102 protein-coding genes, 4 tRNA genes and 1 pseudogene (1 of these 107 cut by a window edge) are annotated in these 115343 nt (G+C 57.0%); 75 read left to right on the top strand and 32 right to left on the bottom strand.

All coding sequences use genetic code 11. The features are described 5' to 3' along the window. Position 1: 1 nt before the first annotated feature. From MDHKLMBL_RS14325 to MDHKLMBL_RS14305, 5 genes are all read right to left on the bottom strand, one after another. Positions 2-700, bottom strand: a complete 699-nt coding sequence (locus MDHKLMBL_RS14325; RefSeq protein ID WP_014576864.1) for a TSCPD domain-containing protein — start codon at positions 698-700, stop codon at positions 2-4. Positions 701-727: 27 nt separating this feature from the next. Continuing rightward, entirely contained in the window at positions 728-2866 is a 2139-nt protein-coding gene (locus MDHKLMBL_RS14320) for an adenosylcobalamin-dependent ribonucleoside-diphosphate reductase (protein ID WP_104271082.1), read from the bottom strand. Between the two features lie 403 nt (positions 2867-3269). Beyond that, positions 3270-4064, bottom strand: coding sequence for an ABC transporter ATP-binding protein (locus MDHKLMBL_RS14315; protein ID WP_053114995.1), 795 nt, complete (start codon positions 4062-4064; stop codon positions 3270-3272). Between the two features lie 9 nt (positions 4065-4073). Further along, the gene (locus MDHKLMBL_RS14310; RefSeq protein ID WP_008174269.1) at positions 4074-4976 is read right to left on the bottom strand and encodes an ABC transporter permease; all 903 of its coding nucleotides are present in this window, start codon (positions 4974-4976) and stop codon (positions 4074-4076) included. Between the two features lie 66 nt (positions 4977-5042). Further along, positions 5043-6017: an ABC transporter substrate-binding protein gene (locus tag MDHKLMBL_RS14305; protein WP_008174270.1), complete on the bottom strand. Its 975-nt coding sequence runs from the start codon at positions 6015-6017 to the stop codon at positions 5043-5045. Positions 6018-6258: 241 nt separating this feature from the next. Between MDHKLMBL_RS14305 and MDHKLMBL_RS14300 the strand changes: the two genes are divergently transcribed. Both MDHKLMBL_RS14300 and MDHKLMBL_RS14295 read left to right on the top strand, forming a co-directional pair. Beyond that, positions 6259-7926 (top strand): AMP-binding protein, encoded by a 1668-nt coding sequence (locus tag MDHKLMBL_RS14300; RefSeq protein ID WP_104271072.1) that lies wholly within the window; start codon positions 6259-6261, stop codon positions 7924-7926. 131 nt (positions 7927-8057) lie between these two features. Next, on the top strand, positions 8058-8543 hold the full coding sequence (locus tag MDHKLMBL_RS14295) for a thioesterase domain-containing protein (RefSeq protein WP_008174272.1): 486 nt from the start codon (positions 8058-8060) through the stop codon (positions 8541-8543). Between the two features lie 5 nt (positions 8544-8548). Here MDHKLMBL_RS14295 and MDHKLMBL_RS14290 read toward each other — a convergent pair whose 3' ends face one another. Next, positions 8549-10237 carry an ABC transporter permease gene (locus MDHKLMBL_RS14290; RefSeq protein ID WP_008174273.1) on the bottom strand — a complete coding sequence of 563 codons (1689 nt, stop codon included), beginning with the start codon at positions 10235-10237 and terminating at the stop codon, positions 8549-8551. A 155-nt stretch (positions 10238-10392) separates the two neighbouring features. Further along, positions 10393-11409, bottom strand: coding sequence for a Fe(3+) ABC transporter substrate-binding protein (locus MDHKLMBL_RS14285; RefSeq protein WP_092032791.1), 1017 nt, complete (start codon positions 11407-11409; stop codon positions 10393-10395). Between the two features lie 187 nt (positions 11410-11596). Between MDHKLMBL_RS14285 and MDHKLMBL_RS14280 the strand changes: the two genes are divergently transcribed. From MDHKLMBL_RS14280 to MDHKLMBL_RS14270, 3 genes are all read left to right on the top strand, one after another. After that, on the top strand, positions 11597-11875 hold the full coding sequence (locus tag MDHKLMBL_RS14280) for a PilZ domain-containing protein (protein WP_008174275.1): 279 nt from the start codon (positions 11597-11599) through the stop codon (positions 11873-11875). 211 nt (positions 11876-12086) lie between these two features. Then, positions 12087-12542, top strand: coding sequence for a hypothetical protein (locus tag MDHKLMBL_RS14275; protein ID WP_241956240.1), 456 nt, complete (start codon positions 12087-12089; stop codon positions 12540-12542). 176 nt (positions 12543-12718) lie between these two features. Next, positions 12719-14026, top strand: a complete 1308-nt coding sequence (locus MDHKLMBL_RS14270; protein WP_104271071.1) for a cyclic di-GMP phosphodiesterase — start codon at positions 12719-12721, stop codon at positions 14024-14026. On the opposite strand, the gene MDHKLMBL_RS14265 is transcribed toward MDHKLMBL_RS14270, so the two are convergent. Beyond that, positions 14016-15131 carry an organic solvent ABC transporter permease gene (locus tag MDHKLMBL_RS14265; RefSeq protein WP_104271070.1) on the bottom strand — a complete coding sequence of 372 codons (1116 nt, stop codon included), beginning with the start codon at positions 15129-15131 and terminating at the stop codon, positions 14016-14018. The genes MDHKLMBL_RS14270 and MDHKLMBL_RS14265 overlap by 11 nt on opposite strands. A gap of 261 nt (positions 15132-15392) precedes the next feature. On the opposite strand from MDHKLMBL_RS14265, the gene MDHKLMBL_RS14260 reads away from it, so the two are divergent. From MDHKLMBL_RS14260 to queF, 3 genes are read left to right on the top strand one after another with little or no spacing between them, the layout of a single operon-like run. After that, positions 15393-16343, top strand: a complete 951-nt coding sequence (locus MDHKLMBL_RS14260; RefSeq protein ID WP_014576877.1) for an ABC transporter ATP-binding protein — start codon at positions 15393-15395, stop codon at positions 16341-16343. Next, complete coding sequence (locus tag MDHKLMBL_RS14255; RefSeq protein ID WP_053115001.1) at positions 16340-17113, top strand: ABC transporter permease; 774 nt, start codon at positions 16340-16342, stop codon at positions 17111-17113. The genes MDHKLMBL_RS14260 and MDHKLMBL_RS14255 overlap by 4 nt, the downstream gene beginning before the upstream one ends. 14 nt (positions 17114-17127) lie before the next feature. Beyond that, a complete protein-coding gene (gene queF / locus MDHKLMBL_RS14250; protein ID WP_014576879.1) occupies positions 17128-17946 on the top strand; it encodes an NADPH-dependent 7-cyano-7-deazaguanine reductase QueF in 819 nt (272 codons plus the stop codon). A gap of 30 nt (positions 17947-17976) precedes the next feature. On the opposite strand, the gene MDHKLMBL_RS14245 is transcribed toward queF, so the two are convergent. After that, positions 17977-19416 carry an adenylate/guanylate cyclase domain-containing protein gene (locus tag MDHKLMBL_RS14245; protein WP_053115003.1) on the bottom strand — a complete coding sequence of 480 codons (1440 nt, stop codon included), beginning with the start codon at positions 19414-19416 and terminating at the stop codon, positions 17977-17979. 1 nt (position 19417) lies between these two features. Beyond that, positions 19418-19729, bottom strand: a complete 312-nt coding sequence (locus MDHKLMBL_RS14240; RefSeq protein WP_053115004.1) for an Mpo1-like protein — start codon at positions 19727-19729, stop codon at positions 19418-19420. A gap of 155 nt (positions 19730-19884) precedes the next feature. Here MDHKLMBL_RS14240 and MDHKLMBL_RS14235 point away from each other — a divergent pair, with 155 nt between their 5' ends. The 18 genes from MDHKLMBL_RS14235 (at position 19885) to secF (ending at position 37734) form a co-directional block, all read left to right on the top strand. Continuing rightward, the gene (locus tag MDHKLMBL_RS14235; protein WP_014576882.1) at positions 19885-20436 is read left to right on the top strand and encodes a nitroreductase family protein; all 552 of its coding nucleotides are present in this window, start codon (positions 19885-19887) and stop codon (positions 20434-20436) included. Positions 20437-20674: 238 nt separating this feature from the next. Then, complete coding sequence (gene flgB / locus MDHKLMBL_RS14230; protein ID WP_104271069.1) at positions 20675-21073, top strand: flagellar basal body rod protein FlgB; 399 nt, start codon at positions 20675-20677, stop codon at positions 21071-21073. 34 nt (positions 21074-21107) lie between these two features. Next, the gene (flgC, locus tag MDHKLMBL_RS14225) at positions 21108-21557 is read left to right on the top strand and encodes a flagellar basal body rod protein FlgC (protein ID WP_008174287.1); all 450 of its coding nucleotides are present in this window, start codon (positions 21108-21110) and stop codon (positions 21555-21557) included. Positions 21558-21575: 18 nt separating this feature from the next. Then, a complete protein-coding gene (locus MDHKLMBL_RS14220; RefSeq protein ID WP_008174289.1) occupies positions 21576-22253 on the top strand; it encodes a flagellar hook assembly protein FlgD in 678 nt (225 codons plus the stop codon). A 27-nt stretch (positions 22254-22280) separates the two neighbouring features. Beyond that, entirely contained in the window at positions 22281-24179 is a 1899-nt protein-coding gene (locus MDHKLMBL_RS14215) for a flagellar hook protein FlgE (RefSeq protein WP_092032807.1), read from the top strand. A gap of 76 nt (positions 24180-24255) precedes the next feature. Then, the gene (locus tag MDHKLMBL_RS14210) at positions 24256-25008 is read left to right on the top strand and encodes a flagellar basal body rod protein FlgF (RefSeq protein WP_014576887.1); all 753 of its coding nucleotides are present in this window, start codon (positions 24256-24258) and stop codon (positions 25006-25008) included. Between the two features lie 82 nt (positions 25009-25090). Continuing rightward, complete coding sequence (flgG, locus tag MDHKLMBL_RS14205; protein WP_014576888.1) at positions 25091-25879, top strand: flagellar basal-body rod protein FlgG; 789 nt, start codon at positions 25091-25093, stop codon at positions 25877-25879. Between the two features lie 28 nt (positions 25880-25907). Next, the gene (flgH, locus tag MDHKLMBL_RS14200) at positions 25908-26600 is read left to right on the top strand and encodes a flagellar basal body L-ring protein FlgH (RefSeq protein WP_373274848.1); all 693 of its coding nucleotides are present in this window, start codon (positions 25908-25910) and stop codon (positions 26598-26600) included. Then, entirely contained in the window at positions 26597-27694 is a 1098-nt protein-coding gene (locus MDHKLMBL_RS14195; protein WP_092032810.1) for a flagellar basal body P-ring protein FlgI, read from the top strand. Before flgH ends, MDHKLMBL_RS14195 begins: the two co-directional genes overlap by 4 nt. Before the next feature lie 8 nt (positions 27695-27702). Beyond that, positions 27703-28689 (top strand): flagellar assembly peptidoglycan hydrolase FlgJ, encoded by a 987-nt coding sequence (gene flgJ, locus MDHKLMBL_RS14190; RefSeq protein WP_092032813.1) that lies wholly within the window; start codon positions 27703-27705, stop codon positions 28687-28689. Positions 28690-28694: 5 nt separating this feature from the next. Beyond that, the gene (gene flgK / locus MDHKLMBL_RS14185) at positions 28695-30725 is read left to right on the top strand and encodes a flagellar hook-associated protein FlgK (protein ID WP_092032816.1); all 2031 of its coding nucleotides are present in this window, start codon (positions 28695-28697) and stop codon (positions 30723-30725) included. A gap of 18 nt (positions 30726-30743) precedes the next feature. Beyond that, positions 30744-31982, top strand: a complete 1239-nt coding sequence (gene flgL, locus MDHKLMBL_RS14180) for a flagellar hook-associated protein FlgL (RefSeq protein WP_053115012.1) — start codon at positions 30744-30746, stop codon at positions 31980-31982. 82 nt (positions 31983-32064) lie between these two features. Next, positions 32065-32151: transfer RNA gene (locus MDHKLMBL_RS14175), tRNA-Leu, on the top strand. 35 nt (positions 32152-32186) lie between these two features. Then, complete coding sequence (gene queA / locus MDHKLMBL_RS14170) at positions 32187-33290, top strand: tRNA preQ1(34) S-adenosylmethionine ribosyltransferase-isomerase QueA (protein ID WP_053115013.1); 1104 nt, start codon at positions 32187-32189, stop codon at positions 33288-33290. A 14-nt stretch (positions 33291-33304) separates the two neighbouring features. Then, positions 33305-34426: a tRNA guanosine(34) transglycosylase Tgt gene (gene tgt, locus MDHKLMBL_RS14165; RefSeq protein ID WP_053115568.1), complete on the top strand. Its 1122-nt coding sequence runs from the start codon at positions 33305-33307 to the stop codon at positions 34424-34426. Between the two features lie 29 nt (positions 34427-34455). Next, positions 34456-34818, top strand: a complete 363-nt coding sequence (gene yajC / locus MDHKLMBL_RS14160) for a preprotein translocase subunit YajC (protein ID WP_053115014.1) — start codon at positions 34456-34458, stop codon at positions 34816-34818. A 95-nt stretch (positions 34819-34913) separates the two neighbouring features. Next, positions 34914-36788 (top strand): protein translocase subunit SecD, encoded by a 1875-nt coding sequence (gene secD / locus MDHKLMBL_RS14155; protein WP_092032821.1) that lies wholly within the window; start codon positions 34914-34916, stop codon positions 36786-36788. Beyond that, positions 36781-37734: a protein translocase subunit SecF gene (gene secF / locus MDHKLMBL_RS14150; RefSeq protein ID WP_053115016.1), complete on the top strand. Its 954-nt coding sequence runs from the start codon at positions 36781-36783 to the stop codon at positions 37732-37734. Before secD ends, secF begins: the two co-directional genes overlap by 8 nt. Before the next feature lie 83 nt (positions 37735-37817). Here the strand turns inward: secF and MDHKLMBL_RS14145 are convergent, their stop codons facing one another. Then, positions 37818-38618, bottom strand: coding sequence for an inositol monophosphatase family protein (locus tag MDHKLMBL_RS14145; protein WP_053115017.1), 801 nt, complete (start codon positions 38616-38618; stop codon positions 37818-37820). Positions 38619-38801: 183 nt separating this feature from the next. On the opposite strand from MDHKLMBL_RS14145, the gene trmJ reads away from it, so the two are divergent. The 13 genes from trmJ to der all read left to right on the top strand — a co-directional run bounded on the left by trmJ (position 38802) and on the right by der (position 51522). Next, the gene (gene trmJ / locus MDHKLMBL_RS14140) at positions 38802-39665 is read left to right on the top strand and encodes a tRNA (cytosine(32)/uridine(32)-2'-O)-methyltransferase TrmJ (protein WP_075267705.1); all 864 of its coding nucleotides are present in this window, start codon (positions 38802-38804) and stop codon (positions 39663-39665) included. Then, a complete protein-coding gene (gene cysE, locus MDHKLMBL_RS14135) occupies positions 39658-40431 on the top strand; it encodes a serine O-acetyltransferase (RefSeq protein ID WP_053115569.1) in 774 nt (257 codons plus the stop codon). Before trmJ ends, cysE begins: the two co-directional genes overlap by 8 nt. 78 nt (positions 40432-40509) lie before the next feature. Next, complete coding sequence (gene iscR, locus MDHKLMBL_RS14130) at positions 40510-41007, top strand: Fe-S cluster assembly transcriptional regulator IscR (protein ID WP_008174321.1); 498 nt, start codon at positions 40510-40512, stop codon at positions 41005-41007. A gap of 22 nt (positions 41008-41029) precedes the next feature. Beyond that, entirely contained in the window at positions 41030-42178 is a 1149-nt protein-coding gene (locus tag MDHKLMBL_RS14125; RefSeq protein WP_092032826.1) for an IscS subfamily cysteine desulfurase, read from the top strand. 68 nt (positions 42179-42246) lie between these two features. Beyond that, positions 42247-42675 (top strand): nucleoside-diphosphate kinase, encoded by a 429-nt coding sequence (gene ndk / locus MDHKLMBL_RS14120; protein WP_008174325.1) that lies wholly within the window; start codon positions 42247-42249, stop codon positions 42673-42675. 63 nt (positions 42676-42738) lie between these two features. Next, positions 42739-43851, top strand: a complete 1113-nt coding sequence (gene rlmN, locus MDHKLMBL_RS14115; protein ID WP_092032828.1) for a dual-specificity RNA methyltransferase RlmN — start codon at positions 42739-42741, stop codon at positions 43849-43851. A gap of 74 nt (positions 43852-43925) precedes the next feature. Beyond that, a complete protein-coding gene (gene pilW / locus MDHKLMBL_RS14110; RefSeq protein ID WP_008174329.1) occupies positions 43926-44699 on the top strand; it encodes a type IV pilus biogenesis/stability protein PilW in 774 nt (257 codons plus the stop codon). Continuing rightward, positions 44689-45726, top strand: coding sequence for a RodZ domain-containing protein (locus MDHKLMBL_RS14105; protein ID WP_008174331.1), 1038 nt, complete (start codon positions 44689-44691; stop codon positions 45724-45726). The genes pilW and MDHKLMBL_RS14105 overlap by 11 nt, the downstream gene beginning before the upstream one ends. Before the next feature lie 35 nt (positions 45727-45761). Then, positions 45762-46880, top strand: coding sequence for a flavodoxin-dependent (E)-4-hydroxy-3-methylbut-2-enyl-diphosphate synthase (gene ispG, locus MDHKLMBL_RS14100; RefSeq protein ID WP_092032831.1), 1119 nt, complete (start codon positions 45762-45764; stop codon positions 46878-46880). Positions 46881-46929: 49 nt separating this feature from the next. After that, positions 46930-48210 (top strand): histidine--tRNA ligase, encoded by a 1281-nt coding sequence (gene hisS, locus MDHKLMBL_RS14095; RefSeq protein WP_075267707.1) that lies wholly within the window; start codon positions 46930-46932, stop codon positions 48208-48210. Positions 48211-48262: 52 nt separating this feature from the next. Then, on the top strand, positions 48263-48919 hold the full coding sequence (locus MDHKLMBL_RS14090; protein ID WP_053115018.1) for a YfgM family protein: 657 nt from the start codon (positions 48263-48265) through the stop codon (positions 48917-48919). Continuing rightward, entirely contained in the window at positions 48919-50091 is a 1173-nt protein-coding gene (gene bamB / locus MDHKLMBL_RS14085) for an outer membrane protein assembly factor BamB (RefSeq protein ID WP_053115019.1), read from the top strand. Before MDHKLMBL_RS14090 ends, bamB begins: the two co-directional genes overlap by 1 nt. A 9-nt stretch (positions 50092-50100) precedes the next feature. After that, positions 50101-51522 (top strand): ribosome biogenesis GTPase Der, encoded by a 1422-nt coding sequence (gene der, locus MDHKLMBL_RS14080; protein WP_053115020.1) that lies wholly within the window; start codon positions 50101-50103, stop codon positions 51520-51522. 21 nt (positions 51523-51543) lie between these two features. Here der and pta read toward each other — a convergent pair whose 3' ends face one another. Genes pta through MDHKLMBL_RS14065 form a run of 3 tightly spaced genes read right to left on the bottom strand, consistent with a single transcriptional unit; the run spans position 51544 to position 57368 of the window. Beyond that, complete coding sequence (gene pta / locus MDHKLMBL_RS14075) at positions 51544-53706, bottom strand: phosphate acetyltransferase (RefSeq protein WP_104271068.1); 2163 nt, start codon at positions 53704-53706, stop codon at positions 51544-51546. 27 nt (positions 53707-53733) lie between these two features. Then, complete coding sequence (locus MDHKLMBL_RS14070) at positions 53734-54930, bottom strand: acetate/propionate family kinase (protein ID WP_104271067.1); 1197 nt, start codon at positions 54928-54930, stop codon at positions 53734-53736. 26 nt (positions 54931-54956) lie between these two features. Continuing rightward, the gene (locus MDHKLMBL_RS14065; protein ID WP_104271081.1) at positions 54957-57368 is read right to left on the bottom strand and encodes a bifunctional diguanylate cyclase/phosphodiesterase; all 2412 of its coding nucleotides are present in this window, start codon (positions 57366-57368) and stop codon (positions 54957-54959) included. A 239-nt stretch (positions 57369-57607) separates the two neighbouring features. On the opposite strand from MDHKLMBL_RS14065, the gene ccoM reads away from it, so the two are divergent. Then, positions 57608-57760, top strand: a complete 153-nt coding sequence (gene ccoM / locus MDHKLMBL_RS21395) for a cytochrome c oxidase subunit CcoM (protein ID WP_167450405.1) — start codon at positions 57608-57610, stop codon at positions 57758-57760. 51 nt (positions 57761-57811) lie between these two features. Here the strand turns inward: ccoM and MDHKLMBL_RS14060 are convergent. The 3 genes from MDHKLMBL_RS14060 to MDHKLMBL_RS14050 form a co-directional block, all read right to left on the bottom strand. Then, positions 57812-57887 (bottom strand) — tRNA-Glu (locus MDHKLMBL_RS14060). A gap of 115 nt (positions 57888-58002) precedes the next feature. Continuing rightward, positions 58003-58929: a TIGR01777 family oxidoreductase gene (locus tag MDHKLMBL_RS14055; protein WP_104271066.1), complete on the bottom strand. Its 927-nt coding sequence runs from the start codon at positions 58927-58929 to the stop codon at positions 58003-58005. 53 nt (positions 58930-58982) lie between these two features. Next, the gene (locus tag MDHKLMBL_RS14050; RefSeq protein WP_104271065.1) at positions 58983-59357 is read right to left on the bottom strand and encodes a sirohydrochlorin chelatase; all 375 of its coding nucleotides are present in this window, start codon (positions 59355-59357) and stop codon (positions 58983-58985) included. A gap of 103 nt (positions 59358-59460) precedes the next feature. Here MDHKLMBL_RS14050 and MDHKLMBL_RS14045 point away from each other — a divergent pair, with 103 nt between their 5' ends. The 6 genes from MDHKLMBL_RS14045 (at position 59461) to MDHKLMBL_RS14020 (ending at position 64614) form a co-directional block, all read left to right on the top strand. Further along, positions 59461-60063: a DUF924 family protein gene (locus tag MDHKLMBL_RS14045; protein ID WP_014576916.1), complete on the top strand. Its 603-nt coding sequence runs from the start codon at positions 59461-59463 to the stop codon at positions 60061-60063. Positions 60064-60208: 145 nt separating this feature from the next. Next, entirely contained in the window at positions 60209-60925 is a 717-nt protein-coding gene (locus MDHKLMBL_RS14040; RefSeq protein WP_008174355.1) for a murein L,D-transpeptidase catalytic domain family protein, read from the top strand. 58 nt (positions 60926-60983) lie between these two features. Then, a tRNA-Gly gene (locus MDHKLMBL_RS14035) sits at positions 60984-61059 on the top strand. 134 nt (positions 61060-61193) lie between these two features. Next, positions 61194-61988 carry an MOSC domain-containing protein gene (locus tag MDHKLMBL_RS14030; RefSeq protein ID WP_053115027.1) on the top strand — a complete coding sequence of 265 codons (795 nt, stop codon included), beginning with the start codon at positions 61194-61196 and terminating at the stop codon, positions 61986-61988. 8 nt (positions 61989-61996) lie between these two features. Continuing rightward, positions 61997-63949 carry an ATP-binding cassette domain-containing protein gene (locus tag MDHKLMBL_RS14025; RefSeq protein WP_104271064.1) on the top strand — a complete coding sequence of 651 codons (1953 nt, stop codon included), beginning with the start codon at positions 61997-61999 and terminating at the stop codon, positions 63947-63949. Beyond that, on the top strand, positions 63946-64614 hold the full coding sequence (locus tag MDHKLMBL_RS14020) for a DUF6901 family protein (RefSeq protein ID WP_092032840.1): 669 nt from the start codon (positions 63946-63948) through the stop codon (positions 64612-64614). The genes MDHKLMBL_RS14025 and MDHKLMBL_RS14020 overlap by 4 nt, the downstream gene beginning before the upstream one ends. A 61-nt stretch (positions 64615-64675) precedes the next feature. Here the strand turns inward: MDHKLMBL_RS14020 and MDHKLMBL_RS14015 are convergent, their stop codons facing one another. The 3 genes from MDHKLMBL_RS14015 to MDHKLMBL_RS20825 form a co-directional block, all read right to left on the bottom strand. Continuing rightward, a complete protein-coding gene (locus MDHKLMBL_RS14015) occupies positions 64676-65107 on the bottom strand; it encodes a universal stress protein (protein ID WP_008174363.1) in 432 nt (143 codons plus the stop codon). Between the two features lie 152 nt (positions 65108-65259). Continuing rightward, the gene (locus tag MDHKLMBL_RS14010; protein ID WP_092032843.1) at positions 65260-66078 is read right to left on the bottom strand and encodes a hypothetical protein; all 819 of its coding nucleotides are present in this window, start codon (positions 66076-66078) and stop codon (positions 65260-65262) included. A 70-nt stretch (positions 66079-66148) separates the two neighbouring features. Further along, positions 66149-66364, bottom strand: a complete 216-nt coding sequence (locus tag MDHKLMBL_RS20825; RefSeq protein WP_008174365.1) for a hypothetical protein — start codon at positions 66362-66364, stop codon at positions 66149-66151. Between the two features lie 150 nt (positions 66365-66514). On the opposite strand from MDHKLMBL_RS20825, the gene fadB reads away from it, so the two are divergent. The 3 genes from fadB (at position 66515) to topA (ending at position 72786) form a co-directional block, all read left to right on the top strand. Then, positions 66515-68662: a fatty acid oxidation complex subunit alpha FadB gene (gene fadB, locus MDHKLMBL_RS14005; protein WP_104271063.1), complete on the top strand. Its 2148-nt coding sequence runs from the start codon at positions 66515-66517 to the stop codon at positions 68660-68662. Between the two features lie 33 nt (positions 68663-68695). Then, positions 68696-69871 carry an acetyl-CoA C-acyltransferase FadA gene (gene fadA, locus MDHKLMBL_RS14000; RefSeq protein WP_062784509.1) on the top strand — a complete coding sequence of 392 codons (1176 nt, stop codon included), beginning with the start codon at positions 68696-68698 and terminating at the stop codon, positions 69869-69871. 272 nt (positions 69872-70143) lie between these two features. Further along, a complete protein-coding gene (topA, locus tag MDHKLMBL_RS13995; RefSeq protein ID WP_008174370.1) occupies positions 70144-72786 on the top strand; it encodes a type I DNA topoisomerase in 2643 nt (880 codons plus the stop codon). A gap of 60 nt (positions 72787-72846) precedes the next feature. On the opposite strand, the gene MDHKLMBL_RS13990 is transcribed toward topA, so the two are convergent. Continuing rightward, a complete protein-coding gene (locus MDHKLMBL_RS13990) occupies positions 72847-73719 on the bottom strand; it encodes an NAD(P)-dependent oxidoreductase (protein ID WP_104271062.1) in 873 nt (290 codons plus the stop codon). 116 nt (positions 73720-73835) lie between these two features. Beyond that, positions 73836-75110 carry a citrate synthase gene (gene gltA, locus MDHKLMBL_RS13985; RefSeq protein ID WP_008174375.1) on the bottom strand — a complete coding sequence of 425 codons (1275 nt, stop codon included), beginning with the start codon at positions 75108-75110 and terminating at the stop codon, positions 73836-73838. A 478-nt stretch (positions 75111-75588) separates the two neighbouring features. Here gltA and sdhC point away from each other — a divergent pair, with 478 nt between their 5' ends. The 13 genes from sdhC (at position 75589) to rluB (ending at position 90689) form a co-directional block, all read left to right on the top strand. Further along, positions 75589-75966: a succinate dehydrogenase, cytochrome b556 subunit gene (gene sdhC, locus MDHKLMBL_RS13980; RefSeq protein WP_014576924.1), complete on the top strand. Its 378-nt coding sequence runs from the start codon at positions 75589-75591 to the stop codon at positions 75964-75966. Further along, positions 75957-76304, top strand: coding sequence for a succinate dehydrogenase, hydrophobic membrane anchor protein (sdhD, locus tag MDHKLMBL_RS13975; protein ID WP_014576925.1), 348 nt, complete (start codon positions 75957-75959; stop codon positions 76302-76304). Before sdhC ends, sdhD begins: the two co-directional genes overlap by 10 nt. A gap of 3 nt (positions 76305-76307) precedes the next feature. Further along, a complete protein-coding gene (gene sdhA, locus MDHKLMBL_RS13970) occupies positions 76308-78080 on the top strand; it encodes a succinate dehydrogenase flavoprotein subunit (protein WP_008174382.1) in 1773 nt (590 codons plus the stop codon). 14 nt (positions 78081-78094) lie between these two features. Then, the gene (locus MDHKLMBL_RS13965; RefSeq protein ID WP_008174383.1) at positions 78095-78799 is read left to right on the top strand and encodes a succinate dehydrogenase iron-sulfur subunit; all 705 of its coding nucleotides are present in this window, start codon (positions 78095-78097) and stop codon (positions 78797-78799) included. 312 nt (positions 78800-79111) lie between these two features. Beyond that, positions 79112-81949 carry a 2-oxoglutarate dehydrogenase E1 component gene (locus tag MDHKLMBL_RS13960; protein WP_104271061.1) on the top strand — a complete coding sequence of 946 codons (2838 nt, stop codon included), beginning with the start codon at positions 79112-79114 and terminating at the stop codon, positions 81947-81949. Between the two features lie 25 nt (positions 81950-81974). Beyond that, positions 81975-83204 (top strand): 2-oxoglutarate dehydrogenase complex dihydrolipoyllysine-residue succinyltransferase, encoded by a 1230-nt coding sequence (gene odhB / locus MDHKLMBL_RS13955; RefSeq protein WP_104271060.1) that lies wholly within the window; start codon positions 81975-81977, stop codon positions 83202-83204. 35 nt (positions 83205-83239) lie between these two features. Next, positions 83240-84682 carry a dihydrolipoyl dehydrogenase gene (gene lpdA / locus MDHKLMBL_RS13950; RefSeq protein WP_104271059.1) on the top strand — a complete coding sequence of 481 codons (1443 nt, stop codon included), beginning with the start codon at positions 83240-83242 and terminating at the stop codon, positions 84680-84682. A gap of 36 nt (positions 84683-84718) precedes the next feature. Continuing rightward, positions 84719-85885, top strand: coding sequence for an ADP-forming succinate--CoA ligase subunit beta (sucC, locus tag MDHKLMBL_RS13945; protein ID WP_008174392.1), 1167 nt, complete (start codon positions 84719-84721; stop codon positions 85883-85885). Beyond that, positions 85885-86757, top strand: coding sequence for a succinate--CoA ligase subunit alpha (sucD, locus tag MDHKLMBL_RS13940; protein ID WP_008174394.1), 873 nt, complete (start codon positions 85885-85887; stop codon positions 86755-86757). Before sucC ends, sucD begins: the two co-directional genes overlap by 1 nt. A gap of 120 nt (positions 86758-86877) precedes the next feature. Further along, positions 86878-88092, top strand: coding sequence for a tryptophan--tRNA ligase (locus MDHKLMBL_RS13935; protein ID WP_075267709.1), 1215 nt, complete (start codon positions 86878-86880; stop codon positions 88090-88092). Positions 88093-88151: 59 nt separating this feature from the next. Next, positions 88152-88985, top strand: coding sequence for a segregation and condensation protein A (locus tag MDHKLMBL_RS13930; protein WP_008174399.1), 834 nt, complete (start codon positions 88152-88154; stop codon positions 88983-88985). Between the two features lie 42 nt (positions 88986-89027). Beyond that, positions 89028-89666, top strand: a complete 639-nt coding sequence (gene scpB / locus MDHKLMBL_RS13925; RefSeq protein ID WP_008174401.1) for an SMC-Scp complex subunit ScpB — start codon at positions 89028-89030, stop codon at positions 89664-89666. Between the two features lie 39 nt (positions 89667-89705). Next, positions 89706-90689, top strand: a complete 984-nt coding sequence (gene rluB, locus MDHKLMBL_RS13920) for a 23S rRNA pseudouridine(2605) synthase RluB (protein ID WP_008174404.1) — start codon at positions 89706-89708, stop codon at positions 90687-90689. A 3-nt stretch (positions 90690-90692) separates the two neighbouring features. On the opposite strand, the gene MDHKLMBL_RS13915 is transcribed toward rluB, so the two are convergent. Next, positions 90693-91619, bottom strand: a complete 927-nt coding sequence (locus tag MDHKLMBL_RS13915; RefSeq protein ID WP_014576931.1) for a GGDEF domain-containing protein — start codon at positions 91617-91619, stop codon at positions 90693-90695. 284 nt (positions 91620-91903) lie between these two features. Here MDHKLMBL_RS13915 and MDHKLMBL_RS13910 point away from each other — a divergent pair, with 284 nt between their 5' ends. From MDHKLMBL_RS13910 to MDHKLMBL_RS13885, 5 genes and pseudogenes are all read left to right on the top strand, one after another. Continuing rightward, on the top strand, positions 91904-92587 hold the full coding sequence (locus MDHKLMBL_RS13910) for a GntR family transcriptional regulator (protein ID WP_008174408.1): 684 nt from the start codon (positions 91904-91906) through the stop codon (positions 92585-92587). 36 nt (positions 92588-92623) lie between these two features. Beyond that, positions 92624-96082, top strand: a pseudogene (gene smc / locus MDHKLMBL_RS13900) (chromosome segregation protein SMC); the annotation flags it as partial. A 122-nt stretch (positions 96083-96204) separates the two neighbouring features. Further along, complete coding sequence (gene zipA, locus MDHKLMBL_RS13895) at positions 96205-97218, top strand: cell division protein ZipA (protein WP_104271056.1); 1014 nt, start codon at positions 96205-96207, stop codon at positions 97216-97218. A 73-nt stretch (positions 97219-97291) separates the two neighbouring features. Further along, a complete protein-coding gene (ligA, locus tag MDHKLMBL_RS13890) occupies positions 97292-99328 on the top strand; it encodes an NAD-dependent DNA ligase LigA (RefSeq protein ID WP_104271055.1) in 2037 nt (678 codons plus the stop codon). Between the two features lie 144 nt (positions 99329-99472). Continuing rightward, positions 99473-102223 carry a hypothetical protein gene (locus MDHKLMBL_RS13885; RefSeq protein WP_104271054.1) on the top strand — a complete coding sequence of 917 codons (2751 nt, stop codon included), beginning with the start codon at positions 99473-99475 and terminating at the stop codon, positions 102221-102223. A gap of 12 nt (positions 102224-102235) precedes the next feature. On the opposite strand, the gene MDHKLMBL_RS13880 is transcribed toward MDHKLMBL_RS13885, so the two are convergent. From MDHKLMBL_RS13880 to MDHKLMBL_RS13870, 3 genes are all read right to left on the bottom strand, one after another. Continuing rightward, complete coding sequence (locus MDHKLMBL_RS13880; RefSeq protein WP_104271053.1) at positions 102236-102868, bottom strand: CBS domain-containing protein; 633 nt, start codon at positions 102866-102868, stop codon at positions 102236-102238. Positions 102869-102941: 73 nt separating this feature from the next. Next, positions 102942-104840, bottom strand: a complete 1899-nt coding sequence (gene mnmC, locus MDHKLMBL_RS13875; protein WP_104271052.1) for a bifunctional tRNA (5-methylaminomethyl-2-thiouridine)(34)-methyltransferase MnmC2/FAD-dependent 5-carboxymethylaminomethyl-2-thiouridine(34) oxidoreductase MnmC1 — start codon at positions 104838-104840, stop codon at positions 102942-102944. A gap of 4 nt (positions 104841-104844) precedes the next feature. Beyond that, the gene (locus tag MDHKLMBL_RS13870; RefSeq protein ID WP_425269261.1) at positions 104845-105456 is read right to left on the bottom strand and encodes a peptidylprolyl isomerase; all 612 of its coding nucleotides are present in this window, start codon (positions 105454-105456) and stop codon (positions 104845-104847) included. Positions 105457-105683: 227 nt separating this feature from the next. Between MDHKLMBL_RS13870 and MDHKLMBL_RS13865 the strand changes: the two genes are divergently transcribed. Further along, on the top strand, positions 105684-106433 hold the full coding sequence (locus MDHKLMBL_RS13865; RefSeq protein WP_104271050.1) for a cyclic di-GMP-binding domain-containing protein, MshE-related: 750 nt from the start codon (positions 105684-105686) through the stop codon (positions 106431-106433). A 38-nt stretch (positions 106434-106471) separates the two neighbouring features. Here the strand turns inward: MDHKLMBL_RS13865 and MDHKLMBL_RS13860 are convergent, their stop codons facing one another. The 3 genes from MDHKLMBL_RS13860 to flgA all read right to left on the bottom strand — a co-directional run bounded on the left by MDHKLMBL_RS13860 (position 106472) and on the right by flgA (position 108151). Next, the gene (locus MDHKLMBL_RS13860) at positions 106472-106942 is read right to left on the bottom strand and encodes a flagella synthesis protein FlgN (protein ID WP_008174427.1); all 471 of its coding nucleotides are present in this window, start codon (positions 106940-106942) and stop codon (positions 106472-106474) included. A gap of 7 nt (positions 106943-106949) precedes the next feature. Beyond that, positions 106950-107276 (bottom strand): flagellar biosynthesis anti-sigma factor FlgM, encoded by a 327-nt coding sequence (gene flgM, locus MDHKLMBL_RS13855; protein WP_008174429.1) that lies wholly within the window; start codon positions 107274-107276, stop codon positions 106950-106952. Positions 107277-107449: 173 nt separating this feature from the next. Next, positions 107450-108151, bottom strand: coding sequence for a flagellar basal body P-ring formation chaperone FlgA (gene flgA, locus MDHKLMBL_RS13850; protein WP_008174432.1), 702 nt, complete (start codon positions 108149-108151; stop codon positions 107450-107452). Between the two features lie 188 nt (positions 108152-108339). Between flgA and MDHKLMBL_RS13845 the strand changes: the two genes are divergently transcribed. The 6 genes from MDHKLMBL_RS13845 (at position 108340) to MDHKLMBL_RS13820 (ending at position 113347) form a co-directional block, all read left to right on the top strand. Then, on the top strand, positions 108340-109269 hold the full coding sequence (locus MDHKLMBL_RS13845) for a chemotaxis protein CheV (protein ID WP_008174434.1): 930 nt from the start codon (positions 108340-108342) through the stop codon (positions 109267-109269). Between the two features lie 37 nt (positions 109270-109306). Next, positions 109307-110134 (top strand): CheR family methyltransferase, encoded by an 828-nt coding sequence (locus tag MDHKLMBL_RS13840; protein ID WP_008174436.1) that lies wholly within the window; start codon positions 109307-109309, stop codon positions 110132-110134. 3 nt (positions 110135-110137) lie between these two features. Continuing rightward, on the top strand, positions 110138-111334 hold the full coding sequence (locus MDHKLMBL_RS13835) for an MFS transporter (protein ID WP_053115041.1): 1197 nt from the start codon (positions 110138-110140) through the stop codon (positions 111332-111334). Continuing rightward, positions 111334-111951 (top strand): flavin reductase family protein, encoded by a 618-nt coding sequence (locus MDHKLMBL_RS13830; protein ID WP_104271049.1) that lies wholly within the window; start codon positions 111334-111336, stop codon positions 111949-111951. The genes MDHKLMBL_RS13835 and MDHKLMBL_RS13830 overlap by 1 nt, the downstream gene beginning before the upstream one ends. Before the next feature lie 20 nt (positions 111952-111971). Then, the gene (locus MDHKLMBL_RS13825) at positions 111972-112871 is read left to right on the top strand and encodes a LysR family transcriptional regulator (RefSeq protein WP_014576947.1); all 900 of its coding nucleotides are present in this window, start codon (positions 111972-111974) and stop codon (positions 112869-112871) included. Between the two features lie 110 nt (positions 112872-112981). Then, positions 112982-113347 (top strand): DUF7352 domain-containing protein, encoded by a 366-nt coding sequence (locus tag MDHKLMBL_RS13820; protein ID WP_104271048.1) that lies wholly within the window; start codon positions 112982-112984, stop codon positions 113345-113347. Positions 113348-113375: 28 nt separating this feature from the next. Here MDHKLMBL_RS13820 and MDHKLMBL_RS13815 read toward each other — a convergent pair whose 3' ends face one another. Both MDHKLMBL_RS13815 and MDHKLMBL_RS13810 read right to left on the bottom strand, forming a co-directional pair. After that, the gene (locus MDHKLMBL_RS13815; RefSeq protein ID WP_104271047.1) at positions 113376-114035 is read right to left on the bottom strand and encodes a cupin domain-containing protein; all 660 of its coding nucleotides are present in this window, start codon (positions 114033-114035) and stop codon (positions 113376-113378) included. A 66-nt stretch (positions 114036-114101) separates the two neighbouring features. Then, a complete protein-coding gene (locus MDHKLMBL_RS13810) occupies positions 114102-114632 on the bottom strand; it encodes an isochorismatase family protein (RefSeq protein WP_104271046.1) in 531 nt (176 codons plus the stop codon). 205 nt (positions 114633-114837) lie between these two features. Here MDHKLMBL_RS13810 and MDHKLMBL_RS13805 point away from each other — a divergent pair. Next, positions 114838-114928: transfer RNA gene (locus MDHKLMBL_RS13805), tRNA-Ser, on the top strand. Positions 114929-115005: 77 nt separating this feature from the next. Here the strand turns inward: MDHKLMBL_RS13805 and MDHKLMBL_RS13800 are convergent. Beyond that, positions 115006-115343, bottom strand: the 3' portion of a protein-coding gene (locus tag MDHKLMBL_RS13800; RefSeq protein WP_104271045.1) for a DUF938 domain-containing protein. 265 nt of this gene lie beyond the right edge of the window; only the last 338 of its 603 coding nucleotides appear in the window; the start codon falls outside the window, past its right edge; its stop codon occupies positions 115006-115008.

Raw genomic sequence — 115343 nt, 5'->3', positions numbered from 1 at the left:
CTCAACCGCACTTACTATCGCCACAGGAGAGGCAGGTAGCACACCCATCCATCACGATCACCGCCTTGGTGCTGCACTTGCCACACATGGTGGCGTTCGGCGGGAAGTCGCTGGCCTTTTCATCGTTCGTGGCCGTGCTGTGGCTGGCTTCGAACTCGGCGCGCTTTTCGGCGAGGATACGCTTGGTGGTTTCGCTCATTTCCTCGCTTTCCAGCAGGCCGATGGCCTTCAGGTGCTTCTCGATCACGGCGCCGATTTCAGCGACCAGGGAAGGCATGAACACGCCGCCTTTCTTGAAGTAGCCGCCGTTGGGGTCGTACACGCTGCGCAGCTCTTCCACCAGGAAGGTTACGTCGCCACCCTTGCGGAATACCGCAGAGATTACGCGGGTGAGGGCGATAACCCACTGGAAGTGTTCCATCGACTTGGAGTTGATGAACACTTCGTACGGCTGCCGGCTCTCGTGGTCGGTGCCTTCGTTGAGCAGGATGTCGTTGATGGTGATGTACATCGCGTGCTCAGCCACCGGCGGCTTGATCTTGTAGGTGGTGCCCAGCAGGAAGTCCGGCCGTTCGATGTATTCGTTCATCTGAACGGGCTTGGTTTCTGCGTGCACCGGTGCCTGGTGTTCGGCGGCTGCTTCAGGGTCGGCCTTCTTTACGCGGTAGCCGACGATTTTGTTGCTGATTTTAACTGTCATGTTCGTTGTCCTGTGTCGGTTCCCGGATCAGTACTTGCCGTAGGTGCCTTCTTTAAGCGCGTCAAACAGGTTGGCGGCGTTGTGGATTTCGCCGTCGTACTCTACCTGCTCGTTGCCCTTGAGGGTGACCTTGCTGCCATCGTCCAGGGTGAACTCGTACATTGTGTTCTCGAGGTCTTTTTCCTTAACCAGTACGCCCTGGAAGGCTTCCGGGTTGAAGCGGAAAGTGGTGCAACCCTTCAGGCCCTTATCGTAGGCGTAGAGGTAAATGTCCTTGAAGTCCTGATAGGCGAAGTCTGTCGGAACGTTCGCGGTCTTGGAAATCGAGGAATCTACCCACTTCTGGGCGGCGGCCTGGATGTCCACATGCTGCGACGGTGTTACGTCGTCGGAGGTGGTGAAGTAGGCCGGCAGCTTCTTGTCTTCCTCCTCAGAGAAAGGCATGGCGCCCGGGTTCACCATATGGCGGTATGCCAGCAGCTCGAAGGAGAATACGTCAACTTTCTCTTTGGTCTTCCGGCCTTCGCGGATGATGTTACGCGCGTAGTGGTGCGAGAAGCTCGGCTCGATGCCGTTACTGGCGTTGTTGGCCAGTGACAGGCTGATGGTGCCGGTCGGCGCGATGGACGTGTGGTGGGTAAAGCGACCACCTTTCTCGGCCAGTTCTTCCACCAGCTTCGGCTCTACTTTGGCAATTTCCTGCATGTACTTGCTGTACTTGGCGTGCAGGATGCGGCCTTTCACCTTGTCGCCCAGTTTGTAGCCGTCTTCAGACAGCTGCGGGCACTTGGTGAGCATTTTCGGGGTAATCTCGAACTCGTCGTCCATGATCGGCGCAACGCCTTTTTCCTCGGCCAGGGCGAGGGACTGGCGCCAGCCTTCCACGGCCATCTCACGAACGACTTCTTCGGTGAACTGTACGGATTCTGCAGAACCGTAAGGCATGCGCAGCATGGCAAGGGTGGAACCCAGGCCGAGGATGCCCATACCGTGGCGGCGCTTGTAGGTGATTTCGTGGCGCTGTTCAGCCAGCGGCAGGCCGTTAATCTCAACCACGTTGTCCAGCATCCGGGTGAAGATCGCCACAACCTTGCGGTACCTCTCGTAGTTAAAGCTGGCCTTGTCGGTGAACGGGTAGTCCACGAACATGGTCAGGTTCACGGAGCCCAGCAGGCAGCTGCCATACGGGGGCAGGGGCTGCTCACCGCAGGGGTTGGTGGCACGGATGTCTTCGCAGAACCAGTTGTTGTTCATCTGGTTGACCTTGTCGATCAGGATGAAACCCGGCTCGGCGTAGTCGTAGGTGCTGGTCATGATGGTGTCCCAGATGAACTGGGCTTTCAGGGTGCGGTAGATGCGGCAGGCAACCTTGCCTTCACCGTTCACCACGTAGCCTTTTTGTTCCGGGAAATCACGGTATACAAACTGGCTTTCGTCGCTCAGGTCAAGCTTCTCGTCTTCCACTTCCTTCTGGGTAACGGGGAAGGAGAGGTGCCAGTCGGCGTCGTTGCGCACGGCTTCGATGAAGTCTTCAGTGATCAGCAGCGAGAGGTTGAACTGGCGCAGGCGACCGTCTTCACGCTTGGCCTGGATGAAGTCGATCACGTCCGGATGGTGCACATCGAACGTGGCCATCTGGGCGCCGCGGCGGCCACCGGCAGAGGACACGGTGAAGCACATGCGATCGAAGATATCCATGAAAGACAGCGGGCCGGAGGTGGTTGCGCCGGCGCCGGCTACGTACGCGCCTTTCGGGCGCAGGGTGGAGAATTCATAACCGATACCACAACCTGCCTTGAGGGTAAGGCCGGCTTCGTGGTTTTTTTCCAGGATGTCGTTCATGGAATCCTGAACGGTGCCGGATACGGTGCAGTTGATGGTGGACGTTGCCGGCTTGTGCGCTTCGGCACCGGCGTTGGAGGTAATCCGGCCGGCAGGGATGGCGCCGTTCTGCAGGGCCCAGATGAAGTTCTTCATGTGCTGGGTGCGCACGGATTTGTTTTCTACCTCGGCAAGGGCTTTGGCAACGCGTTCGTAGGTTGCGTTGATGTCCTTGTCCACGGGCTCGCCGGTCTTGGTCTTCAGCTGATATTTGCTGTGCCAGATGTCGATCGAGGCTTCCTGCATCGGAATTGTTGTTACCACTGCCTGTGCCTTAGCGTTCATTTCCACCCTCTGTCTTCCGGTATGTCTTCTTTTGATGGCGCCAGTCCTTGTACCGGCGGCGCCATACCCCTTGAAAATCGTATCTTTGGCCTTGGGCCTGTTTTCTTTTTAACCACTATATATGGGCTGAATCTGAAACGAGTATAACAGGATATAGTGTTCTGTGAATAAGAACGCAACTATTGATAGACGCTTCGGGGCAAAGAAAATCAATCAAAACCGGCTTGAATCCGGGAAATTTTTTCTAAAACAGCGGTTTGGGGCTAAAGGTTCAAAACCACTACATGTTGTGGTTTTGTGAGGAGGTGGTGTCAATAGCGAATTGTGCGATTCCGGAGGAAAAGTGAGAAAAACAAGTGGGCAGGGAGGGGAAACGGGGGCCAGTCTGGCCCCCGTTTTTTTATCAGCCCAGCAACAGGCTGTCGTCGTCCACTTCCAGCCCACGCTGCTTTTCAAACAGCCCGAGCAGGTCCTTCACTTCCAGACCTTCGCGGTCTTTGCCTGCGATATCGAATACCACCTGGCCCTGGTGCAGCATTACCGTGCGGCTGCCGACCTCCAGCGCCTGCTTCATGCTGTGGGTTACCATCAGTGCGGTGAGCTTCTGCTCTTCGATGATCTTGGTGGTGAGTTCCAGCACGAATGCTGCAGTTTTCGGGTCCAGCGCGGCCGTGTGTTCGTCCAGCAGCAGGATGCTCGAAGGTGTGAGGCTCGCCATCAGCAGGCTCACGGCTTGGCGCTGACCCCCTGAGAGCAGGCCCATCTTGTCGCCAAGACGTTTTTCCAGGCCCAGATTCAGGGACGAAAGGCTGTCCCTGAATTTTTCCATGTACTGCTTCTTTACGGCGCTGGTGAGGCCGCGGCGTTGGCCACGTTTGATGGCCAGGGCAAGGTTTTCCTCGATGCTGAGGCCCTCGCAGGTACCGGCCAGTGGGTCCTGGAATACCCGGGCAACACGGCCGGCCCGCTTGTGGGTCGGCAGTTTGGTGACGTCCAGGTTGTCCACGATGATCTGGCCGCTGTCTACCAGCACTTCGCCGGCGAGGGCATTCAGAAAGGTGGATTTGCCGGCGCCGTTGCTGCCTATCACGGTGACGAACTCACCCTGGTTAACGGTCAGGCTCATACCCCGAAGGGCCGGGTTTTCCAGCGGTGTGCCCTTGCCAAAGGTAAGCCGGAGATCGGTTGCACTGATCATGTCGCCTCCTTAGGCCTTGCTACGGGAAAGTTTGCCGGCAATGGATGAACGTACGCCGGGCAAAACGATGGCCAGGGTAACCAGAACCGCGGTAATCAGGTTCAGATCCTGGGCTTGCAGTCCCAGGAAATCCGCATTCAGAGCGAAGGCAATGGCCAGTCGGTAGATGATTGCGCCCACCACGCACGCGATGAGCGCACGTACCACGGTAGAGGGCGTCACCACGGCTTCACCGCCAATCAGGGAGGCAAGGCCAATGACGATCACGCCAACGCCCATGGTGACATCGGCTGCACCCTGGCTCTGGGCAAAGAGCGCACCGGCAAGTCCGACAAGGCCGTTGGAAACGGCAACGCCGAGAACAATCATGGCGCCGGTGGCGATGCCCTGTGCCCGGGCCATTCTGGCGTTGGCGCCAGTGGCTCGCATGGCCAGGCCGGTTTCGGATTTCATGAAACGCCACAGCAGGATAAGGGCAACAAAGACCACAATAACGAACAGAAGCACCGGTACCTGGTGGTAGGCCAGATCCAGGTCGTACCAGGGCGTCAGCACGGTTTCTTCGGTCAGCAGGGCCACGTTCGGGCGGCCCATGATGCGCAGGTTCACTGAATAGAGCGCAATCATGGTCAGGATCGAGGCCAACAGATTCAGAATGTTGAGTTTCACATTCAGCAGTGCTGTTACCGCGCCTGCGGCCATGCCGGCCATGACGGCACAGCCTGTGGCTAACCACGGGTTCCAGCCTTCAATGATCAGTACGGCGGCAACGGCAGCACCGAGAGGAAAGCTGCCATCTACAGTGAGATCCGGGAAATCCAGCACCCGGAAGGAGAGGTAGATGCCGAAGGCGACCAGGCCGTAGATCAGTCCGGTCTCAATGGCACCATAAAGAGCGATGTTACTCAGCATGGTCGGGTATCACCAATGATAAAACGGGCAGCCCCTCGTGAGGGCCGCCCGTTGGGTTCAGGGGGATTACTTGGCGCTGTCGATCACTTTCTTCGCGTCTGCGATTACATCATCTGACAGGGTGATGCCCATGCGCTCTGCGGCGGCCGGGTTCACGAACAGGTCCAGCTTCTCCATGGTTTCAACCGCCATTTCGCCGGGTTTCTCGCCATTCAATACCCGGGCAACCATCACGCCGGTCTGGCGGCCATGGTCGTAGTAATCAAACCCGAGTGCAGCAACGGCACCGCGCTCAACGGTAGCGGTGTCTGCCGCGAATACCGGAATGCTGGCGCGCTCACCAACAGAGATAACGGCTTCGGCAGCACTGATCACGGTATTGTCTGTGGTCAGGTAGATGGCGTCAGCTTTACCCACCAGGGAGCGGGCCGCGCCCAGAACCTCGGAAGTTTTGGTGGCAGCGCCTTTTACCAGTTCAAGACCACGCGCCGCGAGGCGCTCTTCGAGCAGTTCCACCAGGGAAACGGCATTGGCTTCGCCCGGGTTGTACACCGTGCCAATGCGTTTGGCATCGGGCATTACGCGCTGCAGCATGTCCAGGTGTTTGTCGATGGGCAGCATGTCGCTTACGCCGGTAATGTTGGCGCCAGGCGCCTCCAGATTGCTTACCAGCTTGGCGCCAAGCGGGTCGGTCACAGCGGAGAAAATTACCGGTGTATTGCGGGCCGCAGCGGCAACGGTTTGCGCGGAAGGCGTTGCGATCGCCACGATCACGTCGGGACTTTCACCAACGAATTTGCGGGCAATCTGAGAAGCAATGGCAGAGTTGCCCTGGGCACTTTCGTGCATCACTTCGAGGTTGTCGCCCTCTTTGAAGCCGCGCTCGGCGAGTTCATCTTTTATGCCCTGGTAGACGGCGTCCAGTGCCGGGTGTTCCACAATCTGTGTGATGGCTACAACGCGGGGTTCCTGTGCCTGAACAAGTGTTGCCAGCGCCAGCAGGGTGGCACCGAACAGGGTGCGCAGGGTTGTCTTGGCCATATGCCCATCTCCGGGTAGGTTAACTGATATGTTGCGAATCTGAAGGGGCGGAAGTTTACCACAGGCAAGGGGTTTAAGGGGTAGGGGATGTTGCCGGTGGCGGCGTTTTGGTTGCAATAGATGCAGTTGGAAATTATTTTGCTTGTGTCACGTTTTGACCGCTCATACTATGTTGAAATACCCTACGAAAGTCTAATAATAAATCATCCATAACTCGAATAACGAACTGCAAGGAAGGTCCATGGACACAACAAACAAGCTTCCCCTGGATATGGTCTATCACTGGGAGAATGCCAAGCCGAACTCCGTTTATATGACCCAGCCCATCGGGGACGGAAAAACGGTGGAGTATACCTGGGGCCGGGCGGTGGATGAGGCGAGGTGCATGGCGTCTTACCTGAAGTCCCTGAATCTCCCCGAAAAGAGTCGCATCGGCCTTATTTCCAAAAACTGCGCCCACTGGATCATGACCGACTGGGCCATCTGGATGGCCGGCCATATTTCCGTTCCGCTTTATCCCACCCTGAATGCCGACACCGTTAATTACATCCTGAACCACGCCGAGTGCGAGGTGGTGTTTGTCGGCAAGCTGGACGACTGGGACATGATGAAACCGGGCGTGCCGGAATCCGTGCGTTGCATCTCCTTCCCGCTGAGCCCGCCCAATGATTTCGAAACCTGGGACGATATTGTCGCCAAGTATCCGCCTCTGGAAGAAAACGTTCAGCGTGATGCCGACGAACTGGCCACCATCGTTTACACCTCCGGTAGCACCGGGAAACCCAAGGGCGTCATGCTCAGCTTTTACAATATGGCCTATGCGGCAGAGGGGGGCATGGAGGTACTCGGCGTGAGCTCCGAGGAGCGCATGTTGTCGTACCTGCCGCTGGCTCACGTATTCGAACGCACCTTTGTTGAGCTGGCATCGCTGTATGCCGGCTTCCATCTGTATTTTGCGGAATCTCTGGATACTTTCGTGCAGGATTTGCAGCGTGCCCAGCCAACTCTGTTCCTCTCGGTACCGCGCCTGTGGGTGAAATTCCAGCACGGTGTGCTTCAGAAGCTGCCGAAAAAGAAGCTGGACCGGCTGCTGAAGATTCCGGTGGTCAACAAACTGATCAAGAAGAAAATCCTGAAGGGTCTGGGCCTGGACAAGGTCAAGCTGGCAGGCAGTGGCTCGGCCCCCCTGGCGAGCGACGTTCTGGACTGGTACCGCAACCTTGGTCTCGAGTTGCTTGAGGGCTATGGCATGTCTGAAAACTTTGCCTACTCCCACATGAGCAAGCCAGGGCGCTCAAGAACCGGTTACGTCGGTGAGTCCGCGCCGGGGGTTGAAACCCGCATCAGCCCGGAGGGAGAGATCCAGATCAAGAGCCCGGCCACCATGATGGGCTACTACAAGGACGAAGAGAAAACCCGGGAGACCTTCACCGAGGATGGCTTCCTGAAGACTGGCGACAAGGGTGAAATTGATGAGATGGGCCGGCTCAAGATCACCGGTCGCATCAAGGAAATCTTCAAGACCAGCAAGGGCAAGTATATTGCGCCTGCACCCATTGAGAACCGTCTGATGTCCCACGATGCCATCGAGATGGTGTGTGTCTCCGGTGCCAATCAGACCCAGCCCCACGCGCTGGTGATGCTGGCCGAGGAGTCCCGGCCGAAAATGGCGGATGAAGCCTTCCGTAAGGAAATCGAAGAGAGCTTCAAGAAGCTGATTGCCGATGTGAACAAGACCGTGGATCCCCACGAACAGCTGGCGTTTATCACCGTAATGAGCGACGAGTGGTCGATCGAGAACAGCTTCCTCACGCCGACCATGAAGCTCAAGCGCAATGTGGTTGAGGATGCGTATCAGGAGCAAGTGGAGAACTGGTATGCACAGCGTCAGCCGGTTATCTGGCAGTAAAACGCCCGATTCAAAATGAAGATGTTATGGCCCGGCTCTGCCGGGCTTTTTTGTGCCGGAAAAAACCGACGTAAGTCGCATAGGGAAAAGGAGTAAGCGGGCCTAAACTGGATGAATATCAGGAGGATGTTATGAGCCAGTTGTCCCTTTTCCAGAAGCGTATCCAGGACGAAATTCCCCTTTCCCGGGCGTTGGGGATTCAATTGCATTCCTGGGATGGCCATTCGCTGCTGCTCAGTGCGCCGCTGGAACCCAACAAGAACCACCAGGGTACGGGGTTCGGAGGCAGCGTGTACTCTGCGGCGGTTACTGCGGCCTGGGGCCTGACTGAATTGGCACTATGGGATCTTGGCTTAAAGGGCAATGTGGTGGTGCAGAGCGGGAATATCGACTACCTCGAGCCCGTGTCTTCCGATTTCTATGTGATCTGCCGCCTGCCCGGTGAGGAGGTACCGGAACGTTTTCGCAAGAGTCTGGCCCGGCATGGCAAGGGTCGGCTGGATCTGACGGCAGAGGTTTTTTGCGGCGAACCAAACACAATGCCTGAGGGGGATCCTGTGGCGGTTTTCCAGGGGCGGTTCGTGGTTCAGGATGTGAAATCCCGGGTAACGTTCTGAGCTGGTCAGGCAATTGACCGGCTGTTGGAGATTGAGCGGCTCATCAGAATAATCGGAATGATGCCAGCCAGAACAATAATCAGGGCGGGCAGGGCGCTGTGGTACAGGCGCTCGTCAGAGGCGAACTGGTACACGTAGGTCGCCAGTGTCTCGAAGTTGAACGGCCTGAGTATCAGGGTGGCCGGCAATTCCTTCATGCAATCGACGAAAACCACCAGGGCCGCTGTTACCAATGTGCCTCGCAACATTGGCAAGTGAACCCTGACCAGGGTGTTGCCCGGGGTGTGGCCCAGAGAGCGGGACGCCATGTCCATGCTCGGGGTAATCTTCTGCAACGCACTCTCCACGCTACCGGCCGAAACGGCAAGGAATCGCACGGTGTAGGCAAACACCAGGGCGAAGGCCGAGCCACTCAGTAACAGGCCCGTGCTGATTCCGAATACGTCCCGCATCAGGCTATCCAGCCAGTTGTCAAAACCTGCCAGGGGCACAATCACACCAACAGCCAGCACGGCGCCGGGCATGGCATAGCCCAGGCTGGAAAGGCGCATCAGTACCTGCATTTTGCGAGTGTTGTGCAGTCGGCGGCTGTAGGCGAGCGTAACACCAATCAGCAGAGTAGTGAGGGCTGCCGTGCCAGAGAGGAAAAGGCTGTTGAAGGTGTTTCGGACAAAATCCGGGTTCCAGCTTTCACCGAAGTATTCCCACGCATAGAGCCCGAGGGTTGCACCGGGAATCACGAAACCGAACAGAACCGGCAAAGCGCAAACCGCTACGCAAATCATCTGGCGCGGGAAGGACATGGTGAAGCGCTGGATCGGCTCACGGTTGTCCCGCGCTGCGAACTGTTGCTGGCGTCTTCGGGAATACCGTTCCAGGGTAACCAGGATCACCACGAAGATCAGCATTGTGGTGGCTATTTGAGCGGCCCCACCGAGGTTGCCCAGATTCATCCAGGTATCAAACAGGCCAGCGGTCAGGGTCTGGACGGCAAAGAAGTCCACGGTGCCAAAATCGTTCAGGGTTTCCATCAGCACCAGGGAAAGGCCGACGGCTACCGCCGGCCGGGCGATGGGCAGAACCACCCTGAAGAACGTGCTCAGCGCGGAGTGGCCGAGACTGCGGCTGACCGCGAACAGAGACGGGGACTGTTCCAGAAAGGCGGCGCGGGCCAGAAGGTAAACGTAGGGATACAACACCAGCCCGATCATCAGCGTGGCGCCTTCGAGGCTGCGAATTTCCGGGAACCAGTAGTCTGCGGCACTGCTCCAGCCGAACAGGTCTCTCAAGGCACCCTGAACGGGGCCAGCGTAGTCCAGGAGACTTGTGTACACATAGGCAATAACGTAGGCGGGCACTGCAAATGGTAGCAGCATCGCCCACTCAAAGAATTTGCGGCCCGGGAACTCGCACATGGTGACCGCCCAGGCCGACGCAAGGCCTATAACCAGGGTAAGGGCGCCCACCCCAATCATCAGTTTGAGCGTGGTTGTCAGGTACCGGGGAAGGGTGGTTTCGATCAGGTGTGGCCAGATGTTCTCTTCGGGAAAAAACGCCAGAAAAATAACGGAGAGAACCGGAAGGGCGACGATGGCGGTGGTCAGTAGTGCGCTGATCATCCATTTTGGAGAGGTACGCTTAGCCAGCAGGGGCTGGGATAGCCCTGGATTAACGCTGGTTGCGGCCTCGCTCATAGTGTCCCTGCGCCTGGATGTGGAGTCTGTCCAATTGAAGGCTGCAGATTGTAGTCACCTGACCTGATGCCTGCAACGACTGGTGTCATACCGGAAGAGGGAAGCGCCCGCCAAAGGGCATGTGAGGGTGGTCAAACCACCCTCACTGTTGGCGATTACTCGCCGTCGTAATCGACGCGGTCAACCAGTTTGACTGCGGCGTTGCGGTTATCTGCAATCTCCTGCAGTGACAGGTTGTCGGGATTGATCTCACCCCACTCGGCAACCAGTCCGGAAGGCTTGACTTCCGGGTTTGCCGGGTATTCCGTGTTTGCCTCGGCGTAGATACGCTGGGCTTTCGGTGAAGACAGGAATTCCATCAGTTTGATGGCGTTCTCGCGGTTAGGCGCGCTCTTGGTCAGTGAAATACCACTGATATTCACGTGAGTGCCCCGGCCTTCGGCGTTCGGAAATACAAGCCGTACCTGCTCGGCAATTGGCCGCTGGTTCTCATCCTGCAGCATGTTGCCATAGTAGTAGCTGTTGCCAATGGAGACGTCGCATACGCCCTCGGCAATAGCCTTGATCTGGTCGCGGTCGCCACCCTGGGGTTTGCGGGCCAGATTGTCTTTCAGGCCTTCCAGCCACTTCTCGGTTTCGGCTTCACCATGGTGTGCGATCATGGAGGAGAACAGGGCGATGTTGTATGGGTGCTTGCCGCTGCGAGTGCAGATACGGTTGTTCCACTTGTCGTCTGCCAGTTGCTCGTAGGTGGTGATCTCACCTTCTTCCACGCGGTCCTTGGACACGAAAATCAGGCGCCCGCGGGTGGTAAGGGCAAACCACTTGCCCTCGGGATGGCGCAGGTTTTCCGGAATGTTCTCTACCAGAGTCTCGTTGTCGACGTTCTGAACGAGATCACGTTCTACCAGCTCGTTGAGGCGGGAAATATCAACGGTCATTACCAAATCTGCCGGGCTGTTGCGACCCTCGCGCTCCAGTCGCTCGGCCAGACCCTGTTTGGCAAAGACCACGTTGCTCTGGATGCCGGTTTCCTGTTCAAAAGCGTTCAGCAGGGGTTCGAGCAGATATGCCTGACGGTATGAGTAGATATTGACCTCGCCATCTGCGGAGGCGGCCATGGGCATGGCAGAGAGGGCGATTGCTGCGGTAGCAGCCAGTTTCATTCGCATATTCCCATCCTTTCGGGTGTTTCCGGTATTAATTTGCCTTTGCCAGGATCGGCAAGTTTTTAAAAACGCCAACCATTCTCATTTCCATTGACTCCAGAGTCAATCTCTCCGTTGGCATATTTTTCTGAAAATGGTGTTATGCTTCGGAAGACTATAAAAACTATGCAAAAAGTAGTGGAATCCTCAAATGGATGGGAACGATCGAAGAGAGCACATACGCACGGCAATGAGTGCGAAAGTAAAGGTGGTTCACGAGGAGCTGGGCGAGTTCATATTCTCGACCCGCGATATCTCCGACGGCGGTGTTTTCATCGTTGTGGACACTGAGCCATTTGCGCCAAACCTCGGCGACACAGTTACCGTGCAGGTGCAGGGGCTACCTGTTCCAGCACCGATACTTGAAATGGTGGTCGTGCGCAAAACCAACGACGGGTACGGCCTCCAGTTTGATCAAAATGGTGACTGATAGACGGATTGAATGCCCCTGCCGTGGATAATGGCAGTGTTCAACCAACCGCTGTCAGGGATGCAACAGCCAGATGATCTTTTCAGTCTTTTCCAGAGCTTACAAGCCAATTATTGCAAGCCTTGTCCTGGTTTCCGTATCGGGCTGTGCGAGCTATTACTCACATTTTGCGATGTTTCCGGCTGAGAATTCATCCGGTGAGCCAAGACACGTGCGGCTGTCCTGGCAAAGCGCGGAGTATCCTGGTTGGTGGTTTGCCGGCGATAAAGCCACGCCCGTGAAGCTGGAAACCCAGTGCAGCGACCGTGTCTGGCGCCTCCGCGATGACGAAGAGGCGAGTGCCTGCGGCGAGGGTATTCGTGCCTGTGGCGAAGCGGGCCGGGATCTGGTGGCGCAGACGGGCCAGCCGGCAAGCGGCTCAACCCGCTGCATGTCTATCAATCCGGCGGATCCGGATGCCCGTATTGCAGAAATAGAAGGGAAACTGGAGTTGCTGGTGTCCTGTAGTCCTGCCGTCGTGGAAGAGGGTGAGGGTGATGACGCCCTGAACCTTGACTATCTGCGAGCATCATCAGTTCCGTACACGGTTTATGTCCGGAAGGCGCCGCGGGGTTCAATGCGGTCCCGATTGCCTGAATTTGATGAATCGGTATGTGACGCAGAGTGACACTTTCTGACGTTGATATGTGACTCCCATCACGTTGCTACATTTTGTTTCCTGTTGAACATTAGCGTTACGTTTTGTCGCGTTTGGGTTACCTGGCGATACGATATTGTAATTGTGTCTTCCGGCGGTTCGGTCAGAATGGTAGCTATCGAAAAGTTTGTTGTGTGAGGTGGCCCGTGGGTGTCCAACAGAAAAAAGTCGCAGTTCATGATCTGGAAGTGGGCATGTTCGTGTCTGATCTGGACAGGCCATGGCATCAGACCCCCTTTCCGATTCAGGGTTTCCATATCCGGTCCCAGGATGACATTCGTGCACTGGTATCCCACTGCAAATGGGTTCTGGTCGATGTGGCGGAAGCAAGGGAATCCAAAGAGGTAAAAGGCGGAAGCAAGCCGGCTTTCGGAACATTGCAAGGCAAGCGCAGGGGTGGGCGGGAGCAGCTCCAGTTGCCGCCTCTGAGTATTCGCGAGCCAGTGACGTATGAAGCCGTTACCAGTCTCAAGAAGGAAATGAAAACCTCAAAGCGCCTGCTTGACGATATGGAAGGCGCGCTGGATCAGCTTTTCGAGACACTTCGTGCCGATGGCGTGCCAGATCTCCGGCCGATCGCTGCGATCACCAGCAAAATGGTGAGTAGCGTTGTTCGCCAGCCAGACGCTCTGTTGTGGCTCAGTCGCACCCGTGCTCACGACAGCTACCTGTACCGGCATGCACTGAATACCTCTGTCTGGGCCCTGGTGTGTGGGCGCCATCTCGGGTTGAACGAGGGGCTCCTGAACCATTTGGGCCTGGGTTGCCTGCTGTCCCAGGTGGGCAAGACCACGCTGCCTGCCGAGTTGCTGGCGCGGGAAGGCCAGTTAAGCTCAGAGGAGTATCTGACCTACCGGAGTTACGTTGGCCGTGGAGTCAGGATGCTTGAAAACAGCGGGCTCTCTCGTGCCGTGCTGAGTGTGGTTCAGGGGCATCGGGAACGTCATAACGGTTCCGGCTTTCCGGAGGGTGTTCGCGGCGATCGGATTCCATTGCTCGCCAAGGTTGCCGGTATCGCGGAATTTTTCGAATCATTGATAGCGCCCCGGTCTCATGCCGAGCCGATGACACCGGCAAAAGCGGTCACGCTGCTCTATGAAATGCGCAATATCGAGTTCCAGGAGGATCTGGTCGAGAATTTCATTCAGGCGATCGGTATCTATCCCACCGGGAGTCTGGTCGAGCTGACCGATGGTCAGCGCGGTATTGTGGTTTCCCATTCCCCTGAGCGCCGTTTGTGGCCGCGGGTAATGGTAATGACCGATGCTGCCTCAAGGCCGCTGAAAACAGCCAAAATTATTGATCTGGCCAGATACAACGAAGGCAAGGAAGCGCCGGAAACCGTGCGGGTTCGCGATTGTCTGCCGCACGGTACGGAAGGCCTCGATCCCTCCTATTACGACGTGACCGGCGTGGAATCACGCTGGAGCCTCTCGCGCCTGATCAGCGGATAAGCACTCGCAGCTGTTTGCGAACCCACCGATAGGTATCCTCCGGACGGAAGCTGAGCAGCAGCTCGGACTCACCGCCGGAGGGGCCGGCGACAAAATACTCCACCTCTCCGCTCTGCCAGTCGGCTGAATTTATCTGGATATCCTGCGGGCGTGTGCTGATGGCCTCCAGCTCCGCCAGGGAAAGTCCGCCCCCGATTTTTCGAACCGCAACCTGCTTCAGGGCTGTATCAGTAGCCGGATGACTGGCAACGTCCTCATCCAGGAAATATCGGTTTGCGACGGTTGTACTGATCGCCTTGAGTTCCCGAGTGAGATAGGTCTGGGCATCCTCCGAATCAATGTCTTCCATGGTTCGCACGGCATTCTCGATTCGGTCCTTTTTGGCCTGCAGGTCTTCACTGTATTCAATGTCAGGATCGCGATCCTCATCATTCTCCGGTCGTGGCGGTGCGTTGTCGATTTCCTCCTGGGTGGGCGGCTCCTCACAGAGTTCATCGTCCTCGGGGTAAAAACAGATCGCGGCAAGCAGCTGATTGGCGGGAGACATCGGGTTGTTGGCCGTGAATTCGGATTCGCTGACACTGAAATCAATCGGCGCTGTCAGGCCCGGAAGGGCCGCGTTCAACTGCCTAATAACCCAGTCGCGGATATCGATACCGTCGCCCTCAGCAACATTCTGGCTCCAGTTCAGGAGCATCAGGAACCGGGACAGGTTCATCAGCGTTGTATTCTCCAGAACGTTTTGCTCAGTCAGCGTGTGGGTGCTCAATCCCTCATCATCCACCATTGGCGTTTGCAGCCCTGTGCGGGTGGTCTCGAAAAATTCGAGCAGGGTTACGTATTGCCTGGCCGGTACATCGCTAACCAGCGGCAGGTCTCCAACCCTGAACGTGAGGGTTTCGCCGGGGTAGTAGCGGAATTCTCCCGCTGCGTTGGTGGTGCCGGACTGACTGGCAGTCTGATAGGAAAGACCGTTAAAACCATTGAAATTGACTCGGCCGGTGCTCCTGTCGTCGCCGGAGCCTCCGCCGTCATCCAGACAGCCGGAGAGAGCAAGTGTGCCCAGCAGGGTGAACGTAAGTCGGGTGCGGTGAACGGATCTCATGGTTGAACGTACATTCCCTTCGTTTCAGCGCGCCTGCACCCGGGGTGCAGCAGCCTCTTTTGTAAATTGTTGTAACCGCATTATAGGGGCGTGATTTGCCTCATATCGGGATTCCTGTCGCAGTTTCCGTTATTGGTCCGGGCATGCCTCCGGCCGATAAGGGCCTTGAAATCAGCGACTTTGTCACAATAAATAGCAATCTAAATTCTGGCTGGCGGCGAGGGCCGTTCTTTGCCGTTTTTCACCGAATCGGGATGAGTTATGACCAATGCACTGGAAATTGAGGGCCTCACCAAAACCTATGGTGACGGCTTCAAGGCTCTCAAGGGGATTGATCTGCACGTCGCCGAGGGGGACTTCTTTGCCTTGCTGGGGCCCAATGGGGCAGGCAAATCGACCACCCTGGGTATTGTTTGCTCCCTGGTTAACAAAACAGCCGGAAAGGTGCGGGTGTTCGGATATGACACCGACACCCATCTCTCGGATGCCAAGTTGAACCTTGGTGTTGTGCCGCAGGAGTTCAACTTCAACCAGTTCGAAAAGGTCTTCGACATTGTCACCACCCAGGCCGGCTACTACGGAATTCCTCTTAAACAGGCCTCGGCGTCGGCTGAAAAGTATCTGAAAAAGCTCGGACTCTGGGAGAAGCGGGACACCCCGGCACGTATGCTCTCCGGCGGTATGAAGCGTCGTCTGATGATTGCCCGGGCCCTTGTTCATGAGCCCAAACTGTTGATTCTGGACGAGCCGACTGCCGGCGTAGATATTGAACTTCGTCGGTCCATGTGGACCTTTCTGGAAGAAATGAATCGTCAGGGCACCACCATTATCCTGACGACCCATTATCTGGAGGAAGCGGAAGCCCTTTGCCGCAATATTGCCATTATCGATCACGGCAAGATTCTGAAAAACACCAGCAAAAAGGCCCTGCTGCAGCAACTAAGCCTGGAAACCTTTGTTCTGGACACCGAGAAGACCCTTGATGCCGCGCCTGAACTGAATGGTTTCCCGACTCGATTGGACGGAGAAGGTGCTCTCGAGGTGGAAGTGCAGAAAGGGCAGGGGCTCAACCAGGTGTTCGTGGAGCTTGAACGGTTGGGCATCAAAGTGGTCAGCATGAGGACCAAGGCCAACCGGCTGGAGGAACTGTTTATTCGCATGGTCGAAGAGAACGCTGCGGAGTCAACTCAAACCGTGGAGGGTGCCGCATGACGCCACAAGCGCTCTTTACCGCTTTCAGTACCATCGTTGTCCGGGAGATACGCCGGTTTACCCGCATCTGGGCGCAAACCCTGTTGCCGCCCGCGGTCACCATGACCCTGTATTTCATTATTTTCGGCAACCTCATCGGCTCCCGTATCGGGGAGATGGGCGGCTTCGAGTACATGTCTTTCATTGTGCCGGGGCTGATCATGATGTCGGTGATCACTAGTTCCTACGCCAATGTGGTGTCTTCGTTTTTCTCCATGAAGTTCCAGCGCAGCATCGAGGAGCTTCTGGTGTCGCCGGTGCCGAACTGGGTGATCCTGGCCGGCTATGTGACCGGTGGCATGGCGCGAGGCCTCGGCATCGGGTTGATTGTCACGCTGTTGTCACTGGCGTTTACCCGCCTGTCCATCCACAACTTGCCCATGATGGTTCTGACGGTATTTCTGACTTCGGCACTGTTTGCCCTGGGTGGCTTTATCAACGCCATGTTGGCGACCAAGTTTGATGACATCTCCATTGTGCCCACGTTCGTATTGACGCCGTTGACGTATCTGGGCGGCGTGTTCTACAGCATCGATTTACTGCCGGGGTTCTGGCAGGGCGTATCCATGGCCAACCCTATCCTCTACATGGTCAACGGCTTCCGGTACGGCATTCTGGGCGTGTCAGACGTTAATCCGTTTGTTTCTCTTGGTATGATTCTGGTTTTCATCTCCGTACTGGCATTCATCGCTCTCAGAATGCTGGAGCGTGGTAAAGGCATTCGCCACTGATTTCAGGAACCACTATGGCACTTAACGACGCTCCGCTTGGCAAGACAAGCGACTACCCGGACAGCTACGATCCTGGGCTGCTTTTCCCGGTGGCGAGAGAGGAAAATCGCCGCCGCCTTGGTCTGGAGGATGGCCGTTGGCCTTGGTTTGGCGAGGATCTGTGGCAGGCCTGGGAAATCTCCTGGCTGCGTCCAAGCGGCGTGCCGGAAGTGGCCTGGGCGGAGATTGTTTTTCCGGCGGCCTCGCCCGCAATCATTGAGTCCAAATCGCTCAAGCTGTACCTGAACTCGTTGAACCAGGCGGTCTACTCTTCTCGGGAGCAGGTCGCGGAGGTGATTACCCAGGATCTTTCCAGCGCCTGCGGCGGTGCTGTTCAGGTGAATCTGTTGAGCGTCGACGAATCCGGTGAAGCGATTGGCCGGCCGGAGGGCTTCGAGCTCATTGATGACGAGCCGGTCAGCGAAGTGGTTTTTGAATACGCGCCTGAGGCGCTTTCAGCGAGTGGGGAGGTGGTGACAGAACGGCTCTGCTCCCATCTGCTGAAGAGCAACTGCCCGGTAACCGGTCAGCCTGACTGGGCGACACTCCTCATAAGCTACACCGGACCGAAAATCGATCGGGGCGGTTTGTTGCGTTACGTGGTGAGCTTCCGGCAGAAACAGGATTTCCACGAGCATTGCGTGGAAACCGTGTTTACCGATCTGATGGGGCGGTGCAACCCGGAGTCGCTTACCGTGGTTGCCCGGTATACACGGCGGGGCGGGCTGGATATAAATCCGTGGCGAAGCACGGAAACCGGCGGGGATGCCGGCCCAAGGTTGATACGTCAGTAGCAGGATTCTGTTTGAGCGCAGGGAAGCGCCTCAGGAAACATCCTCTTCCCGCCGCAGGCGATCTGCAGCATCTTCCAGAGCGGTCAGGATGGCCTGCCGCTCTTTCTCGGTGATCTTGTCCGAATCGAGATACATGGCGAAGCCGCTATGTTCGTGTTCCAGGAAGCTTCGGTTGGGCCCCATGTCGCGCCGGAAGTCGACCACTTCGTAAATTGGCACCGGCTTGACAAAGCCCTTCACGGTAATCTCGCCCTTGTCTCTGCACATGATCTTGTCCTTGATCAGCGCGAAGGTTTCGTAGGAAACGAGGATTTCGCCCGGCTCCGCCAGGGACTCAAGCCGGCTGGCCAGGTTTACTTCCTTGCCGATAATCGTGTAATCCATCCGGTTCTCGGCGCCAAAGTTACCAACCGTTGTATAACCGGTGCTTATTCCCATGCGGATTTCCAGCGGGGTCTTGATGCCCTGGCTGCGCCATTTCTGCCGCATGATTTTCATATGCTTGCGCATCTCGATGGCCATGGAGACACAGGCAAATGCGTCCTCCCTCTGGCCACGGCTGGTTGGATCGCCAAAGAACACCATGATGGAATCACCAACGAACTTGTCGATGGTGCCGCCATACTTGAGAGCAACTTCCGACATTTCATTGAAGTAGTGATTCAGCAGTTCGGTCAGTGCTTCGGGTTCCATTTCCTCAGACAATTCGGTGAAGCCTTTGATGTCAGAGAAAAACACCGCCAGTTTCTTGCGCTGGGTTTCCAGTCTCACGTCCCGCTCACCGGTGAAGATCGACTGCCAGACTTGAGGCGAGAGATATTTGGACAGTTTGTGTGAAAGCGCGATGGACTGCTCCCGCTGGTTCTGGATCTGGGTCTTTGCCAGCATCAACGCCCGTGCCTGCTGGTGGGAATAGTAAGCCGTAACGCAAATATAAAGCCCGGTGGATAAAATCGACACGATGCTGGTCAGCAGGGGCGAGTGTGGTCCGTCTGCCGGGCCGACGATCGCAACCGCCCCCGCAATGGAGGCCGCCATGAAGCCGGTGCCCAGGACCCACTGACGGATACCACCAACAATCAGGCAACTGAACATCAGCATCAGTGCAACGGCGAGGGAGGGGATGACGATCAGCCCGATGCAACCAATGAAAGCGCCACCAACCACGCAATCAAATATCAGCATTTTCTGACGGATGCGTGGCGAATTCCTGAGGAAAGTGCGGCGAGTCAGGGCATGGGCGATGTGGGGCCAGGTGAGGGCCCCGGCAACCAGCCAGAGAAGCCATTGCGGAAAGGCGCCCTGGAGAACGCCGGTTACGATAATGGCGGCGGTTGAGGTGTATGCCAGTACCCGGCCATTGTAATCGGGCATCGGGGGAATGGCGATCGGGTTGCCCGCCGCCTCGGACGAGAGGGCTCTGCCAGCTGAGCTACTGGCATTACGCAGGTCTGCCGGGGCACTCATCATTTCAGAAACGGATCCTGCCAATGAGCATGTCGCGGAACATGACCCAGTCACCCATAAGGCTGTACAGTGGATATTTGAAGGTAGCGGGGCGATTTTTTTCAAACTTGAAATGACCAACCCACGCAAAGCCATAGCCTATGACCGGCAAGGCCAGAAGCCACAACAGCTTGCCCGAAGCCAGAGCCCATACGGCGACTATCAGGACCAGGAGACTTCCAGCGAAATGCAAACGGCGACAGGTGACGTCGCTGTGCTCTTCGAGGTAGTACGGATAAAATTCGGAAAAGTTATTGAAGGTTTGCTGGTTGCTCATTGTGTTGCCACTCAACGTTGTACGACCGCGTCATTTATAATTGTTGGTAGACCCGACTACGACTAAAGGTTAACAGCATTACGTAGAACCCACAATTCACAGCCATGAATTGTGTTCGTACCTATATTTCAACAGTCTTTAAACAGCGAGCAGATATGACCGCAGTTACCGATTTCCTCCTGAACCGCTCCTCTGAACCGAGGCTGGAATCACCCGCGCCGGATTCGACAACCCTCGAAAGGGCCTTTTCCTGCGCGGCGCGTGCACCGGACCATGCACTGCTCAGGCCCTGGCGCTATCTGGTGATCGAGGGTAAAGGCCTTGAAGCCCTGGGAGAGCTGTTTGCGTCCACCTGTGCCAATAACAGCGATGAGAAAGAAATCGAGAAGCTCCGGCGTGCCCCCCTTCGCGCACCCATGGTCATAGTTGGTATCGCGTCGCCGAGGACGCATCCCAAAGTACCGGAAATCGAGCAGGTCATGTCGGCAGCTGCCGGCATGAGTTTTGTTGAGCTTGCCCTTCAGGATGCCGGTTTCGGCGTGATGTGGAGAACAGGCGGCGTTGCCTACCACTCCTCGGTTCACCAGGGGTTGGGCCTGGAAGAGCATGAACAGATTGTTGGCTTTCTCTACACCGGTACGGTCTCGGCATCCAAGCCGTCTGTGCCCAGACCGGCGGTGGACGAGTTTGTGAGTCATTGGCCCTGAGACCTTGTTGAATACCCCCGGCTTCTGCCGGGGGAAGCAGCTTGCCGCTTTTTCTTGCCCTTTTCCTTTCTCCTTTCCCGTAACCGCTACTCGGATTCTCTGCAGGGCCTGCCAACACTGGGTTTCCTGACAAATTAACACCTGACCATAAATCTGGCATTCAGCTTGCTTTAGTCCTGTCAAAGAGCACAGCCGGCAAAAACAGCTCGGCATACCAGTGCAGTTTTCGGGAGGCAACATGGCAATTACGTTTGATTCGGCTCTGGGCATTCATCAACACGCGGTTGAAGCGCGTGTTAAACGCGCCGAAGTTCTGGCAAACAACCTGGCAAACGCCGACACCCCGGGTTTCAAGGCGCGGGATCTGGATTTCCAGGCCATGATGCAGAAGGCCCAGGAGCAGCTCAGCGGATTCCAGATGGCCAAAACCCATGACGCGCACATGGATACCTCGCCATCGGCGTCGGACAGCGATTTGATGTATCGGGTTCCCCATCAGCCGTCGGTTGACGGCAATACGGTAGACGCCCAGCAGGAGCAGACCCGGTTTATGCGCAACGCCATGGATTTCCAGGCCAGCTTCCAGTTTTTGAACAGCAAGTTCAGCGGTTTGACCAAAGCCCTCAAGGGCGAATAAGCCGCAGTCACAGGATTAGCGAAGGAGAATTTTCATGTCACTGGGCAGCATTTTTGATATCGCCGGTTCCGGCATGACCGCGCAATCACTGCGGCTGAATACAACCGCTTCGAATATCGCCAACGCCGAGACCGCCAGTTCCAGCACCGGCGAAACCTATCGGGCCAGGAAGCCGGTTTTCTCGGCCATTCAGCAGTCGCTGATGAATCCGGGGCAGGGCGGTTTGCCGATGGCGGCCGATGAGGGCCCGGGCGCCGGTGTCAGGGTTGAAGGTATCGTTGAAAGCGATGCGGAGCTGCAGATGCGCTACGAGCCCCATCACCCGGCGGCCAACGAGGACGGCTACGTCTACTACCCCAATGTGAATGTGGTTGAAGAGATGGCGGACATGATGTCGTCGTCCAGAAGTTTCCAGATGAATGTGGATGTCATGAACACAGCCAAGTCCATGATGCAGCGCATTCTGACTCTCGGTCAGCAGTAACAGGGTGAGGAGCACAACATGACTGCAGTAAATGCAACAGACGCGTCGGATGTTCTGAGCCAGTACCAGCTGAAGCAACAGAATGGCGGCCAGGGCACCAGCGAGTTGGGTCGGAACGAGTTCATGGAACTGATGCTGGCACAGCTGAAGAACCAGAACCCGCTGGAACCCCAGGACAACGGTGAATTCATCTCCCAACTGGCCCAGTTCAGCTCGCTGGAGGAAATGCAGAACCTTTCCGGTACGGTTGAGGATGTGGTGGGTCAGTTCCGTTCCAGCCAGGCGCTGCAGGCCTCTGCCATGGTCGGCAAAACCGTGCTTGCCCCTTCCCAGATCGGGGTTCTGGGTGCGGACGGTGAGATCAGCGGCACCGTTGAAGTGCCGGCATCGACCGGTGGCCTTCGGCTTTCGATTCAGGGTCAGAATGGTGAGCGGGTTCGCCAGATCGACATGGGTAGTAGTCCGGCAGGGGTGACCTCGTTCCGCTGGGATGGCCAGGACGGCAACGGCAATCCCTTGCCGCCGGGCGCCTACCGGATTGTGGCCGAGGCTTCCTACCCGGATGGGCCGCAGCAGTTGGGTACGATGGTAAGTGCCAATGTTGACAGCGTGTCCCTGGGCCAGGGTGGCTCCATTACCCTGAATCTTGCAGGCATGGGCTCCATCGCCCTGTCTGATGTAAAACAAATTAACTGATACCGGTGAAACACCAAGGGGTGAACCATGGGATTTAATACGGGTTTGAGTGGCCTTCGCGCGGCATCGGTGGATCTGGACGTCACCGGCAACAACATTGCCAACGCCAGTACCGTTGGTTTCAAGGGCAGCAAGGCCCAGTTTGGCGATCTATACGCAAGCGGGTTCCTGAGCGCAGGCACCAACCCGATCGGCGACGGTGTCCGGGTTCAGGACGTTAAGCAGTCTTTTGGGCAGGGCAACATCAGCTTCACTGACAATGGCCTGGACATGGCGATTGCCGGCGATGGTTTCTTTATCCTGAACAACGGCGGCGAGATTCGTTATTCCCGCGCAGGACAGTTCGGCATTGATAAGGAAGGCTATGTAACGAACAACCAGAATATGCGGGTACAGGGATACACCGCGGACGAGGACGGCAACTTGTCTGGCATCCGGGGAGATTTGCAGATTGCAACAGACAACCTGGCTCCGAGAAGGACGACAAACCTCGACTCCGATCTGAATCTTGATTCCAGGGAGTCCGTGCTGGAAACCCGTGTTTGGGATGTCGGGCCTCTCACTCTTGCTTCCATACAGGGCGAGAGCTTTGATGTGCAGTATTCGGACGGCTCGCCTGCCTTCAACGTGAATATTGACCCTGCAGCCAGTGCCCGTGAAGCGGCCTCCACTATCAACGATGCGCCTGGATTGAGTGCTTCGGCCACAACGACGGCGACTTTTGACGGCACGCCGGCTCTTGATGACGCCTTCATCTCTGGCGCCAGTTCGTTTTCATTCAGCCTCGATATCAATGGATCGCCGCTGACCTTGGACACGTCAAATATCAATTCCCTGCAGGATCTGGTTGATTCAATCAACAACTCCAGCGAGACCGCAATTTCCGCTTCGATTGTCACCGGAGGCGGGGGCAGCGATGTTCTGCGAGTGATTCATAACCAGGGTGAGACGCTCGACTTTACCTTTGCCGATGGCAATGGCAACGGCGATACCGGCACCGTCGAAGGTGATGTGAACGTGACTGCGGACCGGTCGGTGGCGGGAATCACATCAACCACCGCTGACAATGATTTTGAGGTTGCGTTCAACGCGTCGCCAATCCGCGTCACCAATCAATTCAATCCGCTGGATCAGCGTACCTATAACCACGCTACATCCACCACGATCTACGACAGCCTGGGTAATTCCCACGAACTCACACAGTTCTTTGTGAAGAATCCGTCCCCAGGCAATGGTGTCGGGGTGAGCGAATGGTCGGTGTATGCCCAGATTGATGGCGAGTTTGTTGGTGGCACCGACGTGACTCCCTACACTGCAAGATTCGATCAGGACGGTGCTCTTCAGTCGATCGATGGCGACCCCAGTGGCGAAATCGTTATTGATGACTGGATACCCAAAGACAGCGACGGCCAGCCAAATGGGGCGGATGGCCCTCCTGCTGCCGGCGAGGTGGTAGTAACACCCATTCCTGAGCCACCGACAACATCGGCTTTTGTGATCAATCTCAGTGGCACAACGCAATATGGCGCTGCGTTTGGCGTGAACGACCAACAGCAGAATGGCTATACCACTGGCCGGCTTTCTGGTCTGGACGTATCGGATCAAGGTGTTCTGTTTGCCCGATACACCAACGGCCAATCCCAGGCTCTGGGCCAGGTCGCGTTGGCCTCGTTCAATAACACCAACGGTCTGTCTCCCGTAGGCGATACGTCTTGGGTGGAAACGTTCGAATCCGGTCAGCCGATCATAGGTGCCCCGGATACCGGCACGCTGGGTTCTATCAAGGCCAGCTCGGTGGAGGAATCCAACGTGGACTTGTCGGCGGAACTGGTTAACCTGATCATCGCCCAGCGGAACTATCAGGCCAACGCCAAGACCATTGAAACCTCCGATGCGGTCACCCAGACCATCATCAACCTCCGTTAATCCCGCATTTTAGCGAAAATGGCATGACTCCTGCAGGAAGACTGGAAACAGTCAAAATTCCGGCAGGAGTTTTCCCATGGACAAAGCCCTCTACATCGGTATGTCTGGCGCCAAGCAGAATATGCTGGCCCAGCAGGCCCATGCCAATAACCTGGCGAACGTCAGTACCACCGGCTTCAAAAAAGACTTCGCCCAGGCCCGCAGTATGCCTGTCTACGGGGAACACCACCCGACTCGTGCCTATGCCATGACAGAGAGGCCTGGCACGGACCTGTCCGCCGGGGCATTGATGGAAACCGGGCGCAAACTGGATGTGGCTGTGGAAGGTGAGGGATGGCTTGCCATTCAGAACGATCAGGGCGAGGAAGTCTTCACCCGTAGTGGCAGTCTCCAGGTGGATGTCAACGGCCTGGTGCGGCTTGCCAATGGCGAACTGGTGCTTGGTAACGGTGGGCCGGTCGCGCTGCCTCCTTTTGACAATGTCGAGATTGGCGCCGATGGCACTGTCTCAATTGTTCCTGTCGGTGGGCCACCGGACCAGCTGGTTGAAGTGGACCGGCTGAAGCTGGTCAGCCCGCCGCCGGAAGCCCTCGAGAAAGGTCTTGACGGACACATGCGCCGAAAGCCGGATCAGGCTCTGGATGGGCCCGAGCCACCGGATGCAAACCAGCGGGTTGCCTCAGGATTCCTTGAAAGCTCCAACGTGAACGCGGTGGAAGAGATGATCTCCAACCTCCAGCTGTCCCGGCAATACGAGATGCAGGTGAAGGTAATGACCACTGCGAACGAGAATTCCGAAGCAACGGCACGGCTGTTGCAGAACCTTTAAGTAACGACTGAACACATTGGCCTGGCGGGCCTGAAGCGGCAAAAAATGGCCGCCTGACAGCCCCCGGCAAGGAGTAAGCAGCATGCATCCAGCACTATGGGTCAGCAAGACCGGGTTGAGCGCTCAGGACACCAACATGTCCACCATTTCCAACAACCTGGCGAACGTCAACACCACTGGCTTCAAGCGGGACAGAGCCGTGTTTCAGGATCTTCTGTACCAGATCAACCGGCAGCCGGGTGGTCTGACAACCCAGAACTCGGAACTGCCTTCTGGCCTGCAGTTGGGCACCGGTGTGCGGGTTGTGGGTACGGCCAAGCAATTTTCCCAGGGCAACCTGCAGATTACCGAGCAGCCCCTGGACATGGCCATCAATGGCCGTGGCTTCCTGCAGGTGCAGTTGCCTGATGGCCAGATCGCTTACACCCGCGACGGCCAGTTCCAGCTCAACGCTGATGGCGATGTGGTGAACCCGGATGGCTACCCTCTGGAGCCCGCCATCAACGTGCCGGAGAACGCCACCAATATCACCATTGGTAAAGATGGCACCGTGACGGCGGTAACGGACGATCAGGCAGCACCGGTAAACCTGGGCCAGATTACGTTGGTGGATTTCATCAACCCCCAGGGCCTGCAGGCCATCGGCAACAACCTGTTCAAGGCGACCAACGCGAGTGGCGATCCTGCCGAAGGTGAACCCGGGCTGGCCGGACTCGGCAGTATCGAGCAGGGCTCCGTGGAGTCGTCCAACGTTGAGGTGGTGGAGGAGCTGGTGAACATGATTACCACCCAGCGTGCCTACGAGATGAACTCGAAAGTGGTTTCCACAACCGACCAGATGCTCCAGTTCATCACTCAGAACATCGGCTAATGCGGCCAGAGGTGAGGTCATGAAACTGATGACAACCCATAGGACAGTGCGAAGCGCCAGCACTCTGGTGATTGTGATGCTTCTGATCCTGTTGCAGGGGTGCACAGCGATGAGTCGCCCGCGGGCAGTTCCGGATGACCCGGAGTTTGCGCCGGTTCGCCCCCAGGCCATGATGCAGCGTGATAGCGCTTCGGGGTCTATTTACCAGGTCTCCCGAAACTACAACTTCTACGGCGATACCGTGGCGTTGAACGTGGGTGATGTGCTGACCGTGAATCTGCAGGAATCCACCAGCGCCAGCAAAAATGCCGAGACCAGCATCACCAAGGACAATGAAACGACCTTGCCGAACCCGACCATTCTGGGCAAGGACAACTTTGGGATAAACACGTCGTTCAACCACGAGCGGGATTTCCAGGGCGCGGCAGAAGCAGATCAGAGTAACAGCCTCGCCGGCAGCATCACGGTTACGGTGACCGAAGTATTGCCTAATGGTGTTCTTCGTATTCGTGGCGAGAAATGGCTGTCGTTGACCAATGGTGATGAATACATCCGCCTGACGGGTCTGGTTCGCCCCCAGGATATCCAGCCTGATAACACGGTGGCATCCAATCGCATTGCGGACGCCCGGTTCGCCTATGGAGGCACTGGTGATTTTGACCAGGCAAACCAGATGGGCTGGCTGGCTCGCTTCTTCAACAGTGAGTGGTGGCCGCTATGAGCTTGCGCCGTGTCATTGTCTGGGTTCTTGCCCTGGCTGTGGTTTCCGCCCCGGTATTGGCGGATCGCCTGAAGGATCTTTCCCGAATCAAGGGTGTCCGCAACAACCAGTTGGTGGGGTATGGCCTGGTGGTTGGTCTTGATGGAACCGGTGACAAGGCGCCGTTTACCAATCAGACCTTCAGGAACATGATGAACCAGTTTGGCGTGACGCTTCCGGAAGGCGTCAACCCGAATCTCGCCAATGTCGCGGCCGTTACGGTGAGTGCGACATTGCCGCCCTTCGCCAAAGCGGGGCAGGAAATCGACATCACTGTGTCGTCCATCGGCAACGCCGACAGTCTGCGCGGCGGAACCTTGCTGATGACGTCACTGAAAGGTGCTGATGGACAGGTCTATGCCATGGCTCAGGGCAGTCTGGTGGTGGGTGGCTTCGGCGCACAGGGGCAGGACGGTTCTCGAATCACCGTGAACGTTCCCAGCGTTGGGCGGATTCCCAATGGTGCCACGATTGAGCGGGAGGTGGCTTCGCCATTCAATCAGGGCGACACCATCACCTTCCATCTGTTGCGCCCGGATTTCACAACGGCTCGCAGGGTGGTCGAGGCTGTTAATGATCGTCTCGGCCCGGATATGGCTTATGCCCACGACGCCACGTCGATTTCCGTCCGCGCACCGCGAGACCCTTCCCAACGGGTCAGCTTTCTGTCGATTCTCGAAAACATCGAGGTTGATCCGGCTCAGGATGCCGCGAAAGTGGTCATCAACAGCCGCACCGGCACCATCGTGGTTGGCCAGAATGTTCAGGTCAGTGCAGCAGCCGTTACTCACGGCAATCTGACGGTGACCATTCAGGAAAACCCCAACGTGGAGCAGCCGAATCCCTTTGCCGGTGGAGACACCGCCATTGAGCAGGATTCCCAGATTGCCATTACCGAGGAGCCGGCACGGATGTTCAAGTTCGGCCCCGCCGTCACCCTGAACGAGATCGTTCAGGCCGTGAATCAGGTGGGTGCGGCGCCGGGTGATGTCATGGCGGTACTTGAAGCCTTGAAACAGGCCGGTGCACTGCGCGCCGAACTGATCGTTATCTAGGTGGCGTGATGCAGGACTACAAGGTTCAACAGGCCCAGGTTTACACCGACTTCAACGGTCTTAATGCGTTGAAGGCCCAGGCTCGCACTGATAAGGAGTCCGCTCTTCGAGAGGTGGCGCGCCAGTTCGAGAGTCTGTTCCTGTCTGAAATGTTGAAGTCCATGCGCAAGGCCGGTGATGTCTTTGCTGAGGGCAACTACCTGAAGAGCAATCAGTCCGAGCTCTACCGGGATATGTTCGACAGCCAGATGAGTCTGACCATGGCTGGGGGCAAGGGCAGTGGCCTTGCGGAGGCACTGGTCCGGCAGTTGAGCAAACAGATTCCCGGCATGAACGATGAAGGAGGCAGGCTCGCTGGCCACAAGGCGAGCCTTGCGGATTACGACCGAAGCCTGCCCGCCCTGAATGCCGAGCTACCCGAGCGGGTTCGGGAGGTAACGTCTTTTGCACAGAAAGCGCCTTCAGCAGTGACGTCGACACCCTCGGACTTGCCGCATCAATTCGAATCTCCGGAGCATTTCGTGGCAGAGCTGCTGCCGGTGGCCGAACGGATTGCCCGGGACTCGGGAATAGACCCGAAACTGATGGTAGCCCAGGCGGCCCTGGAAACAGGCTGGGGCCGGCATATGATCCGTGGGGAGCAGGGCGAGCCCAGTTTTAACCTCTTCGGCATCAAGGCCGACAGCCGCTGGCAGGGTGATGCGGTCTCCATTACCACCACGGAATATCGGGAAGGGCTGCCCATGAAAGAGCAGGCCAACTTCCGGGCCTACAGGGATTACGAATCCAGCTTCCGGGATTATGTCTCTTTCCTGGAATCCAACCCCCGATACCGGGACGTCCTGTCGGTAGCAGACCAGCCTGAGGTTTTCGCAGAGAAGCTGCAGGAAGCCGGCTATGCAACCGACCCCAACTACGGCAACAAGATCCGCCAGATCATGAACCGTGACTCACTGATGACGCTGTCCATGGGCAGTGACGGGATGAAGGAGTAAAGCTTATGGCAGGGCTCATAGGTATTGGTCTGACCGGCATCCTCAGTCAACAGGCCGCACTGAACACCACTGGCAACAATATAACCAACGCCAACACGCCGGGTTACAGCCGCCAGGAAGTGCTGTTTGAAACCCAGGAAGGCCAGCGCACTGGTGCCGGCACCATAGGCAGCGGCGTGAACGTGGCGGACATTCGCCGCCTGGCCAACGAATACCTGGTTCAACAGGTGCGTGAAGACAGCACCCTGTACGGAGAGCAGGAGGCCCTTAATTCGGAGCTGACCAGGCTTGATAACCTGCTCGGGGGTGAATCTACCGGCCTCAGCAATGCACTGAACAACTTTTTTGCGAGCCTTCAGAATGCCGCGGAAGATCCCACTTCCTTGCCACAGCGCCAGTTGGTCCTGAGTGAGGCACAGCAGGTTGTAAACCGTTTCCAGGCCCTGAACCAGGAATTCATCCAGCAGCGGGAATCCATCAAGACCCAGATGCAGCAGGGTGTGAAAGACGCGAATACCCTGCTGAAAAGCATTGCGGAGCTGAACCTGGCGATTTCTGAATCACCCGGCATTGCCCAGGGGCAAATGCCCAATGAATTGTTGGATAAGCGGGATGAGAAACTGCGGCAGCTGTCGGAGCTTATTAGCATAAAAGTCAGCCCGGCAGACGGTAGCCAGGTTAACGTGTCTCTGTCGAACGGTTTGTCCCTGGTGGTTGGCAGTAACGCTTCGACCCTCGGCACCCGGGAAAATGCCGAAGATCCGACACGTCTGGAGTTCACACTGAGCAACGGTGGACGCCTCCTCAATATTGATGAACAGATCACCGGCGGCAAGCTGGGTGGCCTCCTGCGTTTCGATACCGAAGGTCTGAAACCGGCATTCGATGAGCTTGGCAGGATTGCCATTGCCCTCTCCGACACCATGAATCACCAGCATGAAATCGGGATGGATCTGGAGGGCGAACTCGGTGGGCTGTTCTTCACAGATATCAATTCGCTCGAGGCGCAACGGAGCCGCGTGGTCCCCAACGGAAATAACGCGCCCTCGACCAACGGACAGTTGGCCGTCGAGATAACCGACAGTTCGGCGCTTCCGGCAGGCCGCTGGACTCTCCAGTTCAGTGGCGATGGGCGAAGCTACGAGTTGATTGATCAGGGTACTGGAAGAACCGTCAATCAGGGCCGGTTGCCCGATCCGCCCCAGTCTGAGATTTCCATGCCCGGTTTCAACATCCGGGTGGAGGGCGGCACGTTCAATGCCGGAGACAAATATCTGATTCAACCAAGCCGGAATGCGGCGGAGAGCATTGGGCTGGTGGTCAATCGGGAGGAGGATCTGGCTTTCGCAAGTCCGGTTCGTGCTACCACCGGCGATGACAATATCGGAACCGGCAAGATTGATCAGGGCACCATGCTTAACGTCAGGAACCCGTTCACCAACTCCCTGTTGCCCGCGTTCCAATCGACCGGGCAACTGGCGAACGGGCCAATTACCGTAACATTCGACGATCCGGGAACCGGCCTGGTGTTCACGGTTACGGACGGCGGTGGAAACCCGATAGGTCCGGCAAACCGGCCCTACACGCCGGGCGTTGCCAATGAGCTGTTCAGCGACAATCCGGCGGATGGTGCCGAGTACCAGGGTTTTCAGTTCAAGATAACGGGCCAGCCGGCTGACGGTGACACCTTCGAGATCAATTACAACTCCAACGGTGTTTCGGACAACAGGAATGCGGAACTGCTGGCGGCGCTTGGCACGGCCAACACGCTGAATGGTGGTAGCCAGAACTTTTCCGAAGGCTATGCGGGGCTTGTTGAGGATATCGGTGTTAAAACACGCCAGAGCCAATTGGATGTGGATGCCGGCAAAACCCTTCTGGAGCAGTCGACCAATCAGCGGGAATCTGTATCCGGCGTTAACCTGGATGAGGAAGCCGGGCGCCTGATCCAGTATCAGGCCGCCTATAATGCCTCGGCCCAGGTAATGTCGGTAGCCCAGGATTTGTTCAATACCCTGTTACAGAGTTTCCGGTAACGGTTGAGGTGATGTGACATGATCAGAATTTCATCACAGCAGATTTTTTCAGGCGGTATTAATCGGCTCCAGGAGCTCAATACCAGCCTGAATAACACCCAGCAACAGATCTCGACTGGCCAGAGGGTAAACAAACCTTCCGACGATCCGGTCGCTGCGGCGCGCATTCTGAAGCTGGATCAGGAGCTTTCGCGGGTTGAAACCTATCAGCGCAACGTCGACCTGGCGGACAACCGTCTGAAACAGGAAGAAAATGCTCTTTCAAGTTCGATCGATGTGATTCAGCGGATCCGGGAGCTGACGGTTCAGGCGGGTAATGGGTCATTGTCGGCCAACGACCGGCGGTCGATTTCTTCGGAGCTGGAGGAACGCCTGGGGCAGCTCGCCAATATTGCCAATACCCGTGATGCCTCCGGCGAATACATCTTTAGTGGATTCCAGGGCTCGGTAAAGGCCTTTGAGCAGGATCCCTCAGGCAGTTGGATTTACCAGGGCGACGAGGGCCAGCGAGTCCTCGAAATTGATGATGGTGTCACCGTTCCGATCAGCGATAACGGCAAGGACATTTTCGTAAGAGTTCCTGCGGCCATCACCGGCGAACACAGCACAGTGAGCACGCCGGGCGCTTCTATTTCAGGCGTCAAACTGGTTAACGAGGCGGATCTTGCTGCCGCTTACTCGGGCTCATTTCCTGACGATATTACAGTCGAGGTTATTGATCTGGGGGGTGGGAATCCTCCCGAATTGCGGGCGTTTGATAGTCAGGGCATTGCCTTGCCGGTTGACCCGGTTGTCTACGAAAGTGGGGAGCCTTTTACGGTTGCTGGTGTTGAGGCGACCATCACAGACGCGGTCCCTGGCGCCGGTGACGTGTTTACGCTGAAGATCAACGAAAAACAGTCGGTGTTCGGCACCATTGAGAACCTGATTTCCGGTTTGAACAACATCGACAAGAGCAGTCCGGATGGGCAGGCCCAGTACGACGACCTGATTGCTAATTCCCTGATCAACCTCGATAACGCCCAGGAAAGCATTATCCTCAAGCAGACGGAGTTGGGAGGCCGGATGAACGCGGTGGAATCGACCAAGTCATTCCTGGAGGATTCGTCGGTCTACAGCAATGAAATACGGTCCCAGCTGCAGGATGTGGACTACGCAGAGGCCATCAGCACCCTGAGTTTCCAGAGCTTCGTGTTGCAGGCGGCCCAGCAGTCGTTTGCCCAGGTTTCGCAGCTGTCACTGTTCGATCGATTGTAAAACTCTGAGCCGGCGGGCAGTTGTGTCCGCTGGCTTATTGCTTTCGCGATTTAGCTCAGTATAATCCCCAACACTCTCCGATGGCGGCGTGGTGAAATTGGTAGACACGACGGATTCAAAATCCGTTGGGGTAAAACCCGTGGCGGTTCGAGTCCGCCCGCCGCTACCATCTTCTTTTCTTCGGCGTCGTTAACAGTCCATTCCATGAATGTCTCCGATTTTCATTTTGACCTGCCGGACGAATTGATCGCCCGCTATCCACTCAAGGATCGCAGCGCGTCCAGGCTGCTTTGTCTCGACGGCCTCTCTGGCAAGCTTGACCACCGAATATTCAGTGAACTCCCTGAGCTGCTTCAACCCGGCGACTTGCTGGTGTTTAACAACACCCGGGTGATCCCTGCGCGCCTTTTTGGCAAGAAGGAGACCGGTGGGCAGGTAGAAGTTCTGGTTGAGCGGGTAACCGGAGAACATGACATCATCGCCCATGTTCGAGCCTCAAAAGCATTGAAACAGGGGCAGAAGGTTATCCTTGAGGATGGCACTTCTTTGAGAATGGCGGGGCGGGACGAAGCGCTGTTTCATCTCGTCTGTGAGTCTGAGGAGCCAGTGCTTGAGGTGCTCGAGCGGATTGGCCACATGCCACTGCCGCCCTATGTGGACCGTCCGGACGAATCCACCGATCGGGAACGCTACCAGACCGTTTACGCCCGGGAAGCAGGCGCCGTAGCCGCCCCCACGGCGGGTCTGCATTTCGATGAGGGCTTGCTGGAGAAACTGGCCGCCTGCGGCATTGAAAGTGCCTTTGTGACCCTGCACGTCGGTGCCGGCACATTCCAGCCGGTACGGGTCGATAAAATCGAGGATCACACCATGCACAGTGAGGTGGTGAACGTTCCCCAGGATGCCGTCGACGCCATCGAACGAACCCGTGCAAGGGGAGGGCGTGTGGTTGCCGTAGGTACCACGTCGGTTCGTTCCCTTGAGTCGGCCAGCCGTGGTGGTCGCCTGAGGGCGTTCACGGGCGAGACCGACATCTTCATTTACCCGGGTTACCGGTTTCAGACCGTGGATGCCCTGATCACCAACTTCCATTTGCCGGAATCCACCCTGATCATGTTGGTCAGCGCGTTTGCCGGCTATGACAACGTCATGTCGGCCTACCGGGAAGCGGTAAAGGAACGCTACCGCTTTTTCAGTTACGGTGACGCCATGTTTATCAACGGTCAGGAACCCAGCCGGGGCATGTTGCTCGGGGCGACCGTGGAATCCAATGAAGCCGGTAACGATAATGCCGGGGAGGCTTTGTGACACAAACCTGTTTCATGTCGTTCGAAAAACTGGGCGAGGATGGGCGCGCCCGCCGTGGCCGGCTGACGTTTCCCCGCGGAACCGTTGAGACCCCCGCGTTCATGCCTGTCGGCACTTACGGCACGGTCAAGGGTATGCTGCCCCGCGATATCCACGAAATCGGTGCTGAAATCATTCTGGGGAACACCTTTCACCTGATGCTTCGGCCCGGTACTGAGGTGGTCAAGGCCCATGGCGACCTTCACGATTTCACACAATGGCATGGGCCTATCCTGACCGACTCCGGCGGTTTCCAGGTGTTCAGTCTGGGTGAGATGCGCAAGATCACCGAGGACGGGGTTACCTTCCGTTCTCCGGTAGATGGTTCGCCGGTGGAGCTGTCACCGGAGATTGCGATCCAGGTGCAGCGGGATCTCGGGTCGGACATCGTTATGATATTTGACGAGTGTACGCCTTATCCGGCCACCGAGCGTCAGGCAAAAGATTCCATGGAACTGTCGCTGCGATGGGCGCAACGGAGCAAAGATGCCCACGAGGGGAATCCTGCGGCGTTGTTCGGCATCGTTCAGGGCGGTATGTACGAAGGCCTGAGGGACCGCTCTCTGGAAGGGCTTACAGAGATCGGCTTCGATGGCTACGCCATTGGCGGTCTGTCGGTTGGCGAGCCCAAGGAAGACATGATCCGGATTCTCGACCACTTGCCGCCGAAAATGCCGGAAGACAAGCCGCGGTACCTGATGGGCGTGGGCCGGCCGGAAGATCTCGTCGAGGCGGTACGTCGCGGTGTCGACATGTTCGACTGTGTAATGCCTACCCGCAATGCCAGGAATGGCTATCTATTTACGTCAACCGGGATCGTAAAAATCCGCAATGCCCGGCACCGTCATGACACCGCGCCGCTGGACGATCGCTGCGACTGTTATACCTGTAAGAATTTTTCGAGAAGTTATCTCCATCATCTGGATAAATGTGGAGAAATGCTTGGCTCACAACTGAATACCATCCACAACCTCCGGTTCTACCAGAACCTGATGGCTGGATTGCGTGGGGCCATTGAAGCAGGTACATTGTCGGACTTTGTAACCGACTTCTATGCTCTGCGCGGAGAGACCGTTCCGCCCCTGGGCAATGTTTGATCTATTCGCTAAACCAACGGAGATATTCAATGAAAGCTATTAAAATGCTCGTTGCCGGCCTTTTGGCTCTGATGCCTGCTCTTGCCATGGCGCAGGACCCGGCTGCTCAGGGAATGGGTGTTATGGGCCAGGTGATCTTTTTCGCCGGCTTCATCCTGATTTTCTACTTCCTGATCTGGCGCCCGCAGTCCAAGCGTGCGAAAGAGCACAAGGCTCTGATGTCCGGCCTGAATAAAGGTGATGAAGTTGTGACCTCTGGTGGTGTTGCCGGCAAAATTACCAAGGTGACTGACGATTTCATCGTTGTGGAAGTTGCTGACAACGTAGAGATCAAGGTCCAGAAAGTAGCCGTTGCTGCGGCGCTGCCGAAGGGCACGCTCAAGGACATCTGAGCGGGGGCCATTTAGCCGGCCATCCCTGGTGGCCGGTTTGAATCTTCCTGGCTGAAACACCAAGTCTGGCCGCTAGGCCGGCTACAAGGGATCCCATGCTGAACAAGTATCCGCTTTGGAAAAACCTGGTTATCCTGGTCGCGCTCGTGATCGGGTTTATCTACGCTTTGCCCAACCTCTTCCCCGACGACTACGCCATCCAGATTACCGGCGCCCGCAGTAGCACCGCGGTGAATGCCGGTGTGCTCGACAGGGCCGTTGGTGTGCTGGAAAGCCGGGGCATCGAGGTGAAAAGCAGTACTCTTCAGGATCGGGATGCTCTGATCCGTCTCACCAACTCTGAAGACCAATTGCAGGCCCGTCCCCTGGTGCAGGCTGCTCTTGGAAACGAATACCTGGTTGCACTGAATATGGCCGCCTCCACGCCCGGTTGGCTGAAGAGCCTGGGTGCCGGCCCGATGAAGCTGGGTCTGGACCTTCGTGGCGGTGTCCACTTCCTGTTGGAAGTCGACATGGAAACCGCAGTCAGCCAGCGTCTGGATGCCATGTCTGGCCAGATCAAGCGGGAGTTGCGGGAAGAGCGGATCCGCTATCGTGGCGGAGATGTTCAGGATAACCGCGAGATCGTTCTCAGCTTTCGTGATGAAGCCTCCCGCACCGAAGCGTTCAACATGGTGCGTGACCAGTACAACGAATTCCTTCTCGATGAGCAGACCGAGGGTGATGAATTCCTCCTCGTCCTGACGCTCTCCGAGGCTGAGGTCACTGCGATTCAGGACTATGCTCTGGAGCAGAACCTCACAACGATCCGTAACCGGGTGAATGAGCTCGGTGTTGCTGAGCCCCTCGTTCAACAACAGGGTGCCGACCGGATTATTGTTGAGTTGCCTGGCGTACAGGACACCGCACAGGCCAAGCGCGTACTTGGTGCAACCGCGAACCTTGAGTTCCGCATGGAGGCCCGCCAGGACGCCCCCAGCAGCGAGACCGAGGAGTTTGGTTTCCGGGATCAGCCACAGCGCACCGCGCGCCTCGAGCAGGAGGTGATCGCGACCGGTAACAACGTGGCCAATGCCCAGCAGGCGTTTGACGAAAACGGCCAACCCCAGGTCAATATCACCATGGATTCCGTCGGTGGCGACCTGATGAACCGGGCCACCCGCAATGCTATTGGCCGCAGGATGGCCGTGCTGTTCATCGAGTACCGCACGGAAACCGAAACCAGAATGGTAGACGGCGAGCCTCAGGAGGTGGAGAACCGCGTTGTGGAGAAAGGCATAATCAGCCTTGCCACAGTGCAATCCGCTCTGGGCAGCAGTTTCCGGATCACCGGGCTTGATTCCATTCCGGAAGCCGCAGAACTGGCGCTGCTCTTGCGCGCCGGTGCACTTGCCGCCCCGATGTATTTTGTTCAGGAGAGGACCATTGGTCCGAGCCTCGGCCAGAAAAATATAGACGCCGGCATGATGTCCGTTGCGCTTGGCTTCGGGCTGGTGCTGCTCTACATGCTTGTCTACTACCGCGGATTTGGCGTGGTAGCGAACATTGCGCTGACACTGAACCTGATGCTGCTCGTTGCGTGCATGTCGATCCTCTCGGCGACACTGACCCTGCCAGGCATCGCCGGTATCGTTCTGACCGTCGGTATGGCGGTGGATGCCAACGTGCTTATCTTTGAGAGGATAAAGGAAGAGCTGAAATCGGGCGTGCCGCCCCAGACGGCCATCAACTCCGGTTATTCCCGAGCCTTTGTTTCCATCTTTGATGCAAACATCACCACATTGCTGGTTGCCGTGATTCTTTTCGCAATGGGTTCCGGCCCCGTGAAAGGGTTTGCGGTGACACTCTGCATCGGGATTCTGACGTCGATGTTCTCTGGCCTGATGGTCAGCCGGAGCATCGTTAACATTATTTACGGCGGCCGCAGGGTCGAGAAGCTGTCGATCGGAGGAAAGCTCGCCAATGTCTGAAGATCAAAAGCAACCGTTTGATTTTATGGGTTTGCGGAAGATTGCTTCCGTAATTTCCATCTCGCTGATCGTTGTGTCTATCGCGCTGTTGGCCATCCGTGGCTTGAACCTGGGTATGGATTTCACCGGCGGCACCTCTGTTGAATTTGAATATGCAGAGGCTCCGGAACTGGATGAAATCCGCTCCAGGCTGACGGCTGCCGGCTACGAACAGTTTTCTGTTCAGAACTTCGGGGCTGACACCACGGTATTGGTGCGCATGGCTGAAGCTGACAATGATCAGCTGGCACCTGAAGTTACCCGAACCCTCGAGGAGGGGGGCGCGGAGCTGGAATTGGTAAGCTCCGAGTTTGTCGGTTCCCAGGTTGGTGAGGAGCTCAAGGAGGACAGTGGCCTCGGATTGCTGATTGCCCTTGCAGTGGTGCTGATTTACGTGGGTATGCGCTTCCAGTTCAAATTCGGTATTGCCTCGGTGGTGCCTCTGGCTCACGACGTCATTATCGTTCTGGGTGTATTTGCGTTATTCCAGTGGACCTTCGATCTTACCGTTCTGGCTGCGTTGCTTGCGGTCATTGGTTATTCTTTGAACGATACCATCGTTGTTGCTGACCGCATCCGGGAGAACTTCCGCAAAATGCGTGTGGGTGAGCCCTGGGATATCATCAACGAATCCATTCATCAGACCATTGCACGCACCATCAATACATCCGGGACAACGCTTGTCGTGCTTTTTGCGTTGTATTTCCTGGGTGGTGAGGCAATCAACAACTTCGCCCTGGCTCTGATTATTGGTGTGGTCGTCGGTACCTACTCTTCCATATACGTGTCTGCGAATCTGCTGATGGTGATGGGCGTGTCTCGAGATGACCTGATCGTGCCGGCAAAAGAAGGCGCGGAAAATGCCGAAGAAGAAGAGCAGCCGCCGGAGTGGCTGAACCGGATGTAATCGTAGTTGTTCCCCGATTTCCGGGCATAAAAAAACCGCCACACAATGTGGCGGTTTTTTTGTGTCTCAGAGAGCCCGGGAGTTCAGCGGGGCAGACGGCCCCGGAACGGATGCAGGACCTTGAGCACTTCGCGGAACAGCTTCGGGTTTGCAACCACCAGCTGGCGGGCGTTCCCGGTGGACGGATTGCCCGAGAAATCACCGGTCAGGGCACCGGATTCCATGGCCAGAGTGACGCCAAGATCCAGCTCGGCTGCTTCCGGACGGAAGATGATGGCTGCGTCCATCAATCCGGCGGACACACGGGCGATATCCAGCACCACGCAGCCGGAGGTACGGAACATACCGGAATCCCTGGCCAGTACAGCGGCCATTTCGCCCCAGAGCATCGGATCCTCGCTCTTTCGAGCCTGGTCCAGCAGGTTGGTAGCGATGGCGGCTTTCTCCGGAAGCTTGATTTCCGAAGCGCGCACGCGGCGGCTGTTGAGCGCCGCACCATGGCCTCGGCTGGCCGAGTATTCCTCGCCGGTAACGGGGTTAACCAGCAGCAGGTTTTCAGTTCGGTTATTCTTTTTCTGGGACAGGGCCAGAGCGAACTCCGGAATGCCCCGCAGGAAATTTTCACGGCCCAGGACAGGGAAAATATGCCAGCTCTTTTCGCTGGTTCCGGCATCCGCTTCGTTCAGGGGCGCGATGCTGTGGTCCTTGTAGGCTTTTTCGAGCTGTTCGGCAAAATTGTCATAAATAGATTGCTCAACCCGTTCCAGCTGACGACGGCGTTCTGAGTCGTCCTTGCCGGTAGGTTCCTGGCGCTCGAAATGGGCTTTCAGATAATCAGACCCCTGACGCGCGACGCGCAGGGCCATTTTAATAGCTGGTTGCATCTGAGTGTTCATTATCCGGGTGTGTGAAGGCCGGGTATCATAGCAAAAGATCACCCCGCTTGTATGTTTTTTGACTCAGCAATAGCACGAATAACCAGAGGTTACGGGTACTCCGGAGGGGCAGGGTGCCTTTGCTTTCTGCTATCATTGCCGCCCTGATCAATAACCTTGGGCCTGCTAACAATGCATAAAAGCGCACTTCCACAGGAAGGGACGGAAACATTCCAGGATCAGATCCGGATCGTTCTGGTTGAGACATCCCATTCAGGCAATATCGGCGCAGTCGCCCGTGCCATGAAAAATATGGGGCTCGGCAACCTGTGGCTGGTCAACCCGTCTTCGTTTCCGGACGAGGCTTCATACGCCCGTGCGGCGGGGGCTTCAGATGTGCTTGATAGCGCCCACGTGGTGTCTTCGCTCGATGAGGCGCTTGCCGACTGCGTTCTGGTAATGGGTACCAGTGCCCGGGGCAGAAAAGTCCCCTGGCCGGTGTGCGCCCCGCCCGAGGCTGCGGCCGCGGCCGCAGAGCACGCCGGCAGTGGCCCGGTGGCCATGGTGTTCGGCAGGGAGAACCATGGTCTCAGCAACGATGAGCTGCAGCGTTGTCATTATCATATTCATATTCCCTCCAATCCCGATTACAGCTCTCTCAACCTGGCCATGGCGGTGCAGGTCATGTGCTATGAATTGCGGATGTATTACCTCCGAAGCCTTGAAGGCGGTGAGGGAAGCCCATACTTAAAGTCGATGACCCGGCCCGGGGACGAAGGATGGGATGTGCCGCCGGCGAAAGTCCACGATGTTGAGGGCTTCTTCGGGCATCTTGAGCAGGTGCTTATCGATGTTGATTTCCATCGGCGGGAGAACCCCAGGCAGCTTATGACGCGCTTGCGGCGGCTGTTCCAGCGAGCCAGACTTGATCAGATGGAGATCAATATCCTCCGGGGCATCCTCACCGCTGTGCAGAAAGCGTCGGGCACACGGAACAACAGCAAATCAACCGAGGCCGATACTGCGGCGACGGAACAGGACAATGGCCATGTTTGAGCGTTTGCGGGAAGACATTAACAGCGTGTTCCATCGGGACCCCGCCGCCAGGAATACCTTTGAAGTGCTCACCAACTATCCCGGTTTGCACGCACTGCTTTTCCATCGGTTTTCCCATTGGTTGTGGAGTTTGGGATTGAAATGGCTTGCGAGGACCATTTCGACGATCGCCCGTTGGCTTACCGGCATTGAGATTCATCCGGGTGCAACCATTGGTCGTCGCTTCTTCATCGACCACGGCATGGGTGTTGTTATTGGTGAGACTACGGTGATTGGCGACGACGTAACCCTCTATCAGGGCGTTACGCTGGGCGGAACCAGCTGGAACAAGGGTAAGCGGCATCCCACGATTGGCAACAGTGTGGTGGTTGGTGCCGGCGCCAAGATTCTGGGGCCTTTTGAAGTAGGCGAGGGTGCCAAGATTGGTTCAAACTCGGTGGTTACCAAGGCAGTGCCAGAGGGAGCAACCGTTGTAGGTATCCCTGGCCGCGTTATTGTCAAACGCCAGGGCGAAGACGATGCCCGCCGCAAGGAGATGGAAGAGCGAATGGGCTTCGATGCATACGGCGTTACAGAAGAAATGCCGGACCCCGTCGCACGGGCCATGCGCTCGTTGCTTGATCACATGCATGCCGTGGATGACCGCATAGAGAATATGTGCAAGGCGTTGCGCAAGGTGAACAGTGAATACCAGAATGGCGAACTGCCACCGCTCCACGAGGAGGATTTCGATTGCGTGCGAGACGACGAAGAGGTGCGGCGCTGAATACTTGACTGAAATGGTTGGTCAATTCATACTCTGTTCTGCATTTTTGAGATTCAATCCCGCCATGGGGCTGACGCTATGAAGTTGACCACCAAAGGCCGCTATGCCGTTACGGCAATGCTGGATCTGGCTCTGCATGGAGACCAGGGGCCGGTGAGTCTGGCCGATATATCGGCGCGTCAGGAAATCTCACTGTCCTACCTGGAGCAGCTTTTCTCCCGTCTCCGCCGCCAGAAACTGGTTGTCAGTATTCGCGGTCCCGGTGGTGGATACAGGCTCAGTCGTCCTGCGGCTGATCTCTACATTGCCGAAGTTGTTGATGCCGTCAGCGAATCGCTGGATACCACCCGGTGCGGCAACAAAGGCGATTGCCAGAATGGCGAGAAATGTCTGACCCACCACCTCTGGTCTGATCTCAGTGATCAGATTCATCAGTTTCTCAGCGAGATCAGTCTCGGAGATCTGATGAGGAAGCATGAAATTCGCCAGGTTGCGGACCGGCAAAATCGCCGCCAGTCCGACAGTGGCTCTGAAACCATCAATACCGAACGCCTGTCCGATCAGGCGCCGGCCTGACACCAACAAGTTTCCGGAATCCATGAAAAAGCCCGTTTATATGGACTACGCGGCCACCACGCCCGTTGATCCAGCCGTTGCTGATGAAATGATGAAATACCTCACGCTGGATGGTGTATTCGGTAATCCGGCATCCCGCACCCACGCCTATGGTTGGCAGGCAGAAGCCGCAGTGGAAGCTGCACGCAAGAAGGTCGCCAGTCTCGTTCACGCTGATCCGCGGGAGATTGTCTGGACCTCGGGGGCAACGGAATCAGACAACCTCGCCATCAAAGGGGCGGTTGCCGGCCGGCAGGGCGCTCATATCGTTACCTCCAGGATCGAGCACAAAGCGGTTGTTGATACCTGCAAGTGGCTGGAGCATCAGGGTACTGAAGTCACCTGGCTGGAGCCGGCAGCCGACGGAACCATCGGTTTTGATCAGGTGTTGGACGCGCTCAAGGAAAATACCGTGCTCGTCAGCCTGATGTTGGTGAACAACGAGCTTGGAACAATCAATGATATTGCCGCCATTGGTGCCGAATTGCGCCAGAGAGGCATTCTTTTTCACGTAGACGCCGCCCAGGCCGCCGGCAAGATGGCAATTGATGTTGGCTCCATGCCGGTGGATCTGCTGGCGCTTTCCGGCCACAAGGTTTATGGCCCGAAGGGCGTCGGCGCCCTGTACGTCAGGCGGTCGCCAGATGTTCGTATTGAGGCGCAGATTCATGGTGGTGGCCATGAGCGAGGAATGCGCTCCGGAACGCTCCCCACCCATCAGATTGTCGGAATGGGGAAGGCGTTCGAGATCGCCCAATCCGCGCTTGAACAGGAAGTGGAGGAGCTGGAAGCCCTGCGGGAGGCGTTTCTTTCGGGGCTCCGGCCTCTCGAGGGTGTCACTCTCAACGGCAGTGAATCCCGGCGCGTCCCGGGCATAATGAATCTTTCCTTTGAAGGCGTCGATGCGGAGTCCCTCATGCTCGGCCTTCGGGATCTGGCGGTATCCTCCGGTTCGGCCTGCGCTTCAGCCACGGTAGAGCCCTCATATGTGCTTCGTGGCATCGGGTTGAGTGAACAGCAGGCCCATCGTGCGCTGCGCTTTTCCATCGGCCGCTACACCACGAACGAGGAAGTGGCGTTTGCCAGCGCGCAAATAGTTGATGTTGTTAGTCGCCTCCGCGCAGTGCGGTAGGAAGTTTGCCCCGGACTGCGTATAATCGCAGGCCAGAATTTTAACCATCCACAAACTGGAGAAATACCATGGCAACTGAGCGCACGCTCTCGATTATCAAGCCCGACGCGGTCGCAAAGAACGTGATCGGCGAAATTTACAGCCGCTTCGAGAAAGCTGGGCTGAACATCGTTGCTGCCAAGATGATGCACCTCACCCAGGAGCAGGCAGAAGGCTTTTACGCAGAGCACAAAGAGCGTCCGTTCTTTAACGACCTGGTTGCATTCATGACCTCCGGTCCGGTGGTTGTGCAGGTTCTGGAAGGTGAAGGCGCGATCCTTAAAAACCGTGACCTGATGGGCGCGACCAACCCGAAAGAAGCCGAGGCGGGCACTATCCGCGCTGATTTCGCATCGTCCATCGACGCAAACGCCGTTCACGGCTCTGATTCCGCGGCTTCTGCCGAGCGCGAAATCGCTTACTTCTTCAATGACAACGAGATCTGCCCGAGGGGTTGATTGCGTTGATCGGGGGCGATCATCCGGTCGCCTCCGAATTGATTATCTGATCGAGGTTATGAAATGACAGCGGCCGCTGAAAAAACCAATCTCCTGGGAATGCCAAAAGCAAAGCTCGAGGCCTTCTTCGAGTCCCTGGGAGAGAAGCGTTTCCGTGCCACTCAGGTTTTGCAGTGGATCCATCAGCGTGGCGCCGATGACTTCGATCAAATGACCAATATGAGCAAGGCGCTTCGGGAAAAGCTGAAGCAGGTTGCCGAGATCCGTGGTCCTGAGGTGGTGTACGACGAAACCTCCAAAGACGGCACCCGCAAGTGGGTGATGCGCATGGATAACGGCAACAGCGTGGAGACGGTACTGATTCCCGATGGCGAACGCGGCACACTCTGCGTTTCCTCACAGATTGGTTGCAGCCTGGACTGCACCTTCTGCTCCACCGGCAAGCGGGGCTTTAACCGTAATCTGACTGCGGCGGAAATCATTGGCCAGGTGTGGGTTGCGCGCAAGGCCTTCATGCCGTTTGAGCCGGGCCCCGATCGGCCGATTACCAACGTGGTCATGATGGGCATGGGCGAGCCCCTGCTCAATTTTGACAATGTCGTGGACGCCATGAACCTCATGATGGAGGATCTGGCGTACGGGATCTCCAAGCGCCGGGTGACCCTCAGTACCTCTGGCGTGGTGCCCGCGCTGGATCGCCTGTCGGAAGTTACCGATGTTTCACTGGCCATTTCCCTGCATGCCCCGAATGATGAACTGCGTAACAAACTGGTTCCGTTGAATAAAAAGTACCCGATCTCAGAGCTGCTTGCGGCCACCAAGCGGTATTTCGCCCGTTTGCCAGACAAGCGTAAGGCTACAATCGAGTACACCGTTATCGAGGGGATGAACGATCAGCCCGAGCACGCCCGGGAACTGGCGGTGCTGTTGCGGGATCTTCCGTGCAAGATCAACCTGATTCCCTTCAATCCGTTTCCGGAGAGCGATTTCCGGAGACCGAGTATGAATGCCACGCGGCGGTTCCAGAACGTTCTTAACGAAGCTGGCTACATCACCACCATCAGAACCACGCGGGGCGATGACATTGACGCCGCCTGTGGGCAACTGGTCGGGCGGGTCGAGGACAGAACCCGGCGGAGTCAGCGGTATATTCAGGTTCAGCAGGTGAATCCCTGAACCAGATACGTCTTGCAGCCCAATCGAGGAAGGGGACACCCGTGATAACACCACCAGCAAACCGACGTTCATTCGTGTTGGCCACCCTGTTGCTGACCCTGCTGGTTACAGGTTGCGTTACCACTACCGACAGTCGGTTTTCACGGGAAGCAGATCAGCAGGAAGCGCTCGATAACTATGTGAAACTTGCCACGGCCTATATTGGGCAGGGCAATCTTGAACGTGCACGCCATCACCTCGACAGGGCATTGAAACTGGATTCAGATGACCCGGGCGCCAGGGCTGCGATGGGGCTTGTCTATAACGCCGAGGGTGAGCCAGAACTGGCTGAGCGTAATTTCAAACAGGCTATTTCCGAGGATCCAGGGTACACACGGGCGCGGGTTTATTACGGAGCTTTCCTGTTCGGCCAGAACCGGATGGAAGACGCGCGGGATCAATTCCGTGCTGCGTCCCGGGATACCGGTTATCAGGATCGCGGCTCGGTTTTCTTTAACCTGGGCATGACCCAGGAGCGCCTCGGAGAACTGGAAGCTGCGGCCACATCCTATCGCCGCGCAGTGGAGCTGACACGAGGCGATGCACGTTCCCTGCTGGCGCTCTCCCGGGTGTCCGTAGAGACTGGCGACTACGACGACGCGGCACGCTATTACTCGCGACTGATTTCATTGATGCAGCGAAATCAGCGTCTGGTCCACTCACCGGAGAGCCTTCTTACCGGAATCCGCATTGCCCGCTTCTACAGTGATGAAAACCAGGAGGCGAGCCTTGCGCTTCAACTCAGAAACAAATTTCCGGAGTCAGTCGAATACCAACAATATAAGGTGCTGATTTCTAATGGCAACTGAAGAAAACTCACAGCCAGCTATGAAGGAGCCCGTAGGGCGGCAGCTTCAAAAGGCACGGGAGAAAACCGGTCTGAGTACCGGTGATGTCGCAGCAGCGCAGCATTTGCGTCCTTCGGTAATCCAGGCGATCGAGTCGGGAGATTACAGCCAGATTGACAGTGAACTCTTTCTGAAAGGGTATGTCAGGGCTTATGCAAAACAGGTTGGGCTGGACGCAGATGCAGTGATTGCCGACCTCGACCAGGAACTGGAACCCATTCGGCAACAGCGGGAACAGGAGCAGGAAGCCAATCCGCTGGTAGACATCGAACGTCGCAGACGTCGTAAACGTCAGCTTGCCAAGGCTCTGTTTTTCCTGGTGGTGCTGGGCATTGCCGGATACCTTGCTTTCACCTTTCTGGCTCCTTCACAGGGCCCGGCGCCTTCCGAGCCGACGACAGAACCGGAATCAGTGCCGGAGGAGCCTGCTCCTGCTGAAGCCGAGGAATCGGCTGCGTTGGCCGAGCCAGAGCGCTCCGAACCTGTGCTTGTTGCCAGTGCTGAAGAGTCGGAATCGGCAGTTATGGAGGCGGAGGCGCCTACCGTGCAGCAGTCTGAAACAGAAACTGAGGCTCAAGCGCCTGAAACTGACGTTGGTGAAAATCAGTTGCCTGAAAACACACTGGCTACGGACGATGGCGCGGCTGATGCAACCGAGCCTGTTACCGATCAGATTCCTGCGGTCGTCCAGACCCCCGAGCCGGTTCTGGAAGACCCGAATGGGCTGTCGGATGCTTCGGACAACGGTCGACTCCAGATTCGCTTCAGTGACGATTGTTGGGTGCAGATCAGTGACGCAGCCGGTAACCGCCTGGTGAATTCGCTCCAGCGTAACGGGGATCTGATTGATATCGAGGGGCCGACGCCCTTGAGGGTTGTGATTGGCGCAGTCGATGCGGTTGAATCCATCCGTTTCCAGGGCGAGCCAGTGGATATCGGTGGCTACCGGGTTGTTAACAACCGGTCAGAATTCACCCTGACAATCTGAAATTTGATCAAATTTTCCATATCGGTCAGTAAGACATGAAACAGGATTCCCCGATTATCAGACGCAAATCCCGCCAGATCATGGTGGGCAATGTTCCTGTGGGTGGTGACGCGCCGATTGCGGTGCAGAGCATGACCAACACCGAAACCTGTGACGTAGAGGCCACCGTTGGCCAGATCAAGGCATTGCAGGAGACAGGTGCGGACATAGTGCGTGTTTCCGTTCCGTCCATGGACGCCGCTGAGGCGTTCGGGAAGATTCGGGAGCAGGTTTCCCTGCCGTTGGTTGCCGACATCCACTTCGATTACAAAATCGCTCTTCGGGTAGCAGAACTGGGTGTTGACTGTCTCCGGATCAATCCTGGCAATATCGGCCGCGATGACCGCGTCAGTGCCGTGATCAGTGCGGCCCGGGACGGCAACATTCCCATTCGCATTGGTGTGAACGCCGGTTCGCTGGAGAAGTCTCTCCAGCGCAAATATGGCGAGCCGACGGCAGACGCGCTGGTGGAGTCCGCCATGCGCCACATCGATATCCTGGATCGTCATGACTTCCAGGATTTCAAGGTTAGCCTGAAAGCGTCGGAAGTGTTTATGACGGTCGATGCCTACCGTAAGATTGCCCAGCAGATTGAGCAGCCCCTGCACCTTGGCATCACCGAGGCCGGTGGTTTGAGATCCGGAACCGTGAAGTCCTCCATTGGCCTTGGCATGCTGTTGATGGACGGCATCGGTGACACCATCCGGGTATCGCTTGCAGCGGACCCCGTGCAGGAAATCAAGGTGGGCTTCGATATACTGAAGAGCCTGCGCCTGCGCAGTCGCGGTATAAACTTCATCGCCTGTCCCAGCTGTTCCCGGCAGAATTTCGATGTCATCCAGACCATGAATGATCTGGAAGCTCGTCTGGAGGATGTAAACGATTCTCTGGATGTGGCGATCATCGGGTGCATCGTAAACGGTCCGGGTGAGGCGAAAGTGGCGGATCTCGGACTTACCGGCGGGAGCCCCAAGAACCTCTTCTACATGGCGGGAAAGCCGAACCAGAAGCTGGACAACGCGACATTGACGGATGATCTGGAGCGCCTGATTCGCGAGGAAGTGGCACGGCGCAAGGAACAGGAAGATTCGATTATTGCCCGGTCAGACAACTGATTGTTTCCAGTTCCCGGCATAACCATCCAGAAAAAGTTAAGGGTTAACATTGGCAAAGATTCAGGCAATTCGCGGGATGAACGATATCCTGCCGGAGCAGACGCCGGTTTGGCAGTTTGTGGAATCCACGGTTCGCAGAGTACTGGCCCAGTATGGCTACCAGGAAATCCGCATGCCGATTGTGGAACAGACCGATCTGTTCAAGCGTTCGATTGGTGAAGTGACCGACATCGTCGAAAAGGAAATGTACACCTTTGAAGACCGCAACGGTGACAGTCTGACCCTCCGCCCGGAGGGCACCGCCGGTTGTGTTCGGGCCGCCGAAGAGCACGGTCTTCTGTTCAATCAGACCCGCCGTCTCTGGTACACCGGCCCGATGTTCCGGCACGAACGTCCGCAAAAAGGCCGCTATCGCCAGTTTCATCAGATTGGCGTGGAATGTTTTGGCATGAACGGTCCGGACATTGATGCCGAACTGCTCATCTTGACGGCAAGGCTCTGGAAAGAGCTTGGGCTTGCCGAGCATACCCGGCTTGAGATCAATTCCATCGGAACGTCGGAGTCCCGTCGGGTTTACCGGTCCGCCCTCGTGGATTACCTCGGTCAGTTCAAGGCAGACCTGGATGCCGATAGCCAGCGTCGCCTCGAATCGAACCCCCTGCGCATTCTGGATAGCAAGGATCCTTCCACGCGGAAAATCCTCGAAAACGCGCCCAGCCTTGACGACTATCTCGACGAAGAATCCCGCGAGCACTTCGAGCGCCTGAAGGCGCTTCTTGAGGCTGCAGGGGTGAATTATTCAGTGAATCCAGCGCTGGTGCGGGGCCTCGATTACTACGGCAAGACGGTGTTCGAGTGGATTACCGACAGCCTCGGCGCCCAGGGTACGGTGTGTGCAGGTGGTCGATACGATGGCCTGGTGGAACAGCTGGGTGGCAAGCCGACCTTTGCAGTGGGCTTTGCAATGGGCCTTGAGCGCCTTATCCTGCTGCTGGAAACGCTGGAACTGGTTCCTGAGCACGTAAACAGCAATGCCGATGTCTACGTAACGGCGATGGGCGAGGGCGCATTGGCGCCTGCGCTCGTTCTGGCTGAACAGCTCCGGGCAGCCCTGCCAGAGCGTGTGATTGTTTCCCATTGTGGCGGTGGCAGTTTCAAAAGCCAGATGAAAAAGGCAGACCGCAGTGGTGCCAGGTACGCGGTGATTCTGGGCGAGAACGAAGTGGCCAACGGCACCGCCGGGCTTAAACCCTTGCGAGCCGACGAGCCGCAGGCGGAGATCGCCCAGGACAAGCTTGCGGACACTCTGGCAGCGGCGCTGGCCAACTGAATCTGACCAAATTTACTGATACAAAAGCAAAAATTCGACAACAGGAGTCCCCATGGCAGAGTTGCGCACCGAAGAAGAACAGGTCCAGGCGATCAAGGACTGGTGGAAGAAAAACGGCAGTTCTCTGCTGATCGGCATTGGTGCAGCCCTGGCCATTGTGTTCGGCTGGCAGGCTTGGCAGAACCATCAGGCGCAGCAACGCACCGAGGCAGCCAACCAGTTTGCCAACCTCCTCAATGCCTTTAGTGACCAGGCCGATGAAACCAGCGGCGAGACCGTCGCTTTCGTCGCGCAGACCCTGCGGGAGGACTACACGGATAGCGCCTATGCGGTCTACGGTAACCTGATCCTCGCCCGTCAGCAGTTGATGCAGGAGGGCAACGCCGAAGCCGCCATTGATTCCCTGAAGTGGGCATTGGAAAAAACCGGAGAGCATGAGGCACTGGCGCTTGTGGTCCGTAATCGTCTGGCTCGCGCCCAGTTTTCCTCAGGCCAGTACGAAGATGCTCTGGCCACCATCGACGGCGCCGGTAATGCCGATGCGTTTGATGCCATGTACTCCGAGCTCCGTGGCGACATCCTGTTGGCGCAGGGCGACCGGGAGGGCGCACGTGAGGCCTATCTTGCTGCCCGTGAGCAGAGCCAGCAGGGTCGTAGCGGTATTCTGGAACTGAAACTGGCAGACCTCGGTGTCGGGGAGGATGCCTGATGCCGGTTATCCGCGACAGGATCTCAAAACGCGGACTGCTGATGGCGCTGGCAATGCTGGCGGCACTTTCCGGGTGTAGCACCACGGATACTTTCGAACAACCTGTTCCGGTTCCCGAGATTGAGGCGTCTGCCGAATTCAAGAGAGTCTGGAGCATGTCCGTGGGCGACGGTCATGATGGTGATTTTCTCTACCTGGCACCTCTGAATACCGGGGATCTGATCTACGCCGCATCGGCGAATGGTGAGATTTACGCCGTGGCCTCGGATTCCGGCAAGGTTGTCTGGGAATCTGAATTTGAAGAGCGCATCTTCTCGGGCCTCGGTGGCGATGGGCAGAACCTCTATCTGACCACCGAGAACGCCGATCTGGTGGCGCTATCCCGTGAGGACGGCTCCGAGCTGTGGCGCCAGTCGCTGCCCACCGAAGTACTGTCGTCGCCCCAGTCCAACGGCTCCCTGGTGGTGGCCCATACGACGGACGGCAAGGTGTTGGGATTCAGTGCCACCGATGGTGAGAAACTCTGGCAGTACGACGGCACGGTTCCGGTTCTGTCCATGAGGGCTGCTGCGGCGCCGCTGGTCGGTGGAGACGTTGTCATTGCCTCCTTTGCCAGTGGCAAATTGATCGCTCTGGCGGCAGCCTCGGGGCAACCCATGTGGCAGTATGAAGTGGGCCAGCCTCAGGGGCGCACCGAGCTTGAAAGGCTGGTTGACGTGACGGGGCAGCCCCTGGTCATTGAGACCGCCGTCATGGTGGTTGGCTACCAGGGCAAACTTGCCCTCGTTGATATTCGTACCGGGCAGGAGATCTGGAGCCGGAAGGCATCCAGCCTCTATTCCCCGATGATTGGTGGCGGCGAGATCTATCTGGCCTCGGCCAATGGCGACATTGTTGCTCTGAGAGGCTCTGATCGTCGGGAAGTCTGGACCCAGGATCGTCTGGCCTGGCGGCAGCTGACCCAGCCAATAGTTTATGAAGACTATCTGGTGGTCGGCGATTTTGAAGGCTACCTGCATGTCATTGACCGTGAGGATGGCAAGCTGGTTGGCCAGCTGGAGTTCGACGATGAGGGTATCCGCGTACCGGCACAGCGCCTCGCCAATGGTAACCTGCTGGTTTTTGGCAACAGCGGAAAGATGGCCGTATTCCAGGTTAAGCCGCAGGATTGATCCCCCATTATGACCCCAGTTATTGCCCTTGTCGGACGCCCTAACGTCGGCAAATCGACATTATTTAATCAGATGACCCGTTCCAGGGATGCCCTGGTTGCGGACTTTCCGGGGCTTACCCGTGACCGCAAATACGGTGAGGGCAGCTACGAGGGGCAGCGCTTCATCGTCATAGACACCGGTGGTCTTACCGGTGACGAGCGGGGCCTTGATCTTGAAATGGCCCGCCAGTCAATGCAGGCGGTAGAAGAAGCGGACATCGTGCTATTCCTGGTGGACGGCAGGGCCGGCCTTACTGCAGGCGATGAGCTGATTGCAGACAGTCTGCGCCGCTCGGGCAAGCAGGCGCATCTGGTCGTGAACAAGACCGATGGACAAGATCCGGACATCGCCGCGTCGGATTTCTACAGCCTTGGCTTTGAATCCACGTTCCTGATCGCAGCCTCCCACAACCGCGGAATCCGCTCCATGCTTGAAATCCTGCTGCCCTCTGAAGAGGAGCGGGAAGAAGAGGACCGTGCAGATCGCTACCCCGGCATCCGCATTGGCGTGGTAGGCAGGCCGAACGTGGGCAAGTCCACACTGGTCAACCGCATGCTCGGTGAGGACCGTGTGGTGGTTTATGACATGCCTGGCACTACCAGGGACAGCGTTTATATACCCTACGAGCGCCAGGGCAGCCAATACACGTTGATTGATACCGCCGGTGTCCGTCGAAGAAAGAATGTCAGCGAAGTGGTGGAGAAGTTCTCCATCATAAAAACGCTGCAGGCGATCGATGACGCCCACGTGGTTATCCTGGTTATTGATGCCCGGGAAGGTCTGGTTGATCAGGATCTTCACCTGATCGGGTTTGTGTTGGATGCCGGCCGCTCGCTAGTCATTGCCGTCAACAAGTGGGACGGCATGGACCCGGAAGACCGCGCCCGGGTGAAAGAACAGGTTCAGCGTCGCCTCGACTTTCTGGATTACGCTGATAAGCACTATATCTCGGCGCTTCACGGCTCCGGCGTCGGCGTGATGTATGAGTCGGTGCAAGCCTGCTATGAGTCCGCGATGGCGAAATGGCCAACCAACCGCCTGACTGCGATTCTGCAGGATGCTATTGCCCAGCATCAGCCACCCATGGTGCACGGTCGCAGGATCAAGCTGCGTTACGCGCACCAGGGCGGTTCCAACCCCCCTGTGATTGTGGTTCACGGTAACCAAGTGGATTCCCTGCCTGGCGCATACAAACGATATCTTGAGAATACCTTCCGTAAGGTTCTGAAGGTAACGGGTTCACCAATCCGCTTCGAGTTCAAATCGGGTGAAAATCCGTTTGCCGGCAAAGTGGATCGGCTGACTCCGCGTCAGAAGGTCAAGAAGGACAACGACGAGAAGAAAGGCCGTCGTCCGAAAAAACAGCGTCAGAAGAGCCTCAAGCGCTGAGTGAGTGGCCGGGCTCAGGACTTATTCATGGTCCGGCCCCGCACTTTCCACCTGCTTGGCCTGCACAGCGGTTAACGCAACCGTAAACACGATATCCTCCACCAGAGCCCCACGTGAAAGGTCGTTCACCGGCTTCCGCAAGCCCTGAAGCATTGGCCCGACACTGACCACATTGGCACTTCGCTGAACCGCCTTGTAAGTGGTATTGCCGGTGTTCAGATCCGGGAATACGAAGACCGTTGCCTTGCCTGCAACTTTGCTGTCCGGCGCCTTGCTTCTTGCGACGCTTTCGATGGCCGCTGCATCGTATTGGAGTGGTCCGTCTATCAGCAGATCCGGCCTGCGCTCGCGAGCGATCCTCGTCGCCTCCCTGACTTTCTCGACATCCTGGCCGCTGCCGGACTCTCCGGTGCTGTAACTGATCATGGCGACCAGCGGCTCGATACCAAAGGCTTCCGCAGACTCCGCACTCTGGATGGCGATGTCGGCCAGTTCCTCGGCATTGGGGTCTGGATTGATGGCGCAGTCCCCGTAGACCACCACCTGTTGCGGCAACAACATGAAGAACACGGAAGAGACTACCTTTGCATGCTCATGGGTCTTGATCAGTTGCAGGGCAGGGCGCACCGTATTCGCCGTCGTGTGAATGGCACCGGATACCAGTCCATCAGCTTCATCCAGAGCCACCATCATGGTACCGAGAACGACGTTGTCTTCGAGCATGGCTTCCGCCATGTCTGATGTCAGTCCTTTATGCTTGCGAAGTTCTACCATCGGAGCGACGTAGCGTTGTCGCACCTCCCCTGGATCAATGATCTCGATATCCCCGGGCAGTTCCAGATCCTGGGAATCCGCTACCCGTTTTATCTCTGCCGCATTCCCGATCAAGGCACACCTTGCCAACCTGCGTTGATGGCAGATGATGGCGGCCTGTACGGTTCTTGGCTCGCTGCCCTCCGGCAATATGATGCGCTTATTCGCGGCCCGGGCCCGCTCGGACAGCTGGTATCGGAAGGCGGGAGGGGAAAGCCTGTCCTGCCGGGCAACCTTGAGATGCTGTTGCAACCAGTTGGTGTCGATACGGGTTGCCACCGCTTCCATCGCCTTTTCAATCCGGTTGGGGTCATCAATCGGGATGGCCGCCGACAGGTTGGCCAGCATATGAGCAGTTTCATAGGTATTGGCGTCTGACCCCAGAACCGGAAGGCCTGTTTCCAGGGCCCTGTGGCACAGGGTGATCACTCGCTGGTCGGGTATCAGGCCACCGGTCAGCATCAGGCCGGCGAGGGGAACCCCGTTGAGAGCGGCAACAGCTGTGGCCACCACGATGTCTTCGCGATCTCCGGGCGTGACCAGAAGAGTGCCAGGCCTGAGGGTTTCCGTCATGTTCCGAATGCTACGGGCGCAAACCGATACCTTCTGGACCCGCCTGGCGTGCATCTGCCCCTCATTGAGGACCGGTAACCCGAGTTCCCTGGCAATGTCGGATACCCTGGGGGCCAGCAAATCCGCCTGCCATGGAATCTCGGCTAAGAGGTGAAAGCGGCCCTCGCTGAATACCGTGCACTCGGTCTGGTAGTCGACAGTGACGGGGGCAGGGTGGTTGTTGTTGGAACGAGGCTCAAGGCCCGACTGCTCGGGCTCCCCAACCTTGTTCAGGATGACGCCAATAACGTCCGGATCACTGGGACTGGCAAACAGGCGCGACGAGAAGTCCAGTTCTTCATCCAGTTGCCTGGCGTCCAGGTCTTTGGGCGTGCTCACCAGGATTACCTCGGAACCGAGGTTGCGGGCAACTTCCACGTTCAGCCTGGCGATATAGGCTTCGCTGCGGTCTGGGACGAGGCCTTCGATGATCACCACATCCACATCCCGGGCAACCTTCTGGTATTCACCCACGACTGTTTCGAGGAGGTAGTCGGCTTTGCCTCTGTTGAGCAGTTGTTGCGCTTCCTTGAGGGCAATCGGGTCTGGCGGGTTCAGGTGGCTGCTGGCCCTCACAAACGCCACCGACGAGTCCTGGCCAGCGTTGTGCATGGATTCTGCGCGGTGAACCGCCTGGCAGAAGGGTTTGTAGAAGCCAACGCTGACGCCTACCCGTTCAAGGGCGCGCAACAGACCCAGGCAAACGGAGGTCAGGCCTGAGTCCATGGAAGTCGGTGCAAAAAAGAGACACTTTGCCATAGTGGTATTCCTGATGATGCGTTTGGGTCAGGCCTGAATGTCAGAGCCTGCAAGCCGAGCTGCTTCCCGGGCAATGACCAGCTCTTCGTTGGTGGGAATCACCAAAACCGGAAATCGCGAGTCGGGGCTTTCAATATGTCCGTCGCTGAATTGGCCATGATGGATGTTGAGGTCCCGGCTGAGCTCGAATCCCGTCAGTTTGAGATGGCGAATGGTCTCTTCCCTGATCCGCGGGCTGTTTTCCCCGATGCCGCCGGTGAAAACCAGAGCGTCCAGCTGGCTCAGGGACGCCATCATCGCGCCAACGTAGCGGGCCAGGCGGAAGCAGAACACATCAATAGCGGTTTGTGATGGTTCATGGCCATGGTCCGCGAGTTCACAGAGTGAGCGCATGTCGTTCGTCTGGCCGGACAGTCCAAGGAGGCCACTCTCCTGATTCAGAACCCGATGAACCTCATCCGCGGCGATGCCCTTGCTGCGGAGAAAGTCGAAAAGGCCGGGGTCGACATCCCCGCTACGGGTGCCCATTACCAGACCCTCAAGTGGCGTCAGGCCCATGCTGGTATCCACACTGATTCCGTCACGGATGGCGGTAATGCTGCACCCGTTGCCCAGATGGGCCGATATGACCGAGGTGGTTGCCGGCGTTTTGTCCAGCAAACGGGCGGCTTCTGATGCCATAAAGGCGTGACTGGTACCGTGGAATCCGTATCTCCGGATCCCCCAGTCGCGGTACCAGGCCTCTGGAAGCGCATAGAGGAAGGCCCGTCTGGGCAGGGTCTGATGAAACGCGGTGTCGAAAACGGCCGTCTGCGGTACATCGGGAAACTGTGCCAGGGTTGCCCGAATCCCGGACAGGTTGACCGGGTTGTGAAGAGGGGCAAGGCCTGCGCAGCTTTCAATGGCCTTGAGCACATCGCCATCAATGAGTACGGCCTCATGGAAGGTCTCACCACCATGAACGACCCTGTGACCTATGGCCGAGGGAGCCGTTGTCATCAGTCCCAGGTCCCGGAAAGCCGTGACCAGTGTATCTAGCGCCTGATCATGGCCGGCGCCAGCGTCCAGAGGGATCGTTCCTTCCTGGCCGTCAATGTGGGCAAATGCATCGTTCTGGCCCAGGCGCTCGGCCAGAGCGGACACCAGTTTCCTGTGTTGGTTGTTGAACAGTGCGAGTTTCAGGGATGAGCTGCCGCAGTTCACGACAAGTACGGTGTCTTCCATGGGAATGGGCGTCCAACGGTTTCAAGTTATACGCGGTGATTGTTGGCCAGCCAGGCATCAAAGTCCGCCGCCGGCAGCGGACGACTGTAGAAATACCCCTGGGAGAAGTCGCAGCCTTCCTTCTTCAGGAAGTGGGTCTGAGCCTCTTCCTCAACCCCCTCGGCGATAACACGCAGGCCCAAACTATGAGCCATATTGATGATGGCTCTTACCAGTGAGGCGTCCTCAGGCTCCTTCATGACGTCCTGAACAAACGACTTGTCAATTTTCAGGGTATCAAACGGATAGCTCTTGAGGTAACTGAGCGCTGAATAGCCCGTACCAAAATCGTCTACCGACAACCGGATGCCGGCTTTGTCCAGTTGGCGCAGGATTTCGGCGGTTTCGATCGAGTTGTCCAGAATGAGCCGTTCGGTAATTTCGAGTTCCAGCTGTTCCGGCGCCAGGCCACTGGTCGCCAGGGCGTGCATAACAGCCTCGGTAAAACCGGGATCGCGGAACTGACGGGGCGAGACGTTGACGGAAATGCCAATGTCTTTCCCGGTGGCTTCCTTCCAGCCCATGGCGGCTCGACAGGCCTCCAGGAGAACCCACTCACCGATCGGTGTAATCAGGCCGGTTTCCTCGGCCAGGGGGATGAATCGATCGGGCATTACCATGCCCATGGCCGGATTGTTCCACCGCAGCAACGCCTCAACCGAGCAAAGCGTGCCCGAGTCGGTATTAACAATGGGCTGGAAATACAACTCGAACTCTTTCAGCTCCAGAGCCCTGCGCATGCTGGACTCCATCTTCAGGCGTTCATGGGAGACTTCGGTCATTTCCGGCGCGAAGTGGGCAAACGAGCTCTTGCCCTTGTGTTTGGCCTGGTACATGGCGGCATCAGCGTGCTGCAGGAGCGTACCGCTGTTGTCGGAGTCCGTCGGGAAAATGGCGATGCCGATACTCGTCGTTACGAACACCTCCTGCCCATTCAGTATGTATGGTGGCGAGAAGGTCTTCAGGATACGCTCGGCGACCTGCGAGGAAGCCTCGGGGCCAGTCAGGCCTGGCAGGATCACGAGGAACTCATCGCCACCCAGGCGGGCAACGGTGCTGGTACCGCGAAGGCAACTTGAAATTCGACGGGCCGCCTCAATCAGCAGGTTATCGCCGGCATCGTGGCCAAGGGTGTCGTTAATGTGCTTGAAGTTGTCGAGATCCAGGAACATGACGCCCACAAGCGTGCTTTCCCTGCGTGCCTGGGCCAGTGCAAGCTTCAGCCGGTCCAGGGCAAGCATCCGGTTAGGCAGCCCTGTAAGGATGTCGTAATTGGCCTGACGCAGAAGTTGCTGTTCATAGCGTTTCCGGATGCTGATGTCCTCACCGAGGATGAGGTACCCGGTGGTGCCGCCGGCCTCGTCCTTGATCGGGGTAACAATCAGTTGCTCCCAGAAGCGTTCTCCGTTCCGGCGCACACTGTTCACTTCACCCTGCCAGACTCCGACTCGTTGCACCTGCAAGCGGATGGACTGCCACAAGTGTCGGCTATCACGGTTCTCTATGTCGTTGTCACCCAGTGCGCCAGGGTGTTTGCCGATGATGGAGGCAGCCTCATAACCGGTTAACTGGGTGAATTTCTGGTTGGCAAACTCGATACGCCATTGGCGGTCGCAGATCAGAACCGAGGAGGGGCTCTGCTCAATGGCCTTGGAAAACTTGCGGATTTCCGCCGCATCCTTTTGTTGGCGTTCCATGTCCGCGTTGAGACGTTCACGCATCTGGTTGATGGCGTCCGTGACACGGCCGAGCTCATCATTCCGGTTAGACGGCGTGTTGGGCCTTTCCAGGGTAAGTGGCTTCGACGTTGTTGTCAGTGAGAAGTCGCGGGCGTAGTTCGCCATGGTGGTCAGATGGCGCGCAACGAAATGCTGGAATATCCAGATAATCAGTATCGAAACAAAGAACGTCTTCAGGAACTGGGTCAGCAGAATGACGCCCACCTTGCGCTTCAGTTCGTCGTAGACGCGATCAAGGTCTGCGGTCACCGTCAGTTCGCCCAGCTTGAACATTTCATCGCCCTGGTGGACAAGGCTGAAGCTGTGAGAGGTGGTTTTCGCGTCCCTGGGTATCTCGCCCATCACCAGTTCAGAATCGGGTTCTATTCGCAAGCGAAGGTGCACCACATCCGGCAAGCTGAGTATGCCTTCCATCTGGGTTTGCAGGAGCTTCTGGTCCAGGGCCCACAAGCTTCTGGCAAGGCTGGAGGCGTAGCCCGACTCTACAACCTGCATGCGGTTGTCGATTTGCGAGAGATCTTTTCGATAATCGGAGTAGATCTGGAGCGCGGATGCCACCAGTGTAAAGGCCGAGCTGAATAGCAGAATCCACGCCAACAGCCTGAAAGACAGGGGCGAGCCTGTGCGAAAACGTTGAAGACGCGTCGACAGTTTTGGCATGTCTTGAACTTCAGCCACCCAGACCGGTTAGGAGATCGGACACTTCCTTTGTTTCCGACTATAGCAGCAGTTTCTTTCGAATGCCTTGCAAATACAGGAAAAATCGAAGGAAATGTGTTGTGGTTCAGTATTTATGCGTACATGCGGTCTGACAAATACGTTGACCTGGATCAATACCTTGCGGACGGCCCGGGCGTAACCTGAGTTTAATCAAGTTAATTGCCGGAAGGAGAAACAAAATGTATATGGACGCCGTTGTGATCGCAGGTATTGCCACTGTACTGCTGATGCTTGGCTTTTTTGTGGGTGTTGGCATCTTCGTGATGAAAGATCAGAAGGAGCACGGACACCAGGGTAGAAAAGAAGGGAAGCACGGACATAAGCCGGTTTGACGATGAAGTCGGGAAACTTCGGTTTCCCTGACCCATCAGCGCAGAAAAAATTGGCGTCCCCTAGGGGGTTCGAACCCCTGTTGCCGCCGTGAAAGGGCGGAGTCCTAGGCCACTAGACGAAGGGGACGCAACGTTTTCAACACCTTGCCTCGTCGAGGTGGCGCGTATATTAAGAAAGCTTCGAAACGCTGTCAACGTCTTTTGTGAAAAAAATCAGGGGAGCTTGATAAGGCCCCCTTGGGTCATCCTTTTTGTCCGGCTGCCCCTGGAGCAACGGATTGGGTCAATGCCTGATCCAGGTCCGGATACCGGAACTGGAATTGCTGGCTGACCAGCTTCTCCGGAATAGCCCGCTGGCCCGTCAGAAGAAGCCTCGCCATTTCACCCAGAGCCACCTTGAGCACCGGAGCAGGTGCCGGAAAGAGGGTGGGGCGGTGTAAAACCCTCCCCAGGCTCCGGGTGAATTCTGCGTTCGTTACCGGGTTCGGGCTTACGACATTGTATGGGCCTGATGCGTCCGGGTTTTCCATCATCCAGATAAGTGCGCTGACCACATCGTCCCTGTGGACCCAAGGCATGTACTGGGTACCGCTACCCAGGCGTCCGCCCAGTCCCAGTTTGAAGGGCAGGAGCATCCGCTCCAAGAAGCCACCATCCGGGCCTGCCACGACGCCTGTCCGGGAGAAGCACAGGCGAACGCCGTCATCGCAAAGTGGTTTGGCGGCGTTTTCCCAGTCGCGGCACAGCCGATGCGTAAATTCGTCATTCGGGCTGGTGCTTTCGGTGACCGTGGCTGATCCCTGGTCCCCGTAAAAGCCAACAGCCGATCCCGAAACGACGACATTCGGCGCTTGATCCCAACTTCGGATGACCTCGACCAGGGTTTCGGTGACGCCAATGCGGCTGTCACGGAGTTCCTGCTTTCGGGACTCCGACCAGCGTTTATCCGCGATACCTTCTCCGGCAAGGTTGATAACGGCATCGTATCCGGAGTGAGAGCGAAGCTGCTGCAGATCACGGATTGCCTCGACCCGTCCGCAGCTTGATTTGACCGTTTCGGCCGGTTGCCGGCTGAAAACCGTCAGTTCGTAATCCCGTGCCAATAATTCACGGCAGAGCACGTGGCCAATAAACCCGGTTCCTCCGGTAATCAGAATCCTTTTCGACATAATCGATACTCCTGTCGCGCACGGGCCTGTGGTGCTGTCTCAGAACGCCCGGTTCAGGCGGGTGTCTCTTCCAGTTGAAGCATAACAACATCGCGAATTGCCTCTCCCAGGAGAGGGTTTTCGCCAATCGGAGGCGCCAGCTGAATGGATACGCCGTGGGCTTTTTCGAGTTCTTCGATCATTGCTGGAACATCCTTTCGCAAGTGGCGGCCGGCCGCCAGGAACAAAGGAACGATTGTAAACTCGGTGATGCCCTCAGCCACACCTTCCATGATGATCGTATCAATGGATGGTTCCGCCAGTTCCATATAGGCGACCTTGGCGTTGTCGACAGACGCGAGAGTCGGCGCTGCAAGCTTTTCGAAGGTTTCACACCAGCGCTTGTCACTGCTTCCATGTGCCAACAGAATAATGCGGGGGCTGCTCATTGCCGCTCCTGAAGTAGTCAATTTGTTAGGGCCTGTCGTAAGTCGGGAAAGCCGGCCTCATGAGAGAGGGCCGGTACCATCTAAAGTAACAGGGTGACGGTGAATGTTCGATTGGAAAGAGATTCTGGATTTCTGGTTTGGCGAACTTGACGAACATGGGCTGCCAGACAGCGACCACCGGAACAAGTGGTTTCGATCGGACCGCAGGTTTGACCAGGAGATACGCCGTCGCTTCCTTTCAATGGTGTTGTTTGCTTCCGAGCAGGGATTGGACCATTGGCGGAGTGAGGCCGGCGGTATACTTGCCGAGATCATTCTGCTTGACCAGTTTTCGCGGAATATCTTCCGCGGCGGTGCCATGGCGTTTGATCAGGATCGCCAGGCGCGCAAGCTATGCCGGCAAGCGATGCAGAAAGGGCAGGATACGATGCTACCGCCCGTGCACAGAGCGTTTCTCTACATGCCGCTCCAGCATTCGGAACTCAAGGACGACCAGGACATGTCCGTGGAATGCTACGAGCAACTGGCGCGATCAACGGAAGGAATCCTTTCCGATTTCATGGGTAGCTTTCTGCAATCCGCAAAGGATCACCGGGCGATCATTCAAAAGTACGGACGATTCCCTCACCGCAACAAGGCACTCGGCAGAACCTCAACGGCGGAAGAGAGGGAGTACCTGGCCGGTGGTCGCCGTTTCGGCCAGTAGCGCAATCGCTCTTTCCTTAAAGTTTTGTATAGAAAACGTACATTCGGACGGGGTTGGCACTTTTCCCTGATAAACTGCGCAACACTGAGATTGCACGGGATAGCGATCCTTCTTTGGCTTGCAATCATTTTACCGGGGATCTGGAATGAAAAAGACGCGGCGGCTTTTACCCGCAGGCTTGCTACTGGCTTTTTGGGCGTGGCTACCACTCTCATCGGTTGGCGCCTCTCTGGACGACGACCTTTTCGGTCGCCTGAGTGCCGCCGCTCCAAAGCTCGATACAAAGGTCCTCAGGACCGCAATCAGCGCCTCTCGCTGCGCTGTCTCCAGTGGTGTTCAGATGCCCGAGCGGCTTGCGGTGATTGATTTCTCGTTGCCGTCCAGTCAGGAAAGGCTATGGATTTTCGATCTGGAGAAGGGCGAGCTGTTGCTTCGGGACCTGGTTGCTCACGGCAAAAATTCCGGGAATTTCAAATCGACCGCTTTCTCCAACGTGGAAGGTAGTTACCAGTCCAGTATCGGGCTTTTCCAGGCCCGGGAATCCTATTACGGCAAGCACGGCTATTCGCTCAGGCTGGATGGTCTCGAGCCCGGGATCAACGATCTTGCCCGGCAGCGCGCCATCGTTATACATGGGGCGGATTACGTGAATGATGATTGGGTCAGTAAATACGGCCGCATCGGGCGTAGTCACGGGTGCCCGGCCGTTGATAACCAGATCATCAAGCGTGTTGTCGACAACCTTAAGGGGGGGCAATTGGTGTTCAAGTACTATCCGGATCAGGAGTGGCTGCACAGTTCCGGATTCCTGAAATGTGATAACCGGACACTGGCAGGAAAAAACCTTAAAAAAAGTGGTTGACGGTTCCGTCGGGATCCGTAGAATACGCCTCCGTCGTCGGCAACAGCCGAACAGCATTGCGGGAATAGCTCAGTTGGTAGAGCACAACCTTGCCAAGGTTGGGGTCGCGAGTTCGAATCTCGTTTCCCGCTCCAGATTCAGAAAACCCGGTCCTGAAAAGGTCCGGGTTTTTTCGTTTTCGGGCATCTCCAAACTCGGCGCCAGGGTGTGTGGTCAGGTATACTCAGCAGCCTGTTGCGTATCCTGATTCTTTGGGAGGCTGCCCGCCATGAAGGTCCATTCGCTGTTCGTGTACCCCGTCAAATCCCTGTCTGGAATTGAAGTGACCAGTTTTAATACCGATGATTTCGGGCCGGTTGGGGATCGTCGATGGATGATCGTGGATGACGACCGCCGGTTTGTTACCCAGAGGGAGCACCCGGAACTTGCCCGTGTCGGAACCCGTCTGGAAGGTGACCGGGTCGCGATCAGCATTCCCGATGAGGGCGAGTTTGTCCTGAGTGTCTCAGATGAAGAGGTTCGGGTTCTGGTCTGGAGAGACTGGGTCAAGGCCCTGGCGGGGTTGCCCGAGGCGAATGCTGCCCTGAGCCGTTTCTGCGGTAAGCCTGTTCGCCTGGTTTTTATGCCGGACAGCTCTTTTCGCCGCGTTGATGCAGGCCGGGTCAACGACTACCGCCGGGTGGGTTTCGCCGACGGGTTCCCCTTTCTGGTGACCAATACCGCCTCCCTGGCAGAGCTGAATACCCGGCTTGAGGCGCCCGTGGAGATGCGCAGATTCCGCCCCAACATTGTGGTTGAGGGGGCAGGGGCCTGGGATGAAGATATGTGGCAGAGCCTGAGCGTTGGCGACAACCATCTCAGCATCGTAAAGCCCTGTTCGCGCTGTGTAATGACCACCGTGGATCCTTCCACGGGCCAGAAGGATGCTGCCCTGCAGCCCCTGAGGACGCTCTCCGGCTATCGCAGAACCCAGGAGGGCGTCATCTTCGGCCAGAACGCCATTCATGAATCACCGGGCATTATTCGGGTGGGTGATCCCGTTACTGCCAACCAATCGGAGTAGAACCAAACGTGCCACTGTTAACGCTGGACTCAGTTTCCCTGGCTTATGGAATGCACCCGCTGCTGGATCAGGCCTCATTGGTTATCGATGCCGGCGAGCGCGTGTGTTTGCTGGGACGAAACGGCGAGGGAAAATCGACCCTGCTCAAGATTGTCAGTGGGGAAGTGATACCCGACGGTGGCGTTGTTCGTCTCGATGACGGGGCCGTGCTGGCGGTGCTTCCGCAGAACCTGCCCTCGGAAGATACCCGTACCGCCTATGAAGTTGTCGCCGGTGCCTTTCCGGAAACGGGCCAGTTGCTCGCTGAATTTCATCAGCTGTCCCAGCAGGCCGATGAGGCGAGTCTCGACCGGCTGATGAAGGTTCAGGAGCGCCTGGAGGCTCTGGACGGATGGCGCCTTGACCAGAAAGTCACCACCATTCTCGGTCAGTACGGCGTTGATCCGGACCAGACGCTGAATACTCTGTCCGGCGGTTGGCAGCGCCGGGTTTTGCTGGCCAAGGCGCTGGTTGCCGATCCGGACATACTGTTGCTGGACGAGCCCACGAACCACCTGGATGTTCCGGCAATCGCCTGGCTGGAGGAGGCCCTTGGCCAATTTCGCGGCGCCATGTTGTTTGTCAGCCATGATCGGGCGTTTATCCGGCGGATGGCGACCAGGATTGTAGAGCTGGACCGCGGGAAGCTGGTGAGCTTCGCTGCCACCTACGACCGCTACCTGGACCTTAAGGAAAAAGCGCTGGAGGAAGAAGAACGGCAGAACGCGCTGTTTGACAAGCGCCTCAAGCAGGAAGAGGCCTGGATTCGGCAGGGCATCAAGGCTCGCAGGACTCGTAATATGGGGCGTGTTCGTGCCCTGAAGGCCATGCGTGAGGAGCACAGGCAGCGTCGTGTGCGGGGCGGAACCGCCAGCTTTGCAGTGGAGGACGCGGCGCGGTCTGGCAAGCTGGTGGTTGAAACCAGGGACGCGGGCTTTGCCTATCCGGATGGCACCCCGGTAATAAGAGATATGAATCTTACCATCCTTCGCGGGGACAAGATCGGGCTCGTTGGCGAGAACGGCACGGGCAAGACCACCCTTGTTCGGCTTTTATTGGGAGACCTGGAACCAACCGAGGGTTCTGTTCGTCTGGGAACCAATCTGCAGGTTGCTTACTTCGACCAGCTGCGAGGCGAGCTGGATCTGACACGGAACGCACTGGATAACCTGTCCGAGGGTCGGGAGTTCATCGACATCAATGGCCAGAGCAAACACGTTCTCGGCTATTTGCAGGAGTTCCTGTTTACCCCGGAGCGAGCCAGATCTCCGGTCAGTGTTTTTTCTGGTGGCGAACGGGCCCGGTTGCTTCTGGCCAAGCTCTTCAGCAAGCCCGCGAATATCCTGGTGCTCGACGAACCGACGAATGATCTGGACGTTGAAACACTGGAATTGCTGGAAGAACAGCTGGCGGAATTTGCCGGCACAGTGATCGTGATCAGTCACGACCGTGAGTTTCTCGATAATGTGATCACCGAAACGGTTTTCCTGGACGGTTCGGGCAAAGTGCGTGAGTACGTTGGCGGTTACACGGACTGGCGTCGGCAGGGCGGCTGCTTCCCCTCAGAAGCCACGGGTAACCGGCCGGACAAGCAGGATAAAAACGGCAAGACATCCGGTAGCACCGAAAAGGTCGTATCAAAGAAACCGGCAGAGAACGCAAAACCGCGGGCAGAACCTGAAAAGGGCAAGCCCGTGAAACTGAGTTACAAGCTCAAGCTCGAGCTGGAGCAGTTACCAGGGCAGATCGAGGAGCTTGAGCAGGAAGTCGCCGGCCTGCAGGAAAAAATTTCCCAGGCTGATTTTTATTCAGGCCCACCGGATGAAGTCTCGGCCACTCTGGAAGCATTGACGGAAAAGGAAAACCGTTTGGAGCAGGTCATTGAGCGGTGGATGGAGCTGGAAGAACAGGCAAATCAATGAATGTACATTACGATTTCAGATTTCAGGACGGCCGTAGGGTTGAGTTTAAAGTAACGGACAAGCCGTCCCGGCCTTCCGGAAAACTTCCGTCCTGGACACAGCTGGAACATTGCCAGTGTAGCAACTGTCCTTTGAAGGTTTCCGAATCCTCCCACTGTCCCGCGGCAACCGAGATATTGCCGGTTGTGGAGGCCTTTCGGGATGAGGATGCCTACCAGAAGGTGGAAGTGAAGGTAACCGATGATCGTCGAAGCTATGAGAAGCAGACGGCGCTTGAGGAGGCACTTCGATCGTTGCTCGGGCTGAAAATGGCGACCAGCGGGTGCCCGGTTCTGTCAGAGCTCAAGCCCATGGCGGTTCATCACCTGCCGTTTGCAAACACCGATGAATTCATTATGCGCAGCGTTTCCCATTACCTGTTGCAGCAATACTTCGCGAAACGGAATCATCAGACCCCAGACTGGGAATTGAAGGGGCTGGTGGAGAGGAATCAGAGGCTACAACTGGTGAATCAGGCCCTGTGGCAGAGAATACACTCAGTCTGCAAGGGTGACAGCAATCTGAAGGCACTACTGAACTTCTTCTCGATGGCCTCGAGTGTCAGTTTCTCGCTGGAAAGTCAGCTTCGCAAACTTGAGGCGAAAATGGAGGGGGAAGGGGGCTGATCGCGGCTTTCGTTCTCAGCAGGCCCGGGTCCACACCCCGGGCCTTTTTGTTGGTCAAGCCTTAGTGAATGCGAACGGCCAGAACATCGCATTCGGTTCCATGCAGAACCCCGTTTGCGGTGGAGCCCAGCAAAAGCTGAAAACCCTTCCGGCCATGACTGCCAACGATCACAAGGTCTACTTCCTGTTCCTTCGCAAGCCTGTGGATTTCGGACTCGGGGCGCCCGACTGTCACCACCTGGTTGTTTTTGGCCACACCGTATTTGTCGCCGTAGGTTCCCAATTGCTCGCGAGCTGCTTTGTCGAGTTGGTCCTGTAGCTCGGTCAGATCCATCGGAATATCGCCACCATAGGCATAGCCGACAGGCTCAACCACATGAACCAGCATCAGCTCCGCACCATGGGCTTCGCTTATGGCCTTTGCCTTGTCCAGTACCTGTGGGGCTTCTTCTGTCAGGTCAATCGCAACAAGCATCTTTTTATAGGCAGACATCGTATCGCTCCTTCGCACACGGGATATTATTCTGAGGATAGTACCTTAAATCGGGTCGGGAAAGTGTAGCGGGAAACTGACGGGTATCAAAAACAGAGGCGGAAAAGTGCTTTTCTGGCAGGCAATTAGGCCTGCCAGAAAGAGCAGGGCGGTCAGGCGTTGCCCTTGAGCAGCTCAATGGTTGTCGCAAGTCCTTTGAGGATACCCTTGGAATAGCGATCGATTACAAAGCCCACGTTGTTTTCGTTGTAGTTAATGTAGGAGCCACGGATAAACTGCCATTTGGCGGAAATGTCGTTAAGCGCGTCCTTGAGCTCCGGTGTTCCCTCGCCCTGTATTACGGATGCCAGCAACTGGTCCAGCTCCCGGGCCTGTTCATCCAGCGGGGTCTCGGTTGAGGAGCCCTGGAAGGTCTGGGCGACAGAAGAGTTTGTCCTGACCGAGTATTTCGCCATCATCTGGGCCATTTTTACGGCCGCCGAACGGGCGGCTTCTACCCTTGGGTTGGTCTCGGTCTGTGAGCTTTCCTGGGCCACCTTGTATAGCTCGGTGGCCTTCTCGTTCATCGTGAGTGCCTGGTTGGCCATGTCTGAGACCAGCCGCAAATCGGGGTAGCCCTGGTTGCGCACATCGTTGATGTTGTCCCGCATCAGGTTCTTGAACTTGTCGAATTCCTGGTTCAGCCCCTCAACTTCCTCGGCTGACAGTACGCCTGAATCGCTGCCCGCGATGGAGTTCATGGAATCGTTGGCCGAGTTGATGCCCTGCACAATCTCGTTCAAAGTGCCGGTATCACCGGTTCCGCTGAAACGGTAGTAGGCGTCCAGAGCCATGTAGTTGCTGACCCGGAAATTGTGAAGATCGGAGAGAAATCCGTCGGCACTGTCCTGAGCGCGGGCACCCATGGACGTGAGTGCAAGGAGAATCAGTGCGGCTACAAGGGAACGTATCCGCAGGTTTGCGTCTTTCATCGGATGGGTCTCCGTAATGCGGTTTTATTATTGTGGACCAAAGTCGTAGATCGAAGGTAAAGTAACTCCGTCAGCCAATCAAGCAGTTTTGGCGGCGGTGTAGCCCGTAAATGTAAATAACTTTGAAATTTGCGTGACGAAGTTCCGGTTTTTTCTGAGCAGTGGCTTCCAGTTCACTGAAACATAACAATTCCGCTCCAATTTTCTTCGGTTGCCCCCGGTATTTCGGGGACTTTTGCAGCCCTCCAGAAAGAAACAAATTGACAAATGCGCCGTTTTTTTTCATCGTGTGCCCTCACGATTCAAACGACTGTATGAATTTTTGGATCGGATGATCGGGCAGTGACCGAAATCTCGCTGCACAAACAGCCGCGCCGGTAAATCAAAAGTACCGCCCGGTTGGAAGCAGTTCCAAACACAGACTGGAGATCAGTTGATGATTTACGAAGGTAAAGCCATCACGGTTAAAGAGATCGAAGGCGGGATCGCTCAGTTGAACTTCGACTTGCAGGGCGAGTCAGTAAACAAGTTCAACCGTCTTACTATTGAAGAGCTCCGCGCCGCGACTGACGCACTGAAAGCGCAGAAGAACCTGAAGGGTCTGGTAGTCACCAGCTCCAAGGACAGCTTCATTGTTGGTGCCGACATTACCGAATTCACCGAGCTTTTTGCAGGCTCGGAAGAGGATCTGGTAGCCAACAACCTCAAGGCCAACGAAGTCTTCAACGCTGTTGAAGATCTGCCGTTCCCCACCGTTACCGCGATCAACGGTATGGCGCTGGGTGGCGGTTTCGAAATGTGTCTTGCAACCGACTACCGCGTGATGGACAAGAAGGCCAAGGTTGGTCTTCCGGAAGTGAAGCTTGGCATCTTCCCGGGCTTTGGCGGTACCGTGCGTCTGTCCCGTCTGGTTGGCGTGGACAATGCCGTCGAGTGGATCAGCGGTGGTACCGAGAACCGTGCTGATGTCGCTCTGAAAGTCGGCGCTGTCGATGCCGTGCTCGAGTCCGACAAGCTGGTCGATGCTGCTGTTGCCATTATTAACCAGTGCAACGAAGGCAAGCTGGACCACGAAGCCCGTCGCGAAGAGAAGAAGGGCAAGATCAAGCTCAATGCCATGGAAAGCATGATGGCATTCGAGATTTCCAAGGCGTTTGTTGCCGGCAAGGCTGGCAAGAACTACCCGGCTCCTGTCGAGGCCATCAAGGTCATGCAGAAGCATGCCGGTATGACTCGTGACAAGGCAATCGAAGTTGAAGCCAAAGGCTTCGCCAAGATGGCCAAGACCAATGTCGCGGCCTGCCTGGTTGGCCTGTTCCTGAACGATCAGGAATTGAAGAAAAAGGCCAAGGCCTGGGAGAAAGAAGCCAATGACGTGAACCTGGCTGCTGTTCTCGGCGCCGGTATCATGGGTGGTGGCGTTGCATTCCAGTCTGCTCTGAAGGGCACGCCCATCATCATGAAGGACATCAACCAGGACGGTATCGCCCTGGGTCTGAAGGAAGCCAAGAAGCTTCTGGCCAAGCGTGTTGAAAAAGGCAAGATGAAGCCGGATCAGATGGCCGACGTGCTCAACAGCATCACGCCGACCCTGAACTATGGTGACTTCAAAAATGTCGATCTGGTTGTTGAAGCCGTTGTAGAGAACCCGAAGGTGAAAGATGCGGTTCTGCGTGAAACCGAAGATGCGGTTCGCGAGGATGCCATCCTGACCTCCAACACCTCGACGATTTCTATCGACCTGCTGGCCAAGAACCTGAAGCGTCCGGAAAACTTCTGCGGCATGCACTTCTTCAACCCGGTGCACATGATGCCGCTGGTTGAGGTAATCCGTGGCGAGAAGACCAGTGATCGCGCCATCGCGACCACGGTGGCCTATGCCAAGGCCATGGGCAAGACTCCGATCGTTGTTAACGATTGCCCGGGGTTCCTGGTAAACCGCGTTCTGTTCCCGTACTTCGGCGGCTTTATCGGCCTGGTACGTGACGGTGCTGACTTCCAGCACGTTGACAAGGTCATGGAAAAGTTCGGCTGGCCCATGGGCCCTGCGTATCTGCTGGACGTTGTCGGCATGGATACCGGCAAGCACGCCGGTGAAGTGATGGCAGACGGCTTCCCGGATCGCATGAAGCACGAAGGTACAACAGCCATTGACGTGATGTTCGATAACAACCGTTACGGACAGAAGAACGACAAGGGCTTCTACAAGTATGAACTGGACCGCAAGGGCAAGCAGAAGAAGGTTGTCGATGAAGAGACCTACAAGCTGCTCGAGCCGGTTGTTCAGGGTAAGAACGATTTCAGTGACGAAGACATTATCGCCCGTATGATGCTGCCTTTGTGCCTGGAAACCGTTCGCTGCCTGGAAGACGGCATTGTCGAAGATCCGGCAGATGCTGATATGGGCCTGATTTTCGGTATCGGCTTCCCGCCATTCCGTGGTGGTGCCCTGCGCTATATCGACGATATGGGTGTAGACAAGTTCGTCGAACTGGCAGACAAGTTTGCAGACCTTGGTCCTCTTTATCACCCGACCGAGAAGCTGCGTGAAATGGCCAAGACTGGCAAAAAGTTCTTTGGCTAACCCTGAACGAGATTTCCGAACGGAGAAAGATCTATGAGCCTTAATCCGAGAGACGTTGTCGTCGTCGATTGCGTGCGGACTCCGATGGGTCGTGCCAAAAACGGTTGTTTCCGGAACGTGCGTGCAGAGACCCTGTCCGCCAATCTGATCGAAGCACTGTTTGAGCGCAACCCGAAGCTCGACCCGAAAGAAGTTGAAGATGTTATCTGGGGCTGTGTAAACCAGACCAAGGAGCAGGGCTTCAACGTGGCGCGTCAGATTTCCCTGCTGACCCGCATTCCCCACGAGTCTGCCGCTCAGACCGTGAACCGCCTGTGTGGCTCTGCCATGAGCGCGATTCACACTGCAGCCCAGGCCATCATGACCGGCAACGGTGATGTGTTCTTCGTGGGTGGTGTTGAGCACATGGGGCACGTACCCATGACCGAAGGCTTCGACCACAACCCGGCTGCGTCCAAGTACTCCGCAAAAGCGTCCAACATGATGGGCCTGACCGCGGAAATGCTGGCCAAAATGCACGGGATTACCCGTGAGCAGCAGGACGAGTTCGGCGCTCGGTCCCACCGTCTGGCCCATGAAGCGACCGTAGAAGGTCGTTTCAAGAACGAAATCGTGCCCATTGAAGGTCACGACGAGAACGGCTTCAAGGTGCTGATCGAGGAAGACGAGACCATTCGTCCCGAGACCACGGCCGAGTCCCTGAGCCAGCTCAAGCCGGCGTTCGATCCTAAGAACGGTACCGTAACAGCCGGTACGTCTTCCCAGCTGACCGACGGTGCGGCAGCGATGGTGCTGATGTCTGCAGAGCGTGCAGAGGCACTTGGTCTCAAGCCGATTGCCAAGATCCGCAGCATGGCCGTTGCCGGCTGTGATCCCGCGATCATGGGTTACGGCCCGGTGCCGGCCACTAAGAAAGCCCTGAAGCGCGCAGGCCTGAAAGTCGAGGATATCGACTTCTGGGAACTGAACGAGGCTTTCGCCGGCCAGTCCCTGCCTGTCCTGAAGGACCTGAAACTTCTGGGCGTTATGGAAGAAAAAGTGAACCTGAACGGCGGCGCGATTGCCCTGGGCCATCCGCTGGGCTGCTCTGGTGCACGTATCTCTACAACCCTGCTGAATGTAATGCAGGCCAAAGGCGGTAAGCTTGGTGTTTCCACCATGTGTATCGGTCTGGGCCAGGGCATTGCAACGGTCTGGGAGCGTCTGTAATCCAGTAACCGGATTGCATTTCGCGGTTTCAGAAGGCCCGGCAAATGCCGGGCCTTTCTGTTTCAGCAGGCGGGCCCAACAGGGTTCCCGAATGTGAAAAAAAGCAGGATTGAAACCAAAGAATGGGTTGTCTTGCTATTCTTGACCCTGTAAAACAGTGAGCCTATACAAAATAGCGGCGTATTTGTGTTTTCTAGCCGACTGATTTTACAGCGAGTTTACGGTTTGCTGATTTATTGACCGATTTATCGCCAAGGATACAGAACTCCGATATGGGTAAAAGTCTCGTAATTGTCGAGTCACCAGCGAAAGCGAAGACCATCAACAAGTACCTGGGCTCTGACTTCATCGTCAAATCGAGCGTCGGGCACATTCGTGATCTTCCCGTCAGTGGCAGCGGATCCCAGTCCGATCCCAAAGAGCGTGCCAAGCAGGCTGCTATCACCCGGAAGATGAGCCCTGAAGAGAAGGCGGTTCATAAAAAGCGCAAGTCCCGCGAGCAGCTAGTTGCCCGGATGGGTGTCGACCCGGACCAGGATTGGAGTGCCCGTTACGAGATCCTTCCCGGCAAAGAGAAGGTGGTCAGCGAACTCAAGCGTTTGGCCAAATCAGCTGACCATATCTATCTGGCAACGGATTTGGACCGTGAAGGGGAGGCTATCGCCTGGCACCTTCAGCAGACCATTGGTGGCGAACCAGAGAAGTACCGGCGCGTGGTGTTCAACGAAATCACCAAGCGTGCGATTCAGGAAGCGTTCAAGGATCCAGGCACTCTCGACAATAACCGGGTTAACGCACAGCAGGCCCGTCGCTTCCTCGACCGGGTTGTTGGCTATATGGTGTCGCCCCTGCTTTGGGCCAAACTTGCCCGCGGCCTCTCCGCCGGCCGTGTTCAATCCGTTGCGGTGCGGCTGATAGTCGAGCGTGAACGTGAAATTCGGAAGTTCGTTCCGGAGGAGTTCTGGCAGTTGCACGCCGATCTGGCGTCTGCCAAGGCCGATCAACCGGTTCGTTTCGAGGTGACTCGCCACGAGGACAAGCCCTATCGTCCGGTCAATGAGCAGCAGAGCAGTGACCACGTCAGCCGGCTGAAGGCGGGTACGTTCAAGGTTGCCAAGCGGGAAGACAAGCCGACCCGTTCGCGGCCGTCCGCGCCGTTTATTACGTCTACGCTGCAGCAGGCTGCCAGTAACCGGATGGGGTTCAGCGTCAAGAAGACGATGATGCTGGCCCAGCGTCTTTATGAGGCCGGTTTCATTACCTACATGCGTACGGACTCGACCAATCTGAGTCAGGATGCGATCAACAGTTGCCGTGCGTACATCGAAAAGCAGTTCGGCGACAAATACCGGCCCGAAAAGCCCCGTGTCTACGGCAGCAAAGAGGGCGCCCAGGAGGCGCACGAGGCCATTCGCCCAACCGAAGTCAGCCGTCGTCCGGCGGATATCAGTGGCCTTGAGAAGGATGCCGAGAAGCTCTACGACCTCATATGGCGTCAGTTTATTGCCTGTCAGATGTCCGACGCCGAATTCCTGAGTACGTCCATCGTGGTGGCCAACGGCGATTATGAACTCCGTACCCGGGGTCGGATCATCAAATTCGATGGCTTCCTGAAGGCGGCGCCCCAGGCCGCGAAGAAAGATGAAGACATTGCTCTGCCTGACATTAAGGTGGATGAAGTGCTGGATCTCAAGAAACTGGATCCTACGCAGCACTTTACCAAGCCGGCGCCCAGGTACACCGAGGCCAGCCTGGTCAAAGAGCTCGAAAAGCAGGGCATTGGCCGTCCGTCGACCTACGCATCGATTATTTCCACGATTCAGGATCGCGGATATGTGAGGCTGCAGAACCGTCGGTTCTACGCCGAGAAGATGGGTGAGATCGTTACCGAGCGCCTGTCGGAATCTTTTCCGAACCTGATGGACTTCGATTTCACCGCGAGGATGGAAGATGAGCTCGACGAGATTGCCGAGGGCGATGTCGAGTGGAAGAAAGTCCTGAATGACTTTTACGGTCGGTTCCGGCAGCAGCTGGAAAAAGCCGAGAGTGGTGAAGACGGCGGCATGAGGGCCAACACGCCGACTGAAACGGACATTCCATGCCCGAGCTGTGGCCGGAACATGCAGATCCGGGTTGCCAGCACTGGTGTTTTCCTGGGTTGCTCTGGCTATTCCTTGCCACCGAAAGAGCGTTGCAAGACTACCATTAACCTCGTGTCCGGTGATGAGGTTGTCAGCGCCGACGATGACGTCGAGGGTGAGGGCGAAACCCGTCTGCTGCGCAAGAAACGTCGCTGCCCCAAGTGTGGCACCGCCATGGACAGCTACCTGGTGGACGAAACCCGCAAGCTGCATGTTTGCGGTAACAATCCGGATTGCTCTGGCTACGAGGTAGAAAAGGGCACGTTCCGCATCAAGGGCTACGATGGGCCGACTCTTGAGTGCGATAAGTGTGGCTCCGAGATGCAGCTTAAAACCGGGCGTTTTGGCAAGTATTTCGGATGCACCAATGCCGAGTGCAAGAATACCCGCAAGTTGCTGAAAAATGGCGAGCCCGCTCCGCCCAAAATGGACCCGGTGCCAATGCCCGAGCTCCAATGTCAGAAAGTCGATGATACTTACGTTCTCAGGGACGGTGCGTCCGGTTTGTTCCTGGCTGCCAGCAAATTCCCGAAAAACCGGGAAACGCGGCCACCGCTGGTGATGGAGATTAAACCGCACCGCAAGGAGATTGATCCGAAGTACGATTACCTGATGGATGCGCCCGAGCGTGACCCCGAGGGTAATCCGACGGTGATTCGCTACAGCCGTAAGAGCAAGGAGCAGTACGTCATGTCTGAAAAGGATGGCAAGGCGACGGGCTGGTCTGCGTGGTATGTGAACGGTAAGTGGCAACCACAGGACAAGAAAAAGTAACGTCTACTGGTTTCCGGGGTCGTGGGCTGATTGCCGTCAAACGACCCCGGATTCAATACCTTAGCGGAATTTCCTCAGTCTCTGTATGAGAGATGAGGTATCCCACCGTTTACCGCCCATCGACTGGACATCCGCATAGAATTGATCGACCAGTGCGGTCACCGGCAGAGACGCATTCACTTTTCTCGCCTCCTCAAGGCAAATCCCGAGGTCCTTGCGCATCCAGTCAACGGCGAAGCCGTGTTCGAACTCTCCTGCAATCATGGTTCCCGAGCGGTTTTCCATTTGCCAGGATTGGGCTGCGCCTTTTGAAATCACGTCCACCACTTTCGCCACATCCAGTTCAGCCTGCTCGGCAAAGTGCAGGGCCTCTGAAAGCCCCTGGACGAGACCGGCAATCGCGATCTGGTTCACCATCTTGGTTTTCTGGCCACTGCCAGCCGGGCCCATTCGATTGAGTGCCCGCGCATAGTGCTCCATAACCGGCTCGGCTTTCGCATAGTCCTGTTCCGAGCCGCCGCACATGATGGTCAGTTTGCCGTTTTCAGCGCCTTGCTGGCCGCCGGATACAGGCGCGTCCACAAATCCCATGTTGTTTTTACTGGCAGCTTCAGCGAGATACTCGGCAATGCCGGCAGAAGCCGTAGTGTGATCGACCAGCACAGCGCCTTCAGGGGCGTTGGCGAGAATACCTTCATCACCCTCGTAAACGGCCATAAGGTCGGTATCGGCCCCAACACAGGTCAAAACAATATCCGCGCCCCTCACGGCCTCACCAATGGTGGTGCAGCTGGTTCCCGAGTATTCGCTTGCCCACTGCTCGGCTTTGGCATTGGTCCGGTTCCAGACCCTGACGTCGAGCCCTGCCTTCGCCAGGTGGCCGGCCATCGGGTAACCCATTACGCCCAGGCCAATAAATGCTGCTTTAGTCATCGCTTTCTCCTCTTATGTTTTTATCGGGTTAACTTAGCACATTAGGGCAGGGCAGCACGCAATAAAAAAGGCCGCTGAATCAGCGGCCTTTACGTGCTTTACCCGGCAAGTCAGACTTATTTCGCCGGATAATCCCGGGAATCCGAGCCGGTGTAGAGCTGACGCGGACGGCCGATGCGATAGTCGCCGCTTACCATTTCGTTCCAGTGCGAGAACCAGCCAATGGTACGCGACAGAGCGAAGATAACGGTGAACATCGAAGTCGGGATTCCGATTGCCTTGAGGATCAGGCCGGAATAGAAATCCACGTTGGGGTAGAGCTTGCGCTTGACGAAGTATTCGTCTTCCAGTGCGATCTTCTCGAGACGCTGGGCGATCTTCAGCAGCGGGTCGTTTTCCAGGCCCAGCTCGGTCAGCACTTCGTGGGCAGTTTCAGCCATTACTTTGGCGCGCGGGTCGAAATTCTTGTATACCCGGTGGCCGAAGCCCATCAGGCGGAACGGATCGTCTTTGTCCTTGGCCTTGGCAATGAATTTCTCGATGTTGGATTCGTCGCCGATCTCGGCCAGCATGTCCAGAACCGCTTCGTTGGCGCCGCCGTGAGCGGGTCCCCACAGAGCCGCGATGCCGGAGGCAATGCAGGCGTAGGGGTTGGCGCCGGTAGAGCCGGCCAGGCGCACCGTAGACGTTGAGGCGTTCTGTTCATGATCCGCGTGCAGGATGAAAATCTTGTCCATGGCCTTGGCCAGGATCGGGTTCGGCTTGTACTCCTCGCAAGGAACGCCAAACATCATCTGCAGGAAGTTCTCGGAGTACGAGAGGTCATTGCGCGGATAAATGAAAGGTTGGCCAATGGCATACTTGTAACACCAGGCGGCAATGGTCGGCATCTTTGCAATCAGGCGATGCGCGGTAATTTCCCGCTGCTCCTGGCTGGCAACGTCCATCTCGCCGTGGTAGAAGGCGGACAGAGCGCCGACCACACCACACATGATCGCCATCGGGTGTGCATCACGACGGAAACCCTGGAAGAAGTTCCGCATCTGGTCGTGGAGCATGGTGTGGTTTTTGATGGTGTCGTGGAACTTCTGGTTTTCCTCGGCGCTCGGGAGTTCGCCGTGAAGGAGGAGGTAGCATACTTCAAGGTAGTCAGAATGTTCGGCCAGCTGCTCAATCGGGTAGCCGCGGTGCAGGAGAACGCCGTTTGCTCCGTCGATGTAGGTAATGGCCGATTCGCAGGCTGCTGTGGATACGAATCCGGGATCGTATGTGAAAACGCCTTCCTGGACTAGGCCTCGTACGTCGATAACGTCAGGGCCGACGGTGCCTGAATAAACCGGTAGCTCAATGGACTTGTCCCCCACCGAGAGCGTGGCTTTCCTGTCGGTCATGGTGCTCTCCTATTTATCAGCTTTGACAGCTTTATCTACAGTTATAGATGCGCTAGAAGGCGCGTATTATCGCAAAACTGGCGGCAAAATATAGGGCGTTGGCTTTTTTTGTCAATGGAAGAGTCGGGAAAACCCATAATTTGACATTGGCTGTAAATCAGGGATATCCCGAATGACAACGGATTCGGGCAGGAAAAGGATTTGTCAATCCTCCTTATAGCTGGCTTAACCCCCTGAAATACGCGGCCTGAGCGACGTTGCACGTTTGTAATTGGTTAGGGTACTCCTTATAATCCCTAGCCCGGAATCGGGGATAAACCTTTTATGGCAGCTTTCTAGACAGGCGGTTGTGGAAAAGGTTTCTTCTCTTCCAAGCCAATCGTATGCCGGTTTCGTGGCGGCATGCCGATCCTTACATACCAACCATCCGCACCCGGTTTTCCGGTCCCGCGGAACTAAGAGAGAGTGTGAGAGCGCTGTGAATAGCAAACGACCAGTAAATCTCGATCTCGGCAAGTTTCATTTTCCGCTGCCAGCCATTACGTCCATATTGCACCGCATCAGCGGCATCATCCTGTTTGTTGCTGTTGCGTTCATGCTTTACGGGCTCCAGCTTTCCCTGTCCGGGGAAGAGGGCTTCAGTCGCGTAAGTGAACTGCTGGACAGCTTCCTTGCCAAGCTGATTACCTGGGGCATCTTGTCTGCTCTGTTGTACCACCTGGTTGCAGGCATCAAGCACCTGTTCATGGACATGGGCATTGGTGAAGAGCTGGAAAGCGGCCGCCTGGCATCAAAGATCACGGTTGCGGTTTCCGTCATTCTCATCCTTTTGGCAGGAGTTTGGGTATGGGCATGAACAGTGTCACGAATATCGGTCGTAACGGAATTCAGGATTGGATCATCCAGCGCGTTTCGGCCTACGTATTAGCCCTGTACACGCTGTTTTTACTCGGCTTTTTCATCTCCACCGACGTCGACTACCAAACCTGGTCTGCTCTGTTCGATCAGGCATGGGTGAAGATATTCACGCTTCTGGCTTTGTTGTCGATCGCGGGGCATGCATGGGTCGGGTTGTGGACAGTTACAACGGATTACATGAAATCCGCTGGACAACGGTTGCTGGCCCAGGCAGTGGTTATCCTCGGTGTTTTTGTGTACGTCGTCTGGGGTATTCAAATTATTTGGGGGCTTTAATCGATGGCTAATATCAAGACCATGTCCTTTGACGCAATTGTTATCGGTGGCGGCGGCTCCGGCATGCGTGCCGCGCTTCAGCTGACCGAATCCGGCGTCAATACCGCGTGTATCACCAAGGTTTTCCCCACGCGGTCTCATACGGTCTCTGCGCAGGGCGGTATTACCTGTGCTATTGCCAGTGCTGATCCGAACGACGACTGGCGCTGGCACATGTATGACACGGTAAAAGGCTCGGACTACATTGCCGACCAGGATGCCGTCGAGTACATGTGTTCTGTAGGCCCTCAGGCGGTGTTCGAGCTTGAGCACATGGGTCTTCCTTTCTCCCGTACCGAGCAGGGTCGTATCTATCAGCGTCCTTTCGGTGGCCAGTCCAAGGGCCCGGATAACCCGACTCAGGCAGCTCGTACCTGTGCAGCTGCCGACCGTACCGGTCACGCGCTTCTGCATACCCTGTATCAGGCCAACATCAAGGGCGGCACAACGTTCCTGAACGAGTGGTACGCGGTTGATCTCGTCAAGAACAGCAAGGACGAGGTCGTTGGTGTGGTCGCCATCGAAGTCGAGACCGGCGAAGTTGCTTACATCAAGTCCAAGGCAACCGTTCTGGCTACCGGTGGCGCGGGTCGTATCTACGCCTCCACAACAAACGCCCTGATCAATACGGGCGATGGTATCGGCATGGCGCTGCGCGCCGGTTTCCCGATGCAGGACATGGAGATGTGGCAGTTCCATCCGACCGGCATCTACGGTGCTGGCACGCTGGTAACCGAAGGTTGCCGGGGCGAGGGTGGTTATCTGATCAACGCCGAGGGCGAGCGTTTCATGGAGCGCTATGCGCCGAACGCGAAAGACCTGGCGGGCCGGGACGTTGTTGCCCGCGCCATGGTTATCGAGATCCTGGAAGGTCGTGGCTGTGGTCCCGACAAGGATCACGTGCTGCTGAAGCTTGATCATCTGGGCGAAGAAACTCTGAACCTGCGTTTGCCGGGCATCTGTGAGCTGTCCCGCACCTTTGCACACGTTGATCCGGTGAAAGAGCCGATCCCGGTTGTTCCGACCTGTCACTACATGATGGGCGGTATTCCGACCAACGTTGGTGGTCAGGCGCTGACCCAGGACGAAAATGGCAAGGACAAGCCGATCCCCGGACTGTTCGCCTGTGGTGAGGCAGCCTGTGTATCGGTACACGGTGCCAACCGTCTGGGTGGTAACTCTCTGCTGGATCTGGTGGTCTTCGGTCGCGCAGCGGGTCTGCACATCGAGGAGCAGCTTCGTGGCGGCTTTGAAGTGGACGGCGCCAGCGAAGACGACATCAAACGCGCGATGGCGCGGCTTGACCGCCTGAACAACGCCTCCGAAGGCGAGAGTGTTGCGGAAGTTCGGAAAGATCTTCAGAACTGTATGCAGCTGTACTTCGGTGTATTCCGTGACGGCAAGAGCATGGAAGAGGGTCTCAAGAAGCTGGAAGCCATTGGTGAGCGCGTTCGCAACACCAAGCTGGCTGATACCAGCAACGCCTTTAACACTGCTCGTATCGAGGCGCTCGAACTGGACAACCTTTATGAGGTTGCCCTGTCCACAGCGATTTCCGCGTTCGAGCGTAAGGAAAGCCGTGGTGCCCACGCCAGGAACGATTTCACCGAGCGTGATGACGAGAACTGGCTCAAGCACTCCATGTACTTCCCGCTGGAAAAGCGTGTGGGCAAGCGTGATGTGAACTTTGCACCGAAGACGGTGGACAAGTTCGAGCCGAAGGTCCGGACTTACTAAGGGGGATTCCGAAAATGTTGGTAAGCCTTTATCGTTATAACCCGGAGACCGACAACGCGCCTTATATGCAGGACGTGGATGTCGAAATTCCGGAAGGCAAGGATCTCATGGTTCTTGACGTGCTGAACCTGGTCAAAGAGCGGGATCCTTCAATGGCCTATCGCCGTTCCTGTCGGGAGGGCGTTTGTGGCTCCGACGGCATGAACATGAACGGCAAGAACGGGCTGGCCTGTATCACGCCTGTTTCCCAGGTGGTGAAGGGCGATAAGCTGGTTCTGCGCCCGCTGCCGGGCCTGCCGGTTATTCGTGATCTGGTTGTAGATATGAGTCTTTTCTATAAGCAGTACGAAAAGGTCATGCCGTACCTGATTAACGACAAGCCTGCGCCTGCGATCGAGCGGCTGCAGTCTCCGGAAGACCGCCAGAAGCTGGACGGCCTGTACGAGTGTATTCTCTGTGCCTGCTGCTCCACGTCCTGCCCGTCGTTCTGGTGGAACCCTGACAAGTTTATCGGTCCTGCCGGCCTGCTTCAGGCCTACCGTTTCCTGGCTGACAGCCGGGATACAGCCCAGGAAGAGCGACTTGCCAACCTTGATGACCCGTTCAGCGTATTCCGTTGCCGGGGCATCATGAACTGTGTAAGTGTCTGCCCGAAAGGCCTGAACCCCACAAGGGCTATCGGCCACATTCGGAATCTTCTGCTGCAAAGGGCTACTTAAGCAGCAGGATTTGCGACAGACGCTATACTGTTCTGATCAGGTTAGTACCCGGAAGGCCTCGCAAGTTTGCGGGGCCTTCAACCAAAGGCTTATAGTCAAAGGTCTTACCCGGGTGCACACTACGCAAGCCGTGGCGGGAACTTATAAAGTTTTCTCCCTGTTTTGCTGAGTATAAAAACCACCGGGGAATGGAAAACATCCATGTCGGGTGTGGTGGCCAAAGTCGATCCCGTAAAAACCCGTATTGACTGAGAAATACCCCTGGCCGACCATATCGGGCTCCCCGCACCAGCCCAAGGTGAGCTATTCAAGATGCACGAAAGCATAATGGAGCAGTTATGGCAGACTTCCCACCTCCAGGGTGGAAATCTCGCCTATGTTGAACAGCTTTTTGAAACCTACCTGACAGACCCCAACGCCGTTCCCGAAGAGTGGCGCAGCTATTTCGACAAGCTTCCCAGTGTCGATGGCTACAAGGGCCGTGACATTGTCCACTCTTCCATCCGCGAACAGTTTGAACACATTTCCCGCAATCAGCGCTTTCTTGCCAGCGGCGGCGTTCCCGCAAGCGCCACGTCTGATGCGGACAAAAAGCAGATTCGTGTTCTCCAGCTGATCAACGCCTATCGCTTCCGCGGTCATCAGGAAGCGAAGCTGGACCCGCTCGGTGTATGGCAGCGTCCCCGGGTCGAAGACCTCGATCCCGAATTTCATGAGCTATCCGACTCTGACAGGGATCTCGAATTCCAGACCGGCTCCCTGAACCTTGGCTCCGAGACCATGAAACTCGGAGACATTGTCGATGGCCTGCGCCAGACCTATTGCGAAAGCATCGGTGCCGAATACATGCACGTGGTGGATACCCGCATCAAGCGTTGGTTCCAGCAGCGCATGGAGCCGGTTCGTTCACGCCCGGCCTACGAAGATAACACCCGTAAGCATATCCTTGAGCGCCTGACGGCCGCCGAAGGCGTCGAGAAGTACCTGGGGTCCCGCTACCCCGGCGTAAAGCGGTTCGGCCTTGAGGGTGGCGAGAGTCTGATCCCATGTCTTGACGAGCTGATTCAGCGTGCCGGCTCCTATGGTGCCAAGGAAATCGTCCTGGGTATGGCTCACCGTGGCCGCCTCAACGTTCTGGTAAACACCCTGGGCAAAAATCCGCGGGAGCTTTTCGACGAATTCGAGGGCAAGAAGCTCGCAGATTCTGGCTCCGGTGATGTGAAGTACCACCAGGGCTTCTCATCCAACGTGATGACGCCGGGTGGCGAAGTTCACCTGGCAATGGCGTTTAACCCGTCACACCTTGAAATCGTTTCTCCGGTTGTTGAGGGCTCTGTCCGGGCTCGTCAAACCCGCCGTAACGACAATGAGGGCACCAAGGTCGTTCCGATTATCATGCACGGCGACGCGGCGTTTGCCGGCCAGGGCGTGGTGATGGAAACCTTCCAGATGTCCCAGACCCGCGGCTTCGGCGTTGGTGGCACCATTCATATCGTGATCAACAACCAGGTTGGTTTTACCACCAGCAAGCAGGAAGATGCGCGGTCAACGGAATACTGTACCGACGTTGCCAAGATGATTCAGGCGCCGATTCTGCATGTGAATGCGGATGACCCTGAAGCGGTCATGTTCGTGACACAGATGGCGATGGATTATCGCAACGAATTCAAGAACGACGTGGTGATCGATCTGGTCTGCTATCGTCGTCGTGGTCACAACGAAGCGGACGAGCCGGCAGCAACCCAGCCGGTCATGTACGAGAAAATCCGCAAGCTGAAGACCACCCGCAACCTGTACGTGGATCAATTGGTGGAAACCGGTGTTATCACCGAGGAAGAAGCCAAGCAGATGGAGAACGACTACCGTGACGCCCTGGATAATGGCGAGCACGTGGTCAAATCCCTGGTCAAAGAGCCCAACAAAGAGCTCTACGTTGACTGGACTCCTTACCTCGGCCACGAGTGGACAGCCAAGTGCAAGTCCAGCGTTGCGCTGAAGACGATCCAGAAGCTGGGCAAGAAACTGACCTCGGTCCCTGAAGGTTTCAGTATCCAGCGTCAGGTCTCCAAGATTGTTTCCGACCGCGAAAAAATGACCGCCGGCGCCCTGCCTATCAACTGGGGCTACGGTGAAGTCATGGCGTATGCGACGCTGTTGGACGAGGGTCACCCAATCCGCCTTACGGGGCAGGATATTGGCCGTGGCACGTTCTCTCACCGCCATGCCGTCCTTCACAACCAGAAAGATGGATCGACCCATATTGCTCTGGCGGAATTGTCGGAAGATCAGCCCAAGTTCGAAATTTACGACTCGCTGCTGTCGGAAGAAGCCGTAATGGCGTTCGAGTACGGCTACGCCACGACCGCGCCTGATGGCCTTGTGGTCTGGGAAGCGCAGTTCGGCGATTTTGCCAACGGTGCCCAGGTTGTAATCGACCAGTTCCTGACCAGTGGTGAGCACAAGTGGGGACGCCTTTGTGGTCTGACCCTTCTGCTGCCCCATGGTTACGAAGGGCAGGGGCCAGAGCACAGCTCGGCGCGCCTTGAGCGTTTCCTGCAACTGAGTGCAGAGCATAATATCCAGGTTTGCGTGCCGACCACGCCTTCCCAGGTATTCCATATGCTGCGGCGCCAGGTAAAACGCCCGTTGCGCAAGCCGTTGGTAGCCATTACGCCCAAGAGCCTGCTGCGGCATAAGGAAGCGACGTCTGATCTTGATGATCTGACCAGCGGTACTTTCAAGACGGTGCTGCCCGAGAAAGAACCGTCCGATCCGAAGAAGGTCACCCGTCTGATCCTGTGCTCAGGCAAGGTGTATTTCGATCTGCTTGAAAAGAAGAAGTCGGACGAGCGTGATGACGTGGCCATTGTCCGGATCGAACAGCTGTATCCTTTCCCCGGAGACGATCTTGACGAGCTCTTGAGCGAGTACTCCAAGCTCAAGCACGTTGTCTGGTGTCAGGAAGAGCCGATGAACCAGGGTGCCTGGTACTGCAGCCAGCATCACATGCGTAATGCGCTGCATCGCAAGAACCCCAAGCTGTACCTTCAATATGCCGGTCGTGACGCTTCGGCTGCTCCTGCCTGTGGCCATATGTCGGTCCACATTGAAGAGCAGAAGAAACTGGTTAACGACGCGTTTGAAATTTGACGAGCTACCGAACTAAGGATCTGTAATGTCAACTGAGATTAAAGCCCCCGTTTTCCCGGAGTCGGTCGCGGAAGGTACTGTCGCGACCTGGCACAAGCAGCCGGGTGAAGCCTGCTCCCGTGACGAGCTGATTGTCGATATCGAGACCGACAAGGTTGTTCTTGAGGTTGTTGCGCCGGCGGACGGCGTGATTGAGGAAATTATCAAGAACGAAGGCGATACCGTTGAAAGTGGTGAGGTAGTCGGCAAGTTCAAGGAAGGCGCCAAGGGCGAATCCAAGCCTGCCGAGGGTAAGACAGAAGAGAGCAAGGAAGAGGCTCCGAAGGAAGAAGCCAAGAGCGAGGCGTCTTCCGGCGAAGCCATCCTGAGCCCGGCGGCCCGAAAGCTGGCTGAGGAAAATAACGTCGATCCGAACAGCATCAAGGGTACCGGCAAAGATGGCCGCGTAACCAAGGAAGACGTTCAGAACCACGTAGACAGTGCCAAGTCCTCTGGCGGTGCTGCCGCACCTCAGGCTGCGGCTGGTATGCCGGAAGTCAACGTCAGCCAGGGCGAACGTCCCGAGAAGCGCGTACCGATGACCCGCCTGCGTGCGAGCATCGCCAAGCGACTGGTTAATGCCCAGCAGAGCGCAGCCATGCTAACCACCTTTAACGAGGTGAACATGGGCCCGATCATGGAGATGCGCAAGCAGTACCAGGACAGCTTTGTGAAGCGTCACGGTATCAAGCTTGGCTTCATGTCGTTCTTCACCAAGGCCGCCACCGAAGCCCTGAAACGCTTCCCGGCGGTGAACGCGTCCATCGATGGTAACGACATGGTGTATCACGGTTACCAGGACATCGGCGTGGCGGTTTCCACCGATCGCGGCCTGGTGGTTCCGGTTCTGCGTGATTCCGACGCCATGGGTCTGGCCGACATCGAGAAGAAGATCGTCGAGTACGGCACCAAGGCAAAAGATGGCAAACTGGCCATTGAAGATATGACCGGCGGTACCTTCACAATTACCAATGGCGGTATCTTCGGTTCGCTGATTTCCACACCGATCCTGAACCCGCCCCAGACAGCCATCCTGGGCATGCACAAGATTCAGGAGCGTCCGATGGCCGTGAACGGCAAGGTGGAAATCCAGCCGATGATGTACCTGGCGCTTTCTTATGACCACAGGATGATTGATGGTAAGGAAGCGGTGCAGTTCCTCGTTGCCATCAAGGAAATGCTTGAAGACCCGGCACGTATTCTGCTGGACGTCTGAGCCGACATTTAACGAATCGGAAACGGGATAAAAGTATGTCTGATAAGTACGACGTCATTGTCATTGGTGCAGGCCCCGGGGGCTACGTAGCTGCCATCAAAGCGGCACAGCTGGGTCTCAAGACCGCGTGTGTCGAGTCCTGGACTTCAGAAGACGGTAAGGCACAGGTGCTGGGCGGCACCTGCCTGAACGTTGGTTGCATCCCCTCCAAGGCGCTGCTGGAAATTTCCCACAAGTTTGAGGAATCCAGCCACGATTTCGAGATGCAGGGCATCATCGCCAAGGATGTCAAAATGGACATCGGCAAGATGATGGAGCGCAAGAGCGGCATCGTTAAGCAGCTGACCGGCGGTATCGCAGGCCTGTTCAAGTCTAACGGCGTGACTTCCATCCATGGCCACGGAAAATTGCTGGCCAACCGCAAGGTGGAAGTAACCGACAAGGACGGCAAGTCGAAGACCTACGAAGCCGAAAACATCATTCTGGCCACCGGTTCCAAGCCGATCCAGATTCCGCCCGCGCCTTTCGACGGCGAATACATCGTGGATTCTGAGGGTGCCCTCGAGTTCACCGAGGTGCCGAAGCGTCTGGGTGTTATTGGTGCCGGCGTTATCGGTCTGGAGCTCGGCAGTGTCTGGGCTCGCCTGGGCGCGGAAGTGACCGTTCTGGAAGCCCAGGACACCTTCCTGCCGGCCGTTGACCAGCAGGTAGCAAAAGATGCCTTGAAACAGTTCCAAAAGCAGGGACTGAACATCGTCATGGGTGCGCGTATGACTGGCGCGGAAGTAAAGCGCAAGCTGGTGAACGTGAACTATGAAGATTCCAAGGGCAAGCACGAAGCCAAGTTCGACAAGCTGATCGTGGCTGTTGGTCGTCGACCCTACACCGACAACCTGTTGTCGGAAGACGCCGGCGTCCAGATGGATGAGCGCGGCTTCATCTTTGTTGATGACAACTGTAAAACCGAAGCCCCGGGTGTCTGGGCGATCGGTGACGTGGTTCGTGGACCCATGCTGGCCCACAAGGCGTCTGAAGAAGGCATCATGGTTGCGGAGCGTATCGCCGGGCACAAGCCTCAGGTGAACTACGACTGCATCCCGAACGTTGTCTACACCTTCCCGGAAGTTGCCTGGGTTGGCAAAACCGAAGAGCAGATGAAGGCAGAAGGTGAAGAGTACAACGTAGGTACCTTCCCGTTTGCGGCCAACGGTCGTGCAATGGCTGCAAACTCGGCGTCCGGTCTGGTCAAGATCATTGCTGACGCAAAAACTGACCGCATTGTCGGTTTCCATGTAGTTGGTCCCCAGGCCTCTGAAATCGTTGCCCAGGGCGTAATCGCCATGGAATTCGGTTCCAGCGCCGAAGATCTGGCCCTGACCTGTTTTGCACATCCGACTCTGTCCGAGTCCGTGCATGAAGCAGCTCTGGCCGTCGGTGGTGGCGCGATCCACATCGCCAACCGCCGCAAGAAGAAGTAACGCAAACCAGGAATTTTTTAATTCGGGACATTAACTATGAATTTGCATGAATATCAGGGCAAACAGCTTTTCGCTGAATATGGCCTGCCAGTATCCAAGGGCATTGCCTGTGATACTCCGAAGGAAGCTGTAGACGCAGCTGGTGAAATCGGCGGTGATGCATGGGTTGTGAAAGCCCAGGTTCACGCAGGTGGCCGTGGTAAGGCTGGCGGTGTAAAGCTGGTCAAGAGCAAAGAAGAGATCCGTGAGTTTGCCGAGAAGTGGCTGGGCCAGAACCTGGTAACCTACCAGACAGATGAAAACGGCCAGCCGGTGAGCAAGATCCTGGTTGAATCCCTCACCGACATCGACCAGGAGCTCTACCTGGGCGCGGTTGTTGATCGTGGCACTCGCCGCATTGTGTTCATGGCCTCCACCGAAGGTGGTGTTGAGATCGAGAAGGTTGCCGAAGAAACGCCCGAGAAGATCCTGAAAGCCGAAATCGACCCGCTGGTTGGCGCTCAGCCGTACCAGGGCCGCGAGCTCGCGTTCAAGCTGGGCCTGGAAGGCAAGCAGATCGGTCAGTTCACCAAGATCTTCGTTGGTCTGGCCAAGCTGTTCGAAGAGTGCGATCTGGCACTGGTAGAAATCAACCCGCTGGTTATTACCCCGGCTGGTGATCTGCACTGCCTGGACGCCAAAGTCGGCGTCGACGGCAACGCACTGTACCGCCAGAAAAAGATCCACGAGATGCACGATCCCTCCCAGGAAGATTCCCGGGAAGCGGAAGCGGCCAAGTGGGAGCTCAACTACGTGGCCCTGGAAGGCAACATCGGCTGCATGGTCAACGGTGCCGGCCTGGCCATGGGTACCATGGACATCATCAAGCTGTCCGGCGGCCAGCCTGCCAACTTCCTGGACGTTGGCGGCGGTGCAACCAAGGAGCGTGTTTCCGAGGCATTCAAGATCATCCTGTCTGACTCCAATGTGAAGGCGGTTCTGGTCAACATCTTCGGTGGTATCGTTCGCTGCGACATGATTGCAGAGGGCATCATCGGTGCCGTGAAGGAAGTCGGCGTCAAGGTTCCTGTTGTGGTTCGCCTTGAAGGCAACAACGCGGAGAAGGGTACTCAGGTACTCGCCGAGAGCGGTCTGAACATCATTGCCGCTACCAGTCTGTCGAATGCGGCAGAGCAAGTTGTTAAAGCCGCAGGGGGTAAATAATGAGCATCCTGATTAACAAAGACACCAAGGTTATCTGTCAGGGCTTTACCGGCGCACAGGGCACCTTCCACTCAGAGCAGGCGATCGCCTACGGCACCAAGATGGTTGGTGGCGTCAGCCCCGGCAAGGGCGGTACCGAGCATCTGGGTCTGCCGGTGTTCAACACCGTGCGTGACGCCGTTGAAGCAACCGGCGCTGAAGCTACCGTTATCTACGTACCTGCGCCGTTCTGTAAGGACGCCATCATCGAAGCGGCGGATGCCGGCATTCAGCTGATCGTATGTATCACTGAAGGTATCCCGACTATCGATATGCTGTACGCCAAAGAATACGTGGATCGCAAAGGCGTTCGCATGATTGGTCCGAACTGCCCGGGTGTTATCACTCCGGACGAGTGCAAGATCGGCATTATGCCTGGCCACATCCACAAGAAGGGCAAGGTTGGCATCGTCTCCCGTTCAGGCACCCTGACTTACGAAGCGGTCAAGCAGACCACTGACTTCGGCTACGGTCAGTCCACCTGTATCGGTATCGGTGGCGACCCGATCCCGGGCTCCAACTTCATCGACATTCTGGCCCTGCTCGAGAAAGATCCCGAGACAGAAGCCATTGTGATGATTGGCGAGATCGGCGGTACCGCCGAGGAAGAAGCTGCGGCCTACATCAAGCAGAACGTCTCCAAGCCGGTGGTTTCCTACATCGCTGGTGTTACTGCGCCTCCGGGCAAGCGCATGGGCCATGCGGGCGCCATCATCTCCGGTGGCAAGGGTACAGCAGACGATAAGTTTGCCGCCCTGGAAGACGCTGGTGTTCGCACCGTACGCAGTCTGGCCGAGATCGGTCAGGCCCTGAAGGAAGTCACTGGCTGGTAAGCTGGCCTTCTTTCAGTAAAAACCCCCGTTTCTGCCCTGCAGAGCGGGGGTTTTTTATTTATAATGCCGGGTCGCCTGAACTATGATGGCGGTTCCAATACCAAATAAGGAGTTCGTGCTTTGAGTTCTGTAGATTCCCAGCAAAGGGTTTTGTCCGGCATGCGTCCGACCGGCAAGCTTCACCTTGGCCACTACCACGGTGTGCTGAAAAACTGGGTTAAACTCCAGCATGAATTCGAATGTTTTTTCTTTGTGGCGGACTGGCACGCACTCACCACCAACTACGATGACCCCTCCGGCATTGAACAAAGCGTCTGGGATATGGTCATCGATTGGCTGGCGGCCGGCGTGAACCCGGGCTCGTCCACGATGTTTATCCAGTCTCAGGTGCCCGAGCACGCCGAACTGCATCTGCTGCTCTCGATGATCACGCCACTCGGGTGGCTGGAACGCGTGCCGACGTTCAAGGATCAGCAGGAGAAGCTGCGGGAGAAGGATCTGGCGACTTACGGGTTCCTGGGTTACCCGCTGCTTCAGAGTGCAGATATTCTGGTTTACCGGGCAGGAAAAGTGCCCGTTGGTGCAGATCAGGTTTCCCACGTTGAAATCACCCGGGAAATCGCGCGCCGGTTCAACCACATCTATGGTCGTGAGCCAGGCTTTGAAGAGCAGGCGGAAGGTGCCATCGTGAAGATGGGCAAGAAAAACGCCAAGCTCTATCGCAATCTCAAGAGGCGTTACCAGGAAGAGGGCGACATGGACGCCCTGGAAACGGCCCGTGCTCTGTTGAAAGAACAACAGAATATCTCCCTGGGCGATCGTGAGCGTCTTTACGGTTACATTGAAGGTGGCGGCAAGGTGATTCTGCCGGAGCCCCAACCGCTGCTGACGCCAGAATCCAAGTTGCCGGGGCTGGATGGGCAGAAAATGTCCAAGTCCTACAACAACTATATCGGTCTCCGGGAAGAGCCGGACAGCGTAGCCCAGAAGGTTCGCACCATGCAGACCGATCCCCAGCGGGTCCGGCGCACCGACGCGGGTGAACCCGAGAAGTGCCCGGTGTGGGGAATGCACAAGATCTATTCCGATGCTGACACTCAGGAGTGGGTGCAGACCGGTTGTCGCAGTGCCGGCATCGGTTGCCTGGACTGCAAGAAGCCGTTGATTGACGCGATTGTCGAGGAGCAGCGTCCGCTCCACGAACGCGCGCGGGAGTATGAGGGCAATCCGGATCTGGTTCATTCCATTCTCCAGGAAGGTCGCGAGCACGCCCGCGACGCCGCCCGCGACACCCTGGAGGAAGTCCGGGCCGCCATGGGGCTTCATTACCGTTGAATCCGCAGGAGTCGGTGCCACGAGCATACAGCCAGTGCGCCGACCCGGAGTGAAAGGTTATGACTGAAGAATCCACCGATCAGGCCACGCCCGAAGCCCAGGACGCTGCACCGGAGCAGTCGCCCCTGGCGCGGGTGTCCGGCAAGCCGGTGGTGGATCTTCCCAAGGATTTGTACATTCCGCCGGACGCCCTTGCCGTCTTCCTTGAGGCGTTCGAAGGGCCCCTGGATCTTCTGCTGTATCTCATCCGTCGCCAGAACATGAACATTCTGGACATCGACGTTAGCGAAATTACCCGGCAATACATGGATTACATCGGTGCCGTGGAGGCCATGCGGTTCGAGCTGGCTGCGGAATACCTGGTGATGGCCGCCACATTGGCGGAGATCAAATCGAGGATGCTGTTGCCTCGACAGGAAAGCGACGATGAGGAAGAGGTTGATCCCCGGGCAGAACTGATTCGCCGGCTTCAGCAATACGAACGGTTCAAGCAGGCTGCTGAAGATATTGATGAATTACCGCGCCTGGAACGCGATACCTTTGCCGCCTCCGCCGCGCTGCCGAAGATGCCCTCCAGTCAGCCCCATCCGGATGTAGACTTGCGGGAAATGCTGCTGGCTCTGCAAGGCGTTCTTCAGCGGGCAGACCTGTTTACCAGTCACCATGTTGAACGGGAAAGGCTTTCGACCCGGGAGCGCATGTCCGCAATCCTGTCGGTGCTTCAGGACGATCATTTTGTGACATTCGAAAGCCTGTTTACGATTGAAGAGGGCCGGCTCGGCGTCGTGGTGACCTTCCTGGCCACGCTTGAGCTGGTCAAAGAGCAGCTGATCGAGGTTGTTCAGGCCGAGGTTCTGGGCCCGATTCATGTTCGAGCCAGGGCAGCCAGCTAGGGCCTCCCAACGTTCAAAGCACGGAAATACGGATCAGACACCATGAACGAAGAACACCTGCTGAGAATACAGGCGATCGCCGAAGCGGCCCTGCTGGCTGCGGGCAAACCCTTGTCTCTCGACCAGCTCCGGGACCTGTTCAGTGAAGAGGAGCGCCCCGCACGCCAGGTAATGGAACATGTCATGGTACTTCTGGAAGCGGCCTGCGAAGGGCGCGGTTTTGAATTGAAGAAGGTTGCCAGCGGCTACCGTATTCAGGTGCGCGAGGAATTCGCGCCCTGGGTCGGGCGTTTGTTTGAGGAAAAGCCCCAGCGCTATTCCCGGGCGTTGCTTGAAACCCTGGCCTTGATCGCCTACCGGCAGCCCATCACCCGGGGTGAAATCGAGGATATTCGGGGTGTTACGGTAAGCAGCAATATCATTCGCACCCTGCTTGAGCGAGAGTGGGTTCGCGTCGTTGGGCATCGGGATGTTCCCGGCCGTCCGGCCATGTATGCGACTACGAAACAGTTTCTGGACTACTTTAACCTCACGGGCCTGGATCAGATGCCGCCCCTGAATGAAGTCCGCGATCTTGAAGAGATCGGCCGGGAAATTGAAAAGAACATGCAGGCGGAGATCGAGTTCGAATCAACGACTGCCGAGAACGACGACGAATCTTCGAGCCAGACACTTCACTGACGCCATTCGGGTGTCAGTCAGATACTAAGGATTGATTTCATGGCGGCAGAACGCCCCAACAAACCAGCCAGACCAGCCAAGGACAACGCGAGCCAGGGTGGGCCAGAGCGTATTCAGAAATTGCTTGCCCGCGCGGGCATCGGTTCGCGCCGGGAAATTGAAGGCTGGATGGAAGCCGGCCGCCTGCTGGTCAACGGGCAACCTGTGGCGCCCGGGCAAAAAGCGACTGTTGAGGATCGCTTCGAACTCGACGGCAAGCGACTTGAAGTGTCCGGTGCGGCGGAAGTGATGCGCCGGGTACTGATTTATAACAAGCCGGAGGGTGAGGTTACCACTCGAAAGGATCCTGAGGGGCGGCCGACGGTGTTTGATCGTTTGCCACGTCTCAAGGAGCACCGGTGGATTTCCATCGGACGGCTGGATATCAATACCACGGGTCTGGTGCTCTTCACCACAGACGGCGAGTTGGCGAATCGCCTGATGCACCCGTCCAACCAGATTGATCGGGAATACGCGGTACGGATCTTCGGGGAAGTGGACGATGCGATGATCGAGCGCCTGCTTCAGGGCGTTCTCCTGGAAGATGGCATGGCCAAGTTCACCGATATCTCTCCGGCTGGCGGTAGCGGTATAAATCGCTGGTTCCACGTGACCTTGCTGGAAGGGCGCAATCGGGAAGTACGTCGTCTGTGGGAATCCCAGGGTGTTCGCGTCAGTCGGCTGAAACGCGTGCGCTACGGGCCGATCTTCCTGCCGAGCAGGTTGACCGTAGGAAAATGGGAAGAGCTGGATCAGCGCGCAGTAGACACCCTGAGTCGCACGGTTGGTCTCGAAGCGGTTGAGATTCCGCAGAAAACGCCAAATGAGAAAGCGGCCCACGACCGCCAGAGGCGGAAAAGCCCTGGCCGGTCCGGTAAGAAAACCCCCGGCAACAAATGGGCTGTCAGCGACACCAAACCTGCCAAACCAGCCGGGCGTGCTCCCCGGCCAGAGAGAGCCCGAAGCAAGACGCCCCGGGGCTGATCGTTACGAAATGGTGGCAAACACCCGGGTGCAGTTACGGCCCTGGTGTTTGGCACGATAGAGTGCCTCGTCCGCCCTTGCCAGCCAGGCCTGGGGCGCCTCCTTGGGCAGGAAAGTGGCAACACCACAACTCGTTGTGACCTTCAGCTCCTTCTCTCCGCCATCAACCCGGATAGCGGCAATCGCTTCGCGAACGCGCTCTGCTACATCCCTGGCATCCTGCTCCGAGGTATGCGGGAGCAGGATAGCAAACTCCTCGCCGCCAAAGCGGTAGACTGAATCCGAGGTTCGGATCGACTTCTCGATCTCGCACGCGGCCAATTGCAGAAGATGGTCGCCAACCACATGGCCGTGAGTGTCGTTCACCGTCTTGAAGTGGTCCAGATCGCAGAGGACGAGCGAGTAGGGCTCGCCATGGCGCTCTGATAACAGGCTGGAGCGCTGCAGAGCGTCGTCCAGGGCGCGTTTGTTGGGTATGCCGGTCAGGGAATCTGTCAGAGATGCCTGTTCAATGGCCACGTACTGGCAGGCGTTGCGAATCGGGCAGATCGCCGCACTCAGAACCATCTCTACGCCTTCCAGCTCCTGTTCCGAGAACCTCTGCCGACGTTGCAGCACCAGGGTCCCATAATTGACACCTTCTAGGCTCAGCCGGTATTCGCAGCGGTGTGGGCCCCCCATGCCTGTGGCATAGACGAAATCTTGTTTACCGATCCGGTGGCGGTAGTTGAGCGCACTGAAAGGAACAATGGCGACCAGCTCTTCGGCCAGGATCGCCAGCTGTTGTTCCAGAGACAGGGTAGTGGACAGCCGGCGCGTTAGCCTGGTGAGTACATCCGGCGTGTTGTTCCAGTCCTTGTGTGCCTGACGCAGCGCAGCCAGTTTCTGGGGCTGGGAAGGAGACTGATGGATCGACGGTATGTTTTTCACTACGGTTCACTCTGTCGCAGAAGTTTACAGTGCTTTGCGTGTGCAAAGCAGAAACCGTGCCCAGTCATCAAAAACGAACAAAAACAGCGAGTAACGAGGCTAACATCACTTGGTTTCTGATTTTTCGGCTGTCGTTCCTGATTCGCCGTCAAAAAACCGGCAGTGATTTGCCGCGATGTTCCTGAGCTGTGCAAAATGTCAGACAAGGGGTGGGGCTATAGATTCCCTGTGGTAAACTTCTGCGTTTGAAATCGTGCCGTCTTCAGGAATGAGTGACCAACTTTATGAGGTTTCAGGCCCCGGAAAGTCTGTCTGAACAAATTGCCCAGCATCTGGGGCAACGAATCATCACGCGAGATCTCAAGCCCGGCGAACGCATTCAGGAATTGAAGGTGTCGGGAGAACTGAATGTCAGCCGTGGCTCCGTTCGGGAAGCACTGCTCATTCTGGAGCGCCGTCACCTGATCGAGATTTTCCCCCGGCGGGGTGCGGTGGTCTCCAGCCTGACGCCAGAAAGCGTCAACAGCCTCTACGACATCTATATCGACCTCCTCTGCATGCTGGGGCGCAAGGTACTTGAACGCTGGTCCGGCAGGGAGCTTGGCGGTGTCATGGGTCAGGTCCGTGAATTGCAGGCAGTCATTGATGCCCTGAACGCCACCAGTGCCGACGCCGCCGAGCAGGTTATTGATGCGGGTTTCGGGGTTATGCGTTACGCCTACGGCCTGGTCGAGAACCCGTTTCTGGAAGAAACCCTCGAGAATTTCCGGCCGGCCATCAGCCGCACCTATTTTGTGGCGCTGGAACACTTCCGGGAAGAAATCGGTGAAACCGCCACCTTCTTTCGGCAGCTGGCGGATGCCGCCGTCAACGACGACACTGAGCGGCTGCAAGCCGTTATCCAGGCCTTTGGGGAGCACCAGCGGCAGCAGGTGTTGACGATCCTCCGGCAGGAAGCGAGCGCCTGATATGCGGCTGAAGTCCATCAAACTGTCCGGCTTCAAATCGTTCGTAGATCCCACCACGGTTCCGTTCCCCTCCAACATGACGGCCGTGGTCGGCCCCAATGGGTGCGGCAAGTCCAACATCATCGATGCGGTGCGTTGGGTCATGGGGGGAGCTCCGCCAAGTACCTGCGCGGCGAATCCATGACAGACGTTATTTTCAACGGTTCCAGTGCAAGAAAGCCTGTGGGACAGGCCTCCATCGAACTGGTTTTTGATAACAGCGATGGGTCCGCGCCCGGTGAATTTGTGAAATTCAACGAAATCTCCGTTCGCCGCCGCGTTTCCCGGGAAGGGCAGTCCGAGTATTTCCTGAATGGCTCCAAGTGCCGGCGTCGTGACATTACTGACCTGTTCCTCGGCACCGGTCTCGGCCCGCGGAGCTATGCCATCATCGAACAGGGCATGATTTCCCGGCTGATTGAGGCCAAACCGGAAGAGCTTCGGATCTATATTGAAGAGGCGGCCGGCATTTCAAAATACAAGGAGCGGCGCCGGGAAACGGAGAACCGTATCCGCCGGACCCAGGAAAACCTGGAGCGTCTGACCGATTTGAGAGAAGAGCTGGGCCGCCAACTGCAACACCTGGAGCGTCAGGCAGCCGCAGCCGAGAAGTACAAGGCCTACAAGCAGGAAGAGCGCCAGAAAAAAGCCGAACTGACGGTGCTTCGCTGGCAATCCCTCGACAATGACTTGCAAGCCTGGCGAGGCAAGATCCGGGATACCGAGCTCGAGCTTGAGAAATACCTCACCGAGCGGGTCAGCCTGGAGACCTCCCTGGAATCCCTGCGCGACAATCACCAGGAACGGACCGAGCATTTCAACCGGGCACAGGCACGCTATTACGAAGCCGGGGCCGATATCGCCCGTATTGAGCAGAGCCTCGAACACCAGCGTGAACGGAGCCGGCAAATGGCGGCTGAGCTGGACCAGGCCATGGCGAACCAGAGAGAACTGGCCCGCGAGCTGGAGCAGGATGAGGACAAGCTTGCGGGAATCCAGGAAGAACTCGACATGATGGAGCCGGAGCAGGAAGCGCTGGCAGTTCGCTCCGAGGAATCTGGTGAGAAGTTGCAGCAGGCCGAAGACGCCATGAGCGACTGGCAGCACCAGTGGGAAGACTTCAGTGCCCGTTCGTCGGACGCGCGGCGCCAGGCAGAGCTGGCCCAGTCCAGAATCCGCTCGCTTGAGGATGCCATTGAGCAACTGCTGGCCCGCCAACGCAAGCTTCAGGACGAACAGGAGTTGCTGGAAGGTCAGATGGACCGCGCCGAGCTCGAAGACCTGCTGGAACAGCAGGAAACCCTGGAGCTGAAGCGCGAAGAGGCGGCCGAACGGATTGCATCCGTTCAGGACGAGCTCTACGAAGCCCGGCAGCAACAGCGTGATGCCGAGCAGGCGCTCTCTGAAGAACGCCAACGGGTGCAGAGCCTTCGTGCGTCCCTGGAGTCCCAGCAATCCCTTCTGGATGAGCAGATGGGGGCCGGGGATGATGTTCTGCAGTCCTGGCTGTCACAGAACGCTCTCAGCGATATGCCCCGGGTGGCCAGTCAGCTTCAGATTACCGATGGCTGGGAGTTTGCTGTCGAACAGGTTATCGGGCGGTTTACCCAGGGTCTCTGCCTTCCCGATATTGATCAGCTCTCGTCCGCCATGAAAGAAGCGCCAAAGGGGTTGGCGCTGGTGGAGGCAGAAGCCACAGACGGCAGTGAGCGTTCCGGGTTGGCGGCCAAGGTTTCCGGAGTGCCGGGAATTGCCTCGTTGCTTCGCGGCATCGATACCGTCGAAACCGTCTCTGACGCCATGGGTATGCGATCGGGGCTTCGGGACGGTCAAAGCCTGATGACACCCCAGGGCGTCTGGATATCCCGGGAGTGGGTCCTGATGCCGGACTCTGATGCCGGCCAGGTCGGTGTGATTGAGCGGCAGAAGAAGGTGACGGAACTGACCGCGCAGCTGGCCGAGGCGGAGGAGGCGCTGGAGGCGGCTACCGAACGGCTGGAAGAGCTTCAGGAGCGGGCAGAGCGTTCGGAAGCAGCCCGGGATGAGGCGCAGACCCGTCTGAGCGAGGCAGATCGTGAACTGAGCACCCTGGCGTCCAGGGTCAGCGGCCTGCGAGCACGTGCCGAGCAGATTGATGCCCGTCTGCAGCGAATCCGGGACGATATCCAGGACGTGTCCGAAAACCTCGAGGGCCAGAAAGAGAGTCTTCAGGATGCCCGGGAAGACTGGCAACTGGCGCTGGCTTCCACCGAAGACAGCGATGAAGAGAAAGAGCGGTTGCTGGAGCAGCGCGATACCTTGCGCGAAAGCCTGGACCGGCTTCGCCAGGAGGCCCGGCACGACCGTGACCACGCGCATCAGCTGCAGCTCCAGCTGCAGACCCTACACAGTCAACGGGACGGCCTCAGGCAGACGATTGATCGGATGCAGTTGCAGAAGGAGCGTATCGACGAGCGCCTGGAGATTCTGAGGGAGTCCCGGGAAAGCGCCGAAGAGCCCATCGAAGACCTGCAGATGCAGCTCGAAGGGCTGCTGGATCGGCGATTGGCGGAAGAGGAAAAGCTGGGCGCTGCTCGCGACGCGCTGGAAGAGATTGATCGGGAAGTGCGGGAAAAGGAACAGGGCAGAAGCGGAACCGATCATCGCATTCAGGAAGTCCGGTCCCGACTCGAAAAACTGAAAATGGAGTCCCAGGCCCTGGAAATCCGTTCCGGGAATCATGTCGATCAGCTCAAGGAGCTGGACGTAAAACTTCAGGATATCCTCGCCCAGTTGCCCGAGGGTGCGAATGAAAAAGACTGGGCAGACGAACTGGAGCGAATCGGCAACCGAATTCAGCGCCTGGGCGCGATTAACCTGGCGGCCATTGAGGAATATCATGTTCAGAGTGAGCGCAAGACCTACCTGGATTCCCAGCATGAAGACCTGATGGAAGCCCTGGAAACACTGGACAACGCCATACGGAAAATAGACCGGGAAACCCGGCAGCGTTTCAAGGAAACCTTTGACCAGGTGAACGGTGGTCTGCAGGCTCTGTTTCCCAAAGTGTTTGGAGGCGGTAACGCCTACCTGGAGCTTACCGGTGAGGATCTTCTGGAAACCGGCGTTGCGATCATGGCGCGGCCGCCGGGCAAGAAGAACAGCACCATTCACCTGCTGTCGGGCGGCGAAAAGGCCCTCACGGCGATCGCACTGGTGTTTTCGATTTTCCAGCTCAACCCGGCACCCTTCTGTATGCTGGACGAGGTGGATGCGCCGCTGGATGATGCCAACGTGGGCCGCTATGCCAACATGGTCAAGGAGATGTCCAAGCAGGTTCAGTTCATCTACATTACCCACAACAAGATTGCCATGGAGATGGCGGATCAGTTGATGGGCGTAACCATGCATGAACCGGGGTGTTCGCGCCTGGTGTCGGTCGATGTAGACGAGGCAGCGGCTCTCGCAGAGGCTTGAGGCTGTTCAGAATTCAGGCGACCATGACAATAACGCCATCTGGCCCGGGTGTGCGTTGTATTCATTACGGGCTTTTCTTAGAGTAGCAACGTTACGGGATCTGCAAACAGGACAGCAGCACTATGTCACTTAGGGAATGGTTAATTGCCATCGGTACCCTGGTTATTATCGGCATTGTCATTGATGGCGTGCGCCGCATGCGGCGTGCCCGGAAGGAATCCATGGCAATCTCATCGGGCATGGGCGCCGATGAGCTCGAGGATTCACCACTCGATGACGAATACAACCCGGAGTTGCCCAACGGCGGCGCACGAACCATCTCCCGCGACACACTTGAAGAGCGTGGGTATGTAAAGCGTGAAAAGCCCAGCCGATTTGGTTCTCCGAAACCCAAACCGACCCGCCCGGTAACCGCTGCTGCCAAGGAAGAACATCGGGAGTCGCCAGAACCGGATCTGCATCCTGGGCCGGACAGCGAACCGGCTGCCGAGTATCACGATGAACCGGTTGAGTCGGATCCCGATTTCGGGTTGTCCAGTCATGAGCCCGAAGAAACCGAGCTCGAATCAGGTTGGGGGGCCATCGAAGATGAAGTGGAAGCAGTCCCGCCTACGGTAACAACCGAAGTAGAGGAAGATACGGCACGGCGTGAACCTTCCCGAGCGGTCAGTGGTCAGCCGCTGGCAGGTGCGAATCGCCCTGAGGCCCGGGAAGTGATTGTGATCAATGTCCTGGCCAAGAGCGGTGAAGACTTCAAGGGGGTGGCCCTGAAGAAGTTGTTCGAAGCCTGTGGTCTGGAGCATGGTGATATGGACATTTATCACCGGCACGAGGAGTCCGATACCACCAGCCCGGTCCAGTTCAGTGTTGCCAATGCCGTGGAACCCGGCACGTTCAAGCCGGGCGATATGCCGACCCTGGCCACGCCCGGTATCAGTTTCTTCATGAGTATGCCCGGGCCCACCAATGCGCTGCAGGCGTTTGACTTCATGCTTGAGACAGCCCAGGCCGTGGTTCGTAACCTTGGCGGCGAGCTTAAGGATGAGCGCCGGAGCGTGATGACCCCTCAAACAATCGAGCACTGCCGTCAGAGGATTCGGGAGTTCGAGCGCAAGCAACGTTCCCAGCGAGTCTGAAACCAGGCGGTAAAAGAAGGCCAGATGCCCGGTTTGTTCCGGGCATTTTTTTGAGAGACGAGAGTGCCAGTCCATGAGCAAAGCCACGCCCGACATCATTCAGCGTGTTGAAGAACTCCGTTCGGCGATTGATGACCATAACTACCGCTATTACGTGCTGGATGACCCGCGTGTTCCAGATGCGGAATACGACCGGCTGTTCCGGGAATTACAGGGCCTGGAAACCGATTATCCAGAGTTGGCTTCGGACACGTCGCCCACGCGGCGGGTTGGCAGCGCCGCGGAAACCAGCTTTGAGGAGGTAGTGCACAGGCTGCCCATGCTGTCGCTGGACAATGCGTTCAGCGAGGACGAACTTCGTGACTTTGACCGGCGGGTAAAAGATCGGCTCGGTATCACTGAGGACGTGGAGTATGTCTGTGAACCGAAGCTGGACGGGCTGGCGGTGAGCCTGCACTACGAGAATGGCGCCCTGACTACCGCCGCCACCCGGGGGGATGGCTATTCCGGGGAGGACATAACCGCCAATATCCGAACCATTCCCTCGGTGCCGCTGAAGCTCCGTGGCGACGACGTGCCCGATCTGGTGGAGGTCCGCGGCGAAGTCTACATGCCGAAGGACGGTTTCGAGCAGCTTAATCGCCGCCTGGCGGAGCGTGGCGAGAAGACCTTCGTTAATCCCCGTAATGCGGCGGCCGGCAGCCTCCGGCAGAAAAAGTCGACGGTAACCGCCAGACGCCCTCTCGAAATGTGCGCCTACAGCGTTGCGGTAACCGACGAAAGCCTCTTGCCGGATACCCAGTGGGAGGGGCTCAAGAGAGTCCAGAGCTGGGGTTTCCGTATTAATCCCGAGATGCGCAAGGCCAGGGGCGCGGAGGAATGCCTTGAAGCCTACAGCGAGCTGATGGATAAACGGGACGATCTCCCCTACGAAATCGACGGTATCGTCTTCAAGGTGAACCGGCTTGACCAGCAAAAGGCCCTGGGTTTTGTATCCCGGGCCCCTCGTTGGGCGATTGCCCAGAAGTTTCCGGCTCAGGAGGAACTCACGGTTATCGAGGACGTGGAATTCCAGGTCGGCCGTACGGGCGCGGTTACCCCGGTTGCCAGGTTAAAACCCGTGTTTGTGGGCGGTGTGACGGTGAGCAACGCCACCCTCCATAACATGGACGAAATTCGCCGACTGGATGTCCATATCGGCGATACCGTGTTTATTCGCCGCGCCGGAGATGTGATTCCGCAGGTAGTCAAAGTGGTGGCCGAAAAACGCCCCTCAGGCGCCCGGGAAGTAGAATTGCCCCGACAGTGCCCGGTGTGCGACTCGGATGTTATCCAGATCGAAGGTGAAGCCGTTGCCCGCTGCTCTGGGGGCCTGTTCTGCCCCGCGCAGCGAAAGGAAGCCATTCGCCACTATGCCTCCCGCAAAGCCCTCGATATTGAGGGCCTGGGAGACAAGTGGATAGATATCATGGTGGATCAGGGCATGGTGGAAACCGTTGCCGATCTGTATCGCCTGACCACCGACGACCTGGTGAAACTTGAGCGAATGGGAGAAAAGTCGGCGGCCAATCTGGTGGCTGCCATTGATCGGGCCAGAAACCCCGTGCTCTGGCGGTTCCTTTATGCCCTTGGCATCCGGGAGGTGGGGGAGGCCACCGCTAAAGCCCTGGCGGGCCACTTCGGAACTCTGGAGGCCATTGCTGCAGCGGATGAAGAGAGCCTTCAGACGGTTCCGGATGTCGGGCCGATCGTTGCGGGTCATATCCGTAGCTTTTTCGAGCAGACCCACAATCGCGAAACCCTGGATGCCCTGCGTGAAGCCGGTGTGAGGTGGCAGGAAGAGGAAGTCCGGGAGGGAGAGAAGCCTCTGAAAGGCCAGACCTGGGTGCTGACCGGTACGCTTTCCGGAATGACAAGGGACGAAGCCAAAGAGAAGCTTGAATCCCTCGGAGCCAAGGTGGCCGGCAGCGTTTCCAAAAAGACGGCCTGCGTGGTCGCTGGCGAGGCCGCCGGTTCCAAACTGGCCAAGGCTGAACAGCTAGAGGTACCTGTTCTTGATGAAGCCGGGCTGGTGGCGTTATTGGAAGAGCACGGCCTCGGCGCGGGCTAACCGAATCTGAGAACTCGCGCAGATCCCCTGCGTATCAAATTGGCTACCATGGCGTTGTTCTGTAACGGTGTGTAAACCGCCCGGTGTTCATGTTTCATCCGGGCGGTCGCTACCATAACAACAACGATAGAAACGGATTTTTTCATGGGCGCCGATTTTCACTCCCGCATTCATCCTGTTCGCCAACTTGCCGTTCTGGCCCTGCTTTCACTGGGGCTTGCTGCGTGCAAGACGGAAAAGGATCCCGACCAGCCCACAATCCTTGGCGTACCCCCGGTGTTCGCCTATCTCGGTGTTGAATACTCCTACAACTTCGGGGCCTACGGTGGCGAAGATATCCTTGATTATTCCCTGACCAATGCGCCGTCCTGGCTGGCGCTCGAGGACACCAGTAACAAGGCCCGCCAGGGCATCATTATGCGCGGTGTCCCCGGTCTCACCGGCGGTAGTCGAGGAGAGGCGGACCTGGGCAAGACCGAAGGCATCAATCTGGTAACAACCGACGGCCGCATGGCCGGCGCCCAGCCGTTCGATATTGACGTGAAATACAACGTCATGTCTCTGGATGCAGAGCCGTTTACGGAAGGTGAAAGCCCGGAAATCCCTGCCAGTAACCGTGAACAATGCACCTTGCCCGATCTTGAAACCGAGGGTGAGCACAGCGTTACCATCAACCTCTACAACGATGACGGCTCCGTATCGGGCACCAGGGATCTGACACTTCCGACGCGCCGCGTCTTCGTCAAGGTTTCCCTGGATCAACCGTCGGTAACCCGGGTAGCGGTAGCTTTTGAGCTTTTGTCTGACTATGACGCATCCAGTTGCGACGTCGGATTCTCGCCTCCACACCAGAACTGCGATCACAGTGCCTCCAATGCGGGAGATGCCATCCTCGGCACGGACATTGTCGGGTTGGGCAGCAACAGTTCATTGCCTCGCGATGAGACGGGGGAAAGCGAGCTGGACTATATCGACTATGAGCTTGACGAACAGGGCTTCTATACGCGCGGCGTGATCACACTTGAGCCGGGTATTACCGAGTGTTATCTGCCATTGGAGGTGGTCGAGGACAGCTTTGCCGAGCCCGTCGAGTCCCTTCGCCTGGCACTGACAGAAGTACGATCCGGTCTGGCCGGTCTTGGCAGCGGTAACGGTGGTGTCGTTACCAATTTGTCCATTCAGGACAACGAGCCGGTTCTGTCGCTGGAAACTGTAAACGGTGGCGGCAGGGATACGCTGAACGTGGGTGCTGTGCGCGAATACGTCGCGAGACTCTCTGGAGACAGAGACCGGGATATTTTTGCGAAGCTGAGCCACACCGAAGACTCCACCGCACGTCTCGAATCCGAGTTCGTTATCGAGCGACTGGAAGACGGAAACTGGGTTGAGAATGACGAACTGATTTTTCCAGAAGGGACCGATGAAGTGCCTTTCCGGATTCGGGTACCGGAGGCCGGCTATGCCAACCCGGCCTTCAGCGACCGGTTTATCCTGCTGGGCCTCAACGAGAACTTCCAGGCCGGTCGAGAGGATTATGCCCGGGCGGAGGCTGAAAACCTGATCCGGATCAGCCTCAACGAGCTGACGTCTCCGCTTGCTCTGAACCCTGGCGACGGCTTTGTGGCCACAGACATCTCGATGGGCCATGACGGCAGGCTGTTCGTTGCCGGCTACGACACCCAGGATAACGACAGGGTGGTGGTGCGGATTTTTGACCAACGAGGCACTCAGTTGCAGCAGGTTGACATATCCTCTGCGAGCGACAGCCTGAGCGCTCCGGATCCGGTCATAAACGTGGTGCAGCGGAAGGTGACCGAGGGTGGGACGAAGGTAGACCGGTTCGAATTTGTCGTGGCCTACAGCACCGATCAGTCTGTGGCGGGAACGTCCGGTCTGGGCGGCCTGGATTCAGTGACATCGCTTTACTGGTTTGATTCCGCCACCAACGGTGGCGAATACGTTCCCACCTGGACCATCCGGACCGGAACGGATGCTGATGATCAGGTTCGCTGGGCCGGAATCAACCGTGACACCGGCTATGTCATCCTGGCCGGGGAAACGGAAGGTGTGTTTGATCAGCAGCAGGGATTGGGCGGCAGGGACAGCTTCCTGCAGCGAATTGATACTGAACTGGACGGCAATACGCAGCAGCCTGCGATTGCCTGGACCCGACAGGCCGGCTCAGCAGCCGATGACCGTGTTGCCGGCGGCAGCACAGAATCTGTGAACCCCGGATTGTTTGGTTCGGCCGCGGGATCTGTGGAAGGCGCTTCAGTCATCGGCGGCATTGATGCCTTCTTCTTTAACGCCTCCAGTGCCACCAGCGAACTTGATGTCAAACAGGTTGGCACCACTGGCGATGAACCGGTTTCCAACGGACTGTATACCGGCAGCACGCTCTGGCTGATTGGTGCCAGTGATGGATCCTATTCTGTGCTGGAGCAGGACGAGGAAGACCCCGTTCTGGAGAGGGAGGCGCTTTCCAGTGCTGCCGGGTTCCTGCTGGGATATTCAGCCGCCGGGAATGTCAGTCGGGCCTTCACCCTGAATGACGAAGACGATCAGTCCAGCGAGGCATTTCTTGGGCTGGCTGATTTCGATGGCGACATGGTTGTGGCGGGAACCACGAACGGCGACTTCGCCAGCGGCGGTGTGGTGTCCGGAATGGAGCAGGGCATCGCTGCCCGGGTATCGCTGGTTCCAGAACCGGAGACGGAAGAGGAAGAGTCGGAATTCAGAAACAACTGGCGCTACCAGCTTGCGGCCGATGACTCTGCAATACTGGACCTCGAAAACTACCGCGATGACGAAATACCGGCATTAACCCGAGTCGGCAACAACTGGTATGTGCTTCTCTTCAGTCCAGAGGGAGAGCTGTTGACGCCTCTGAATTAGATGCCGTTGGAGCTACACCGTTCCCTGATGGCGGCCGGCGCTGGCGTAAAGTCGCAGGTAGTCCGTGCTGGTAACAATTCCAGAGGCGGCGCCTTTGGCATCTACCACCAGGGCTGCGTTGAGCTGGTGGGCCAGCATGAGCCTGGCGAGCTGGTGGGCATCGGTCTCGGGTGAGGCTGTCAGGAACGCGGGCAACTCGATGTGAACCAGGCTCTGGCTCATGGCATCGGCTTCGTTCTCGTGAAGCCAGCCCAGGAGCCAACGCAGGTCGACAAGGCCGGCAACGTTGTTGTCCGCCATGATCACAAGGTGATGCACCTGGTGCTCGTCCATGACGGTTAAAGCCTCAGAAATCGTTGCAGACGCCGGAACGGAATACAGGGTTTGAGACGAGATCCTGGATACCGGCAGATACGGACGGTCTTCCCGGCGCTCGCCAGCGGCCGCCGCGCCGTATTCCTCCAGCGCTTTGTAGCGACCGGCATTGGCGGCCTGCTGGAACTCGGCGTCCGTTGCCTCACTTCGGCCAGGATTGATGCTCTGGGTTTCTGCCAGCTCTGTAACATCACCCACGGGCCTTGCCCGGAATGTTTCCGGTAGCCGGGTTCCGACCGGGCGGCCGGGTTCGCTGACAAAAATGGACATGGGTTCTCTCCGTGACTATGCCACCATTTCGATGGTTATCGGCAGTCTGACCGGAAACTTCAGCTGGAGTTTATTACGAAACCACCACATTCGTCTGATAGAGGCGTCGGGTTTCAAGGCGTTTGGCCAGGTTCGCGGGAAGACAGGGAGGCTGTCCGGTAAGCAAGTCAGCCAGATATTCGGCCAGGAGGGGTGCGTAGGTCAGTCCTTTGCTGCCAAGGCCAGTAAGGAGGTAAAGGCTATCGAGATCGCCGCTCTCGCCGTCGAAAACGGGTCCAGCCACCGGCTGGTAGTCATGGGTGGTGCATCGGAAGGCAACCCGGCCACTGAGTTCCTCCCCGCGAAGCGCATCGCTTTCATCGGAAAACACCGCAGGCAGCATCGAGCCGAGTTCGTCGATGTTCTCGTTATGACTTTCCACGGTGGGCAAAGGGTTGTTATCACGTAGATCGAAGGTTGCGCCGGTTACGGCAAACTCGCCCAGTGCAGGGTTGAGGTACCGGTTCCCACAGATAACGGCCGTTGGGCCTCTGAGAGCTGTCGCTGGCAGGTGGCTAACCTGGCCACGAATGGCTTTCAGCCGGAAACGACCCTTTGTCGGGATAAGCTCCGGGCTGAGATGGCCCGAGCAGATGACCACCCGGTCAGCGGTGATCGATCTGTTGTCGCCCGCCAAAATGCTCCATGTTCCGTCCAAACGCCGAAGATTGTTGACCTCGCTATGGAACAGCGTGGATATCAGCGGGTGGTTCGCCAGTTCCTTGCAAAGGTTTGCGGGTTCGAGCCAGCCACTGCCGGGGAACCAGAGCCCGCCGGATTCCGTGGGCACGCCTGTCAGGGCGTTGGCCTGTTCCCGGGTCACCGGGTAAAAGATACTCCGGGGGTAGTCGTTCCTTTGGAGAAACCTCTGCTGCCGGTCCGCTTCCTGGGGATTGTGGGCCAGCTGTAGCAGGCCGGTCGGATGCCAGTGCTGGTCGCGCCAGTTGTGGTAGAAACGCTGCGCGAACGTGAGGGCTGTGAGCGCCAGCTCGGTCTGGTCGTTGAACTCTACGCCCAGCTTCACATACAGGGCGCCCTGGGCGTTGCCCGAGGCTGCTGCACCCGGGCCATGGGCGTCGATCAGTGTTACCGGGTAGCCCCGGTCTGCCAGGTTTCTTGCCAGTGCGCAGCCGGCAACACCTGCGCCGATGATTGCGATCGATTCCTGTTGTTCCGTGGGAGCCGTTTTGATGGGTGCCGGGTTCTCCGAGACAAGAGCGCCTTTCAGCATATCCCGTTTGCGACCGTATCCGGCGGTTTTTTCCATCCGGAATCCGGCCTCCATCAAGGCCCGACGAATCCGGCCAACGGAGGTAAAGGTCGCCAGAGTTGTGCCCGGCCTGCTGTGTGCACGGATCTTGTTGATGATGTTTTCCAACCACATATCCGGATTGCGGGACGGGGCGAACCCGTCCAGAAACCAGGCGTTGGCCTGAAAATCCAGGGATTTCCAAGCGTCGGTAATGTCGCCGAAAAACAGCGTCAGTCGAACCTGCCCCCCGGCCAGGACCAGCCTGTGTACCCCGCGCACCAGGGGTGGGTAATGCAGAAGCAGTTCGTTGGCCAGCGCCGCCAGTTCGGGCCACTGTGCCAGGGCCCGGGCCAGGTCCTCGTGGGTGAGGGGGAAACGTTCAACGGAAACGAAGTGCAGCGTCGCCGCATGGGCCGGAGCGTGTCGCTGCCAGGCTTGCCAGGCAGCGAGAAAGTTCAGGCCGGTTCCAAAGCCGTTTTCGGCAATAACGAAATTGCCGCCTTCGGGAATCTGTGCGAAACGTTCGGGCAACTGGTTGTGTTGCAGGAAAACGTAGCGTGTTTCCTCGAGACCATTGTCACGGCTGAAATAGACATCGCCGAACCGGATGGACTCCGGGACGCCGTCGTGCCAAGCCAGTTCAGCGGGCTCTATTCCGGGCGGCAGGGGAGCACGGTCCACGGTGTCAGCCTTCGGGGTCGACCACGGTGACGGTTTCGATGATCACAGGTTCAACCGGCACATCGGCCATCCCCTGTTTGCGGGTGGTCTGTTTGCGGGCAATGGCATCGACAACGCCCATGCCCTCGGTCACGTTGCCAAAAACCGCATAACCCGGGCCGCGAACTCCGGCGTTCAGGAACCCGTTGTCGGAAAGGTTGATAAAGAACTGGGACGTGGCGGAATCAGGCGCACTGGTGCGAGCCATCGCAATGGTTCCACGAAGGTTGGGCAGTGTCTCTTTCGCTTCATTGCGGATAGGGGCCCGAGTCGACTTGCGGGAGAGATCCCGGGTGAAACCGCCGCCCTGGATCATGAACCCGGGTATAACCCGATGGAAGATGGTGCCGTCGAAAAAACCGTCTTCGGCGTACTGCAGGAAATTGTCGACCGTTTCGGGCGCAACATCCGGGCGAAGCTGAAGCTCGATAGCGCCTTCACTGGTCACCATGCGGACCTTTGGAAGAGGATTACTGGCCGATTGCTCATTGGTTTGCGCCTGCACCGCGGCAGTCGGCATGAGTAGGGCGAGTGCCATAAGCAATACGGGAGTCACAGTTTTCAGGGGTTTTACCATGTTTGTCATTTGCAGCCGTTCTCCGTGTTATTAGCAGGTGTGTTTCCTGCGACAATTCGGCGAATTCTGTTATCAGGTGCCAGATCTTACCAGATGGTGATGGTAAAACGGGCACTGCATCCACGCACATCGTTGTGTGATCGGCTAACCTTCCCGATATCGGAAGTCATGGATCACACTGACCGGGCCGAGTTGTACGGTTTTCACTGTTTAAAAGGAGACACTGGGTGAGAATCCGTCAGGGATTTGAAGAGAAATCACGCCTCGGGCGATTGCTTATCAATCGTGGGTATCTGTCAGAGGGGCAGGTTAACGAAGGTCTCAGGCTTCAGCGCGAAACCGGACAGCGCCTGGGTGAGGTATTCATCCAGGCTGGCTGGATCAGCGAGAAGGAGCTGCATCGTGTCCTCAAGCACCAGTCCCGCTATCGCAACGCTGCCGCCCTGGTAACAGCGGTCACGCTTCCATTCCAGCCCCTGGTAACCTTTGCGGCCAGCAATTCGGCCGAGGCGTCACAGGCAACGCTGGAAGCCGGCGAACTTTATGAGAGAGGCAATCTTGCCCTCATGAGTGAAGCCGAGCTGGCGGCGATTTCCGGTCAGGGCGATCCGACCCTGCTGCACCGCATTGGTATTGTCAGCAAGATGGCGGAGAACCCCGCAGGAAATGGAGAGCAGGGCACCGAGGCATCCGCAGATGTTATTGAAGGTCTCAAGCTTTCCGCCAATATCTTCGTGCCGGTTCTGAACTTCCTGGATTCAGAGCTCAGCATTTCCGGTGTGCATTATCGTGAAGGGGAGCCACGTTATCGGGTAAGGGAAGATGGCGCCCTGATGCTGGCGTTCCCTGAGCGCATCGAGGAAATCCGGATGGACAATATACGGGTTACGGGAGGCCAGGGAGCTTCAATGGGCAACGTGAGCATTCACGACATCCGGTTTCATCCCGACTCCCAGATGACCATCTACACCCGATGAAGTGGAAAGCATGGCTCGGCAGAGCCATGCGTCCGGGCTCAGGCGCTGGCGAGCACCGTGCTGCTTGATACCGTGGTCTGCTGACCCTGTGCACCGTACAGCTTCTGCTGGCCGGTGGCGCCGCGGAAAATATCAGTGAGTCTCGACAAACGCTTTTGCAAGTGGCTGATCACGCGACCATTGGTCTGGTTCAGCGTCTGACAGGTTCGCAGCTTCTGGTCCGCTTCCTGCCAGAGTTCGAAGAGATCCGAGAATCCGGCGCTGCGGATAAAGCGGGAAGGCTCGCCACTTTCGGGGCGATATCCCATCTGTACGAGCGTTCGGATTTTCTGTTTGGCGCGTTCGCGCACTGCACCGAGGAGATCGTTCTTCTCTCTGGTCAGGGCGTCCAGCTGGCGGAGGTCGGAATTCGCAAGGCAGGTCTTTTCCTTGCCGAGAACGTCAGCCAGTGTTTCAAGCTGGCTGATATCCTGGGAAAGAAGGGTCTTCAAATCATCAATTGCGGCCATGGTCTACTCACCCGAAAATGCTTTCATCCATCTCAAGCATTTTCTGGGCCAGCTTCTCGGCGTCAATCTTGTACGTGCCATTTTCAAGGGCGGAACGGATCTGCTCGATGCGGTCGTCATCCATTTCCGGATAATCGCCCAGCTTTTGTTCGAGCTGCTTCAGGTTCTTGGCCTGATTGCTCAGGCTGACGTTCTCACCACGGGCCCCCTGGGCCTGTGTCTTCGCCTGTTCGTTGGATGCCGGCTGGGTATTCTGTGCGCCGGAGCTTTTGTCGGCCGTGGTTCTCTGGGTGTTGACCTGGCCGGGGCCAATTCCATTTAAGTCAACTGACATATCTGTACCTGCTTGCCTGTCGCGCCACGAATGCGGCGCTTACTCGAGTTTGTGTCTTCTTAACGGCGGCGCCGCGAAAACCTTTAGTACTTTTAGCACTTTTTTTCATCTGCGTTTACGACCGGTTTTGCGGCATTCACTTGCCGGTCCGGCAAGCCTCTGCCGCACGCGGCTCACATCGGAATTTCCACGTGGCCCGGCGCGACAACGCTGGCTCTTATCGTGCGTGATGAGCGCAGATTCTCAACCAGAACCTGTTCGCCAACGCTGGCGCTTGCCAGGGCTTTGCCCCGGGAACGTACTGAAAATCCACCAGTTTTGGCGGTGATGATAACATGATCGCCTCGTTCGACCGCATTCGGGGCCGAAAGCATGTCTGGTGTAACGAGCGATCCGGCATTCACTGCGCGCCGCACTTCCATGCCAATCGCCTGCTTCGAGTCCGTAATCACGCCACGTCTGGATGAATTGATTTCAACAGACTGCTTCGCAAGCAGCCCTTCGGTTATTCGCTCTCCACGTGTGAGTGGCCTCGCTGCCACCAGGGCTGGCCCATGGATAGAGACTGAAGCGGTAACAAACATTCGCCATGGGCGGGTTCCTTCGCAGGCTACCTGCAACGACGGGCTGGTGCTTTTCCATGGATCCCCGCTGAACTCTACACTCAAAGGCTTTTCGCACTCGGCGAGAGCGAGGCGGCTGTCGATGGAACCGGGTTCGAAGGAAACGGTGTAGCCATGCTCGGCCTGTTCAGACGCAAAGCTGTCCAGAAACGCCAGGGTTGCTTTCTGAATCTGTTCAGCTGTCGTTCCAGCAAGGAGCGGCGTGCTCAGGCCAGACATTAGCAGTAGTAGGGCGAAATTCGTGATGCGCATACGTATCAGTTTGTCCTATGCTGTCAACAACAGGGCAGAAAAGCCCGAATCAGGCTAAGGATTCGGTAAAAGTGGCCGTTAAATGGGCTGACCCACCCCTGATATGACGGGTTTCCGTCGATCAGGCTATTATTCAGTGAACAGCAAGATATATGCCGTTGTAATTCCGGCAAGCCAGGAGAATCGAAATGGCAGGGGTTTTGGACAGTGTCAACCAGCGCACTCAGATGGTCGGAAAGAACCGCCTAGAGCTGCTTCTTTTCCGTCTCAGGGGGCGTCAGATCTACGGGATCAACGTGTTCAAGGTGAAAGAGGTTCTGCAGTGTCCGAAGCTGTTCTCCCTGCCCAACAGCCGGCCGGTTGTTCGAGGCGTAGCCCATAGCCGGGGTGAGACTATCCCCATTATCGATCTGAGCATGGCAATCGGTCTGCCCGGTATCCCGCAAGAAGAGCTCTCCACCAGCTTCGTCATCATCACTGAATACAATCGCAAAACGCAGGGTTTCCTGGTGAGCGGTGTCGAGCGAATCATGAACATGAACTGGGAAGAAATCCTGCCTCCACCCAAAGGGGCCGGCAAGGATGTCTATCTTACCGCTGTCACGAAAATTGATGATAAGCTTATCGAAATCATTGATGTAGAGAAGATTCTTTCAGAAGTTTCTCCGCTTGGGGAGGACGTAACCGAAGCCGTTCTGAGTAAGAGCGCGGATAGGGTACCGGGGCATCTGCCCGTGCTGGTGGTCGATGATTCATCCGTGGCCCGGCGCCAGATACAGCGGTGTCTCACCGCAATTGGCATGGAAGTGGTGCTGAAAAACGACGGCAAGCAGGCTATTGAACATCTGAAGGAAATCACTGCGGATGGTTCCCGGGCCAAGGATCACTTCTCCCTGATCATCTCGGACGTGGAGATGCCTGAAATGGATGGCTACACCCTCGTCACCAAGGTGAAAGAGGACCCGGCGCTTTCGGATATGTTTGTTATGCTTCACACCTCACTCAGCGGTGTGTTCAACCAGGCCATGGTAAAGAAGGTCGGGGCCGACGACTTTATGGCAAAGTTCAGTCCGGACGAGCTGGCAGAGCGGGTGATGGAAATCATCGACCAGGGTTGATGGAGCCGCTCAAAGATTCACTCAGAACAGAGACCCAATGAAAGCGGAAATAACGCCACAGGAATATGAAGCCTTCAAATCGTTCCTGCAGGATGCCTGTGGGATTTTACTGGGCGATAATAAACAGTACCTGGTCAAAAGCCGGTTGCGCAGGATTCTTGAAGAGAACAGCCTGAATACCCTGGGTGAACTGCTCGAGCGCCTTAAGCGCCCCGGGCGGGGCGGTCTGAAAGAGACTGTCATCGATGCGATGACAACCAATGAAACCCTGTGGTTCCGTGACAATCACCCTTTCCGGATTCTTCAGGAGAAGCTGCTTCCCGAATTCGCAGAGCGCAACTCGATGCAGCCTTTGCGTATCTGGTCTGCGGCCTGCTCAACCGGCCAGGAGCCGTATTCGATTGCCATGATCGTCGAGGAGTTTCGGCGGGCGAGGCCCGGGAAGCTCCGGGATGTAAAGATCACCGCGACGGATATCTCTAAAAGCGTTCTTGATGTAGCTCGCAAGGGCGAGTATGAAATGCTTGCCATTGGTCGGGGGCTCTCGCCAGAGCGCCAGAAGCAGTTTTTCACGCCGTCCCTGAACGGTGGCTGGCAGATCAAACCCCAGATCAAGAGCATGGTGGAGTTCAAGGAGTTGAACCTGCTTGAGCGTTATATGCTGGGCAAGTTCGATATTGTGATGTGCCGGAACGTCCTGATCTATTTTTCGGCGGACCTGAAAAAGGACATTCTCACCCGGATGCACGCCACCCTGAACCCGGGCGGCTATCTGGTTCTTGGTGCCTCGGAATCGCTCAACGGCTTGCCCCATCTCTACGAGATGGTGCAGTGCCACCCCGGAATCATCTACAGGAAAAAATAATCCATGCCCCTCAATGTCTGGGTCCTGGTTGCCGCTCAGGCGCTGGCCATGTGCACAGCGCCTTTTATCGTTTTTATAGGTAGCATTCAGGGCAGAATGCTCGCCCCGGCGCCCGAGTACGCAACACTTCCCGTCGGGCTGGTGGTCGTAGGCACCGTTCTGGCTATCAAACCGGCAACCTGGTTAATGGAGCGCATTGGGCGCAAGCGCGTGATGCTGTTGGGTGCCATCATGGGGATTGTTGCAGGTCTTATGGGAGGCCTGGCGTCCTGGACCGGTCTGTTTTCCCTTCTTTGTCTTGCGGCCGTGGTCGGTGGTACCGGGCTTGCGGTGGTTCACCAATACCGGTTTGCGGCCATGGAATCCGTGGCGCCGGGTATGGCGGGTTCTGCTGCCGCTCGCGTGTTGCTGGGTGGTCTGGTCGCAGCCTGGCTCGGGCCGGAAGTTGCGGGTCTGGGCAGCGGCGCGGCGGAGCAATACCCGTTTCTGGTCAGCTGGATCGCGCTGGCGGCCGTCCAGGGTGCGGCTTTGCTGATCCTTGCTATCGGTTACCGGGCAGGGGCCGAGCGCGTCCAGGAATCCCGGCCGGGAGGAGGCCGCCCACTACGGGAGATTATGGCGAACCCTTTGATCTGGGCTGCCATGAGTGCCGCGGCCATTGGCTATGCGGTGATGAGTTTCATCATGACGGCGACGCCGCTGAGCATGACCGAAATGGCCGGCCATGACCTCGACGATGCCAAGCGGGTGATCCAGCTCCACATAATGGCCATGTATCTTCCGTCGCTGATCAGCGGTTGGCTGACACGCGTGGTAGGCATTCCCCTGATGATGGCAGCGGGCCTGCTGGCCTATCTGGGCTGTATTGCCCTTGCCGCCAGTGGTGTCAGCTTCCACCACTATCTGTCAGCGCTGTTGTTGCTCGGCGTTGGCTGGAATTTCCTGTTCGTTGGTGGCACAACGCTGCTGCCCCGGGGGTATCGGGATGCCGAACGCTTCCGCGTCCAGGGCCTGAACGACATAATGGTTTTTGGCTCCCAGGCGACCGCGGCGCTGTCTGCCGGCGCAATTCTGAGCTGGCTGGGCTGGGGCGGTCTGGTCATGGTTGCCGTACCCTTCCTGATACTTCACGGGTTATTGATGACTTTGTGGCTGTTGCGCGAACGAACGCCCGAAGCTGCAGTTAACGGGAGAGAGTGATGCTTATAGATTTCGAGGGTATGGATCCGAAGGATGCCTACCACATCCTTACCCAGACAGTGATTCCGAGGCCAGTTGCCTGGGTGCTGAGTGAAAATCCGGATGGGGACTACAATCTGGCGCCATTCTCGTTCTTTACGCCGATCACCAGCAATCCCCCGTTGCTGATGATTTCCGTTGGTAAAAAACCGGCGGAGGGCGTGTCGAAAGACACCCGGGTAAACATTGAAGCGAGAAAGAATTTTGTCGTTCATATCGCTCATCGGGAACTAGCCGCGGCGGTCACAGAATCCTCGCGAACCTTGCCCCATGGCGAATCCGAACTGAAAAATCTTGATCTGGAGCTGGTGGATTTCGAAGGCTCGAATCTGCCTCGGCTCAAGGACTGCCACGTGGCTTTTGCCTGCGAGCTCTACGACATCAAGGAAATCGGTGCCGGGCCCCAGTCACTGGTATTCGGAAAAGTCACCCGGGTCTGGGTATCTGATGATGCAGCCCGTTACGATGACAAGAATCGCCTGACCTTCAAGGGCGCTGCGATTGATCCGATCGGCCGTCTCGGGGGAAGCGAATACGTCACCTTCGGTGAAATCCTCAAAATTCCGCGGCCATCCTGAACCGGGGGCAGGGCAAAGGAATGGAACAGCTTAACCTCCGCCATCTCTACTATTTCTGGGTGATCAGCCGGGAAGGTTCGATCGCCCGAGCCAGTGAAGTCCTGGAACTGGCGCCGCAGACCCTCAGTGGCCAGCTTGCCACGTTTGAAGCCTCAGTGGGTGGGCGCCTGTTCTCCCGGGAAAGGCGCAAGCTCATCCTCACAGACTACGGCCGGCTGATCCTCGGCTACGCCGACGACATATTCGCCCTGACCGGTGAGCTTGCCGAAACCCTGCGGCTTGATCCTTCCGAGCGTCCGCTGACCCTGCGAGCCGGCGTCTCCGCGTCGATTCACAAACTGATTGCCTACTACCTGCTTCAGCCGGCGATGGCGGGCGAGCGGTCCATCCAGCTTGAATGCCAGACCGGGCGCACCGAAGATCTCGTGCTCAGCCTGAAACGCAAGGAGCTGGATCTGGTTTTGACCGACCGGGTGCCACGGTTGCAGGAGGACGGCAATCTCACGGTACACCCTCTGGCGGGATCCAGCATGAGCCTGTTCGCTGCACCAGAGTTGGCAAGAAAGCTCAAAAAGGGGTTTCCCGAATCCCTGAATGGCCAACCGTTGCTGGCCAACGCCACGGATGCACCCTATTTCGAGCGACTGATGAACTGGTTTTCCCTGAATGGGGTTCGCATGAAACTTGTCGCCCGGGTAGATGACAGCGCACTGATCAAGGTATTTGGCAGCCAGGGCTATGGCGTGTTCGCTGCTCCAACCTCAATCCGCGAGGAGGTCTGCCGCCAGTATGAGGTAGAGCAGATTGCCTCAATTGAAGACGTCATGGACGAATTGTTCGCCATCACCCGTGGCCGAAAAACCGCCCATGAGGGCGTCCGTGCCATTGTCGATGCCCACACGGGTGATCGTGACGCCTGATTGCATCGAAAATAACGATCTTAAAAGCTCACAAAAGCTTATTTTATCGAACTCTGTTCCTGTCCATTATGGAGTTGTGAAAGGCAGCAACCCGAAGAGGAGCAGTAGCTATGAAGACCATCCACAAATTCCGTCTGGAACCGGGCAAAGAGCCGACCACGCTCACGCTCAAAGAGGGTTACAGGGTGGTGCGCAGCGAATACATCGTGCCCCATAAGGCCGTCTACCTCTGGGTGGAGCAGCCCCTGAACGTAACCACTCCAACCCTTGAGCGGCAGTTCCGAGTCGCTTATTCGGGAGAACCAGTGCCTGACAGCTTCGAATACCTCGATACCGCACTGGATCCATTTGGCCCTGAGGCGTACCACGTGTTTGCAATACCTGCCGGTGAAGAAGAGCTCTTCAATACGGCATCTAACGGTGCAAGCAACGACGCGTTCAGCAGGCAGAACTGGCAACACACAGCGATCTCTTGACCACTTCAGGGCCCTTCGGGGCCCTTTTTTATGGCGTCTCGATCGGCAGGTGGCCGGTTTTTACCCAGATGATTGTTTCCTTGTCTACGAACGGGTGATGGTGGCTCAGGTGGGGGCTCCGAATCCAGGTGCCCGCCGGGTATCGACCATGTTCATCGCAGAACTCTCCGGACAGCACGAATATCTCCTCGCCGCCAAAGTGCCGATGGGGTTGGAAAACCTCGTTGGCCGGCCACTTCACCAGGGCCACATGCTCGTGTTCGAATTCGTGCAGCGGCATCACCTCAAGCCCGCCCATACCGGGCAGCCACGGCGCAGTGCGCGTATCGATGCGCACAGTGGATCCATCGCGTTCGTCGAATTGATGCAGCTTGACCAGCAGCGTGCAGCCTTCCTTGCTGAAAGGCGCGTGTCCACTGCCTGGCGGGTTCCGTAGATAAGTACCGGCCGGGTAGTCGCCGGTCTCGTCGGAAAACACCCCATCCAGAACGAGGATTTCTTCGCCCAGGGGGTGCTCATGCCGGTTGAAGGAGGCACCAGGCTCGTACCGGACCACACTGGTCGCATGACCACGCTCTGCTTCCTCGCGGGCAAGAGGCTTTCTCAGAACACCACCGGCAGGGCTGGGCACCCAATCCTGCTCTTCGGTGCGGATGATGACTTTTTTGGAAAAGTCCATGTTGAGCATTGCGAACCTCAAAACCACCTGAAAATGAAGTGACTAGTTACGTGGGCGCCAGCCTTCCGGATGCCTCTATTTGATCAGGGCCTGAATGTTCCGGAACTGCGGATGTTTGCAATGACGCATCCATTCAAACGCCACCATCTCAAGCGTTACAATCTTGGCGCCGCTCTCGTTCAGGCGGTCCAGAGCGACGTCCCGGTCAAACTCATTGCGTGAGCCGGTAGCATCGGCCACCACCCATACCTTGTAACCAGCATCCAGCAGGCTAAGGGCGGTTTGCATCATACACACGTGGGTCTCGCAGCCACCGATTACAATGTGCTGCCGGCCCTCCGGCAACTGGTCAACGAGCCCATCGGGGCAGGCATCAAAATGGTGCTTAGCCAGGGTCTGGTTGCAGAGCTCCCGGACCGCTTCAACATTATGTCCCAGCTTGTCAGGTAGCTGCTCGGTGCCCAGCACAGGAACTTCCATGAGCCCGGCAATGGTGGCCAGCACGATGCAGCGGTCCACCACCTCGTCGCCATGGCTAATGGCGGGCATCAGTTTTTCCTGAACATCGATGAGCAACAGCGTCGATTGCTCGGCTTTCATCAGCATGAATAGTTTCTCCCCACAAACTGGATGATTATACTCGGCGTTGTACTAACGATAGTCCTGAATCTGCCCAACCGGTAAAGAGAAAACCCGTCTCGCCCGAATTTTTTTGACGATTTTCCCCGGGGGAGTTGCCAAGCGCCCGTAAAACCATTAAAGTTTGCGCCCTCAAATGAGCGACGACGTTGCTGATTTGAAACAGTTTATTGGAGAGGTGGCCGAGTGGCTGAAGGCGCACGCCTGGAAAGTGTGTAAACGTTAATAGCGTTTCGAGGGTTCGAATCCCTCCCTCTCCGCCAATACAAAACCCCAGCAGAAATGCTGGGGTTTTTTATTGGCGGAGAGGGAGGGTAAGAAGAACCCTCGCGGGTTCGGCCTAGGATTTCCTCCAAACCAACAACCGATTATTAGCCGGCATTCCGAAATCCTTTTCAAGCTTCAGCCCGGTTTCTTCACCAAGAGCCTCGAGATCCTCCATATCCCGAATTCCCATATGCGGCGCCTGTGTTCTAAGCGACAGGTCGAACCGCACATTGTTTTCACTGGTGTGCCGACCGCCATAGCTGAAAGGCCCATAGAGGCAGAAGATTGCGCCCTTGGGTAGGGCCTCCGCCAGGCCGCGAAACATTGCCTGCACTTCTTCCCAGGCCATGATATGCGCCGTATTGGCGGAGAACGCGCCGTCGATGGCGGGCAGGCTGGACCAATCCCCGT

Source organism: Marinobacter flavimaris, from assembly GCF_002933295.1.
In the GTDB taxonomy this organism is placed as follows: domain Bacteria; phylum Pseudomonadota; class Gammaproteobacteria; order Pseudomonadales; family Oleiphilaceae; genus Marinobacter; species Marinobacter flavimaris.
This window is presented reverse-complemented; position numbering and strand designations above follow the sequence as displayed.

Coding starts and splice junctions, on each gene's coding strand:
- flgK (WP_092032816.1), top strand. CDS start 28,695: ATGGCAGGGCTCATAGGTATTGGTCTGACCGGCATCCTCAGTCAACAG.
- MDHKLMBL_RS14290 (WP_008174273.1), bottom strand. CDS start 10,237: ATGAGCGAGGCCGCAACCAGCGTTAATCCAGGGCTATCCCAGCCCCTG.
- yajC (WP_053115014.1), top strand. CDS start 34,456: ATGAAAGCTATTAAAATGCTCGTTGCCGGCCTTTTGGCTCTGATGCCT.
- MDHKLMBL_RS14215 (WP_092032807.1), top strand. CDS start 22,281: ATGGGATTTAATACGGGTTTGAGTGGCCTTCGCGCGGCATCGGTGGAT.
- rluB (WP_008174404.1), top strand. CDS start 89,706: ATGGCGGCAGAACGCCCCAACAAACCAGCCAGACCAGCCAAGGACAAC.
- topA (WP_008174370.1), top strand. CDS start 70,144: ATGGGTAAAAGTCTCGTAATTGTCGAGTCACCAGCGAAAGCGAAGACC.
- MDHKLMBL_RS14280 (WP_008174275.1), top strand. CDS start 11,597: ATGGATGGGAACGATCGAAGAGAGCACATACGCACGGCAATGAGTGCG.
- MDHKLMBL_RS13830 (WP_104271049.1), top strand. CDS start 111,334: ATGCTTATAGATTTCGAGGGTATGGATCCGAAGGATGCCTACCACATC.
- MDHKLMBL_RS14055 (WP_104271066.1), bottom strand. CDS start 58,929: ATGTCGAAAAGGATTCTGATTACCGGAGGAACCGGGTTTATTGGCCAC.
- MDHKLMBL_RS13845 (WP_008174434.1), top strand. CDS start 108,340: ATGGCAGGGGTTTTGGACAGTGTCAACCAGCGCACTCAGATGGTCGGA.
- flgM (WP_008174429.1), bottom strand. CDS start 107,276: ATGTCAGTTGACTTAAATGGAATTGGCCCCGGCCAGGTCAACACCCAG.
- secD (WP_092032821.1), top strand. CDS start 34,914: ATGCTGAACAAGTATCCGCTTTGGAAAAACCTGGTTATCCTGGTCGCG.
- pta (WP_104271068.1), bottom strand. CDS start 53,706: ATGGCAAAGTGTCTCTTTTTTGCACCGACTTCCATGGACTCAGGCCTG.
- MDHKLMBL_RS20825 (WP_008174365.1), bottom strand. CDS start 66,364: ATGAAAAAAAACGGCGCATTTGTCAATTTGTTTCTTTCTGGAGGGCTG.
- MDHKLMBL_RS14310 (WP_008174269.1), bottom strand. CDS start 4,976: ATGCTGAGTAACATCGCTCTTTATGGTGCCATTGAGACCGGACTGATC.
- secF (WP_053115016.1), top strand. CDS start 36,781: ATGTCTGAAGATCAAAAGCAACCGTTTGATTTTATGGGTTTGCGGAAG.
- MDHKLMBL_RS14030 (WP_053115027.1), top strand. CDS start 61,194: ATGAAGGTCCATTCGCTGTTCGTGTACCCCGTCAAATCCCTGTCTGGA.
- ccoM (WP_167450405.1), top strand. CDS start 57,608: ATGTATATGGACGCCGTTGTGATCGCAGGTATTGCCACTGTACTGCTG.
- MDHKLMBL_RS14015 (WP_008174363.1), bottom strand. CDS start 65,107: ATGTCTGCCTATAAAAAGATGCTTGTTGCGATTGACCTGACAGAAGAA.
- MDHKLMBL_RS14320 (WP_104271082.1), bottom strand. CDS start 2,866: ATGAACGCTAAGGCACAGGCAGTGGTAACAACAATTCCGATGCAGGAA.
- ndk (WP_008174325.1), top strand. CDS start 42,247: ATGGCAACTGAGCGCACGCTCTCGATTATCAAGCCCGACGCGGTCGCA.
- MDHKLMBL_RS13835 (WP_053115041.1), top strand. CDS start 110,138: ATGCCCCTCAATGTCTGGGTCCTGGTTGCCGCTCAGGCGCTGGCCATG.
- MDHKLMBL_RS13825 (WP_014576947.1), top strand. CDS start 111,972: ATGGAACAGCTTAACCTCCGCCATCTCTACTATTTCTGGGTGATCAGC.
- MDHKLMBL_RS13870 (WP_425269261.1), bottom strand. CDS start 105,456: ATGGTAAAACCCCTGAAAACTGTGACTCCCGTATTGCTTATGGCACTC.
- MDHKLMBL_RS13860 (WP_008174427.1), bottom strand. CDS start 106,942: ATGGCCGCAATTGATGATTTGAAGACCCTTCTTTCCCAGGATATCAGC.
- MDHKLMBL_RS14195 (WP_092032810.1), top strand. CDS start 26,597: ATGAGCTTGCGCCGTGTCATTGTCTGGGTTCTTGCCCTGGCTGTGGTT.
- bamB (WP_053115019.1), top strand. CDS start 48,919: ATGCCGGTTATCCGCGACAGGATCTCAAAACGCGGACTGCTGATGGCG.
- fadB (WP_104271063.1), top strand. CDS start 66,515: ATGATTTACGAAGGTAAAGCCATCACGGTTAAAGAGATCGAAGGCGGG.
- ligA (WP_104271055.1), top strand. CDS start 97,292: ATGAGCAAAGCCACGCCCGACATCATTCAGCGTGTTGAAGAACTCCGT.
- MDHKLMBL_RS13990 (WP_104271062.1), bottom strand. CDS start 73,719: ATGACTAAAGCAGCATTTATTGGCCTGGGCGTAATGGGTTACCCGATG.
- sdhD (WP_014576925.1), top strand. CDS start 75,957: ATGGGCATGAACAGTGTCACGAATATCGGTCGTAACGGAATTCAGGAT.
- MDHKLMBL_RS13815 (WP_104271047.1), bottom strand. CDS start 114,035: ATGCTCAACATGGACTTTTCCAAAAAAGTCATCATCCGCACCGAAGAG.
- cysE (WP_053115569.1), top strand. CDS start 39,658: ATGTTTGAGCGTTTGCGGGAAGACATTAACAGCGTGTTCCATCGGGAC.
- MDHKLMBL_RS13960 (WP_104271061.1), top strand. CDS start 79,112: ATGCACGAAAGCATAATGGAGCAGTTATGGCAGACTTCCCACCTCCAG.
- MDHKLMBL_RS14070 (WP_104271067.1), bottom strand. CDS start 54,930: ATGGAAGACACCGTACTTGTCGTGAACTGCGGCAGCTCATCCCTGAAA.
- MDHKLMBL_RS13820 (WP_104271048.1), top strand. CDS start 112,982: ATGAAGACCATCCACAAATTCCGTCTGGAACCGGGCAAAGAGCCGACC.
- flgB (WP_104271069.1), top strand. CDS start 20,675: ATGGCAATTACGTTTGATTCGGCTCTGGGCATTCATCAACACGCGGTT.
- flgG (WP_014576888.1), top strand. CDS start 25,091: ATGCATCCAGCACTATGGGTCAGCAAGACCGGGTTGAGCGCTCAGGAC.
- MDHKLMBL_RS14050 (WP_104271065.1), bottom strand. CDS start 59,357: ATGAGCAGCCCCCGCATTATTCTGTTGGCACATGGAAGCAGTGACAAG.
- MDHKLMBL_RS13930 (WP_008174399.1), top strand. CDS start 88,152: ATGACTGAAGAATCCACCGATCAGGCCACGCCCGAAGCCCAGGACGCT.
- MDHKLMBL_RS14105 (WP_008174331.1), top strand. CDS start 44,689: ATGGCAACTGAAGAAAACTCACAGCCAGCTATGAAGGAGCCCGTAGGG.
- MDHKLMBL_RS14295 (WP_008174272.1), top strand. CDS start 8,058: ATGAGCCAGTTGTCCCTTTTCCAGAAGCGTATCCAGGACGAAATTCCC.
- MDHKLMBL_RS14235 (WP_014576882.1), top strand. CDS start 19,885: ATGACCGCAGTTACCGATTTCCTCCTGAACCGCTCCTCTGAACCGAGG.
- MDHKLMBL_RS14220 (WP_008174289.1), top strand. CDS start 21,576: ATGACTGCAGTAAATGCAACAGACGCGTCGGATGTTCTGAGCCAGTAC.
- zipA (WP_104271056.1), top strand. CDS start 96,205: ATGTCACTTAGGGAATGGTTAATTGCCATCGGTACCCTGGTTATTATC.
- trmJ (WP_075267705.1), top strand. CDS start 38,802: ATGCATAAAAGCGCACTTCCACAGGAAGGGACGGAAACATTCCAGGAT.
- MDHKLMBL_RS14045 (WP_014576916.1), top strand. CDS start 59,461: ATGTTCGATTGGAAAGAGATTCTGGATTTCTGGTTTGGCGAACTTGAC.
- MDHKLMBL_RS14065 (WP_104271081.1), bottom strand. CDS start 57,368: ATGCCAAAACTGTCGACGCGTCTTCAACGTTTTCGCACAGGCTCGCCC.
- MDHKLMBL_RS13910 (WP_008174408.1), top strand. CDS start 91,904: ATGAGGTTTCAGGCCCCGGAAAGTCTGTCTGAACAAATTGCCCAGCAT.
- sdhA (WP_008174382.1), top strand. CDS start 76,308: ATGGCTAATATCAAGACCATGTCCTTTGACGCAATTGTTATCGGTGGC.
- MDHKLMBL_RS14305 (WP_008174270.1), bottom strand. CDS start 6,017: ATGGCCAAGACAACCCTGCGCACCCTGTTCGGTGCCACCCTGCTGGCG.
- MDHKLMBL_RS14265 (WP_104271070.1), bottom strand. CDS start 15,131: ATGAGATCCGTTCACCGCACCCGACTTACGTTCACCCTGCTGGGCACA.
- MDHKLMBL_RS13965 (WP_008174383.1), top strand. CDS start 78,095: ATGTTGGTAAGCCTTTATCGTTATAACCCGGAGACCGACAACGCGCCT.
- MDHKLMBL_RS14300 (WP_104271072.1), top strand. CDS start 6,259: ATGGACACAACAAACAAGCTTCCCCTGGATATGGTCTATCACTGGGAG.
- odhB (WP_104271060.1), top strand. CDS start 81,975: ATGTCAACTGAGATTAAAGCCCCCGTTTTCCCGGAGTCGGTCGCGGAA.
- scpB (WP_008174401.1), top strand. CDS start 89,028: ATGAACGAAGAACACCTGCTGAGAATACAGGCGATCGCCGAAGCGGCC.
- MDHKLMBL_RS13885 (WP_104271054.1), top strand. CDS start 99,473: ATGGGCGCCGATTTTCACTCCCGCATTCATCCTGTTCGCCAACTTGCC.
- MDHKLMBL_RS14245 (WP_053115003.1), bottom strand. CDS start 19,416: ATGATGAGTGCCCCGGCAGACCTGCGTAATGCCAGTAGCTCAGCTGGC.
- MDHKLMBL_RS13810 (WP_104271046.1), bottom strand. CDS start 114,632: ATGCTGATGAAAGCCGAGCAATCGACGCTGTTGCTCATCGATGTTCAG.
- MDHKLMBL_RS14125 (WP_092032826.1), top strand. CDS start 41,030: ATGAAAAAGCCCGTTTATATGGACTACGCGGCCACCACGCCCGTTGAT.
- der (WP_053115020.1), top strand. CDS start 50,101: ATGACCCCAGTTATTGCCCTTGTCGGACGCCCTAACGTCGGCAAATCG.
- MDHKLMBL_RS14210 (WP_014576887.1), top strand. CDS start 24,256: ATGGACAAAGCCCTCTACATCGGTATGTCTGGCGCCAAGCAGAATATG.
- MDHKLMBL_RS14255 (WP_053115001.1), top strand. CDS start 16,340: ATGACGCCACAAGCGCTCTTTACCGCTTTCAGTACCATCGTTGTCCGG.
- MDHKLMBL_RS13880 (WP_104271053.1), bottom strand. CDS start 102,868: ATGTCCATTTTTGTCAGCGAACCCGGCCGCCCGGTCGGAACCCGGCTA.
- MDHKLMBL_RS14145 (WP_053115017.1), bottom strand. CDS start 38,618: ATGCAACCAGCTATTAAAATGGCCCTGCGCGTCGCGCGTCAGGGGTCT.
- tgt (WP_053115568.1), top strand. CDS start 33,305: ATGTCGTTCGAAAAACTGGGCGAGGATGGGCGCGCCCGCCGTGGCCGG.
- MDHKLMBL_RS14010 (WP_092032843.1), bottom strand. CDS start 66,078: ATGAAAGACGCAAACCTGCGGATACGTTCCCTTGTAGCCGCACTGATT.
- MDHKLMBL_RS14040 (WP_008174355.1), top strand. CDS start 60,209: ATGAAAAAGACGCGGCGGCTTTTACCCGCAGGCTTGCTACTGGCTTTT.
- sucC (WP_008174392.1), top strand. CDS start 84,719: ATGAATTTGCATGAATATCAGGGCAAACAGCTTTTCGCTGAATATGGC.
- MDHKLMBL_RS13840 (WP_008174436.1), top strand. CDS start 109,307: ATGAAAGCGGAAATAACGCCACAGGAATATGAAGCCTTCAAATCGTTC.
- queA (WP_053115013.1), top strand. CDS start 32,187: ATGAATGTCTCCGATTTTCATTTTGACCTGCCGGACGAATTGATCGCC.
- MDHKLMBL_RS14285 (WP_092032791.1), bottom strand. CDS start 11,409: ATGCGAATGAAACTGGCTGCTACCGCAGCAATCGCCCTCTCTGCCATG.
- flgJ (WP_092032813.1), top strand. CDS start 27,703: ATGCAGGACTACAAGGTTCAACAGGCCCAGGTTTACACCGACTTCAAC.
- flgL (WP_053115012.1), top strand. CDS start 30,744: ATGATCAGAATTTCATCACAGCAGATTTTTTCAGGCGGTATTAATCGG.
- lpdA (WP_104271059.1), top strand. CDS start 83,240: ATGTCTGATAAGTACGACGTCATTGTCATTGGTGCAGGCCCCGGGGGC.
- MDHKLMBL_RS14240 (WP_053115004.1), bottom strand. CDS start 19,729: ATGAGCAACCAGCAAACCTTCAATAACTTTTCCGAATTTTATCCGTAC.
- queF (WP_014576879.1), top strand. CDS start 17,128: ATGGCACTTAACGACGCTCCGCTTGGCAAGACAAGCGACTACCCGGAC.
- gltA (WP_008174375.1), bottom strand. CDS start 75,110: ATGACCGACAGGAAAGCCACGCTCTCGGTGGGGGACAAGTCCATTGAG.
- MDHKLMBL_RS14260 (WP_014576877.1), top strand. CDS start 15,393: ATGACCAATGCACTGGAAATTGAGGGCCTCACCAAAACCTATGGTGAC.
- MDHKLMBL_RS14325 (WP_014576864.1), bottom strand. CDS start 700: ATGACAGTTAAAATCAGCAACAAAATCGTCGGCTACCGCGTAAAGAAG.
- MDHKLMBL_RS14315 (WP_053114995.1), bottom strand. CDS start 4,064: ATGATCAGTGCAACCGATCTCCGGCTTACCTTTGGCAAGGGCACACCG.
- flgH (WP_373274848.1), top strand. CDS start 25,908: ATGACAACCCATAGGACAGTGCGAAGCGCCAGCACTCTGGTGATTGTG.
- MDHKLMBL_RS14020 (WP_092032840.1), top strand. CDS start 63,946: ATGAATGTACATTACGATTTCAGATTTCAGGACGGCCGTAGGGTTGAG.
- sucD (WP_008174394.1), top strand. CDS start 85,885: ATGAGCATCCTGATTAACAAAGACACCAAGGTTATCTGTCAGGGCTTT.
- rlmN (WP_092032828.1), top strand. CDS start 42,739: ATGACAGCGGCCGCTGAAAAAACCAATCTCCTGGGAATGCCAAAAGCA.
- ispG (WP_092032831.1), top strand. CDS start 45,762: ATGAAACAGGATTCCCCGATTATCAGACGCAAATCCCGCCAGATCATG.
- iscR (WP_008174321.1), top strand. CDS start 40,510: ATGAAGTTGACCACCAAAGGCCGCTATGCCGTTACGGCAATGCTGGAT.
- fadA (WP_062784509.1), top strand. CDS start 68,696: ATGAGCCTTAATCCGAGAGACGTTGTCGTCGTCGATTGCGTGCGGACT.
- flgC (WP_008174287.1), top strand. CDS start 21,108: ATGTCACTGGGCAGCATTTTTGATATCGCCGGTTCCGGCATGACCGCG.
- MDHKLMBL_RS14090 (WP_053115018.1), top strand. CDS start 48,263: ATGGCAGAGTTGCGCACCGAAGAAGAACAGGTCCAGGCGATCAAGGAC.
- flgA (WP_008174432.1), bottom strand. CDS start 108,151: ATGCGCATCACGAATTTCGCCCTACTACTGCTAATGTCTGGCCTGAGC.